This is a genomic window from Allobosea sp. CS1GBMeth4 (assembly GCF_900185715.1).
In the GTDB taxonomy this organism is placed as follows: Bacteria; Pseudomonadota; Alphaproteobacteria; order Rhizobiales; family Beijerinckiaceae; genus Allobosea.
This window is the reverse complement of sequence record NZ_FYAS01000030.1, coordinates 165,360-276,004: the sequence shown is the minus strand read 5'-3', so window position 1 is coordinate 276,004 and position 110,645 is coordinate 165,360. Positions and strand designations below refer to the sequence as shown.

The 110,645-nt window shown below is 68.2% G+C and carries 102 protein-coding genes, 1 tRNA gene and 1 riboswitch (2 of these 104 cut by a window edge); of the genes, 54 read left to right on the top strand and 49 right to left on the bottom strand.

Features of this window, described 5'->3' with window-relative positions; genetic code table 11:
* Together groL and groES are read right to left on the bottom strand one after the other, a co-directional pair.
* Positions 1-1,428: the 5' portion of a chaperonin GroEL gene (gene groL, locus CS1GBM4_RS18630; RefSeq protein ID WP_186420229.1), read on the bottom strand. The gene continues 198 nt to the left of window position 1, outside the view; the window shows 1,428 of its 1,626 coding nt (coding positions 1-1,428); it begins with the start codon at positions 1,426-1,428; its stop codon lies beyond the left edge, outside the window.
* Between the two features lie 56 nt (positions 1,429-1,484).
* Complete coding sequence (groES, locus tag CS1GBM4_RS18625; protein ID WP_186420228.1) at positions 1,485-1,799, bottom strand: co-chaperone GroES; 315 nt, start codon at positions 1,797-1,799, stop codon at positions 1,485-1,487.
* A gap of 259 nt (positions 1,800-2,058) precedes the next feature.
* On the opposite strand from groES, the gene CS1GBM4_RS18620 reads away from it, so the two are divergent.
* Together CS1GBM4_RS18620 and CS1GBM4_RS18615 are read left to right on the top strand one after the other, a co-directional pair.
* Positions 2,059-2,328 carry an usg protein gene (locus tag CS1GBM4_RS18620; protein ID WP_186420227.1) on the top strand — a complete coding sequence of 90 codons (270 nt, stop codon included), beginning with the start codon at positions 2,059-2,061 and terminating at the stop codon, positions 2,326-2,328.
* Between the two features lie 201 nt (positions 2,329-2,529).
* Positions 2,530-2,817 carry a helix-turn-helix domain-containing protein gene (locus tag CS1GBM4_RS18615; protein ID WP_186420226.1) on the top strand — a complete coding sequence of 96 codons (288 nt, stop codon included), beginning with the start codon at positions 2,530-2,532 and terminating at the stop codon, positions 2,815-2,817.
* Positions 2,818-2,847: 30 nt separating this feature from the next.
* On the opposite strand, the gene CS1GBM4_RS18610 is transcribed toward CS1GBM4_RS18615, so the two are convergent.
* The 5 genes from CS1GBM4_RS18610 to CS1GBM4_RS18590 all read right to left on the bottom strand — a co-directional run bounded on the left by CS1GBM4_RS18610 (position 2,848) and on the right by CS1GBM4_RS18590 (position 6,670).
* Positions 2,848-3,036: a DUF3008 family protein gene (locus CS1GBM4_RS18610; RefSeq protein ID WP_186420225.1), complete on the bottom strand. Its 189-nt coding sequence runs from the start codon at positions 3,034-3,036 to the stop codon at positions 2,848-2,850.
* Positions 3,037-3,108: 72 nt separating this feature from the next.
* A complete protein-coding gene (locus CS1GBM4_RS18605; RefSeq protein ID WP_186420224.1) occupies positions 3,109-3,828 on the bottom strand; it encodes a hypothetical protein in 720 nt (239 codons plus the stop codon).
* A 7-nt stretch (positions 3,829-3,835) separates the two neighbouring features.
* Entirely contained in the window at positions 3,836-5,071 is a 1,236-nt protein-coding gene (locus tag CS1GBM4_RS18600; RefSeq protein ID WP_186420223.1) for an amidohydrolase family protein, read from the bottom strand.
* Positions 5,072-5,186: 115 nt separating this feature from the next.
* A complete protein-coding gene (locus tag CS1GBM4_RS18595) occupies positions 5,187-6,050 on the bottom strand; it encodes a hypothetical protein (RefSeq protein ID WP_186420222.1) in 864 nt (287 codons plus the stop codon).
* A 140-nt stretch (positions 6,051-6,190) separates the two neighbouring features.
* Positions 6,191-6,670: a DUF2938 domain-containing protein gene (locus CS1GBM4_RS18590; RefSeq protein ID WP_186420221.1), complete on the bottom strand. Its 480-nt coding sequence runs from the start codon at positions 6,668-6,670 to the stop codon at positions 6,191-6,193.
* Positions 6,671-6,848: 178 nt separating this feature from the next.
* Between CS1GBM4_RS18590 and CS1GBM4_RS18585 the strand changes: the two genes are divergently transcribed.
* Positions 6,849-7,964 carry an ROK family protein gene (locus CS1GBM4_RS18585; RefSeq protein ID WP_186420220.1) on the top strand — a complete coding sequence of 372 codons (1,116 nt, stop codon included), beginning with the start codon at positions 6,849-6,851 and terminating at the stop codon, positions 7,962-7,964.
* 5 nt (positions 7,965-7,969) lie between these two features.
* On the opposite strand, the gene CS1GBM4_RS18580 is transcribed toward CS1GBM4_RS18585, so the two are convergent.
* The 7 genes from CS1GBM4_RS18580 to CS1GBM4_RS18550 all read right to left on the bottom strand — a co-directional run bounded on the left by CS1GBM4_RS18580 (position 7,970) and on the right by CS1GBM4_RS18550 (position 13,926).
* Positions 7,970-8,896 carry an alpha/beta hydrolase-fold protein gene (locus CS1GBM4_RS18580; protein WP_186420219.1) on the bottom strand — a complete coding sequence of 309 codons (927 nt, stop codon included), beginning with the start codon at positions 8,894-8,896 and terminating at the stop codon, positions 7,970-7,972.
* 198 nt (positions 8,897-9,094) lie between these two features.
* Positions 9,095-9,856: a sulfur oxidation c-type cytochrome SoxA gene (gene soxA / locus CS1GBM4_RS18575; protein WP_186420218.1), complete on the bottom strand. Its 762-nt coding sequence runs from the start codon at positions 9,854-9,856 to the stop codon at positions 9,095-9,097.
* Entirely contained in the window at positions 9,853-10,179 is a 327-nt protein-coding gene (gene soxZ / locus CS1GBM4_RS18570; protein WP_186420217.1) for a thiosulfate oxidation carrier complex protein SoxZ, read from the bottom strand. The genes soxA and soxZ overlap by 4 nt, the downstream gene beginning before the upstream one ends.
* 6 nt (positions 10,180-10,185) lie before the next feature.
* Positions 10,186-10,611 carry a thiosulfate oxidation carrier protein SoxY gene (locus CS1GBM4_RS18565; RefSeq protein WP_244607297.1) on the bottom strand — a complete coding sequence of 142 codons (426 nt, stop codon included), beginning with the start codon at positions 10,609-10,611 and terminating at the stop codon, positions 10,186-10,188.
* Between the two features lie 25 nt (positions 10,612-10,636).
* Positions 10,637-11,101, bottom strand: a complete 465-nt coding sequence (gene soxX, locus CS1GBM4_RS18560; RefSeq protein ID WP_186420215.1) for a sulfur oxidation c-type cytochrome SoxX — start codon at positions 11,099-11,101, stop codon at positions 10,637-10,639.
* 85 nt (positions 11,102-11,186) lie between these two features.
* Positions 11,187-13,382, bottom strand: coding sequence for a molybdopterin cofactor-binding domain-containing protein (locus tag CS1GBM4_RS18555; RefSeq protein ID WP_186420214.1), 2,196 nt, complete (start codon positions 13,380-13,382; stop codon positions 11,187-11,189).
* 76 nt (positions 13,383-13,458) lie between these two features.
* On the bottom strand, positions 13,459-13,926 hold the full coding sequence (locus tag CS1GBM4_RS18550; RefSeq protein WP_186420213.1) for a (2Fe-2S)-binding protein: 468 nt from the start codon (positions 13,924-13,926) through the stop codon (positions 13,459-13,461).
* A 436-nt stretch (positions 13,927-14,362) separates the two neighbouring features.
* Between CS1GBM4_RS18550 and CS1GBM4_RS18545 the strand changes: the two genes are divergently transcribed.
* Together CS1GBM4_RS18545 and CS1GBM4_RS18540 are read left to right on the top strand one after the other, a co-directional pair.
* On the top strand, positions 14,363-16,942 hold the full coding sequence (locus CS1GBM4_RS18545; RefSeq protein ID WP_186420212.1) for a DUF3772 domain-containing protein: 2,580 nt from the start codon (positions 14,363-14,365) through the stop codon (positions 16,940-16,942).
* 4 nt (positions 16,943-16,946) lie between these two features.
* A complete protein-coding gene (locus CS1GBM4_RS18540; RefSeq protein ID WP_244607296.1) occupies positions 16,947-17,477 on the top strand; it encodes a CAP domain-containing protein in 531 nt (176 codons plus the stop codon).
* Between the two features lie 37 nt (positions 17,478-17,514).
* Here CS1GBM4_RS18540 and CS1GBM4_RS18535 read toward each other — a convergent pair whose 3' ends face one another.
* Together CS1GBM4_RS18535 and CS1GBM4_RS18530 are read right to left on the bottom strand one after the other, a co-directional pair.
* A complete protein-coding gene (locus CS1GBM4_RS18535) occupies positions 17,515-18,339 on the bottom strand; it encodes a flagellar motor protein MotB (RefSeq protein WP_186420211.1) in 825 nt (274 codons plus the stop codon).
* 13 nt (positions 18,340-18,352) lie between these two features.
* On the bottom strand, positions 18,353-19,123 hold the full coding sequence (locus CS1GBM4_RS18530) for a MotA/TolQ/ExbB proton channel family protein (RefSeq protein WP_186420210.1): 771 nt from the start codon (positions 19,121-19,123) through the stop codon (positions 18,353-18,355).
* Positions 19,124-19,265: 142 nt separating this feature from the next.
* On the opposite strand from CS1GBM4_RS18530, the gene CS1GBM4_RS18525 reads away from it, so the two are divergent.
* From CS1GBM4_RS18525 to CS1GBM4_RS18515, 3 genes are all read left to right on the top strand, one after another.
* Entirely contained in the window at positions 19,266-21,083 is a 1,818-nt protein-coding gene (locus CS1GBM4_RS18525; RefSeq protein WP_186420209.1) for a glucan ABC transporter ATP-binding protein/ permease, read from the top strand.
* A 77-nt stretch (positions 21,084-21,160) separates the two neighbouring features.
* Entirely contained in the window at positions 21,161-22,141 is a 981-nt protein-coding gene (locus CS1GBM4_RS18520; RefSeq protein ID WP_186420208.1) for a TRAP transporter substrate-binding protein, read from the top strand.
* Positions 22,142-22,251: 110 nt separating this feature from the next.
* Positions 22,252-23,424 (top strand): calcium:proton antiporter, encoded by a 1,173-nt coding sequence (locus CS1GBM4_RS18515; protein WP_186420207.1) that lies wholly within the window; start codon positions 22,252-22,254, stop codon positions 23,422-23,424.
* Here the strand turns inward: CS1GBM4_RS18515 and CS1GBM4_RS18510 are convergent.
* The 3 genes from CS1GBM4_RS18510 to CS1GBM4_RS18500 are packed head-to-tail and all read right to left on the bottom strand — an operon-like array spanning position 23,414 to position 26,489.
* Positions 23,414-24,745, bottom strand: a complete 1,332-nt coding sequence (locus tag CS1GBM4_RS18510) for a CNNM domain-containing protein (RefSeq protein WP_186420206.1) — start codon at positions 24,743-24,745, stop codon at positions 23,414-23,416. The two genes, CS1GBM4_RS18515 and CS1GBM4_RS18510, sit on opposite strands and share 11 nt — an antisense overlap.
* A gap of 11 nt (positions 24,746-24,756) precedes the next feature.
* The gene (gene aroB / locus CS1GBM4_RS18505; protein ID WP_186420205.1) at positions 24,757-25,902 is read right to left on the bottom strand and encodes a 3-dehydroquinate synthase; all 1,146 of its coding nucleotides are present in this window, start codon (positions 25,900-25,902) and stop codon (positions 24,757-24,759) included.
* Positions 25,899-26,489, bottom strand: a complete 591-nt coding sequence (locus CS1GBM4_RS18500; RefSeq protein ID WP_186420204.1) for a shikimate kinase — start codon at positions 26,487-26,489, stop codon at positions 25,899-25,901. The genes aroB and CS1GBM4_RS18500 overlap by 4 nt, the downstream gene beginning before the upstream one ends.
* Positions 26,490-26,664: 175 nt before the next feature.
* Between CS1GBM4_RS18500 and CS1GBM4_RS18495 the strand changes: the two genes are divergently transcribed.
* Both CS1GBM4_RS18495 and CS1GBM4_RS18490 read left to right on the top strand, forming a co-directional pair.
* Positions 26,665-26,808 carry a histidine kinase gene (locus tag CS1GBM4_RS18495; RefSeq protein WP_186420203.1) on the top strand — a complete coding sequence of 48 codons (144 nt, stop codon included), beginning with the start codon at positions 26,665-26,667 and terminating at the stop codon, positions 26,806-26,808.
* Entirely contained in the window at positions 26,805-27,740 is a 936-nt protein-coding gene (locus CS1GBM4_RS18490) for a site-specific tyrosine recombinase XerD (RefSeq protein ID WP_186420202.1), read from the top strand. Before CS1GBM4_RS18495 ends, CS1GBM4_RS18490 begins: the two co-directional genes overlap by 4 nt.
* A 6-nt stretch (positions 27,741-27,746) precedes the next feature.
* Here the strand turns inward: CS1GBM4_RS18490 and CS1GBM4_RS18485 are convergent, their stop codons facing one another.
* From CS1GBM4_RS18485 to CS1GBM4_RS18470, 4 genes are all read right to left on the bottom strand, one after another.
* Entirely contained in the window at positions 27,747-29,522 is a 1,776-nt protein-coding gene (locus CS1GBM4_RS18485) for a cation:proton antiporter (protein ID WP_186420201.1), read from the bottom strand.
* A gap of 133 nt (positions 29,523-29,655) precedes the next feature.
* Positions 29,656-29,982, bottom strand: coding sequence for a polyhydroxyalkanoic acid system family protein (locus tag CS1GBM4_RS18480; RefSeq protein WP_186420200.1), 327 nt, complete (start codon positions 29,980-29,982; stop codon positions 29,656-29,658).
* Positions 29,983-30,136: 154 nt separating this feature from the next.
* Complete coding sequence (locus CS1GBM4_RS18475; RefSeq protein ID WP_186420199.1) at positions 30,137-30,346, bottom strand: hypothetical protein; 210 nt, start codon at positions 30,344-30,346, stop codon at positions 30,137-30,139.
* Between the two features lie 116 nt (positions 30,347-30,462).
* Positions 30,463-31,248 (bottom strand): helix-turn-helix domain-containing protein, encoded by a 786-nt coding sequence (locus tag CS1GBM4_RS18470; RefSeq protein ID WP_186420198.1) that lies wholly within the window; start codon positions 31,246-31,248, stop codon positions 30,463-30,465.
* A gap of 155 nt (positions 31,249-31,403) precedes the next feature.
* Between CS1GBM4_RS18470 and CS1GBM4_RS18465 the strand changes: the two genes are divergently transcribed.
* The 6 genes from CS1GBM4_RS18465 to CS1GBM4_RS18440 all read left to right on the top strand — a co-directional run bounded on the left by CS1GBM4_RS18465 (position 31,404) and on the right by CS1GBM4_RS18440 (position 36,429).
* Complete coding sequence (locus CS1GBM4_RS18465) at positions 31,404-32,063, top strand: amino acid ABC transporter permease (protein ID WP_186420197.1); 660 nt, start codon at positions 31,404-31,406, stop codon at positions 32,061-32,063.
* Complete coding sequence (locus CS1GBM4_RS18460) at positions 32,060-32,710, top strand: amino acid ABC transporter permease (protein ID WP_186420196.1); 651 nt, start codon at positions 32,060-32,062, stop codon at positions 32,708-32,710. Before CS1GBM4_RS18465 ends, CS1GBM4_RS18460 begins: the two co-directional genes overlap by 4 nt.
* Positions 32,697-33,428 carry an amino acid ABC transporter ATP-binding protein gene (locus CS1GBM4_RS18455; protein ID WP_186420195.1) on the top strand — a complete coding sequence of 244 codons (732 nt, stop codon included), beginning with the start codon at positions 32,697-32,699 and terminating at the stop codon, positions 33,426-33,428. The genes CS1GBM4_RS18460 and CS1GBM4_RS18455 overlap by 14 nt, the downstream gene beginning before the upstream one ends.
* Positions 33,429-33,475: 47 nt before the next feature.
* Positions 33,476-34,276, top strand: coding sequence for a transporter substrate-binding domain-containing protein (locus CS1GBM4_RS18450; protein WP_186420194.1), 801 nt, complete (start codon positions 33,476-33,478; stop codon positions 34,274-34,276).
* A gap of 177 nt (positions 34,277-34,453) precedes the next feature.
* Positions 34,454-35,494, top strand: coding sequence for a succinylglutamate desuccinylase/aspartoacylase family protein (locus CS1GBM4_RS18445; protein WP_186420193.1), 1,041 nt, complete (start codon positions 34,454-34,456; stop codon positions 35,492-35,494).
* The gene (locus CS1GBM4_RS18440) at positions 35,491-36,429 is read left to right on the top strand and encodes a pyridoxal-phosphate dependent enzyme (protein WP_186420192.1); all 939 of its coding nucleotides are present in this window, start codon (positions 35,491-35,493) and stop codon (positions 36,427-36,429) included. The genes CS1GBM4_RS18445 and CS1GBM4_RS18440 overlap by 4 nt, the downstream gene beginning before the upstream one ends.
* A gap of 105 nt (positions 36,430-36,534) precedes the next feature.
* Here the strand turns inward: CS1GBM4_RS18440 and CS1GBM4_RS18435 are convergent, their stop codons facing one another.
* Positions 36,535-37,281, bottom strand: coding sequence for a transporter substrate-binding domain-containing protein (locus CS1GBM4_RS18435; RefSeq protein ID WP_186420191.1), 747 nt, complete (start codon positions 37,279-37,281; stop codon positions 36,535-36,537).
* Positions 37,282-37,455: 174 nt separating this feature from the next.
* On the opposite strand from CS1GBM4_RS18435, the gene CS1GBM4_RS18430 reads away from it, so the two are divergent.
* Complete coding sequence (locus tag CS1GBM4_RS18430) at positions 37,456-37,881, top strand: DUF1236 domain-containing protein (RefSeq protein ID WP_186420190.1); 426 nt, start codon at positions 37,456-37,458, stop codon at positions 37,879-37,881.
* A 62-nt stretch (positions 37,882-37,943) separates the two neighbouring features.
* Here the strand turns inward: CS1GBM4_RS18430 and CS1GBM4_RS18425 are convergent, their stop codons facing one another.
* From CS1GBM4_RS18425 to CS1GBM4_RS18385, 9 genes are all read right to left on the bottom strand, one after another.
* Positions 37,944-39,119: a Gfo/Idh/MocA family oxidoreductase gene (locus tag CS1GBM4_RS18425; protein WP_186420189.1), complete on the bottom strand. Its 1,176-nt coding sequence runs from the start codon at positions 39,117-39,119 to the stop codon at positions 37,944-37,946.
* A 41-nt stretch (positions 39,120-39,160) separates the two neighbouring features.
* On the bottom strand, positions 39,161-40,216 hold the full coding sequence (locus CS1GBM4_RS18420; protein WP_186420188.1) for a sugar phosphate isomerase/epimerase: 1,056 nt from the start codon (positions 40,214-40,216) through the stop codon (positions 39,161-39,163).
* 278 nt (positions 40,217-40,494) lie between these two features.
* Complete coding sequence (locus tag CS1GBM4_RS18415) at positions 40,495-41,547, bottom strand: ABC transporter substrate-binding protein (protein ID WP_186420187.1); 1,053 nt, start codon at positions 41,545-41,547, stop codon at positions 40,495-40,497.
* Positions 41,544-42,731, bottom strand: a complete 1,188-nt coding sequence (locus CS1GBM4_RS18410; protein ID WP_186420186.1) for an FAD-dependent oxidoreductase — start codon at positions 42,729-42,731, stop codon at positions 41,544-41,546. Before CS1GBM4_RS18410 ends, CS1GBM4_RS18415 begins: the two co-directional genes overlap by 4 nt.
* Positions 42,728-44,128 (bottom strand): NAD(P)/FAD-dependent oxidoreductase, encoded by a 1,401-nt coding sequence (locus tag CS1GBM4_RS18405; RefSeq protein WP_186420185.1) that lies wholly within the window; start codon positions 44,126-44,128, stop codon positions 42,728-42,730. Before CS1GBM4_RS18405 ends, CS1GBM4_RS18410 begins: the two co-directional genes overlap by 4 nt.
* Positions 44,125-44,415, bottom strand: coding sequence for a (2Fe-2S)-binding protein (locus CS1GBM4_RS18400; RefSeq protein WP_186420184.1), 291 nt, complete (start codon positions 44,413-44,415; stop codon positions 44,125-44,127). The genes CS1GBM4_RS18405 and CS1GBM4_RS18400 overlap by 4 nt, the downstream gene beginning before the upstream one ends.
* A 2-nt stretch (positions 44,416-44,417) precedes the next feature.
* On the bottom strand, positions 44,418-45,212 hold the full coding sequence (locus CS1GBM4_RS18395) for an ABC transporter permease (RefSeq protein ID WP_186420183.1): 795 nt from the start codon (positions 45,210-45,212) through the stop codon (positions 44,418-44,420).
* 5 nt (positions 45,213-45,217) lie between these two features.
* Positions 45,218-46,075: an ABC transporter permease gene (locus tag CS1GBM4_RS18390; protein WP_186420182.1), complete on the bottom strand. Its 858-nt coding sequence runs from the start codon at positions 46,073-46,075 to the stop codon at positions 45,218-45,220.
* Positions 46,072-47,127 (bottom strand): ABC transporter ATP-binding protein, encoded by a 1,056-nt coding sequence (locus CS1GBM4_RS18385; protein WP_186420181.1) that lies wholly within the window; start codon positions 47,125-47,127, stop codon positions 46,072-46,074. The genes CS1GBM4_RS18390 and CS1GBM4_RS18385 overlap by 4 nt, the downstream gene beginning before the upstream one ends.
* A 180-nt stretch (positions 47,128-47,307) precedes the next feature.
* On the opposite strand from CS1GBM4_RS18385, the gene CS1GBM4_RS18380 reads away from it, so the two are divergent.
* The 3 genes from CS1GBM4_RS18380 to pgi all read left to right on the top strand — a co-directional run bounded on the left by CS1GBM4_RS18380 (position 47,308) and on the right by pgi (position 50,809).
* Positions 47,308-48,117, top strand: coding sequence for an IclR family transcriptional regulator (locus CS1GBM4_RS18380; protein WP_186420180.1), 810 nt, complete (start codon positions 47,308-47,310; stop codon positions 48,115-48,117).
* Positions 48,114-49,067 carry a carbohydrate kinase gene (locus CS1GBM4_RS18375; RefSeq protein ID WP_186420179.1) on the top strand — a complete coding sequence of 318 codons (954 nt, stop codon included), beginning with the start codon at positions 48,114-48,116 and terminating at the stop codon, positions 49,065-49,067. The genes CS1GBM4_RS18380 and CS1GBM4_RS18375 overlap by 4 nt, the downstream gene beginning before the upstream one ends.
* A gap of 119 nt (positions 49,068-49,186) precedes the next feature.
* Entirely contained in the window at positions 49,187-50,809 is a 1,623-nt protein-coding gene (gene pgi, locus CS1GBM4_RS18370; RefSeq protein WP_244607300.1) for a glucose-6-phosphate isomerase, read from the top strand.
* Here pgi and CS1GBM4_RS18365 read toward each other — a convergent pair.
* The 5 genes from CS1GBM4_RS18365 to CS1GBM4_RS18345 form a co-directional block, all read right to left on the bottom strand.
* On the bottom strand, positions 50,788-51,669 hold the full coding sequence (locus CS1GBM4_RS18365) for an alpha/beta hydrolase (protein WP_186420177.1): 882 nt from the start codon (positions 51,667-51,669) through the stop codon (positions 50,788-50,790). The genes pgi and CS1GBM4_RS18365 overlap by 22 nt on opposite strands.
* Before the next feature lie 11 nt (positions 51,670-51,680).
* Positions 51,681-52,997 carry an NAD(P)/FAD-dependent oxidoreductase gene (locus tag CS1GBM4_RS18360; protein ID WP_186420176.1) on the bottom strand — a complete coding sequence of 439 codons (1,317 nt, stop codon included), beginning with the start codon at positions 52,995-52,997 and terminating at the stop codon, positions 51,681-51,683.
* A 70-nt stretch (positions 52,998-53,067) separates the two neighbouring features.
* A complete protein-coding gene (locus tag CS1GBM4_RS18355; RefSeq protein WP_186420175.1) occupies positions 53,068-53,484 on the bottom strand; it encodes a methylglyoxal synthase in 417 nt (138 codons plus the stop codon).
* A 19-nt stretch (positions 53,485-53,503) separates the two neighbouring features.
* Positions 53,504-53,884: a cupin domain-containing protein gene (locus CS1GBM4_RS18350; RefSeq protein WP_186420174.1), complete on the bottom strand. Its 381-nt coding sequence runs from the start codon at positions 53,882-53,884 to the stop codon at positions 53,504-53,506.
* Positions 53,881-54,918 (bottom strand): LacI family DNA-binding transcriptional regulator, encoded by a 1,038-nt coding sequence (locus CS1GBM4_RS18345; protein WP_186420173.1) that lies wholly within the window; start codon positions 54,916-54,918, stop codon positions 53,881-53,883. Before CS1GBM4_RS18345 ends, CS1GBM4_RS18350 begins: the two co-directional genes overlap by 4 nt.
* A 145-nt stretch (positions 54,919-55,063) precedes the next feature.
* On the opposite strand from CS1GBM4_RS18345, the gene CS1GBM4_RS18340 reads away from it, so the two are divergent.
* The 7 genes from CS1GBM4_RS18340 to CS1GBM4_RS18310 all read left to right on the top strand — a co-directional run bounded on the left by CS1GBM4_RS18340 (position 55,064) and on the right by CS1GBM4_RS18310 (position 63,812).
* Complete coding sequence (locus CS1GBM4_RS18340) at positions 55,064-56,356, top strand: ABC transporter substrate-binding protein (RefSeq protein WP_244607295.1); 1,293 nt, start codon at positions 55,064-55,066, stop codon at positions 56,354-56,356.
* A gap of 5 nt (positions 56,357-56,361) precedes the next feature.
* A complete protein-coding gene (locus CS1GBM4_RS18335; RefSeq protein WP_186420172.1) occupies positions 56,362-57,390 on the top strand; it encodes a sugar ABC transporter permease in 1,029 nt (342 codons plus the stop codon).
* Positions 57,387-58,439, top strand: a complete 1,053-nt coding sequence (locus CS1GBM4_RS18330; protein ID WP_186420171.1) for a carbohydrate ABC transporter permease — start codon at positions 57,387-57,389, stop codon at positions 58,437-58,439. Before CS1GBM4_RS18335 ends, CS1GBM4_RS18330 begins: the two co-directional genes overlap by 4 nt.
* Positions 58,439-59,506 (top strand): sn-glycerol-3-phosphate ABC transporter ATP-binding protein UgpC, encoded by a 1,068-nt coding sequence (gene ugpC / locus CS1GBM4_RS18325; RefSeq protein WP_186420170.1) that lies wholly within the window; start codon positions 58,439-58,441, stop codon positions 59,504-59,506. The genes CS1GBM4_RS18330 and ugpC overlap by 1 nt, the downstream gene beginning before the upstream one ends.
* A gap of 16 nt (positions 59,507-59,522) precedes the next feature.
* A complete protein-coding gene (locus tag CS1GBM4_RS18320) occupies positions 59,523-61,799 on the top strand; it encodes a TIM-barrel domain-containing protein (RefSeq protein WP_186420169.1) in 2,277 nt (758 codons plus the stop codon).
* Positions 61,800-61,975: 176 nt separating this feature from the next.
* On the top strand, positions 61,976-62,680 hold the full coding sequence (locus tag CS1GBM4_RS18315) for a GntR family transcriptional regulator (protein WP_186420168.1): 705 nt from the start codon (positions 61,976-61,978) through the stop codon (positions 62,678-62,680).
* Between the two features lie 172 nt (positions 62,681-62,852).
* Positions 62,853-63,812, top strand: a complete 960-nt coding sequence (locus CS1GBM4_RS18310; protein ID WP_186420167.1) for a dihydrodipicolinate synthase family protein — start codon at positions 62,853-62,855, stop codon at positions 63,810-63,812.
* Positions 63,813-63,929: 117 nt separating this feature from the next.
* Here the strand turns inward: CS1GBM4_RS18310 and CS1GBM4_RS18305 are convergent, their stop codons facing one another.
* Positions 63,930-64,748 carry a nucleotidyltransferase domain-containing protein gene (locus CS1GBM4_RS18305; RefSeq protein WP_186420166.1) on the bottom strand — a complete coding sequence of 273 codons (819 nt, stop codon included), beginning with the start codon at positions 64,746-64,748 and terminating at the stop codon, positions 63,930-63,932.
* Between the two features lie 178 nt (positions 64,749-64,926).
* Entirely contained in the window at positions 64,927-65,961 is a 1,035-nt protein-coding gene (locus CS1GBM4_RS18300) for an Ldh family oxidoreductase (RefSeq protein WP_186420165.1), read from the bottom strand.
* 102 nt (positions 65,962-66,063) lie between these two features.
* Here CS1GBM4_RS18300 and CS1GBM4_RS18295 point away from each other — a divergent pair, with 102 nt between their 5' ends.
* From CS1GBM4_RS18295 to CS1GBM4_RS18275, 5 genes are all read left to right on the top strand, one after another.
* On the top strand, positions 66,064-67,065 hold the full coding sequence (locus tag CS1GBM4_RS18295) for a 4-hydroxyproline epimerase (protein WP_186420164.1): 1,002 nt from the start codon (positions 66,064-66,066) through the stop codon (positions 67,063-67,065).
* Positions 67,066-67,210: 145 nt separating this feature from the next.
* Positions 67,211-68,296 (top strand): LacI family DNA-binding transcriptional regulator, encoded by a 1,086-nt coding sequence (locus tag CS1GBM4_RS18290; protein ID WP_186420163.1) that lies wholly within the window; start codon positions 67,211-67,213, stop codon positions 68,294-68,296.
* Between the two features lie 103 nt (positions 68,297-68,399).
* The gene (locus CS1GBM4_RS18285; RefSeq protein WP_186420162.1) at positions 68,400-70,052 is read left to right on the top strand and encodes an FGGY-family carbohydrate kinase; all 1,653 of its coding nucleotides are present in this window, start codon (positions 68,400-68,402) and stop codon (positions 70,050-70,052) included.
* Positions 70,049-70,777 carry an SDR family oxidoreductase gene (locus CS1GBM4_RS18280; protein WP_186420161.1) on the top strand — a complete coding sequence of 243 codons (729 nt, stop codon included), beginning with the start codon at positions 70,049-70,051 and terminating at the stop codon, positions 70,775-70,777. The genes CS1GBM4_RS18285 and CS1GBM4_RS18280 overlap by 4 nt, the downstream gene beginning before the upstream one ends.
* A 300-nt stretch (positions 70,778-71,077) precedes the next feature.
* Positions 71,078-71,347 carry a hypothetical protein gene (locus CS1GBM4_RS18275; protein ID WP_244607299.1) on the top strand — a complete coding sequence of 90 codons (270 nt, stop codon included), beginning with the start codon at positions 71,078-71,080 and terminating at the stop codon, positions 71,345-71,347.
* Positions 71,348-71,428: 81 nt separating this feature from the next.
* Here CS1GBM4_RS18275 and CS1GBM4_RS18270 read toward each other — a convergent pair whose 3' ends face one another.
* The 4 genes from CS1GBM4_RS18270 to CS1GBM4_RS18255 all read right to left on the bottom strand — a co-directional run bounded on the left by CS1GBM4_RS18270 (position 71,429) and on the right by CS1GBM4_RS18255 (position 74,689).
* The gene (locus CS1GBM4_RS18270) at positions 71,429-72,715 is read right to left on the bottom strand and encodes an RNA polymerase sigma factor (protein WP_186420160.1); all 1,287 of its coding nucleotides are present in this window, start codon (positions 72,713-72,715) and stop codon (positions 71,429-71,431) included.
* Between the two features lie 281 nt (positions 72,716-72,996).
* Complete coding sequence (locus CS1GBM4_RS18265) at positions 72,997-73,422, bottom strand: YciI family protein (protein ID WP_186420159.1); 426 nt, start codon at positions 73,420-73,422, stop codon at positions 72,997-72,999.
* 69 nt (positions 73,423-73,491) lie between these two features.
* On the bottom strand, positions 73,492-73,914 hold the full coding sequence (locus CS1GBM4_RS18260) for a YciI family protein (RefSeq protein WP_186420158.1): 423 nt from the start codon (positions 73,912-73,914) through the stop codon (positions 73,492-73,494).
* 112 nt (positions 73,915-74,026) lie between these two features.
* Positions 74,027-74,689 carry a dihydrofolate reductase family protein gene (locus CS1GBM4_RS18255; protein ID WP_186420157.1) on the bottom strand — a complete coding sequence of 221 codons (663 nt, stop codon included), beginning with the start codon at positions 74,687-74,689 and terminating at the stop codon, positions 74,027-74,029.
* A gap of 268 nt (positions 74,690-74,957) precedes the next feature.
* Here CS1GBM4_RS18255 and CS1GBM4_RS18250 point away from each other — a divergent pair, with 268 nt between their 5' ends.
* Genes CS1GBM4_RS18250 through CS1GBM4_RS18240 form a run of 3 tightly spaced genes read left to right on the top strand, consistent with a single transcriptional unit; the run spans position 74,958 to position 77,093 of the window.
* A complete protein-coding gene (locus tag CS1GBM4_RS18250) occupies positions 74,958-75,845 on the top strand; it encodes a folate-binding protein YgfZ (protein ID WP_186420156.1) in 888 nt (295 codons plus the stop codon).
* Positions 75,842-76,477, top strand: coding sequence for a DNA-3-methyladenine glycosylase I (locus CS1GBM4_RS18245; RefSeq protein WP_186420155.1), 636 nt, complete (start codon positions 75,842-75,844; stop codon positions 76,475-76,477). Before CS1GBM4_RS18250 ends, CS1GBM4_RS18245 begins: the two co-directional genes overlap by 4 nt.
* A 16-nt stretch (positions 76,478-76,493) precedes the next feature.
* Positions 76,494-77,093, top strand: a complete 600-nt coding sequence (locus CS1GBM4_RS18240) for an HD family hydrolase (RefSeq protein WP_186420154.1) — start codon at positions 76,494-76,496, stop codon at positions 77,091-77,093.
* Between the two features lie 177 nt (positions 77,094-77,270).
* Here the strand turns inward: CS1GBM4_RS18240 and CS1GBM4_RS18235 are convergent, their stop codons facing one another.
* Positions 77,271-77,558 carry an SH3 domain-containing protein gene (locus CS1GBM4_RS18235; protein WP_186420153.1) on the bottom strand — a complete coding sequence of 96 codons (288 nt, stop codon included), beginning with the start codon at positions 77,556-77,558 and terminating at the stop codon, positions 77,271-77,273.
* A 231-nt stretch (positions 77,559-77,789) separates the two neighbouring features.
* Between CS1GBM4_RS18235 and CS1GBM4_RS18230 the strand changes: the two genes are divergently transcribed.
* Together CS1GBM4_RS18230 and aceB are read left to right on the top strand one after the other, a co-directional pair.
* Positions 77,790-78,464 carry an OmpW family protein gene (locus tag CS1GBM4_RS18230; protein ID WP_186420152.1) on the top strand — a complete coding sequence of 225 codons (675 nt, stop codon included), beginning with the start codon at positions 77,790-77,792 and terminating at the stop codon, positions 78,462-78,464.
* A 188-nt stretch (positions 78,465-78,652) separates the two neighbouring features.
* Positions 78,653-80,251 carry a malate synthase A gene (aceB, locus tag CS1GBM4_RS18225; RefSeq protein ID WP_186420151.1) on the top strand — a complete coding sequence of 533 codons (1,599 nt, stop codon included), beginning with the start codon at positions 78,653-78,655 and terminating at the stop codon, positions 80,249-80,251.
* Positions 80,252-80,291: 40 nt separating this feature from the next.
* Here aceB and CS1GBM4_RS18220 read toward each other — a convergent pair whose 3' ends face one another.
* Positions 80,292-80,666, bottom strand: a complete 375-nt coding sequence (locus CS1GBM4_RS18220; RefSeq protein ID WP_186420150.1) for a hypothetical protein — start codon at positions 80,664-80,666, stop codon at positions 80,292-80,294.
* Positions 80,666-81,451 (bottom strand): hypothetical protein, encoded by a 786-nt coding sequence (locus CS1GBM4_RS18215; protein WP_186420260.1) that lies wholly within the window; start codon positions 81,449-81,451, stop codon positions 80,666-80,668. The genes CS1GBM4_RS18220 and CS1GBM4_RS18215 overlap by 1 nt, the downstream gene beginning before the upstream one ends.
* A gap of 152 nt (positions 81,452-81,603) precedes the next feature.
* On the opposite strand from CS1GBM4_RS18215, the gene CS1GBM4_RS18210 reads away from it, so the two are divergent.
* The 11 genes from CS1GBM4_RS18210 to CS1GBM4_RS18160 all read left to right on the top strand — a co-directional run bounded on the left by CS1GBM4_RS18210 (position 81,604) and on the right by CS1GBM4_RS18160 (position 97,566).
* Positions 81,604-82,632: a DUF3616 domain-containing protein gene (locus CS1GBM4_RS18210; RefSeq protein WP_186420149.1), complete on the top strand. Its 1,029-nt coding sequence runs from the start codon at positions 81,604-81,606 to the stop codon at positions 82,630-82,632.
* Positions 82,633-82,672: 40 nt separating this feature from the next.
* Complete coding sequence (locus CS1GBM4_RS18205) at positions 82,673-83,248, top strand: NUDIX domain-containing protein (protein WP_186420148.1); 576 nt, start codon at positions 82,673-82,675, stop codon at positions 83,246-83,248.
* A 116-nt stretch (positions 83,249-83,364) separates the two neighbouring features.
* Positions 83,365-84,261 carry a hypothetical protein gene (locus CS1GBM4_RS18200; RefSeq protein WP_186420147.1) on the top strand — a complete coding sequence of 299 codons (897 nt, stop codon included), beginning with the start codon at positions 83,365-83,367 and terminating at the stop codon, positions 84,259-84,261.
* 299 nt (positions 84,262-84,560) lie between these two features.
* Positions 84,561-84,761: riboswitch (cobalamin riboswitch) on the top strand.
* Positions 84,762-84,953: 192 nt separating this feature from the next.
* On the top strand, positions 84,954-86,825 hold the full coding sequence (locus CS1GBM4_RS18195; protein ID WP_186420146.1) for a TonB-dependent receptor: 1,872 nt from the start codon (positions 84,954-84,956) through the stop codon (positions 86,823-86,825).
* 293 nt (positions 86,826-87,118) lie between these two features.
* A complete protein-coding gene (locus tag CS1GBM4_RS18190) occupies positions 87,119-87,940 on the top strand; it encodes an ABC transporter substrate-binding protein (protein WP_210201599.1) in 822 nt (273 codons plus the stop codon).
* Positions 87,941-87,951: 11 nt separating this feature from the next.
* A complete protein-coding gene (locus CS1GBM4_RS18185) occupies positions 87,952-88,962 on the top strand; it encodes an iron ABC transporter permease (RefSeq protein ID WP_186420145.1) in 1,011 nt (336 codons plus the stop codon).
* The gene (locus tag CS1GBM4_RS18180; protein WP_186420144.1) at positions 88,962-89,753 is read left to right on the top strand and encodes an ABC transporter ATP-binding protein; all 792 of its coding nucleotides are present in this window, start codon (positions 88,962-88,964) and stop codon (positions 89,751-89,753) included. Before CS1GBM4_RS18185 ends, CS1GBM4_RS18180 begins: the two co-directional genes overlap by 1 nt.
* Before the next feature lie 892 nt (positions 89,754-90,645).
* Positions 90,646-92,331: an anti-phage ZorAB system protein ZorA gene (zorA, locus tag CS1GBM4_RS18175; RefSeq protein ID WP_186420143.1), complete on the top strand. Its 1,686-nt coding sequence runs from the start codon at positions 90,646-90,648 to the stop codon at positions 92,329-92,331.
* A 6-nt stretch (positions 92,332-92,337) separates the two neighbouring features.
* Positions 92,338-93,204 (top strand): OmpA family protein, encoded by an 867-nt coding sequence (locus tag CS1GBM4_RS18170; RefSeq protein ID WP_186420142.1) that lies wholly within the window; start codon positions 92,338-92,340, stop codon positions 93,202-93,204.
* Entirely contained in the window at positions 93,201-94,595 is a 1,395-nt protein-coding gene (locus CS1GBM4_RS18165) for an EH signature domain-containing protein (RefSeq protein WP_186420141.1), read from the top strand. Before CS1GBM4_RS18170 ends, CS1GBM4_RS18165 begins: the two co-directional genes overlap by 4 nt.
* Before the next feature lie 4 nt (positions 94,596-94,599).
* Positions 94,600-97,566, top strand: coding sequence for a DEAD/DEAH box helicase (locus CS1GBM4_RS18160; RefSeq protein ID WP_186420140.1), 2,967 nt, complete (start codon positions 94,600-94,602; stop codon positions 97,564-97,566).
* A gap of 254 nt (positions 97,567-97,820) precedes the next feature.
* Here CS1GBM4_RS18160 and CS1GBM4_RS18155 read toward each other — a convergent pair.
* Positions 97,821-98,920 (bottom strand): IS3 family transposase gene (locus tag CS1GBM4_RS18155; RefSeq protein ID WP_244607294.1). Its coding sequence is split into 2 segments (ribosomal slippage): positions 97,821-98,659 and positions 98,659-98,920, totalling 1,101 coding nucleotides; the frame shifts between segments, so codons are not numbered across the junction.
* Positions 98,921-99,221: 301 nt separating this feature from the next.
* Here CS1GBM4_RS18155 and CS1GBM4_RS18150 point away from each other — a divergent pair.
* The 6 genes from CS1GBM4_RS18150 to CS1GBM4_RS18125 all read left to right on the top strand — a co-directional run bounded on the left by CS1GBM4_RS18150 (position 99,222) and on the right by CS1GBM4_RS18125 (position 109,079).
* Positions 99,222-102,290 (top strand): DEAD/DEAH box helicase family protein, encoded by a 3,069-nt coding sequence (locus CS1GBM4_RS18150; protein ID WP_186420138.1) that lies wholly within the window; start codon positions 99,222-99,224, stop codon positions 102,288-102,290.
* On the top strand, positions 102,287-102,703 hold the full coding sequence (locus CS1GBM4_RS18145) for a hypothetical protein (protein ID WP_186420137.1): 417 nt from the start codon (positions 102,287-102,289) through the stop codon (positions 102,701-102,703). Before CS1GBM4_RS18150 ends, CS1GBM4_RS18145 begins: the two co-directional genes overlap by 4 nt.
* Positions 102,703-105,546, top strand: a complete 2,844-nt coding sequence (locus CS1GBM4_RS18140) for a site-specific DNA-methyltransferase (protein ID WP_186420136.1) — start codon at positions 102,703-102,705, stop codon at positions 105,544-105,546. Before CS1GBM4_RS18145 ends, CS1GBM4_RS18140 begins: the two co-directional genes overlap by 1 nt.
* Positions 105,547-106,205: 659 nt before the next feature.
* Positions 106,206-108,299, top strand: a complete 2,094-nt coding sequence (locus CS1GBM4_RS18135; RefSeq protein WP_186420135.1) for a 3'-5' exonuclease — start codon at positions 106,206-106,208, stop codon at positions 108,297-108,299.
* A gap of 15 nt (positions 108,300-108,314) precedes the next feature.
* On the top strand, positions 108,315-108,875 hold the full coding sequence (locus tag CS1GBM4_RS18130) for a hypothetical protein (protein ID WP_186420134.1): 561 nt from the start codon (positions 108,315-108,317) through the stop codon (positions 108,873-108,875).
* A gap of 127 nt (positions 108,876-109,002) precedes the next feature.
* Positions 109,003-109,079: transfer RNA gene (locus CS1GBM4_RS18125), tRNA-Arg, on the top strand.
* 466 nt (positions 109,080-109,545) lie between these two features.
* Here the strand turns inward: CS1GBM4_RS18125 and CS1GBM4_RS18120 are convergent.
* Positions 109,546-110,645 carry the 3' portion of a dicarboxylate/amino acid:cation symporter gene (locus CS1GBM4_RS18120; RefSeq protein ID WP_186420133.1) on the bottom strand. 235 nt of this gene lie beyond the right edge of the window, so the window shows 1,100 of its 1,335 coding nt (coding positions 236-1,335); the start codon falls outside the window, past its right edge; its stop codon occupies positions 109,546-109,548.

Here is a 110,645-nt window from a genome sequence, read left to right as displayed (position 1 = left end):
GTTGTAGTCGGCCGCTTCGAGCAGCTTGCCGATCACGACCGCGCCGTCGTCGCCGGCATTGTCGACGATCTGGCGGGCCGGGGCGGTGATCGCCTTGCGGACGATCTCGATGCCGGTCTTCTGGTCGTCATTGGCCGGGGCGAGCCCGTCGAGCGCCTTGACCGCGCGCAGCAGGGCGACGCCGCCGCCCGGCAGGATGCCTTCTTCCACCGCGGCGCGGGTGGCGTTCAGGGCGTCGTCGACGCGGTCCTTCTTCTCCTTGACCTCGACCTCGGTCGCGCCGCCGACGCGGATGACCGCGACGCCCCCGGCGAGCTTGGCCAGGCGCTCCTGCAGCTTCTCGCGGTCGTAGTCCGAGGTGGTCTCCTCGATCTGCGCCCTGATCTGCGCGACGCGGGCCTCGATGTCGCGCTTGGAGCCCGCACCATCGACGATGGTCGTGTTCTCCTTCTCGATCCGGACCTTCTTGGCGCGGCCGAGCATCTGCAGGGTGACGTTCTCCAGCTTGATGCCGAGATCCTCGCTGACGGCGGTGCCGCCGGTGAGGATGGCGATGTCCTCGAGCATGGCCTTGCGGCGGTCGCCGAAGCCCGGCGCCTTGACGGCCGCGATCTTGAGGCCGCCACGGAGCTTGTTGACCACGAGCGTGGCGAGCGCCTCGCCCTCCACGTCCTCGGCGATGATCAGCAGCGGCTTGCCGGTCTGCACCACCGCCTCGAGCAGCGGCAGCATGCTCTGCAGGCCGGAGAGCTTCTTCTCGTGGATCAGGATGTAGGGGTCCTCGAGCTCGGCCACCATCTTCTCGGAGTTGGTGACGAAATAGGGCGAGAGGTAGCCGCGGTCGAACTGCATGCCCTCGACGACGTCGAGCTCGGTCTCGGCGGTCTTGGCCTCCTCGACGGTGATGACGCCCTCGTTGCCGACCTTCTGCATCGCCTCCGCGATCATCGCGCCGATGGCGCGGTCGCCATTGGCCGAGATGGTGCCGACCTGCGCGATCTCGTCGGAATTGGTGACCTTCTTGGAATGCGCCTCCAGCGATTTCGTCACGGCCTCGACGGCGAGGTCGATGCCCCGCTTCAGGTCCATCGGGTTGATGCCGGCGGCGACGGCCTTGGCGCCTTCCCGGACGATCGCCTGCGCCAGAACCGTCGCGGTGGTGGTGCCGTCACCGGCGGCGTCGTTCTGCTTCGAGGCGACTTCGCGCACCATCTGGGCGCCCATGTTCTCGAACTTGTCGGCGAGCTCGACTTCCTTGGCGACGGTGACGCCGTCCTTGGTGATGCGCGGAGCGCCGAACGACTTCTCGATCACGACGTTGCGGCCCTTCGGACCCAGCGTGACCTTGACGGCATTCGCCAGCGTGTCGACGCCACGCAGCATGCGCTCGCGGGCATCCTGCGAAAACTTCACGTCTTTCGCAGCCATGATTCCTCACTCCTTCAGACTTGAGGGTTCAGGTCGATGGTTCGGTTCGGCCCCGCTCAGGCGGCCTGCTTCAACGTCGCGGACGCCTCGATGACGCCCATGATGTCGGATTCCTTCATGATCAGGAGATCCTGGCCGTCGATCCTGACCTCGGTGCCGCTCCACTTGCCGAAGAGCACGCGGTCGCCGACCTTGACGTCGAGCGCGACCAGCTTGCCGGCTTCGTCGCGGGCGCCGGGGCCGACGGCGACGACCTCGCCCTCCTGGGGCTTCTCCTTGGCGGTGTCGGGGATGATGATCCCGCCTCTGGTCCTCTCCTCGGCGTCAAGGCGCTTCACGACGACGCGGTCATGCAGTGGCCGAAACTTCATGAGTTCCTCCAGTTTCCATGTCGGTCACATGTCAAAGCGGGCGGGCCCTTCATGGAGCTCGCGGCGAGGTTCCGCGCGCCCTCGAGGCGCCGCGCCCGCGCGAAGATTTGGTTTGCCGCATTTCTGCCTTCAAGAGGCTGGCAGCACTTTTTTGAGGTGAGTGCCAAGTCATTGAATCAATGAAGGTAAAGGAACTTTCCGGCTTGCCGGCGCATTCCTTTTGCGCTGCCATGAGCAGCGCAACACGGAGCTGGAAGGAATGGCTTCAACCGATTTCGCCCGCCAGATCGCCGGCTATGGTCTGACGACCGCCGGCATCCTCTACCGCCTGCCGGACCATCCCTCGATCCTGCAGGAATATGTCTGGCAGGATTACGACCTCGCCCCGCGCTTCCCCGAGCTCAACAGGTTCCTCGCCTTCTGGCAGGCCAGGCTCGACGGCAAGCTGTTTCGGGTGACGGTGGCGCACAAGGATCTGATCGGGCCCGCCGATCTGAGCGCGGTCAGCGGCGAATTCCGGCTGCAGTAACCCTCCAGGTCGCGCGGGTTTCGTCGGGCGGATGCGATCCGCCGCGAGCGCGGACGGCTTCGACGGCGCGCTCGCCCCGCCCCGGCCCGCTCAGCATCGCCGGGATCATATCGCCCGACGCGAATTTTACCATTCGTTAACCCTGAGCGTGTATCTTCGCGTCGTCCACCGGGGCCGTTGGGGGCGCGGGGAGGGCTTGGCATGACCGAGCTGCATGTCGCGCACATTGTGCCGGAACCCGTCCAGGCAGCGCTGGATCACCTGGTCGGGCTGCCGATCGCCGAGGTCGAACGCGACCTCATCCTGGCGACCCTGCGCGAGACGGGCGGCAACAGAACCCACGCCGCCGCCATTCTGGGAGTGGCGATCCGGACATTGCGCAACAAGATCAGCGCCTATGCGGCGGAAGGGCACGACATTCCCGAGCCGCCATCGACATCCGCCGCATCGGCAGGCGCAGCCGCGGAGATGGACCGGTGCGAGGCCTGACCGGAACCGCTCCGGCCGAGCCGGCGCTCCTCAGTGCTTCGTCGCATGCTGCGGCTTGCCCTTGCGTTTGGTCGAAGCCATGTCGTGCAGCTCCTTCTCGCTCATCGACTTGGCCATGGATTTCGAGGCTCCCTTGAGCTCGCTCTTGGGGATATCGCCGCGCTTGGCGGCGAGCGCGGCTCCGGCCGCCTTCTGCTGAGCTTTCGATTTCGCTGGCATCGCATCTCTCCGATATGGGGGCCGGCGACCCTTCAACCCAGGCCCGCTGCGATGGTTCCTGCGGAAGATGCTCTAGCGGCGGCGCTTCGGCCGCTGTCGCGCCGCGCGCGTGGCCGAAGCGCCCGCCACGCTCGCCAGCCAGATCACGTGCTTCGCACCGCCGCCGGCGCGGGCGCGCACCGGCTTCTCCTCGACCGCGAAGCCGGCCTGCCGCAGGCGCTGGGTGAAGCCGCGATCCGGCCCCGCCGACCAGATGGCGAGGACGCCGCCCCGGCGCAGCGCGGCCTTCGCATGGGACAGGCCGGCGAGATCGTAGAGCCCGTCATTGGTCGCGACCATCAGCCCGTCCGGCCCGTTGTCGACGTCGAGCAGGATCGCGTCGTAGCGGCCGCGCTCCTCGCGGATGGCCGCCGCGACGTCGGCCTCCCGCACGCTGAGGCGGGGGTCGTCGAGGCAGCCCGCGAAGATCGGAGCGAGCGGCCCGTGCGCCCAGGCGACCACGGCCGGGATCAACTCGGCGACGACGATCTCCGCGTCGTGCGGAAGCGCGGCGAGGGCGGCCCGGAGCGTGAAGCCCATGCCGAGCCCGCCGATGAGGAGGCGCGGCCGTGGGCGCTGCCCGATCCGCTCGACGGCGAGGCTCGCCAGCGCTTCTTCCGACCCCTTGAGGCGGGAGTTCATCAGCTCGTTATGGCCGAGCGTGATCGAGAACTCGTCGTCGCCGCGGCGCATGAGCTTCAGCACGCCGCCGCCGGGGATCGGCGCCGCATCGAGCTGAATCCACGGCTTCATCGGCGCGTCAGTCCAGCCGGCTGCGCTTGACGAAGGCGCCGCTCTTCATGATCAGCGGCATGTGCCGGCCCTGCCGGGTCAGGAGGGCGAGATCGGCGAGCGGGTCGCCGTCGACGACGATCAGATCGGCATAGGCGCCGGGCGCGATCGTTCCGATCTTGCCTTCGAGCTTCAGCAGCTTGGCCGCGACATGGGTGGCGGCGGCGATCACCTCATGTGCCGGCAAGGCGCGGCCGCGGATGACGAACTCCTCCGACTGGTGGCGATGCATCTCGCCGAGCAGGTCGCTGCCATAGGCCATGGCGAGCCCGGCCTGCTTCATGATCGCGAGCGATTCCATGCCGGCAGCGCGGACGAACTCGACCTTGGCGACGGAGTCGGGCGGGAAGCCGAGCCTGCCACCCTCGCTGGCGAGCTTGTCATAGGTGACGAGCGTCGGCACCGCGACGGCGCCGTTCTTCGCGGCGAGCTTCGCCGTCTGCGGCTCGATCAGGTTGCAATGCTCGAGCGAATGGACGCCGGCCTCGACGCAGCGGCGGATCGCCTCGTCGGTATAGACATGGGCCGAGACATAGGTGCCGGCCATGCCGGCCTCCTCGACCACCGCTTCGAGCTCGCCGACCGAGAAGCCGAGGAAATGGATCGGGTCGGTCGGCGAGGCGCAGCCGCCATTGGCCATGATCTTGATGAAGTCGGCGCCGCCCTTGAGCTCCTCGCGTGCGGCGCGGCGAACCTCGGCCTCGCCGTCGCAGATCCGGCCGAGGGCGCCGAGGCGATGGCGGGTACCGGGCGCCAGCCGGTCGTCGTAGCGGCCGCGGAAATCGGCATGGCCGCCGGTCTGGCTCAGCGCCTTGCCGGAGATGACGAGGCGCGGCGTCGGGAAGTCGCTCTCCTGCGTCGCCTGCTTCAGTCCGAAATCGGCGCCGCCGACGTCGCGCACGGTGGTGAAGCCGCGCAGCAGCATCTCGCGCATGATCGTGAGCGAGCGCACCGTGACGAGCGAATCCGGCAGGGCGGCGTTGCGGCCGAGATCGGCGAGGCCGGCGATGACGTGGACATGGGCATCGATCAGGCCCGGCATCAGCGTGCGGCCCCGGAGGTCGATCGTCTTCGCCTTGTCGGAGCGCAGGCCCTTGCCGACCTCGCGGATCAGCCCGCCCTCGACGAGGACGGAGACCGGCTCGCCGCGCTCGGGGGCGGTGCCGTCGACGATGCGGGCATTGTGGAAGAGGGTCGCGGCCATGGCAGGGGTCCTGGCGGAAGGGAGCTTCCGGAGTGGCGCGCGAGCCGGGATTGGTCAACCGCATGCCGCGCGCGGCGCCCGCCCGCGGCGCGCAGGGCGCGAGGCGATCTCGCCGTCAGCCCGGGTTCGCGACGGGGCGGGCGAAGGCGATGTCGCGGCGCGTCAGCCCGCCGAGACGCAAGGTCCGCATGAAGCCTTCGGAGAGGGTGCGCAGATTGGGCTGCGTCTCGTCGAAGAAGTCGACCATGATGAAGGGGCGCGGCCGGGTGCCGGCGGTCGCTTCGGCCAGGGAGACGTCCGCGACCAGGCCGACCAGCCCGTCGAGCAGGATCGAACGGCCGCGGCTCGTCATCTCGACGAAGCCGTGCTCGCCGAGCGCCTGGTTGTCGATGCCGATCTCGCGGACCTCCACGGCGGGGTAGTGGCGCTTGATGGTCCGGGCGACGAAGATCATCGTCTGGGTGCAGTTCAGGACGGGATCGCGCGCGATCTGGGCCGGATCGGTCGTCGAACTCGGGCCGTAGCGCCCCAATCGGGAGCTGACCAGCGTGACGAAGATGCCGAACTGCTCGGGTTCGCTGAAGCTCAGCCGGAAACGGTCGAGGAAGCGGGCCAGCGCGACGGCGCAGTCGTCGTAGGCGTCGCGTATGCGATCGTAATCCGCCTTCACCGCCGCGATCTGTCCGTCGACGCAGATCTCGATCTCGCGCAGCGCGGCCACGTCGCGGCCGCTGCGGAAGACCAGAGGCGAGGCGGCGAGCACGTTCTCGAGCCCGTTGATCCGGTAGGCATGATCGTAGGAGGCGATGTTCATTCCCTTGAGCTGGGTCCGCAGCGGCCGGATCCAGGCCTGCTCGACGATCGCGGCCGTCCCGGCGGCGAGCGCCAGGCTCCAGATCGTGAGCAGCAGGAAGAATCGTGCCTGCGAGCCGATGCGCGGCCGCACTCTCGCCTGCCCCAGTACGGTATCGCGTGGCATCCGGTCCCTCCCGCGGCGGCCATCGCGCGACTCCGCGAAGCGGGCGATGGACCAGGCGTTGCAATCTGGCCGGGAGATGATGTCGTCGAGCTTGAGGGAAGATGAACGAATGTTAAGGAACGCGCCGGCGTGCGGGCGGCTCAGCGCATGAGCAGCGCGGCGAGCCAGAGGCCCAGGCCGAAGACGACGTGATTGACGAGTCCGACCAGCCGGATTTGGCCGGCATTGGGCCGCTTGCCGGCCGCGAGGCCGAAGCCCATGCCGGGCTGCAGGATGAACCAGCCGCAGCCGACGGTGACGATGCCGACGATCAGCGCCGGCAGCAGTGTCGGATTGCGCGCCCAGTCCAGCCCCCAGATCGACAGCAGCACCGCGGCGAAGAGGGCGCCGATCAGGTAATGCATGACCCAGCCGATGGCGCGCTCGTTCGTCACGGGGGCGGTGTCGGCGATGGTGTCGTGCGCGAAGCGGCCGCGCGGCAGATGGGCGAACCAGCGGCCGATCGCCGCCCAGTTCGCGAGCGGTATGCCGAAGGCGCGGTTGAGGAACAGCGCCCAAAGGTCGAGCAAGGCGGTCGCGACGATGCCGATCGCGAGCGAGCGGCCGATCAGTTCGAGCATGTTTCCCCCCGGCTGCGAACCGCGCCGCCACCATGGAGGCGAAACGAGGCGGCGCGGTCAACCTCCGGCGGGCCGAACGGCCCTGCCGGCAGCGCAGACGGGCCATGCCGGCGGAGCCGCCGGGAACCGGCACGCGCCTTCGCCGTTGCTCCCGGAGTGTGGACGGTAGGAGACGGGGATGGCGGCTGCCGTGGCGAGCAAGACCAGCGTGAACGGTCCTCATGGCGCGGAGGAACTGCCCTCGATCCTCGTCACCAGCTACAATCTCGAGATCCGCGACGGCGATGGCTTCCTCGGCGACAAGGCGAGCCGCAGCGCCTTCATGGAGCATCTCGCCGAACTGCGCGGCCATCTCGCCGAGACCGGCGAGGATCCGCTGGCCGAGGCGGGCGAGACGCCGAGCAAGTCGGAGCTCGACAAGCTGGTCGACGATGGCGAGGCGCGCGAGGCCGCGCTGGTGCTCTCGGCGGTCGAGCGCTTCGCCCAGTCGCTCGCCGTGGTGATCCGGCGCTTCCTGCGGCAGAAGGCCTGGAGCCCGGTCGAGCGCATCGTCGTCGGCGGCGGGTTCCGCCAGAGCCGGATCGGCGAGCTGGCGATCGCGCGAGCCGGCATCATCCTGCAGAGCGAGGGGCAGGCGATCGAGCTCGTCCCCGTGCGCCATCATCCCGACGAGGCCGGCCTGGTCGGCAGCGCCCATCTCGCGCCGAAATGGATCTTCGAGGCCTACGACAGCCTGGTCGCGGTCGATATCGGCGGCTCGAACATCCGTGCCGGCATCGTCGAGCTGCGCCAGAACAAGGACACCGACCTGAGCAAGGCTCGCGTCTGGGATTCCGAGCTCTGGCGCCATGCCGACGAGGGACCGGGCCGCGAGGAGGCGGTCGAGCGGCTCGGCAAGATGCTGCGCGAGCAGATCAAGGCGGCCGAGAAGGAGGAGTTGCGCGTCGCGCCGTTCATCGGCGTCGGCTGTCCCGGCCTGATCGAGTCGGACGGCACGATCGAGCGGGGCGCGCAGAACCTGCCCGGCAACTGGTCGAGCAGCAGGTTCAACCTGGTCGAGAGCATCCGGGCGATGGCGCCGGAGATCGGCGGGCACGACACGGTCGTGGTCATGCACAACGACGCCGTCGTCCAGGGCCTCAGCGAATTGCCGTTCATGCAGGATGTCGAGCACTGGGCAGTGCTGACGATCGGCACCGGGCTCGGCAATGCCAGCTTCCGCAATCGCACGAGGCCGAAGGGAAAGGGCAAGGACAGGGACAGGCCGAAGAACGGCAAGGACGGGAAGGACTGAGCTGCTCAGTCGCGCCGGGCCGGCAGCGCCCAGAGCAGGCCGCGCGTGATGATCGCCGGGAAGACGGTGAGATGGTCCTCGCCCGGGATGATCTCGGTCGAGAGCCTGAGCCCCGGATAGCCCCGCGAGCGCAGCGCCTGCTCGAATTCGCGCAGATCGGCGATCATGTCGGTCTTTCGATTGTAGCGCGGATCGTCCGAGTCCTTGTCGATGGTCTCGTAGGAGGCGATCGCCATCAGCACATTGGCCTTCAGCTCCGTGTTGGCCTGCGCATAGTCGCGCTCGCGCCGGAGCATCACCTTCTGGTCGAACCAGAGCGAGGGGCTGCCGATGATGTAGTGCGAGAACAGCTTCGGCTCGGTCAGCAGGACATGGAGACCGAAGAGCCCGCCATAGGAATGCCCGGCATAGATGCTGCGGGTGGTGTCGGTCCGGTAGGTCGACGCGACGAAGGGCATCAGCTCCTCCGAGAGAAAGCGGCGATAGCCGTCCGCCTCGCCGAAGAGCGGCGGCCGGCCGGACGGGTCCTTCGTCTTCTCGCCGTTCGGCGTCGGCGTGTAGTCGCGCCGGCGGCTGTATTCGGGCGTGTCACCGACCGAATAGGACAGGCCGACGAGGATGAACTCCTCCAGCCCCCGCGCCCGGTTGCCGACGCGCTGGGCGATGCTGCGCACCAGCGGGAAGGCATAGTCGGCATCGGTGACGAACAGGACCGGGAAGCGCCGGCGCGGCTGGCTCTGGTAGGAGTCCGGCAGGCTGACGAAGATCTCGTAGTCGCGCTGCAGCGCCCTGGCCCGGATCGTCCTGACCTCGGTGCCCTTGAGCACGACGGGCGGCGCGGCCGCGGCGGAAGCCCGCGGCTCGGCATCCGGCTGCGCGATGGCGGCGGTGGCGAGCAGGAGCGCAGCGAGGGCGACAGGCAGGCGAAGCATTCCTGGCATCTCCGACAGGACTGTGCCGGGATCGTGACGGCTCGCGCGGCTGTCGCCAATAGGTCGCCTTCGATCTTCGCGAGTCGTCCCGGGCGGAGCGAAGCGGAGACCCGGGACCCATTCCGGAACGGTTCAGGCATGGTCCCGGATCGGCGCCGCTGACGCGGCTTGTCCGGGACGGCTTGAGGGGGAGGAACGCTAACGTCTGAGGCCCGGCGCCTCGACCGGAAGTCCCCTGGCGCGCACTGCGAGATAGAGTTCGAGCGCGAGATAGTCGTCCGAGCCGTAGTCGAACTGCGTCGCACGGACGCCGAGCGAGCAGGCGCGCAGGCGCCGGTGCAGCGAGCCGAGCCCGTTCCATTCGAGCCGGTAGGCGGGATAGCCGGTGCCGACCCCGTGACTGATCGTGTCGCCGCGCAGCTTCCGACCGACGAGGCCGTCATGGCATTGCGTGCAGGCGAGGTTGAGCTGGCCCTGCCGGCGCTCGTAGAAGGCCTTGCCGGCTTCGTAATAGGGCTTCGCCGCGCCCTCGGCCGAGACCGAGACGGGAACGCCCTGCGAGAGCGAGGCGACATAGGCCGCGAGGCCGAGCAGCTCCTGGCTCTCATGGCCGAGGGCCGGCCGCTTCTGCCGGACGGCCCGGCACTGCTCGATGCGACCTTCGAGATTGATCAGCTTGCCGCTTGCGGCATCGATCTGCGGATAGCGTGCGGCGGCTCCGCGCAGGCTCCGTCCGGGATCGGCATGGCAGGAGATGCAGCCGGGCGCGTCGCCTTCGCGGCGGCTGAACAGCTCCTCCCCCTGCTCGACCCAGAGCCAGCCGGGATTACGGGCTTGGTCCGCCTGCTGCCGCTGCATCTGCGGCGAGAGGAAGGCGCTGCCCGATTTGATCTCTCCGGCGCCGGCCGTCCCTGCGAGCGCGAGCAGGGCTGCCGCGAAAGCGCGGCCGGCGGCGCTCATGTCACGACGAGACGGGCAGTGCGGGTATAGGTCGCGCCGCCGTCCTCGCGCCATTCGAAGATCAGGTCCCCGGTCTCGACCGCGCGCGTAGTGAAGCTGACGAAGGGGTTGGCGGAGACGCCGGTGTGCATGTCGTAGCGGAAGACAGGCTCGCCGGCATAGGTCACGGTCAGCCGGTTCAGGATCTTGCGCGGCACGGTCGCGCCGCCGGCGTCGACCTGGCCGCCGCGATCCATCGGATGGCGGACGAGGACGCGGACCTCGACGATCTCGCCGGCCCTGGCCTCGGCGGGCATGGTGATGCGGGCGTTGAACGATGCCATCGGCTCTCATCCTCCGTCGATGCAGGCGCTCAGCGTCACCACGACGTCGGCATCGGCCATGACGTAGCCGCCGCCGCTCAGCGCTGCGACGGCAGCGACCTTCTGCGAGGTGGCGAGGCGCAAGGTGGCGCGGATCTCGGCCCGGCCGCTGCGCGGGGATAGATGGAAGCGCGCCACGTCGGGATAAGGGTTCTTCTCGGCGATGACATGGATCCAGCGGACATGGTCGGCTTCCGTCATCGGGCTTTCGACCCGGATCGCGACATCGACCGAATTGCCGTTCTCGACCAGTTGCGGAATGTCGAGGGCGATTCCGGCGCGCTCCGGCGCCGCGCCTTCCGTCAGGCGCGCGACCAGCTCGGCGAGTGCCGGCGGAGTGGCTGCGCCGGCCGGCAAGGCGGCGAGCGCGAGGCCCGCGGCGCCCGCGGCCATGACCTGACGGCGCGAAGGCAAGGGCTCAAAGGGGGCGCAGGCTGGCGAGATAGGCGACGACATCCTCGATCTCCTGGGCGGTCAGCGCCGGCCGATCGCGATATTGCGGGGCAACGTCTCGCAATCCTTCGGTGCGGAAATAGGGCGGCATCACCGTCCGCGGGTTGAACAGGCTCGCGTCGACGAGGCGCAGGCGCAACTGCCCGGAATCGAGCCGGACGCCGACCCCGGCGAGATCGGGGCCGATCGTGCCCTGGAAGGGCTCGTCCGGCTCCGGCACATGATGGCAGATCAGGCAATTGCCCTGCGTGCGGTCGAGCACGAGCGCCCGCCCGCGTGCAGCGTCGCCGATCCGCCCGCCGAGCGGCGCGGGGATCGCGTCGCCGACGACGGTGTAGCTTTCGAGGGCAGTGGCGGAATGGGCCGAGAGCAGACCTGCCAGACCAATCGCGAGTCGTCCCGGGCGACCAAAGCGAAACCCGGGACCCATTCCGGAACCTTCCTGATTGGCGCTCCGGAATGGAGCCGGGCTCTTCGCTTCGCCGCGGCGAGGATGACCTTGCCCTTTCACCAACTCACGCCTTGCGCAGGTCCGTGTGCTTCAGCGGCAGGTTGCGCACGCGCTTGCCGGTGGCGGCGAAGATCGCGTTCAGCACCGCCGGGGCCGCGACCGCGATGGTCGGCTCGCCGACGCCGCCCCAGAAGCCGCCGGACGGCATGATCACCGTCTCGACCGCCGGCATATCCTCCATGCGCAGCACCGGGTAGCTGTCGAAGTTCTGCTCGACCATGCGCCCGTCCTTGACCGTGCACTCGCCATAGAGCGCGGCCGAGAGCCCGTAGACGAAGGAACCCTCGACCTGGCGCTCGATCTGGGCCGGGTTGACGGCGTGGCCCGGATCGGTCGCGGCGACGATGCGGTGGATCTTGAGCTTGCCTTCGGCGCTGACCGAGACCTCGGCGACGGCGGCGACATAGGAGCCGAAGCCCATGGTCTGGCAGATGCCGCGATACACCCCGTCCGGCGCCTTCGTGCCCCAGCCGGCCTTCTCCGCGGCGGCGTTGAGCACCGCGAGGTGCTTGGGATGGTTCTTCATCAGCGCCCGGCGGTATTCGAGCGGATCCTTGCCGGCCGCATGAGCCAGCTCGTCGATGAAGCATTCGAGATAGATCGTGTTCTGGTTGAGGTTGACCCCGCGCCAGAAGCCCGGCGGCACATGCGGATTGCGCATGGCGTGGTCGATCAGCAGGTTCGGGATGGTGTAGCCGATCGAGGCCTCCGGCCCCGGCGGGTTGAGCCCCTGGAACACCACCGGGTCGCGCCCGTTCTGGATGTTCTGCGGGAAGATGCCGGCGACGATCGACTGGCCGGAGATGCGCATGGCGAGCCCGGCCAAGTTGCCGTCCTTGTCGAGCGCCCCGGTCAGCTTGCACTGCGTCACCGGGTGGAAGCGCCCGTGCAGCATGTCCTCCTCGCGCGACCAGATCAGCTTGACCGGCGTGCCGGGGATCTGTCTGGCGATGGTGACGACCTGGCGAACCCAGTCGTGGACGGCGCCGCGCCGGCCGAAGCCGCCGCCGAGGTCGATCTTGTAGGCCTCGCATTTCGCCAGCGGCAGGCCGGAGGCCTCCGCGGTCGCGGCCAGCGCCGCCTCGCCGTTCTGAGTGGGCGTCCAGACCTCGCAGCGTTCGGGGGTGTAGAGCGCCGTGGCGTTCATCACCTCCATGCAGGCATGGTTCTGGAACGGGTAGGAATAGACCTGCTCGATCACGCGGGCGGCGTTGGCGATCGCAGCCTTGACGTCGCCGTTCTGGTTGCCGACCGCGGCCTGCGGCGCGTCGAGCCCTTCCTTCAGCCAGGCGGCGATGCTTTCGCTCGAGACCTTGGCGTTCTCGCCCTCGTCCCAGGTGATCGGCAGCGCATCGAGCGCGGTCTTGGCGCGCCACCAGGTGTCGGCGACGACCGCTACCGCGCTGTCGCCGACCGGCAGGACGTGCTTCACGCCCGGCATGTCCTTGATCTTGGCAGCGTCGAAGCTCTTCACCTTGCCGCCGAAGACCGGGCAGTCCCTGATCGCGGCGTTGAGCATCCCCGGCAGCTTGAAGTCCATGCCGTAGACCTTCCTGCCGGTGGTCTTGTCGGCGGTGTCGAGCCGCTTCAGCGGCTTGCCGGCGATGGTCCAGTCCTTCGGATCCTTGAGCGGGACGTCGGCCGGCGCCGGAGGCTGCAGCCTGGCCGCCGCGGCGGCGACCTCGCCATAGCGGATCGAGCGGCCGGAGGCCTTGTGGGTGATCACGCCCCTGGCGGCGCTACATTCGCCCGCCGGGACTTTCCAGCCATCGGCCGCGGCCTGGGTCAGCATCATCCGCGCCGCGGCGCCGCCCTTGCGAACATAGTCGTGGGATTCGCGCACGCCGCGGCTGCCGCCGGTCGAGAAATTGCCCCAGACGCGGTTGCGGGCGAGGTTCTGGCCGGGCGTCGGATATTCGGTGGTGACCCTGGCCCAGTCGCAATCCAGCTCCTCGGCGACGAGCTGGGCGAGTCCGGTCAGCGTGCCCTGGCCCATTTCCGAGCGGGCGATGCGGATCACCACCCTGTCGTCGGGGTGGATCACGACCCAGGCATTGATCTCCGGCACCGCGCCTTGCGCCTCTGCCTCCCCGGCGAAGGGGATGGCGAAGCCGAAGCTGAAGGCGCCGGCGGCCGCGGCCGAGCCCTTCAGCATGGAGCGGCGGGAGAGCTTCGTATCGGTCACAGAGGCTGGACGCATGGTGTCCTCCAGAGTGCGGATGGCGCTGTGGGCGAGGCGGTCGCGCTCGAGCCGTGCGCCAGGAACGGGAATCTTGTCAGCCGCGGCCGAGCTGGCCGCCGGCGGCGACGTCCTTGATCGCCGCCTTGACGCGGTTATAGGTGCCGCACCGGCAGATATTGGTGATCTCGGCGGCGATGTCGGCATCGCTCGGCTTGGGATTGGACTGCAGCAGCGCCGCCGCGGCCATGATCATGCCGCTCTGGCAGAAGCCGCATTGCGGCACATCGTGCTCGATCCAGGCCTTCTGGAGCGGGTGGGCGCCGTCGGGCGAGAGGCCCTCGATGGTGACGATCTTCTGCTCGGCGGTGAGAGCGCTCACCGGCATGGTGCAGGACCGTGTGGCGACGCCGTCGATGTGCACCGTGCAGGCCCCGCATTGGGCGACGCCGCAGCCGTATTTCGTGCCCGTCAGGCCGATCTGCTCGCGGATGACCCAGAGCAGCGGCGTATCGTCCTCCACCTCCACGTCGACAGACCTGCCATTGATGGTCAGCTTCGCCATCGTAAACCTCCCGGTTTCGATCCCAAGTTCGGCGAGAGTGCCAGCGCGCCTCGCCTTCGGCCGAACCGGCCGCGAGCGGCCGGATGTCTTGTTTCGAGGAAATTGAAACGCAGAAGCGCGGCCACCGCCAGAGGTTGTACGGTCACCTTCGATCACGGTCGCGTTGGTGGAGCGGACGCTGCCGGGCCCGCCGCGTCCAGGTCGCATCCGGCGGCGCCCGCCATGATGCTGTCGGGATTTCCGCCGATGAAGCGCGGCGTCGGCGTGCCCGCCAGCGGCGCGCGCTCACAGGAATGTGAAGCCCTTGTCCGTTCTTCGCCCGCCGGCGCGGCGCAGCCGCGAATCCGGCCGCGCCACCTTTTCGCCAGGCACGCTTGCTTTCGCACCGCCGTCATGGCGAGGCTGCGACGATGCGAATCAGTCCGGCAGGGCGCCGATGCCGATGATCTCAGGCCTTCATCAGGCTTTCCGCCGGGCCGGCGCGGCCATGCTGTTCGCGCTGGCGCTGCTGCTGGTGCCGCTCGCCGCCCTGGCGCAGCCGGCCGATCCGGCCAGCGCCCGCGCGCGCCTCGATTCCGTCCGCGGCGAACTCTCCCAGATCGAGGCGTCGCTGACCAATCCGGACGTCTCGGACGCGGAATTGCAACGCCAGCGCCTGCGGCTGCAGCCCCTGGTGGACCAGCTGCGCATCCTCACCGACGAGCAGGCCCCGCGCACCGAGCAGGCCAAGCTCAGGCTCGAGCAGCTCGGGGCGAAGCCGGATGCCAATGCCCCGGCCGAGACGCCGGATGTGGCGCGCGAGCGCGAGACGCGGACGCGGGCCTTCGCCGAGGCCGACGAGACGCTGAAGATCGGGCGCGCGACGCTTCTGCAGGGCGAGCAGCTGCTGAGCTCGCTCGCCGATCTGAGGCGCGAGCGCTTCTCCAGGATGCTGTTCGCCGCCGGCCCCTCGATCCTCAATCCCGAGCTCTGGTCGGCGACGCTGACCGCCTTCCCGTCCGATCTGCGCGCCTCGCGATTGATCTTCGGCGACTGGCTGTCGGTCGTCTCGACGGCGTTGTTCACCCCGCGTGGCTTCCTGGTCGCGCTCGCCTTCCTCGGCGCGCTCGCGCTTTACGTCGCCCGAGCCCGCTACATGCCGCGGCTCACCGCCCGCCTGGCGGCGAGCGTGGAGGCGAGCGATCGCCATATCCTCTATGCGGCGCTGGTGCGCCTCGTGGCGCGGGCGGCCCCGCCGGCGCTGGCGAGCTGGTTGATCTATGCGGGGCTGAACACGGCCGGTCTGCTGCCGCCGCGAATCCAGCCGGTCGTCCTCGCCGTCGTGCTCGGGCTTGCGCTCTTCGCCTTCGTCCAGGCGCTGGCGGATGCGCTGTTCGCTCCCGGCGAGCCGCAGCGGCGGCTCGCCAGCGTGATGGAATCGACGGCCCGGACCGTGACCTGGCTCGCCGGCTCGCTGGCCATCGTCGTGGCCGTCGGCAAGGCGCTGGAGGCCTGGCTGCAGGCGATTGCGGCGGGCCTCACCCTGTCGATCATCGTGCGCGGCGTCGTCGCCACCGTGTTCGCGGTCATCCTGATCGCCGGGCTCTATCGCCTGCGCGACAATCAGGAGATCGAGGAGGAAGCCTGCCTCGGCCCCTATGTGCCGGTCGACGGCGCGACCCTCGGCCCGGTGCGGATCCTCGGCTGGGCGGTCGGCCTCGCCATCATCCTGGCGCTACTGCTCGGCTATGTCGTGCTGGCGACCTTCCTGACCGCGCAGGTGCTGTGGCTCGGCATCCTCGCCGCCGTCTTCGTGCTGCTGATGCAGCTGATCGAGCTCGGCATCGCCAGCCAGCTCACCGGCGAAGGCCGCTTCGCGCTGACGCTGCGGGCGGGGATCGGACTGCGCGCCGCGACGCTGCAGAAGATCTCCGTCGTGGTCTCCGGCGTGCTCAAGATCGTGCTGATCGTGGTCACGATCATGCTGGCGCTGGCGCCCTGGGGATTGGAATCGTCGGATTTCCTCACCTCCCTGCGCGCCGCCTTCTTCGGCTTCCAGGTCGGCGGCGTCACGGTCTCGCTCTCGTCGATCATCGTCGCGATCCTGCTGTTCGCGCTCGGGCTGACGGCGACGCGCTCGCTGCAGCGCTGGCTCGACGGCAAGTTCCTACCGACGACGGCGCTCGACACCGGCCTGCGCAATTCGATCACCACGGCGGCCGGCTATGTCGGCTATATCGCCGCGGCGGCGATCGCCTTCTCCTCGCTCGGCCTCAGCCTGGAGCGGCTGACGCTCGTCGCCTCGGCGCTCTCGGTCGGCATCGGTTTCGGCCTGCAATCGGTGGTGTCGAACTTCGTCTCGGGGCTGATCCTGCTCTGGGAGCGGCCGATCCGGGTCGGCGATCAGGTGCTGGTCGGCGACGCGGAAGGCATCGTCAAGCGCATCAATGTCCGCTCGACCGAGATCGAGACCTTCGACCGCTCCACCGTCGTCGTGCCGAATTCGAACCTGGTCAGCGGCGTGGTGCGCAACCGCGTCCGGTCCGACCGGACCGGGCGGGTGATGATCTCGATCAGCGTGCCGCGCCGGCTCAACCCGTCGGACGTCCGCGCCATGCTGCTCGAGGCGGGCGAGACGCATGGCGACGTGCTGAAGAAGCCGCCGCCCAATGTGCTGTTCAAGAAGATCGGCACCACGACGATGGATTTCGACCTGATCTGCGTCGTCGGCGAGGTCGACATCGTCGGCCGGGTCACCAGCGATCTCAACTACGTCATCCACAAGCGCCTGGCCGAGATGGAGACCCCGGTCGCGACCGAGCTCACGGTCAAGGGGCTGGAGGGCGTCGAGGAATCGCTCGGCGAGATCGCCGCGGCGGTGTCGAAGGAACTCGGCCGCCGCGCGAGACCAGGGGGACGCGTCACCGCGAAACGGTCGGCTCGGCCGGCCGAGGCGGAACCGGAGGAGACCCCGGCTCCGCCGCCCGCCAAACCCGAACCGGCCGCGGATGGCGGCAAGGACGAGACTAAGGACTGATGCGATGCGCCTGTTCCCCGCGCTGCCCGTGCCCCCGTTCCGGCTGCGCCCGATGAGCTGCCCCGCCGCGCTCGCCGCAGCGCTGTCGCTGTTCAACCTCGCCGGCTGCACGGAACCGGTGAGGACACAGCCGGCCTTCTATCGCGATCTCGGCTCACCCTCGGCGAAGGTCGATGCGGAGGCGGCACGCGCGACCATCTCGGCCTATCGGCTGAACGCGGGCCTCGGCGCATTGACGCTGGATCCCGAATTGATGCGGGCGGCCGAGCAGGAGGCCGCCGCCATGGCCGCCGCCGACAAGCCGGCCCAGGCCGAGGCGGTGAAGGCGAAGCTGGCGCGGGCCGGACAGACCGGCGCCGAGGCCAATCTCTCGGCCGGCTATCGCCGCCTCGCCGAAGCCTTTTCCGGCTGGCGCGATTCGCCGCAGCACGACCGGGTGATGAAGGCGCCGAACGCGACGCGCATGGGCATCGCCTCGGCCTATGCGCCGGGCTCGAAATACCAAGTCTACTGGGCGCTGGTGGTCGCGCCCTGAATGCCCGCTCGCGGCGCCGCGAACGGACATCGGGCAATCAGGGCTTGGCGCCGACCGGCAGCGGCGGCGCATCGGCCTTGAGCACGATGCCGACGCGGCGGTTGAAGGCGAGATAGGGGTTGTCCTTGACCAGCGGCTCGGTGTCGGCCTTGCCGGAAACCGCGCTGAAGCGCTCGTCCGGGACGCCGGCATTGCCGAGGAGCTCGCGCACCGCCTCGGCGCGGCCGACCGAGAGCCCCCAGGGATTGCCGACCGCTGCCGTGCCCGGCCGCTGCGAGGCGGTGTGTCCGGTAATGGCGATCTTGTTGGGCATGCGGCGCAGCGTCGGCGCGATCGCGGCGAGCAGCTTGCGCAGGCGCTCGTTCGGCTGGATCGAGCCGTCGGCGAACATGGCGCGGCCGTCCTGGTCGACCAGCTGGATGTCGATGCCCTGCTCCGACACCTCGATCAGGATATTGCGCGAGAGCTCGCCGATCTCCGGCATTTCGCGCAGCGCCTGGCGCAGGGAGGCGGCGGCGAGCGCGAAGCCGCGGTCGTGCGTGGCCGAGACCAGCCCCTCTTCCTTCTGCTGGTTGTGGTTGGGAGCGGTGTTGTCCGAGGCGTCCTCGATCGGCCGGACATAGGCGTTCTTGATATGCGTCTTGGTCGGGATGCCGTCGACCTCGACGATGCCGGCGAGCTTGAAGTCGCGCTGCGTGCCGAAGGCTTCGCGCATCGAGCCGGCGACGATCTGGAGCCTCTGCTTGTCCTGGCTGGAATAGGCCGCGACCATGACGAAGAAGCTCATCAGCAGCGCCATCAGATCGGCGAAGGTGACGAACCAGCCATGGCCGCCGTGGGCTCCGCCCTTCTTGCGTGCCATGGTCCGGGCCCTCTCAGGTCGCTTCCGCCATCTCGGCGCGATGATGGTCGGGCAGATAGGCGAGCAGCATCTCGCGCACCAGCGTCGGGCTCTTGGCGTCGCGCATCTGCAGCACGCCGTCGATGATCAGCGTGCGCGAGATCTCCTCCTCCTCGAGCTTGATGTGCAGCTTGTCGGCGAGCGGCAGGGTGATCATGTTGGCGATCACCGCGCCGTAGAGCGTCGCCAGCAGCGCCGTCGCCATCGCCGGGCCGAGCTTGGACGGGTCGGACATGTTGGCGAACATCGTCACCATGCCGAGGATCGTGCCGATCATGCCCCAGGCGGGGGCGCAGTCGCCGATGGCGCGGTAGACCTTCGAGCCTTCGTCGAGCCGCTGCAGGAAATTGTCGCGGTCGCGCTCCATCGTGTCGCGGATGAAATCCTTGTCGTAGCCGTCGGCGATGTAGCGCAGGCCCTGGGCGAGGAAGGGATCGGAGACCTCGACGCTCTCGAGCGCGACCGGGCCGCTCTTGCGGTTGATCTCGGCGACGCGGGTGATCTCCTCGATCAGCTCGCGCGGGTGCACCGAGCGCATGGTGAAGGCGAAGCGGAAGCCCATGGGCAGGCCGTGCATGATCACCGTGAAGGGGAAACGGACCATCGTCGCGGCGGTGGCGCCGCCGAAGATGACGATCACGGCGTGCTTGTCGAAATAGGCGGCGAAATTGCCGCCGTCGATCAGGATCAGCCCGACGAGGACGCTGATGCCGGCCAGGATGCCTACGCCGGTTGCGATATCCATGAACTCACCCCACGGCCGCCCAGCTGACGCTGCGGCGAAGCCATGCCTTCGCCGCAGCGGTAACCATAGGGAGCGGCGGTTTAAAGAAGCGTTAAGCTTCAGGGCTTGCTCGCGCCGCATCCTGAGCTAAAGCTGCTTGGCGATGTCCTTGCTTGCGATCTACGCCCGCGTCCTCGGCGAGCTCGGCCCGGAGCGACGCCTCGGGCTCGTTCTCGCGCTCGCCAACATCGCGCTGGCCGCCGCGGCCTTCGCCGAGCCGATGCTGTTCGGCGCGCTGATCGACAGGCTCACCAGCCTCCAGAATGCCGGCGCCCGCCCGGCCTGGAGCGACGTCAACCTGCTGCTCGCCGCCTGGGTCGGCTTCGGCCTGTTCAACATCGGGGCCGGCGTCTTCGTCGCGCTGCACGCCGACCGGCTGGCGCATCGCCGGCGGCTCGCGGTGATGGCCGATTATTTCGAGCACGCGCTGACGCTGCCGCTCGCCTATCACACGCAGACCCATTCCGGCCGGGTCCTCAAGGTGATGCTGGAAGGCACCAGCGGCATGTGGGCGCTGTGGCTCTCCTTCTTCCGCGAGCATTGCGCCAGCTTCGTCGCGCTCTTCATCCTGCTGCCGTTCACGCTGTGGAAGAACTGGCAGCTCGGCCTGCTGCTGATCTTCCTGGTTCTGCTGTTCGGCTCGCTGACCGCCTATGTGCTGCGCAAGACCGACAAGCTGCAGAGCAATGTCGAGACCTATCATTCGAACCTGGCCGAACGGGCCTCGGACGCGCTCGGCAACGTACCGGTGATCCAGAGCTTCACCCGGATCGAGGCCGAGGTGCGCGGCCTGCGCAACACCATCACCAGCCTGCTCGAGGCGCAGCTCCCGGTGCTGACCTGGTGGGCGGTCGCGACGGTGGCGACGCGCGCCTCGGCGACGCTGACCGTGCTCTCGATCTTCGTGGTCGGCACCTGGCTCCTGATGCAGGGGCTGACCACGGTCGGCGAGATCGTCACCTTCATGGGCTTCGCCACCATGCTGGTCGGGCGGCTCGAGCAGATCGTCGCCTTCGTGAACTTCATCTTCATGCAGGCGCCGAAGATGCGCGAGTTCTTCGAGGTGATCGACACCTTGCCGGCGGTGCGGGACCTGCCGGGCGCGGCCGATGCCGGCCGGCTCGAGGGCCGCATCGCCTTCGACGACGTCTCCTTCTCCTATGACGGCAAGCGCGCCGCCGTCGCCGACGTGTCGTTCGAGGTGAATCCCGGCGAGACCATCGCGATCGTCGGCTCGACCGGCTCGGGCAAGTCGACCACGCTCGGGCTGCTGCATCGCGCCTTCGATCCCCAGTCCGGCCGCATCCTCGCCGACGGCAGGGACATCCGCGAGATCTCGCTCCTCTCCCTGCGACGCAATATCGGCGTGGTCTTCCAGGAGCCGATGCTGTTCGCGCGCTCGATCCGCGAGAACCTGACGGTCGGCAAGCCGGACGCCACCGACGCCGAGATGATGGAGGCGCTCGACCGGGCCCAGGCCAGCGAGGTGATGGCGCGCCAGCCGGACGGGCTCGACACCATCGTCGGCGAGCGCGGCCGCACCCTGTCGGGCGGCGAGCGCCAGCGCCTGTCGATCGCCCGGGCGCTGCTCAAGAATCCGCCGATCCTGATCCTCGACGAGGCGACCTCGGCCCTCGACGCGGCGACCGAGGTGAAGCTGCAAAAGGCCCTCGACGAGGTGATGCGGGGCCGCACCACCTTCGTCATCGCCCACCGCCTCGCCACCATCCGCAATGCCGACCGCATCCTGGTGTTCGAGCAGGGCCGGGTGATCGAGATGGGATCCTTCGAGGAGCTGGTCGCCAAGGGAGGCCGCTTCGCCGCGCTGGCCCGGGCGCAGTACCTCGTCGCCGACAGGCCGGCGCAGGCACTGCCGGACGGCGAGGTCAGCCCGCTGGCGCAGAAGTTGCCTGGGGCGTGAGGACCGGCCGGCCCGCGCGACCCGCATCGCCGAGGCGCAGGCCGCGCCGCCGCCCGATCGACACGGAGATCCGTCCCATGCCCCGCCTTCTGCCCGCGCTCGCGCTGGCCATGATTCTCTCGCCGGCGCCCGCCGCCTTCGCCCAGACCGTCTGGGAGATGCCGACCGAATATCCGGCCAGCGCCATTCCGGGCGAAGGCGTCGCGACCTTCGCGAAGCTGGTGAACGAACGCTCGGGGGGCCGGCTCACCATCGTGCCGAGCTTCGATGCGGCGAAGGGGATCAAGTCGGCCGGGATGATCGCCGCGATCCGGGACGGCAAGGTCGCCGCCGGCGACGCCTTCGCCGGAGCGCTGGGAGCGGTGCATCCGCTGTTCGGACTGTCCTCGCTGCCCTTCCTCGCGACCTCGGTCGAGGATGCGAAGCGCCTCGCCGAGATCGCGAAGCCGGCCTATGCCAAGGTGTTCGCGGGCTATGGCCAGCGCATCCTCTACACCACGCCGTGGCCGGCTTCCGGCATCTGGTCGAAGGAGGCGGTGATCTCGGCCAAGGATCTCGCCGGCCTGTCGATCCGCACCTATGACGCGACCTCGACCACGGTGATGAGCAATGCCGGCGCCAGGGCGGTCAACCTGTCCTTCGCCGACGCGATGCCGAAGGTGAAGGATGGTTCGGTGACGGCGGTGCTGTCCTCGGGAGACGGCGGGGCCGGCCGCAATCTCTGGCAGTTCCTGCCGCATTTCAGCGAGGTGAACTACGCGCTGCCGATCTCGTTCGCGAGCGTGGGCATCGCCGCCTACGAGGCGCTGCCGGCGGATCTCAGGCAGGTCGTCGACGAGGCGGCGGCCGCGACGGAGCGGCGGCAGTGGAGCGCGATCACATCGCGGCTCGAGGAGAACTATGCCCGCATGCGGGCCAATGGCGTGACCATCCATGCCAACCTGCCGGCGGACCTGACCCAGCGGCTCGCGGCCGCCGGCGAGGTCGCGGTCGACGAATGGCGCGCCAAGGCCGGGCCGGAGGGCGCGGCCGTCCTCGAGGCCTTCGCGAAGCGCTGACACGGGGGCCGCACAGGGCGAAACCGCGTGTCACCGGCGTGCCGTTGTGAGATCATTTGACGGCGAGTCTTCGCCTGTCTCCTTGCCCAACGACGGATCCATTGCCGGACATGATGATCGCCCGCCTCGCCTGCGCCTGGGCCTCGGTCGCAGCCTTCCAGTTCTTCGGCGATACGCTGCTCGCGCAGCTCGGCGCGCCCATGCCGTCGCTGCTGATCTTCGGCTGGCTGCTCGGCGTCATCGTCTGGTCCGCCTTCGGCGTGGTGCACGAGGCGGAGGAGCTGGCGCACCGGCTCGGCGAGCCCTATGGCACGCTGATCCTGACGCTTTCGATCGTGATCATCGAGGTGGCGCTGATCTCGGCGGTGATGCTCGGCGCCAAGGGCGCGCCGACCCTCGGGCGCGACACGATGTTCGCGGTTTTGATGATCGTGCTCAACGGCGTCGTCGGCATCGGCCTCCTGATCGGCGGCCTCAGGCACTTCTCGCAGGGCTACAACCTCAAGGGCGCCTCGGCCTATCTCGCGGTGATCATTCCGCTGACGCTGATCCCGCTGGTGCTGCCGAATTTCACCACCTCGACCGGGCACGGCACGCTCACCAGCTTCCAGGCGATCGCGTTCTCGTTCTTCACGCTTCTGCTCTACGGCGCCTTCCTGATCCTGCAGACCGGCCGGCACAGCGTCTTCTTCAAGGAGCCGGCGGGCGAATCGAGCATGCCCTACGGCTCGGCCTATATCCGGGCCAGAATGCAGCCGGCGCCCGACCCTGCCGCGCCGCCGGCTCCCGATCCGGAACCGGAAGATGAGCCGGGGCACCGGCCCTCGGAAGGCTCGACGCCGCGCCATGTCGCGCTGCTGCTCGCCAACATCCTGCCGATCGTCATCCTGGCGAAGAGCCTCGCCGTCGTGCTCGATTTCGGGATCGCCCGGCTCGGCGCCCCGGCCGCGCTCGGCGGCATCCTGATCGCCATGGTGGTGTTCACGCCCGAATGCATCGCGGCGCTGCGGGCGATCACCGCCAACCAGCTGCAGCGGGCGATCAATCTCTGCCTCGGGGCGGCCGCTTCGACGCTGGGCCTGACGGTTCCGGCCGTGCTGCTGATCGGCCTGATCACCGGCCAGCAGGTGGTGCTCGGCCTGTCCGACACCAACATGGTGATCCTGGCGATGACGCTGCTGCTGTCGACCCTGACCTTCACCGGCACGCGCACCACCATGCTGGAAGGCGCGGTGCATCTCTCGGTGTTCTTCGTCTTCCTGGTGCTGGTCTTCAGTCCCTGACCGCGGCGGGCGGCGCGGCTGCTTCCTGGCCGGCATCGGCGCCGTTGCCCGCTGGTGCGACGCGCAGCGCCGTCAGCCGGTTGCGGCTCTTGCGCATCACCTCGAAGCGGAAACCGTGGAAGGTGAAGGCCTGGCCGGCGTCGGGGATGGCGCGCGCCTCGTGGATGACGAGACCGGCGATGGTGGTCGCCTCCGCATCCGGCAACTGCCAGTCCATCGCCCGGTTGAGATCGCGGATCGGCACGCCACCATCGACGACGACGGCGCCGTCCGGCTGCTGGCGCAGGCCGGGCACGGCGACGTCGTGCTCGTCGCGGATGTCGCCGACGATCTCCTCGAGGATGTCCTCGAGCGTCACCAGGCCCATCACCTCGCCATATTCGTCGACGGCGAGGGCGAAATGCGTCTTGCGGGCGAGAAAGCCCTTGAGCTGCTCGGGCAGCGGCGTGTTCTCCGGCACGAACCAGGGCGTGAAGGCGATCGCCGCGACATCGAGCCTGCCGGCGTCGCCGCCGGCGGCGTCGAGCGCGCGCAGCAGGTCCTTGGCATGCAGGACGCCGACGATGTTCTCGGGCTTGTCGCGCCAGAGCGGCATGCGGGTATAGGGCGAGGCCAGGACCTCGCGCACGATCGCCTCGGGGCCGAGATCGAGATTGATCGTGCGCATCTTGGTGCGGTGGATCATCACGTCGGCGACTTCGAGCTGCTTGAGGTCGAGCAGGCCGCTGACCATGTCGCCGTCGGCCTTGCCGACCTTGCCCTCCTGGCGCATCAGCTCGACCTGATCGCGCAGGATCTCGTCGATCGCCAGCACCGGCCGCTGCGAATCGATCCGCAGGCCGAACAGGCCGAGGGCGCGGCGGGCCAGCCATTGCATCAGCCGGACCGGCGGGCCGAGCAGGGCGAGCAGGCGCGCCACCGGCCGCACCAGCTTGAGCGACATCCGCTCGGGATCGGCGACGGCGGCCATGCGCGGCGCCAGTTCCCCGAGGACGACGACGACGAGCGCGACCGCGATCGCGATGCCGGCCGCCCCGCCCGCGCCGAAGGAGGCCAGCCCCGCATAGGCGGCGAAGCTCGCCGTCGCGGTCTTCACCAGGGTGCGCGCCAGGAGGAATACGCCGCTCAGGCGCTCGCGGTCGCCGAGCACGCGCAGCGCGATCGCGGCGCGGCGGCTGCCGGCCTTCTCCTGCGCCGCGAGTCTCGCGCGGGAGATCGCGTTGAGCCCGGCATCGGCCGCGGCGAGGAAGCCGGTCAGCAGCACGCCGAGCGCGACGATGGTGATGGCGAGCCAGGGATCGAGATGCGGGATGGCTACCATGGAGGAAGCGGTCAGGTTTCCGCGAGTTCGCTCTCGACGAAGTCGCGCGCCGCCTCGGCGGTGACGCCGGGCGCGATGAAGCTCCTGCCGATGCCGTGCGCCAGGATGAAGGTCAGCGCGCCGCGCCTGACCTTCTTGTCCTGGGTCATCGCCTCGACGATCTCGGCCGCGGTGCCGGTGCCGCCGGGCACGTCCTGCAGGCGGGTCGGCAGGCCGACGGCGACGAGATGGGCGGCGACGCGGCCGGCGTCCTGGCCGGAGCAGAGGCCGAGCCGCTGCGAGAAGCGGAAGGCGAGGCAAAGCCCGACCGCGACCGCTTCGCCATGGACGAGGCGGGCGGAATCGTAGCGGGTCAGCCGCTCCAGCGCATGGGCGAAGGTGTGGCCGAGATTGAGCAAAGCGCGGTCGCCGTCCTCGCGCTCGTCGCGCGCCACGATGGCCGCCTTGGCCCGGCAGGCGGTCGCCACCGCGTGGTCGCGCTCGGGCCCGCCCTCCATGACGCGGCGCCAGTTGACCTCGCACCAGTCGAAGAAGGCGGGATCGTCGATCAGCCCGTATTTCACCACCTCGGCATAGCCGGCCTTGAACTCGCGCTCGCTGAGCGTGTCGAGCAAAGCGGTGTCGCAGACCACCAGCGCGGGCTGGTGGAAGGCGCCGATCAGATTCTTGCCGTGGCTGGAGTTGATGCCGGTCTTGCCGCCGACGGAGGAGTCGACCTGGGCGAGCAGGCTGGTCGGGATCTGCACGAAGCGCACGCCGCGGCGCAGCACCGCGGCGGCGAAGCCGGTGAGATCGCCGACGACGCCACCGCCGAGCGCGATGACGAGGTCGTTGCGCTCGATCTTGGCGGCGAGCAGGCCGTCGCAGAGCTCGATGAAGCGGGCATAGGATTTGGAGGCCTCGCCCGGCGGCACGGTCAGGCGCGTGGTGGTTACGCCGGCCTGGTGCAGGCAGGCTTCGAGCGCGGGCGCGTGGAGTCCGGCGAGGGTCTCGTCGGTGACGATGGCGGCGCGGGCGCCGGGCGAGAGGCGCGCGATCATCTCCGCCGCCTCGCACAGCTGATGACGGCCGATCAGGATGTCGTAGGAGCGCTCGGCCAGCGCGACCGGAACGACGATGCGGGCCGCCGGCGCCGCCGTGGCTGCCGCGGCGCTCATCGCGCGGCCTCCCGCCGCAGCCAGCGGTCGAGCGCCACCATCGCGTCCTCGACGACCACTTCGTGCGGGTCGTCGCGGGAGATCAGGGTGATGTCGGCCAGGCCATAGATCGGCTCGCGCTCGGCCAGCATCCGGCGCATGGTCGCCTCCGGATCGGAGGTCTGAAGCAAGGGACGGTTGCTGCGCTTGCGCACGCGGCGCATCAGCACGTCGAACTCGGCCCTCAGCCAGATCGAGACGCCGAGCTCGGCGATGCGGGCGCGGGTGTCGGCGTTCATGAAGGCGCCGCCGCCGGTCGCCAGCACGAGCGGCGCGCGCGTCGTCAGGATGCGGGCGATGACGCGGCGCTCGCCGTCGCGGAACTCGCTCTCGCCGCGCTGCGCGAAGATCTCGGGGATCGTCATCCCCGCCGCGGTCTCGATCTCGGTGTCGGCATCGACGAAGGGCAGGCCGAGGCGGGCGCCGAGGCGCTTGCCGACCGAGCTCTTGCCGGAGCCCATCATGCCGACCAGCACGATCGCACGCGCACCGAGCGCGGCGCGCAGAGCGTCGCGGTCCACCTGTTCGATCGTTTCAGCCATTGCCATCGTGTACCCTCCCGCACGCTCTAGCATGACGATCCGGCTGCCGCCACGCCCTGCCGGAGGATGCCGAGCGGGAAAGCGTGCCGCCCGCCGGGAACGGGAGAACATCGGTTCTTCGCTTGCATCCGGCCCTGCCGATCAGGAATAACCGCGAGGGGTGCATGGGGAATCGCCGGCCGTGCCGACGCTGTTCAAGTTCCTGACGTTCCTGGCTGTCGTCGCCGGGCTGGTCTATGGCGGCATGCTCGCCCTGGTCACCTTCGTGAAGCCGGAGCCGCGCGAGATGGTCGAGATCGTGCCGCCCTCGAAGCTGCAGAAATGAGCAGGCAGGCGCGCGCCTGGCTGAACGGCTTCCTCGACATGCTGGCGGCCGAGCGCGGCGCCGCCAGGAACACGCTCGAAGCCTATGAGCGCGATCTCGAGGACTATCTCGGCTTTGCCGTGAGCCGGGGCGGGCCGGCCGCCGTCACGGCCGACGATGTCCGGGCCTATCTGGCCGAGCTCTCCGGGCGCGGGCTGAAGGCCTCCTCGGCGGCGCGGCGGCTCTCGGCCGTCCGGCAGTTCCACCGCTTCCTCTACACCGAAGGCCTCGCCGGCACCGATCCGACGGCCGCGATCGAGGGGCCGCGGCTCGGCCGGCCGCTGCCGAAGGTGCTCGGCGTCGCCGAGGTCGACCGGCTGATCGCGGCCGCACAGCAGATGACGGAGCGGGAGGGACAGACGCCGGCGGCGCGGGCGCGCAGCGTCAGGATGCGCTGCCTGATCGAGATGTTGTACGCGACCGGCCTGCGCGTCTCCGAGCTGATCGCGCTGCCGCTCTCGGCGGCGACCACGCGCGAGCGCTTCCTGGTGGTGCGGGGCAAGGGCGACAAGGACCGGCTGGTGCCGCTGAACGAGGCGGCGCGCGCGGCGGCCTCGGCGCATCTGGCGTTGCTGCGTGAGCAGAGCGCGGCCGAGGGCCGCTGGCTCTTTCCGTCGGACGGCGAGAGCGGGCACCTGACCCGTCAGGCCTTCGGGCGCGACCTCAAATCGCTCGCGGCGGCGGCCGGCCTGTCGCCGGCCAAGGTCTCGCCGCATGTGCTGCGCCACGCCTTCGCCAGCCATCTGCTGCAGAACGGCGCCGATCTGCGGGTCGTGCAGGAGCTGCTCGGCCATGCCGACATCGCGACGACGCAGATCTACACCCATGTCCTCGACGAGCGGCTGAAGAGCATGGTGCGCGACCTGCACCCGCTGATGGACGGCGAGAGCTAGCCCGGTTCAGGCCGCGCTCGGCGCCGGTTCCTCGCCCTTCCTGCCGCAGAGCGCCAGCATGGCGCGGGCGATCTCGGCCTCGCCCATGATGGTGCGACTGGCGCCGCATTGCCGGAGATGCTCGACCTCGGCGGCGGAGTGGGCGCGGGCGACGATCGGCAGGCCGGGATTGCGCCTGCGGGCCTGCTCGCAGACCTGGCCGGCCTCGAAGCTGCCGGGGATGGCGACGAAGAGGCGCTTCGCCCGCTCCAGACCGGCGGCGGCGAGTACTTCCGGATCGGCGGCATTGCCGGCGAGCACCTCGGCTCCGTCGCGGCGGGCGGCGGCGATGCCGTCATCCTGGTCCTCGATCACCAGCAGGCTCTCGCCCATCGCCGCGAGCCCGGCGCCGAGCAGCGAGCCGACGCGGCCATAGCCGACCACGACGACGTGGTCGGACAGCTCCGTCGGGGCGATGTCGCGCTCGGGGGCGGGCTCCGGCTCAGGCGCGGCTGCAGGAACCTCAGGCTGGGGGACAGGCGCCGCCTCGGCCGGCCTGGGCTCCGCCGGCCTGGGCTTGGCCGGGGCGGGCTCCGCCGGGGCGAAGCGGTCGACGAGCTTGAACAGCAGCGGGTTGAGCACGATCGAGAGGATCGCGCCGGCCAGGATCAGGTCGCGGCCCTGCTCGGGCAGCAGTTTCAGCGAGACCCCGAGACCGGCGAGGATGAAGGAGAATTCGCCGATCTGCGCCAGGCTCGCCGAGATCGTCAGCGCGACGGAATCGGGCTTGCCGAAGGCGCGCACGATCAGCCAGGCGGCCAGCGACTTGCCGAACAGGATGATGGCGATGGTCGCGATCAGCGGGAGCGGCGCGCGCAGAAGGATGCTCGGATCGAACAGCATGCCGACCGAGACGAAGAACAGCACCGCGAAGGCGTCGCGCAGCGGCAGCGATTCCTCCGCGGCGCGGTGGCTGAGCGGCGATTCGCTCAGGATCATGCCGGCGAAGAAGGCGCCGAGCGCGAAGGAGACGCCGAACAGGCTGGCGGCGAGATAGGCGACGCCGAGCGCGATCGCCAGCACCGCGAGGCGGAAGAGCTCGCGCGAGCCGGTATGGGCGACCCAGTGCAGGAGCCAGGGGATCAGCCGGCGGCCGACGATCAGCATGAAGGCGACGAAGGCAGCGACCTTGGCCAAGGTCAGTCCGAGCACGCCCCAGAGGCCGAGATCGAAGCGGGTCGCCAGCGGCCCGCCGCCGGACGCGGCGCCGGAGCCGCCATCGAGCACGTCGGCGACCGCCGGGATCATGACCAGCGCCAGGACCATGGCGAGATCCTCGACGATCAGCCAGCCGACGGCGATCTTGCCCTTCTCGGTCTGGACGATACGGCGCTCCTGCAAGGCGCGCAGCAGCACGACGGTGCTCGCGACCGACAGAGCCAGGCCGAAGACGAGGCCGGCGACGATGCCCCAGCCCAGCAGCAGCGCGAGCCCCAGCCCCAGCAAGGTCGCGGCGGCGATCTGCACCAGCGCGCCCGGTACGGCGATGGCGCGCACCGAAAGCAGGTCCTTGAGCGAGAAATGCAGGCCGACGCCGAACATCAAAAGGATGACGCCGATCTCGGCGAGGTCGTTGGCGAGGTTCTGGTCGGCGACGAAGCCGGGGGTGAAGGGGCCGACCGCGACGCCGGCGAGCAGATAGCCGACCAGCGGCGACACCCTGAACTTCTGCGCCAGCGCCCCGAAGACGAAGGCGAGGCCGAGGCCCATGACGATGATGGCGATCAAGGGGCCGTGATGCATGGGTCTCCGGTGGGCAGGCGGAAGGAAGAGCGCCTGCGACTTTGCGGATCGCGGCGCGGGAATTCAACCTTCGATGGCAGACAAAAGTCGCAAGGGCGGCTGCGACACGGTGGGAGCGACGTGTGCGGAAGCGTCAGGCCCTGGTCGGCTTGTGCTCGAGCAGGATCCGCCCCTGCTTCTCGACGCCGAGCCTGAGCTTCTCGGCGAAGATCGCGAGCATCCAGGGCAGCATCACCTCGACGCGGACCAGTTCGTCCTCGATGTCGATCCTGCCGCTGACGGTCTGGCCGAGCGCGGCGACGCCGAAGCGCAGCGTGTCGCCCTGCCAGTCCTCCTCGATCAGCCGCATGCCGAAGCTGCCGAGCTTGTCGCGGATCGTCGCGACGCCGCCCTGCAGCCGCTGGCGCGCCGCCTCGCGGCCGAGCGCGTGCGAGATCGTGATGGTGACGGGGCGTTTCATGCGTCAGGTCCCGAAAGCGTGAGCGAGCCGGCGTGCCGCTGAGATGGGCTGCGCCCTGCGTGCCTGCAACCGCCCGGCGAAGCGACATCGCATGGGGCGCCCGGCGCCTCGCTTCGCCGTCCGGGACTGTGTGCCGGATGACGCTCGGCGCAACTCAATGGCCGTGGGCCTGGAGCGCCTGCTGGCCCTGAGGCGTGACCTTCCAGTTTTCGTCGCCCGGCTCGGCCAGGCCGCGACCCTGAAGCAGGCGCAGCATCGCCTCGCCGAAGATGAAGCGCCGCGTCTCCTCGCTGATGCTCTCCAGCGCGATCCATTCCGGATCGGTCATCACGATGGTGTCGGGGCTCGTCGCGGTCTCGGCCATGCTGTCCTCCTCCGTGGCGGTTGCGTCTGTCAGAGGCAAAATCGCGAGCAATTTGGGAGAGCGTATGGCCGGCTTCGGGTTGGGCTGCGGCAATTGCCGCTGTTTTTGCGGAAGGATCAGCCGAGCGGCAGTCGCAAGCCCGCCTCGGCTGCGCACGCCTTGAGCGCGAGCAGGATCGCGTGTTCGTCGGTCTCGACGCCGTGGCGCTGCAGGCAGGGCACGAGGATCGCCGCCTCGGCGTGGCCGGCCGGGCCGATCACCGGGCAGGTGATGTCGGTGACGGCGAGGATGTCGCGGCTCGGCGCGATGCGGTGGCCGAGCGCGCGGATCTCGGCGAGCGCGGCCTGGGTGCCCGGCTCGTCGAGGCGCTGCCGGATCTGGGGCGGCGCCTCGCGCATCAGCCCGCGTCGGCGCGCCTCAGACTGGAAGGCGAGGATGAGCAGGCCGGAATTGGCGTCGAGTGCCGGGCGGCCATAGCCGGGGCGGACGATGACGCTGGCGTCGAGATGGCCGGCGGTGGTGGCGAGCACCACGGTCTGCGCCCGGCTCAGCACCACGAGATGGGCGGCCTGGCCGCTCTCCTCGCTGAAGCGCTCCATCAGCGGCAGCACCACGGAGGTGAGCTGCTTGCCGCCCGGCGTCCTGATGCCGAGGTCGAACAGGCGGCGCGACAGGCCGAGCCGGTCGGTTCCGGCCTCGCGTTCGAGATAGCCGCGCTGCTGCAGCACGAAGACCATGCGGAAGATCTCGCTCTTCGAGCGCTGCAGCCGCTCGGCGATGACGCGGGTCGAGAGCGGCTCGCCGGTCTCGGCGAGCAGCTCGAGGATATCGAGACCCTTTTCCAGGGCCGGGGCGGCATAGGCCGCCTTCTCCTCGCTCTCGGCTTCAGGGAAAACGCTCATGCCGCGCCTGTTTCATATGTGAAGCTTGACATCAAATAAGAAGCCAAACTAGCCTCCGGGTAAAGAGGGAGAGAGATGACAGCATCGCCGCAGCATCCGTCCAGCATGTCCGGACGGCCGGCCCCCGGCCGGCGGCCGCGGCAGGGCTGACGGCGATGAAGTACGGGCTCCAGTTTCGCGACGTCTTTGCGGCCTGGGAGTCCATTCTCGACGGCGTCTGGATCACGCTGCTGCTCTCGGTCGTGGCCATGGCCGGCGGGCTGCTGATCGGCGTGCTCTGCGCCGCCGGGCGGACCTATGGCCCGGCCTGGCTGCGCCGCATCGTCGGCGCCTATGTCGAGATCATCCGCAACACGCCGCTGCTGGTGCAGCTCTTCCTGATCTTCTTCGGGCTGCCGAGCTTCGGCCTGCGGCTCGACGGGCTGACGGCGGCGATGATCGCGCTCGTCATCAATCTCGGCGCCTACACCACCGAGATCGTCCGCGCAGGCCTCGAAGCGGTGCCGAAGGCGCAGATCGAGGCCGGCCACTCGCTCGGGCTCTCCGGCCTGCAGGTCTTCCGCTACATCGTCGTCTTCCCGGCGCTGAAGGCGATGTTCCCGGCGCTCGCCAGCCAGTTCGTGCTCTTGATGCTGGCGACCAGCGTCGCTTCGCAGATCTCGGTGCAGGATCTCTTCCACGCCGCTTCGATCGTGCAGTCGCGCACCTTCCGCGATTTCGAGGTCTATACGGTGATCGGGGTGCTCTATCTCGCGCTCGCCATCGGCTTCCGCGGCCTGTTCGCCCTGATCTACCGCCTGGTGTTCGTGCGATGATTCGGGAATTCGGCCTGATCGACGTCATGTACCTCGTCGCGGCGGCGCGCTGGACGATCGCGCTGACGGCGGTCGCCTTCGCCGGCTCGGCGGTGCTCGGCCTCGCGCTGGCGATCCTGCGCATCCTGCCGGTCGCGCCGCTGCGCTGGCTGTCGGCGAGCTATATCCATGTCGTGCAGGGCACGCCGCTGCTGGTCTGGCTGTTCCTGATCTTCTTCGGGCTGCCGCTCGCCGGCATCTCGGTCAATCCCTGGATCGCGGCGGCGGTCGCCTTCTCGATCTACGGCTCGGCCTTCCTCGGCGAGATCTGGCGGGGCGCGCTGACCTCGATCGCGAGGACGCAATGGGAGGCGGGCGCCTCGCTCGGGCTCTCGCTGGCCGAGCAGCTGCGCCATGTCATCATCCCGCAATCGATCCGGATCGCGATCCCGCCGACCGTCGGCTTCCTGGTGCAGTTGATCAAGAACACCTCGCTCGCCGCGGTGATCGGCTTCGTCGAGCTCACCCGCGAGGGCCAGCTCACGGCGGCCGGCACCTACAAGCCCTTCGCCGTCTACATCACCGTCGCCTGCATCTATTTCGCGATGTGCTTCCCCCTCACGCAATGGAGCCGCTCGCTCGAGCGGAAGCTCGATGTCGCTCGTTGAAATCCGGGACGTCAGCAAGAGCTACGGCGCCAACCAGGTGCTCAAGGGCGTCTCGCTCGACGTCGAGAAGGGCGAGGTCGTCGCCGTGATCGGCCGCTCGGGCTCGGGCAAGAGCACGCTGCTGCGCTGCGTCAACGGGCTCGAGCCGGTGCAGGCCGGCACGATCCGCGTCGATGGCGTCCAGGTCAATAGTCCCGCCACCGACCTGCGCAAGCTGCGGCAGGAGGTTGGCATCGTCTTCCAGCAGTTCAACCTGTTCCCGCATCTCTCGGTCGCGGACAACATCACGCTCGCCCCGAGGGTGGTGAAGAAGCAGAAGCCGGAGGAGGCGCGCGAGGTCGCCCGCGAGGTGCTGGCCCGCGTCGGACTCGAGGACAAGCTCGACGCCTACCCCTCCCAGCTCTCGGGCGGCCAGCAGCAGCGCGTCGCGATCGCGCGCTCGCTCGCCATGCGGCCCAAGCTGATGCTGTTCGACGAGGTCACCTCGGCGCTCGATCCCGAACTCACCGGCGAGGTGCTGAAGGTGCTCGAAGCCGTGGCGCAGGAGGGCATGACCATGATCCTCGTCACGCACGAGATGGGCTTCGCCCGCAGGTTCGGCTCCCGCGTCGTCTTCATGCACGAGGGCCGTATCCACGAAGAAGGCCAGGCCGCGGCGGTGCTCGCCCGGCCGAAGACGCCCGAGCTCACGACCTTCCTCAGCGCGGTGCTGCACTGAGGCGGGAGGATCAGTTCCGGTAACGGGTCAACGAGGGGAGAAAGCAGATGCGCAGACTGTTCGCAGGCCGTTCATTCCTGGCAGGTCTCGCGGCGATGGCGATCGCCGCATTCGGGGCGCCCGAGGCCAGGGCCGACAAGCTCCAGGACATCCTGTCCAAGGGCGTGGTGCGCATCGGCGTGCCGCTCGACGCCCCGCCCTTCGGCTCGCAGGACGCCAACCGCAAAGCGGTCGGCTTCGACATCGAATTCGCCGAAATGGTCGCCAAGGGCCTCGGCGTGAAGCTGGAGATGCAGCAGATCACCGGGGCCAACCGCATCCCGTTCCTGCTCACCGACAAGGTCGACATCGTCATCTCGGTGATGGGGCTGACGCCCGAGCGCGCCAAGCAGATCCAGTTCACCGCGCCCTACGCCAACACCTTCCTGGCCGTCTACGGCCCGAAATCGGCCAATGTGACGAGCGCCGAGACGATCGGCTCCAACCGCGTCGCCGCCGCCAAGGGCACGACGCAGGAACTCGCCATCACAGCCTCGGCGCCGAAGGCGACGATCATGCGCACCGAGGACGACGCGACCGCGGCGGCCGCCTACATCACCGGCCAGGCCGATCTGCTCGCGACCAATTCGATCGTCGCCCAGGCGCTCGCCAAGCAGAACCCGAGCAAGGAGTTCGAGCGCAAATTCGTCATCCGGCGCAGCCCGGCGCATATGGGCGTGCAGATGGACCAGCACAATCTGGTGCGCTGGCTCGACGGCTTCATCTTCTTCAACACGATGAACGGCGAGCTCGACCGGCTGCACAAGAAGTATCTGGACATGCCGATGGACCCGCTGCCGTCGCTGTGAGCAGCCCACTGCCGTCATTCTCGGGCGAAGCGTAGCGCAGACCCGAGAATCTCATGACGAGATGGCTCCAGCCGGAGCCTGATCCTGCCTGAGATGCTCAGGTCAGCCCGAGCATGACCGCCTGCCTCGACCCTTCCCTTCATGGGCAGGGCTTCTCAAACCATGCCCCGAGCCCCCATGACCAGCCCCCGCCACAAGCCGACGCCACGCCCGTCAAGCGCCTTCCTCACCGTCGATCCGGAGAAGGACGGCAAGCAGGTCGGCTTCCTGATGATCCCGCATTCGCCGCATGACGACGCCTGGGGCGCGACGCGCATTCCGGTCGCGGTCATCAAGAACGGCTCGGGGCCGACCGCGATCCTCGAAGGCGGCAATCATGGCGACGAGTACGAGGGCCCGATCACGATCTGCGACCTGATCCGCGACCTCGATCCCGGGCGCGTCCAGGGCCGGCTGATCCTGATGCCGGCGAACAACGTCCACGCAGTCGTCGCCGGCCAGCGCACCTCGAGCGTCGACGGGCTCAACTTCAACCGCACCTTCCCGGGTGATCCGCGCGGCACCATCACCCAGCAGATCTCCGCCTTCGTCAGCGATCATATCCTGCCGCTGGGCGACGCCTTCCTCGACCTGCACTCCGGCGGCTCCTCGCTCGACATCATCCCGAGCGCGATCGTCGAGCCGACCGACGATCCCGCGCTGCACAAGCGCAATGTCGCGGCGGTGCAGGCCTTCGACGCGCCGATGACGGTGGTGATCTCCAATCTCGGCGAGCCGCGCACCGCGACGGCGACCGCCTGCCGCCAGGGGCTGGTGACGGTCGGCACGGAGATGGCGGGGGCCGGGACGGTCTCGCTCGACGCCCTGAAGCTCTGCCGCCGCGGCGTCGCCAATGTGCTCGACCATCTCGGCATCGTCGCCCGCGACGCGCCGGAGCCGCGCCGCGGCGACGGGCAGGTGCTCGAACTGCCGGGGACCTCGGCTTACGTCTACGCCACGGCGGACGGCGTCTTCGAGCCGTTCCATGCCAATGGCGACAAGGTGAGCGCCGGCCAGCCGGCCGGGCGCATCCACTGCACCTGGGACCCGGCCCGCCCGCCGGAGACGCTGCATTACGCCGCCGACGGCATCCTCTATGGCAGGCGCCAGCCGGGCCGCGTCAGGCCGGGCAATTGCTGCCTGATCGTGGCGGCGCCCTATCGCGGGGTGCTGTCGTGATCGGCCTCGACGACATCCGCGCCGCGCGCTGGCGGATCGCGCCGCATATCCGCAAGACGCCGATCCTGCCCTATGCCCAGCTCAGCACGGGCGAGGAGTTCGGCGGCATGGTGACGCTGAAGCTCGAATTGCTGCAGGCGGCCGGCTCCTTCAAGGCGCGCGGCGCGATGAACCGCCTGCTGACGCTCTCGGAGGAGGAGCTCAGGCGCGGCGTCGTCACCGCCTCGGGCGGCAATCACGGGCTCGCCATCGCCCGTTCCGCCCATGTGCTCGGCGCCAGGGCCAAGATCTTCCTGCCCGCCAATGTCGTCGCCGACAAGGTCGCCAAGCTGACCAAATGGGGCGCCGAGGTCGAGATCGTCGGAGCGGTCTGGGACGAGGCGAACGCGGCCGCGCTTGCCCATGCCAGGGAAACCGGGGCGACCTATGCCCATCCGTTCAGCGATCCGGTGGTGGTCGCCGGCCAGGGGACGCTCGGCCTCGACATCCTCGACGACATCCCCGATGTCGACGTCATCCTGGTCGCGATCGGCGGCGGCGGGCTGATCACCGGGCTGTCGACGGCGGTGAAGGCGCTCAGGCCGCAGACGCGCATCATCGGCATCGAGCCCTATGGCTCGCCGACGCTGCACGCCTGCCTCGAAGCCGGCCGGCTGGTCACGCTCGACCGGCTGGAGACGCGGGTCGCGACCATGTCGTGCCGGCGCACCGACCAGGCGATCTACGATGCGGTGGCGAAGAATGTCGACGAGATCGTGCTGGTCAGCGACGAGGAGATGGAACAGGCGGCCAGGTCGCTCTGGTTCGAGTTCGGAATCGCCGCCGACCTTTCGGGCGCGGCCGCGGTGGCGGCGCTGCAGGCGAAGCGCTTCGTGCCGGCGCCGGGCAGCAGGGTCTGCGCGCTGGTCTGCGGCGCGGGAACGGACGGGACGTGACCGCGCCGTCATGCCCCGGCCCGACCCGAGCATCTCGGAAACCAGTATCTTCTCGTCCTGAGAGTCTCGGGTCTGCGCTTCGCTCCGCCCGAGAATGACGGCTGATCAGCGCGCGACGCTCAGCCCCTCGATGCCGTGTTTGGCGATCAGCGCCGCGACGAAGCCCGTCTGCTTGGCCGCGGCGACGAATCTGGCGAGATAATCGGCCGCCTCGGCCTTGGCCTTGGGAACGCCGATCGCCTGCTGCACGGTCGTGAAACGGCCGTCGAGGATGCGTGTGCCGGGGATCGCCACGACATCCTTCAGCAGGCGTGGCCGCAGGCCTGCCAGCGCATCGAGCTCCCTGGAAACGAAGTCGGCAGCGGAATCGTCGAGCGTGCCCGAGCGGACGAGCTCGGCCTTGCGGAGGTTGCGGTCGAGCCAGAGGCCATAGGCGGCGCGGCCGCTGACGGCGATGCGGACGCCCTCGGCGTCGACATCGGCGATCTCGCGCAGCGGCGAGGTCTCGCGGACGAGATAGGTCGCCTCGATCTCGGCGTAAGGCGGCGTGAAGCTGATTGTCTCGGCCCGCTGCGGCTCGGCGCCGATCAGACCGACATCCCATGCGTCGCAGGGCGCGGCGTCGGCGAGCAGGCCGGGATTGGCATAGGGCACGTAGCGCAGGCCGGTGCCGAGAAGATCGGCGAAGGCCCGCGCCATGTCAGGCGAGACGCCTTGCGGCTCGCCCTGCGGACCACGCCCCGAGACCAGCAGGAAATTCGAGAGATTGATGCCGGCGCGCAGCAGGTTCCCGGGAGCCAGGTGCTCGCGCACGGTCGGCGAGAGCTGGCCGATATCGGGGCGGAATTCCATGGTGCCTCCCTGCCGCGCGGGCTGCGTCCTTATGCGCCGCATGGCGACACTGAGACAAGCCGCCGGCGATTTCGGGGCGAAGCCGCGGCTTCGGCGTGACTTGGCGGTTTCTCGGGAACCATGCCGGGGAATCGCGGTTTGCCGGGGAGTTCTTTCATCGGAAGGAGAACTCATATGATCAGGAAGCTGGCTCTCGCGACGGCCGTCGTCGCGTTCTCGACCGCTGCTCTCGCGCAGCAGAATCCCTCGGGCGCCCAGGGTGGTGCGGCAGGCGGCGCGGCAGCCGGCGCAGTCGGCGGCGCGGTGGTCGGCGGGCCGGCCGGCGCGGTCGTCGGCGGTGTCGGCGGTGCAGTCGCCGGCGCGATCATCGGCGACAACACGGCGCCGCGTTTCCGGCAGTACGTGGTCGAGCAGCGCGTGCCGTCCTATAGCTACGAGGAGCCGCTCGAGGTCGGCGCGGTGCTGCCGGCGCGCGGCGTCACCTATCGCGAGGTGCCGCGCGAATACGGCGCTCGCAAGGGTTATCGCTACACGGTGGTCAACGACCGAACCGTGATCGTCGAGCCGAAGACGCGCAAGGTCGTTCAGATCATCGACTGACCGGCTCCGGCCCGACATCTGGAAGCGCGGCCTCCGGGCCGCGCTTTTTCGCTCGCCCGGGCTCAGATCTCCAGCCAGCGCGCGCCCCTGGCGGAGGACCGCACCGCCGCCTCGATGAAGCGCACGCCGCGGACGCCGTCGGCGACGGTCGGAACGAGCGTCGAGTAGGGGGCCGGGGGCCGTTCTTCGATCCGGGCCGCGATCTGCTCGGCGATATCGGCGTAGAGCTGGGCGAAGCCTTCGAGATAACCCTCCGGATGGCCGGCGGGAATGCGCGAGGCGGCGGCGGCGACTGCGGTCGTGCCCGCGCCGGCGCGGCGGATCAGGCGCGGCGGTTCGCCGAGCGGCGAATGGATCAGCAGGTTCGGAGTCTCCTGCTGCCATTCCAGCCCGCCCTTGTCGCCATAGAGGCGGATGCGCAGGCCGTTCTCCTGGCCGGGGGCGACCTGGCTGCACCAGAGCATGCCGCGCGCGCCGCCCCTGAAGCGCAGCAGCATATGGGCGTTGTCGTCGAGCCGCCGGCCCGCGACGAAGATGTGCGCATCGGCGCAGAGCGCCTCGACCTCGTCGCCGGCGATGAACTCGGCCAGATTGAAGGCGTGCGTGCCGATATCGCCGATCGAACCGGCGGGGCCGGACCTGGCGGGGTCGGTGCGCCACGCGGCCTGCTTCTGGCCGCTGTCCTCGATCCGGGTGGCGAGCCAGTCCTGCGCGTACTCGACCTGGACGACGCGCAACGCTCCGATCGCACCCTCGGCGACCATGGCCCGCGCCTGCCGGACCAGCGGATAGCCGGTGTAGTTGTGGGTGACCGCGAAGATCAGGCCGCTGTCCCCTGCGAGCTTCGCCAGGCTCTCGGCCTCGCGCCGGCCGGTGGTCAGCGGCTTGTCGCAGATGACATGGATACCGGCCTTGAGGAAGGCTCTCGCCGCCGGCGCGTGGGCGTGGTTCGGCGTGACGATCGCGACGGCGTCGATGCCGTCCTTGCGCCGCCTCTCGCGCTTCGCCATCTCGGCGGCGTCGGCATAGATGCGGGCGGGATCGAGCAAGAGATCCGCGCCGGAGAGCCGCCCGCGCTCGGGATCGGAGGAGAGGGCGCCGGCGACGAGCTGCCAGCGGTCGTCGAGCCGGGCGGCGATGCGATGCACCGCGCCGATGAAGGCACCGCGCCCGCCGCCGACCATGCCGAGGCGCAGGCGGCGGTTGAGCTTCGGCGCAGTCGAGCCTTCGATCGCCATGGTGGTCTCCATCAATGACCGGAGAGGTCCATTCCTCGAGCTTAATCGAGACCGAGCATGCGCCGGTTCGCCGCCTCGTCGGTGCCGCCGGCGGCGAAGTCGTCGAAGGCCTTCTCGGTGACGCGGATGATGTGGGCGGCGATGAACTCCGCCCCCTCGCGCGCGCCCTGCTCGGGGTGCTTCAGGGCGCACTCCCACTCCAGCACGGCCCAGGAATCGTAATCGTATTGCGCCAGCTTCGAGAAGATGCCGTCGAAGTCGACCTGGCCGTCGCCCAGCGAGCGGAAGCGGCCGGCGCGGTCGAGCCAGGGCTCGTAGCCGCCATAGACGCCGACGCGACCTGTCGGGTTGAACTCGGCGTCCTTCGCATGGAAGGCCCGGATGCGCTCGTGGTAGAGGTCGATGAAGGCGAGATAGTCGAGCTGCTGCAGCAGGAAATGGCTCGGATCGTAGTTGATGCAGGCTCTGCGGTGGCCGCCGACCGCGTCGACGAAGCGCTCGAAGGTCGCCCCGTCATGCACGTCCTCGCCCGGATGAATCTCGTAGCAGAGATCGACGCCGGCCTCGTCGAAGGCGTCGAGGATGGGCCGCCAGCGCCTGCCGAGCTCGGCGAAGGCGGTCTCGATCAGCCCGGCCGGGCGCTGCGGCCAAGGGTAGAGGAAGGGCCAGGCGAGCGCGCCGGTGAAGCTGACATTGGCGGTCAGGCCAAGGCGCCGGGAGGCCTTTGCCGCGAGCTTCATCTGCGCAACCGCCCATTCCTGCCGGGCCTTCGGATTGCCGCGCACGGCCGGCGCGGCGAAGCCGTCGAAGGCTTCGTCGAAGGCGGGATGGACGGCGACGAGCTGGCCCTGGAGATGGGTCGAGAGCTCGGTGATCGAGAGGCCGTACTGGGCGAGCGTGCCGCTGACCTCGTCGCAATAGGCGTCGGATTCGGCCGCCTTGGCGAGATCGAACAGCCTCGCGTCCCAGCTCGGGATCTGCACACCCTTGTAGCCGAGCGCGGCGGCCCAACGGCCGATCGCGTCGAGCGAATTGAACGGCGCCTCGTCGCCGGCGAACTGGGCGAGGAAGAGCCCGGGTCCCTTCATGGTCTTCATCGCGCCCCTCCCGACAGCGCGGCTCCGTGGCGGAGCTCGCGATCGACCGCCTGTGCCGATGTAATCGATTGCAGAAATGTAGCGGGGACACGCCCTCTGTCAAACGCGATCGTCGCACCGGTCTGCCGAAGAGCGGCAGGGGCTGGTCCCGGACAGGCCGGTCGCGGAACCACACCGTCTTTCCGGGCTCAGTGCTACGCAATGCCCCGCAAAGACGGCGTGGTCGATCGGAACGCCGCCGCGTCGTCACGCGGCGGCGTCGATGACTGACGGAAAGCTCAGCGCTCGATCATCTTGTTCCAGCGGCTGTTCCATTCCGGCCGCTTGGCGTTGATCGCGTCCCAGTCGAGCGTCACCGCCGTCTTCATGTAGCCGTGGAAGGTCTCGAGCTTCGTCTCGGCCTCGGGCGTGGTCGCCTTGGCCTTGGTGTTGGAGGGCACGACGTTGCCGGCTGCGAGAGCCTTCGACTGTGCCGGCGCCGAGAGCAGGTAAGCGGCGAGCTTCTGTGCCAGTTCGGGCTCGGAATTATTGGCGATCACGCATTGCGCCACCATCAGCACGACCGAGCCCTCCTTGGGCTGGGCGTATTCGACGGCGATGCCCTTGTCCTTCAGCGTCGCGATGCCGGTCGGGGTCAGCGGGAAGATCGCGGCCTCGCCGGTCTGCGCCATCTCGGCGATCTTGGCCGAGCTCGGGATGAATTCGAGCACGTTCTTGCCGATCGTGTCGCGGAACTTCGAGAAGCCCGGCTCGACATTGGCCTCGGTCCCGCCCTGGATGCGATTGAACATCAGGAAGGCGTGCAGGCCGAAGGACGAGGCCGAGGCCGACTGGAACACGACCTTGCCCTTGTATTTGGGGTCGGCGAGATCCATCCACGAGGTCGGCGCCGGCCAGCCCTTCTCGTCGAACAGCTTCTTGTTGTAGCCGAGTCCGGTCATGCCGAGATCGATCCCGACGGCCATGTCGTCCTTCATGCGCGTGCCGGCGGCGAGTTCGGCGAGCTCCGGGCCGGGCTTCAGCTTCTGGCAGAGGCCGGCGCCGATGGCGCGGACCATGACGCCGTCATCGAGGAACATCACATGCATCTGCGGCTTGTCCTTGGCCGCGGTCGCCTTGGCGAGGATGTCGGAGGAGGTGCCGGGCACGACCACGACCTTGACGTCGTTGGCCTTCTCGAACTCCGGGAAGACGGCCTGGGTGAAGGTCTTCTCGAAATTGCCGCCGTTCATGCCGACATAGAGCGTCTTCGACTGGGCGAAGGCGCTGCCTGCGGCGGCGAGCGCCACAGCGGCGACGCCGGCCGCCAGTATGGTGCGATGGCTTGTCATGGTCTCAACTCCCCGGGTTGTGGCTCTTGGTCTTGCCCCGCACCCGATCCAGCGTCGGTGCGGGCGGAAGGCTGGCTGAAGCGGCCGATGGAAAAGGCGGCGATCGGGGTCTGCGTCTGCCCGTCGCGGACGAGCTCGGCGAGGACCTCGCCGACGCCGGGCGCGATCTGGAAGCCGGCGCCGGTGAAGCCGAAGGCATGGATCAGGCCCGGCGTGGTCAGGCTCGGCCCGATCACCGGGTTCCTGTCCGGCATGGCGCCCTCGGTGCCGCTCCAGAAGCGGATCGCCTGGGCGTGGCGCAGGGCGGGGAACAGCTCGGCCGCCCGGTTCATGATCGCGAGCGCGCCGTCGCCGCGCGGCCGCGAGAAATCGGGGTCGGCGAGCGGCAGGCCGCGCTCGCCGCCGACGACGACATTGCCGCGCTCGACCTGGCGGGCATAGATGCCGCCGCCCTCGATGCCGATATTGACCGACATCACCTTCTCCATCGGCTCGCTGACGATCATGGAGGGGTAGATGCGCGAGAGCGGCACCGGCTCGCCGAAGCTCTCGGCGAAAGGCCCGGCCCAGGCGCCGGCGCTGTTGACGACGAAGCGGGCGCGCAGCGACAGATTGCCGGCCGCTTCCAGCGCGAAGCCCTCGCCGTCTCGGGTCACGCCGGTGACGGCGGTGTTCTCCAGCACCTTGGCGCCGGCCCGGCGCGCCGCGGCGGCGAAACCGGCCGCGACCAGGCGCGGATTGGCATGGCCGTCGCCTGGGCAGAAGGAGGCGCCGACGATGCCGTCGCCGATCCAGCCGAAGCGCTCGCGCAGCTCATTGTGCCCGATCAGCTCGAGGCCGAGCCCGTGCCGGGCGGTGGCCCGCGCATAGGCTTCGAGCGAGGCCATGTCCGCCTCGTCCCGGGCGAGCTTGAGGTGGCCGGAGCGCAGGAACTCGCCGTCGATGCCGATCAGCGCCCGCAGGCGCGGCCAGATCGCATGCGCCCGCTGCGAGAGCGGCAATTGCTCGACCGGCCGGCCCTGGCGGCGCACGCCGCCATAGTTCACCCCGGAGGCCTGCGCGCCGCAGAAGCCCTTGTCGAGCAGGGCGACCGATAAGCCCATGCCGCGCAGCGCCAGCGCGGCCGAGGAGCCGATCAGGCCGCCGCCGATGATCGCGACGTCGACGTCGAGCCGCCGGCTCATTCCGCCGCCTCCGGCCGTGCCGCGAGCGCGAGCGTCAGGGGCACGGGCTTGACCGGCGCCTGGGCGCGCAGGCGGCCGACGGCCTCGATGCCGCGGCCGGTTTCGTGCGCGAGCAGTTCGGCCGCGGCGGCGCCGCAGACGCGGCCCTGGCAGCGGCCCATGCCGACGCGGCTCGCCGCCTTCAGCCGGTTGAGCTCGTGCACGCCGAAACGGGCGATGGCGTCGCGGACCGCGCCGGCATCGACCTCCTCGCAGCGGCAGAGCGTCGTGCCGTCGGCGAGCCCGCCCATCCAGTGCGCCGGAAAGGGGAAGGCGGCCTCGATGACCGCGCGGAAGCGGCCGATACGGGCGAGCTCTCTCTCCAGCGCGGCGGCGCGGCCGGCGTCATGGGGCAGGCCACGATCCTGCAGCAGAGCGAGAGCGGCGCGTTCGCCTGAGCGTTCGGCTGCATCCGCCCCGGCGATGCCGGCGCCGTCGCCGGCGAGATAGATGCCGGGCACGCTCGTGCGGCCGGCGGCGTCACGTTCGGGCAGGAAGGCGCGGTCGCGCGGGTCGAAGGCGAAGCGGCAGCCGGCGAGATCGGCGGCCTGCGTCTCGGAACGCAAGGCGAGGCCGTAACCGATGCCGTCGCAGGCGAAGCGATGCTCGCGCCCGCCGCGGCGCCAGGCGATCGCCTCGACCCGGTCGGTACCTTCGATGCGGACATCGGCGACGCCGTCATGCAGAGCGACGCCGCCGAGCTTCAGCTCCGCGCTCATCCGCAGGCCGCGCAGCACGATTCCCGGAAAGAGCGGCAGGCCGCGCAGCAGGCTGAGCTTGGCGGCGAAGGGCGCGGTATCGAGCACCGCCGCGACGTCGGCGCCGGCCTTCAGATACTGCCAGGCGACGAGATAGAGCAGCGGCCCGGAGCCGAGGAAGACGATCCGGCTGCCGATGGCGCAGCCCTGGCTCTTCAGCGCGATCTGGGCGCCGCCGAGGGTGAAGACGCCGGGCAGCGTCCAGCCCGGGATGGGCAGGACGCGGTCGGTCGCACCGGTCGCGAGCACGAGGCCGTCATAGGCGACCTGCCGGCTCTCGCCCGAGACCATGATGTCGGCCCGGCCGTCACGCAGGTTCCAGAGCAGGGCCTGCGGCCAGTAATCGAGCTTGCCCGCGAGCCCGGCGAAGTCGCGGTGCAGAGCTTCGGCCTTGCCGGCTTCCGAACCGTAGAGGTCGCGGGCGGAACGCTGGTCCGGTACGAGGCGCTGGCGGTAGATCTGGCCGCCGCAGGCGGGCGCCTCGTCGACGACGAGCGGGCGCAGGCCTCCCGCGACCAGCGCCTGCGCGGCGCGGATGCCGGCCGGGCCGGCGCCGACGATCAGCGGCTGCAGGCGGGTGCGGGTCGAATGCGCGTTCATGCCGCCCCCGCGCGACGGGTGAGGATGCGCATGCCGGGGCTGAGCGCGGTCGAGCAGGCGCGCAGGCGCTCGCCGCTCTCGAGCACGACCCAGCAATCCTGGCAGGCGGCCATCTGGCAGAAGCCGGCGCGCGGCGACGCCGAGAATTCGCTGAGGCGCAGCCGCTCGGCCCGGGTCAGGATCGCGGTCAGGACGGTGTCGCCGGCGCGGCCCTCGCAAGCGATGCCGTCGAGGGTGAAGGGGATGGCGGGATGGTCGGCCCGGACGAGGCGGCGCAGCAGCGGCATGGTCACTTCTGCCCGACCAGGATCTTGTCGAGGCCGAAGGCGCGGTCGAGCACCAGCATGGCGGCGGCGGTCAGCGCGATCATCAGCGCCGAGACGGCGGCCATCATCGGATCGATGGATTCGGTCGCGTACATGTACATCCGCACCGGCAGGGTCACGGTCTGCGGCGAGGTGACGAAGATCGACATGGTGAGTTCGTCGAAGCTGTTGATGAAGGCGAGCAGCCAGCCGCCGGTGATGCCGGGCAGGATCATCGGCGCGGTGACGCGGCGGAACACGGTCCAGTGCGAGGCGCCGAGCGTCATCGCCGCCTGCTCGGCCGAGCGGTCGAGCCCGGTGAAGGCGGCCATCACCAGCCGCAGCACATAGGGCGTGATGATCACGACATGGCTCGCCACCAGCCAGCCGAAGCTGCCGGTGCCGCCGATCAGCGCGAACAGCCGCAGGAAGGCGACGCCGAGCACGAGATGCGGAATGATCAGCGGCGAGAGGAACAGCGCGTTCAGCGCGTCGCGGCCGGGAAAGGCGTAACGGTCGATGGCGAGCGCCGCCGGCACCGAGATCGCGACGGAGAGCGTCGCGGCCAGCGTCGCCAGCCACAGGCTGTTGACGAAGGAGGCGACGAAGTCCGGATGCGCGAAGATCGCCTCGAACCAGCGCAGCGAGACGCTGGTGGTCGGGATCGAGAGCGTGTTCTCCGGCGTGAAGGCGACGAGGCAGATCACCAGCAGCGGCGCCAGCACGAAGCCGACGACGAGCGTATGGAAGAGGAGCGCGACGGGGCCGTTCCTGTGCATTCCGCTCACCCCAGGGCCTTGCGGGCGCGCGTCTCGACGACGCGGTTATAGGCCAGCATGATCACGAGGTTGGCGAGCAGGACGATGATCGCGATCGTCGCGCCGAGCGGCCAGTTCAGCTCGTGCATGTATTCGTCGTAGACCAGCGTCGCCGCCATCTTGAGCCGGCGCCCGCCGAGCAGGCCGGGGATGGCGAAGGCCGAGGCCGAGAGGCCGAAGACGATCAGGCTGCCCGAGAGCATGCCGAGCGAGACCTGCGGCAGCACGACCCTCCGCAGCGCCGTGAAATGCGAAGCGCCGAGGCTCCAGGCGGCGGCCTCGACCATCGGATCGAGCTTCTGCAGCGCGGTCCAGACCGGGATCACCATGAAGGGCAGCATGACGTGGACGAGCGCGATCACGATCGCGGTCTCGGTATAGAGCAGGCGGACGCTGCCGAGGCCGAACGCCTGCAGGGCCTGGTTCACCAGCCCGGTCGAGCCGAGCAGCATGCTCCAGCCGAAGGCGCGGACCACGACCGAGACCAGCAGCGGCCCGATGATCACCAGCAGGAACACCGAGCGCCAGGGGTCGCGCATCCGCGACAGGATATAGGCCTCGGGCGCGCCGATGACGGCGCAGATCAGCGTGGTCAGGGCGGCGAGCCGGAGCGTGCGCCAGAAGATGCCGAGATAATAGTCGTCGCTGACCACGGCGAGGTAATGGGCGAGGGTGAACTCGTTCCTGATGCCGCTGGCATGGTCGTAGACGTGGAAAGAGAGGATCACCGTCAGCACGAGCGGCAGGACGACGAGCCCGAGGAAGAGCAGCGCGCCCGGCCCGACCAGCCAGTACGGCGCCGCCGCGGAGCGTCCGACGCTCATGCCGCGGCTCCCTGCGCCAGCGGCTCGATGCGCAGGCTCGCCGGAGCCCAGTCGAGCCCGACCCTGGCGCCCTCGCGGGCCGGTTCCTCGCCGTCGTTCGGCGCCGAGACCAGGATCGGCCCGGCGGCGGTCTCGACCGTGAAGAGCCAGGCGCTGCCGAGGAAAAAGCGGTTGGCGATGGTGCCGTCGAGCCGGCCCCGGCCTTCGCCCCTCAGCGCGATCTTCTCGGGCCTGATCGAGAGCGCGATCGCCTGGCCTTCGGCGAGCCCGCCGGCCTCGGCCGGGAGGGCGATGCCGCCGACGACCGCCGCGCCGCTGCGCCAGACGCCGTCGAGCCGGTTCATCTTGCCGACGAAGGACGAGATGAACGGCGTCGCCGGGTTCTCGTAGAGCCGGTAGGGCGCGTCGACCTGCGTCATCGCGCCCTGCTCCATCACCACGACGCGGTCGCTGATCGAGAGCGCCTCGGCCTGGTCGTGCGTCACCATGATGGTGGTGGTGCCGACGCGCTGCTGGATGCGGCGCAATTCGAACTGCATCTCCTCGCGCAATTTGGCGTCGAGATTGGAGAGCGGCTCGTCGAGCAGCAGCACCGGCGGCTGGATGACGAGCGCGCGGGCGATGGCGACGCGCTGGCGCTGGCCGCCGGAGAGCTGGCGCGGATAGCGCTCGGCGAAGCCGCCGAGATGGACGAGGCCGAGCATGGTCGCGACGCGCTCGTCGCGCTCGGCCCTGGCGATCTTGCGCATCTCCAGGCCGAAGGCGACATTCTGCGCGACCGTCATGTGCGGGAAGAGCGCATAGCTCTGGAAGACGATGCCGAGGCCGCGCCTGTTCGGCTTCTCGCGGGTGATGTCGCGGCCGTCGAGCGTGATCGTGCCGGTGGTCGGCTCGACCAGGCCCGCGATCATCTGGAGTGTCGTGGTCTTGCCGCAGCCGGAGGGGCCGAGCAGCGAGACGAACTCGCCCCTGGCGACGCTGAGGTCGATGTCGCGCGCGGCGGTGAAATCGCCGTAGACCTTGCTCAGCTTCTCCAGCCTCAGGAAGCTCATGACCTCTCCCGCCTGGCTCGCCCCACCCGCTCATCGGGGTCTTTTGCCGGTATGCCGGCCAGAATCCGGGCCTCCCCACCGCCGTCAATCAGTAATTCCGGATATGAGAATTTTTATGCCGTGAATTCCGATATGTGAAATTACTTGCCTGATGCCTTGCTGCTGATTAACGCTGCGCGGATGGCCGAATCCGCCGAAACCTTGTCGAGCCTGCGCCGGGCGCTCGGTCTGCTGCGCCTGGTCGGCGCAGCCGATACCGGCGGGATCCGCCTGAAGGATCTCGCCGAGCAGGCCGGCTGCAGCCAGCCGACCGCGCACCGCGCCTTGCAGGACCTCGCCGCCGAGGGCTTCGTCGAGCAGGTCGGCAAGCGCTACCGGCTGGCGCTCGACTTCTTCGTGCTGGCGGCGCGCGCCGGCCAGGCCGGCGGCCTGCGCGACCTCGCCAAGCCGGTGCTCCTGCGCCTCTCGGCGACCCTGGCCGACACGATCTTCCTGCTCGTCCGCAACGGCTATGACGCGGTCTGCCTCGACCGGATCGAGGGGCCGTTCCCGATCCGCTCCTTCACCGGCGATATCGGCGGCAAGGTGCCGCTCGGGCTGGGGCAGGGGAGCCTCGCCATCCTCGCGCATCTGCCCGAGGCCGAGCGCGAGGCGGTGATCCGCTTCAACGTGCCGCGCCTGCTCGACCGCGGCTTTCTCGACGAGGCGGCGCTGCGGGTCGAGCTGGCGAAGGCCCGCGAGCAAGGCTGGGTCAATCTCAACACCGGGCTGATCCCGGGCATGGCGGGCCTGGGTGTGCCGGTCTTCGACGCGCAGGGGCGGGTCGTCGCGGCGCTCAGCGTCGGCACCCTGGCGGAGCGGCTGCGCCCGGAGCGCCTGCCCGGCGTCGTCGCCATCCTCAAGGCGGAGGCCGCGACCCTCGGCGCGACGATCAATCCGTTCGATGCCGCCTTGCGCCATCCTTCGCGCAGCCTGAGTGTGATGGCATGATCCTGGTCTGCGGCGAGGCGCTGGTCGACCTCTTCCTCGATCCGCCCGAGGGCGCGCAGATGGCCGGCCGGGCCGTCGCCGGAGGCTCGCCCTTCAATGTCGCGATCGGCCTGGCGCGGCTCGGCGTGCCGGCCGGCTTCCTGGGCGCGATCTCGCGCGACGGTATCGGCGCGATGCTGGCCGAGCGCCTGCGGCAGGAGGGTGTCGAGACCCGCTTCATCGCCCGCAGCGACCGGCTCTCCACCATCTCGGCCGTCGCGACGGGTGCGGACGGCCAGCCGAGCTACGGTTTCCACGGCGAGGGCGCCGCCGACCGGTTCCTGATGCCGGCGGATCTGCCGGCGGCCTTGCCGCCGGAGGTGGAGGCGCTCAGCTTCGGCTCCTACAGCATGGCGGTCGAGCCGACGGGCTCGACGCTCGCCCTGCTCGCGGTGCGCGAGCAGGGCCGTCTCGCGATCAGCGTCGATCCGAACCTGCGGCCGGGCGTGGTGCCGGACATGGCGCTATGGGCGCGTGCCGCCGAGCGCTTCTACCGCGTCGCCACCATCGTCAAGGCGAGCGAGGAGGATGTCCGGATCGCCTGGGGCGGAAGGCTGTCGCTGCAGGACGCGGCCGCCTACTGGCTGGGCCTCGGCGCGAAGCTGGTGGTGATCACGCGCGGGGCGGAAGGGGCGGTCGGCTTCTGCGCCGCCGGGCAAGTCGAGCTGGCCGCGCGGCCCGTCGCCGTCCGCGACACGGTCGGCGCGGGCGACAGCTTCCATGCCGCGCTGCTGGCCCGCCTCTCGCAGACGGGCCGCCTCGGCCTCGACACCGTCGCCGCGCTCGATCTCTCCGCCTTGCGGGAACTGCTGGCCTATGCCGCGACCGCGGCTGCGATCACGGTCGGCCGTCACGGCGCCGACCCGCCCTGCGCCTCCGAGGTGAGGTCGAAGCTGGTCGATCCTGCCTGAGGCTCGGCGCGCGCATGGCTACCCCCTTCCGCCCGCTGCCGTGACCACGCCGCCATCGGTATGCTACCCCGGCTTGCCGCCACGGCGGCCGATCGCAATCGCCACGGAGAATGATCGTGCTGGAGAAGGCCTGGGCGGATCTTTCCGCGCACCGCACCCGAACCGTCGCGCAGCACCTGCGCGAGATCTTCGCCGCCGACCCGCAACGCTTCGCCGGCTTCTCGGCCCGGCTCGACGATCTCCTGCTCGACTATTCCAAGACGGCGGTGAGCGCCGAGACGATGAGGCTGCTGCTGGCCCTCGCCGAGGCGGCCGAGGTCGCGGCCAAGCGCGACGCCATGTTCGCCGGCGAGCCGATCAACACGACCGAAGGTCGCGCCGTCCTGCACACGGCGCTGCGCAACCAGTCGGACCGGCCGGTGATGGTCGGCGGCGTCGACGTCATGCCCGAGGTGAGAGCGACGCTGGCGCGGATGTCCGCCTTCGCCGAGGGCATCCGTGGCGGCGCGATCGCGGCGGCCGATGGCGGCCGCTTCAGCGACGTCGTGAATATCGGCATCGGCGGCTCCGATCTCGGCCCGGTGATGGCGACGCTGGCGCTGGCGCCCTATCATGACGGCCCGCGCCTGCACTACGTCTCCAATGTCGACGGCGCCCATATCGCCGACACGCTGGCGAGGCTCGACCCGGCGCGGACGCTCGTGATCGTGGCGTCGAAGACCTTCACCACGATCGAGACCATGACCAACGCCGCGACGGCGCGACGCTGGATCGCCGGCGCGCTCGGGGAGGCGGCCGTCGGCCGGCATTTCGCCGCGGTCTCGACCGCGCTCGACAAGGTCGCCGCCTTCGGCATCGCGCCCGACCGCATCTTCGGCTTCTGGGACTGGGTCGGCGGGCGCTATTCGGTCTGGTCGGCGATCGGCCTGCCGGTGATGATCGCCGTCGGCTCGGAGAACTTCCGCGCCTTCCTCGCCGGCGCCCATGCGATGGACGAGCATTTCCGCAGCGCCCCGCTCGCTCGCAACCTGCCGGTGCTGCTCGGTCTGATCGGGCTCTGGCACCGCGAGAGCTGCGGCTATCCCGCGCGCGCGGTTCTTCCTTACGATCAGCGCCTTGCGCGGCTGCCGGCCTATCTGCAGCAGCTCGACATGGAGTCGAACGGCAAGCGCGTGCACAAGGCGGGCGGCGCCGTGACGCGGCCGACGGGCCCGCTGGTCTGGGGCGAGCCCGGCACCAACGGCCAGCACGCCTTCTTCCAGCTGCTGCATCAGGGCACCGACATCATCCCCTGCGAGTTCCTGGTCGCCGCGGAGGGGCATGAGCCGGAGCTCGCCCATCAGCACCGTCTGCTGCTGGCCAACTGCCTCGCCCAGAGCGAGGCGATGATGAAGGGGCGCACCCTGGAGGAGGCCAAGGCGCAGCTCGCCGGGCAGGGGCTGTCGCCCGAGGCGGTCGAGCAGCTCGCGCCGCACAAGGTCTTCCCCGGCAACCGGCCGAGTGTGACCATCGCCTATCGCAAGCTCGACCCGTTCACGCTCGGGCGGCTGATCGCGCTCTACGAGCACCGCGTCTTCGTCGAGGCGGCGGTGTTCGACATCAACGCCTTCGACCAGTGGGGCGTCGAGCTCGGCAAGGAGCTGGCGACGGCGCTGCTGCCGGTGATCGAGGGCAAGGCCTCGCCGGAGGCGCATGATTCCTCGACCGCGGGGCTGGCGCGCTATCTGACCGGCGCGCCGTAGCCGATCTCGCCGAGGAAGCTCGACAGCGCCGCGGCCAGCTGCTCCGGCGCCTCCTCGGCCATGTGGTGTCCGCTTTCGATGACGCCGCCGCGCAGGTCCGGCGCCCAGGGCCGCCAGACCGCCAGCACGTCGCCATAGAGCGTCTCGAGATCGTCGCGGCTGGACCACAGGCAGAGCGTCGGACATTGCACCTGCCGGCCCAGGCGCCGGTCCTCCTCGTCGTGGCGGCGGTCGATGCCGAGCCCGGCGCGATAGTCCTCGAGCATGCCGTGGACCGTCTCGGGATTATGGATCGCGCGCTGGAAATCGCGATAGTTCCCCGCGCCCATCGCCGCCGGCGAGCCGCCGTACCAGGCGTCGGGATCGGCGAGGATGGCGCGCTCGGGCTTTTCGGGCTGGGCGAAGAAGAACCAGTGCCACCATCTGCGGGCGAAGGTCTCGCCGCAGCGCTCCAGGGCCTCGAGGATCGGCACGCCGTCGAGCACGGCGAGCGCCGCGATCGAATCGCGATGGTCCATCGCCGTGCGGAAGGCGGTGTAGGCGCCGCGGTCATGGCCGACGATGGCGAAGCGCGGGAAGCCGAGCGCGCGCATCAGCGCGACGCAGTCGCGGGCCTTGGCCCGCTTCGACGAGCCGGCGTGATCGGGGGTGTCCGGCGGCTTGCTGGAGAGGCCGAACCCCCGCAGGTCGGGGCAGACGACGGTGAAGGACCTGGCCAGCAGCGGCGCGACGCGGTGCCAGGTCGTGTGCGTGCGTGGATGTCCGTGGAGCAGCAGAAGCGGCGGACCGCTGCCGCCGGCCCGGAAGCGGAGCCTGGCTTCGGGCGTCTCGGCGTAGTCGAGGGTGAATCGGTCGAACATGACGCCAAAGCTCAGCCCGGCGCCGAAACCGAGGGCGCCGGCTCGCTCCGCCCGGTCCTGCCCGGGTCTGCCTGCCTCACGTCGCGCTGGGTGATCAGGCGGGCGCTGCGCTGATCCCGGACATGGATCCAGAGCCAGCTCAGCGCGACGCTGAGCCGGTTGCGCACGCCGATCAGGAAATAGATGTGCGCCAGGCCCCAGAGCCACCAGGCGAGCCAACCCTTCAGCTTCACCCGGCCGAAATCGATGATCGCGACGCGCTTGCCGATGGTGGCGAGGCTGCCGGCATGGCTGTAGGCGAAGGGCCTGGGCGCGGCGTCGCCCGCCAGCCGCCGCCGGATCGTCGCGGCGACATGGCGGCCCTGCTGCTTGGCGGCGGGCGCGATGCCGGGAACCGGCCTGCCGTCCTGGTCCGTCACGCTCGCCGTGTCGCCGATCACGAAGATCTCCGGCCGGGCCGGCAAGGTCAGGTCGGCCTCGACGCGGACGCGGCCGGCCCGGTCCATCGGCGCATCGAGCCAGGCGCCGGCCGGCGAGGCGCGCACGCCGGCCGCCCAGATCACCGTCGCCGCCGGCAGGCCTTCCTCGCCGATCACGACGCCCTCCGGACCGCAGGCCGTGACCGGGACGCCGGTGCGGACCTCGACGCCGATGCGCTGGAGTTCGCGATGCGCATAGGCCGCGAGGGTCGCGTCGAAGCTGGGCAGGATGCGCGGGCCCGCCTCGACCAGGACGACCCGGCTCGAGCGGGTGTCGATCCGGCGGAAATCGCCCGGCAAGGTCGCGCGGGCCAGTTCCGCGATCGTGCCGGCGAGCTCGACCCCGGTCGGGCCGGCGCCGATGACGACGAAGGTGAGCAGGGCCGCGCGGCGCGCGGGATCGGTTTCCGCCTCGGCGCGCTCGAAGGCGACGAGGATGCGCCGGCGGACCGTCGTCGCGTCCTCCAGCGTCTTCAGGCCGGGCGCGTGCGGCTCCCAGTCGTCATGGCCGAAATAGGCGTGGGTCGCCCCGGTGGCGACGACGAGCGTATCGTAGTGCAGCGTCTCGCCGGTCGAGAGCGCGACCTCGCGCCTGGCGGCGTCGACGCCGGAGACCTCGGCGAGCAGCGTCGTCACGTCCCGGCGCCGCCGGAACAGGTGACGGATCGGCCAGGCGATCTCGGAGGTCGCGAGCGAGGCGGTGGCGACCTGATAGAGCAGCGGCTGGAAGAGATGGTGATTGCGACGGTCGACGATGGTGATGCGCGTGTCGGCGCCCGCCAGGCGGTGCACGGTCTCGAGCCCGGCGAAGCCGCCGCCGATCACCACGACATGATGCGATGTGCTCATCGGCGGTCCCTATTCCGGCAATGCGACGCTCCGAGGCGGGGATGTCCTGCCTCTCGGAGGGAGAGACGGCTCACCGGCCGGCTTGTTCCGGCCCGGTCGGGTCCGACTGCCCCCTCAGCAGCCCCGATTGCGCCAGCGCGGTCGCGGTACGCGGGCTGAAGGCGGCGGGGATATCGTAGACCAGCACCAGCCGCAGCAGCGCCTTGACGTCGACATCGTGCGGCTGGGCCTGCAGCGGGTCCGGGAAGAAGATCAGCGCGTCGAGTTCGCCCTGCGCGATCATCGCGCCGATCTGCTGATCGCCGCCGAGCGGGCCGCTCTTGACCAGGCGGATATCCAGATCGGGCATGGCCTCCTTCAGTACCTGGCCGGTGGTGGCGGTCGCGACGATGCGGTGCGGCGCGATCAGCTCGGCATGGTCGCTCGCCCATTGCGCCAGCTCCGGCTTCTTGCGGTCATGGGCGATCATCCCGATCGTCAGCGGCATCCTCGCCTCCTCGGCCGGCTCAGGGGACATAGCGTCGCGACAATTCGGCGCGATCCTCGTAGCTCGCCTCGAAGATCGGCGCGGCGAGCGTGGCGCGGACCTTGAGCACCCGGCTCCCGATGTTCCGAAAGCCATGCTTCGCTCCGGCGGGGATCAGCACGGACTGGTTGGCGCGCAGGACCAGGCTTTCGCCGCGCAGCGTGACCTCCGCCTCGCCCTCCATCACCTCCAGGACCTCCTCGACGGCGTGGAGGTGGATCGGAGCGCCGAGGCCGGGATCGCAGAACTGCTCGAAGATGCAGAGCTGGGCGGAGCGCACCAGCGCCGAGACGCGCATCCGCGTCAGCACGCCGGCGCGCCATTGCTCGAGCGGCTGGGTCTCGTGATCGATGGGGATCATGCCGTCTCCTTCGCCGGGAACGCCGCCGCCGGCAATTCATGCGGGACACGGACCTCCGCCGTCGGCTCTCCGGCCCAGAGCGACCGCAACTGGGCGACGACATGGCCGCCGAAGCTCTCATAGGGGATTCGGATCGAGGTCAGCCAGGGCGCGATCCAGCGGTTGATCGCATTGCCGTCGACGCCGACCAGCGTGCAGCGCTGCGGGATCGGCACGCCGTTCTCGACCGCCAGCCGGTAGGCGCCATAGGCGATCATGTCGCTGACGCAGAGCGCTCCCTCCGGCCAGCCGCCCTGCTGCACCAGCGCCCTGGCGGCGGCGTAGCCGATCTCGATATGCGAGAGGCCGGGGCCGCTGGCGCGGCGGATCGCATCGGCCGGGACGCCGCGCGCGACGAGGCGGTCGATGAAGCCGGCGGCGCGCTCGGCGGTGCTCGAGGTGTTCTGGGCCGCGGTCAGCACGGCCGGCCGCTCGATGCCGCGCGCCAGCAGGAAATCGGCGGCGTCGGCGCCGGCGGCGCGGTTGTCGATGCCGACATAGGCGCCGCCGCCGAGCGGGTTGTGGCGTGCGACGAAGACCATGGGATCGCCGCGCTGCAGCGTCTCCTCGAGCCCGCGGCTGCGCACGGCGCTGACCATCACATAGCCGGCTACGAACTGTTCGCGCATCGCCCGCAGGTAATCGTCCTGCAGCTCGGCGCGGTCATGCGTGTCGCAGAGGATCATGACGTAGCCGGCGGCACGCAGCGCCGCCTCGGTCGAGACCGCGATCGCCGCCATGGCCGGATTGTCGAGATTGGGCGAGAGCATCGCCACGACCCGGCTGGCGCGGTGGCGCAGGGCCCGCCCGACAGGGTTCGGCCGATAGCCCAGCCGCGCGATCGCCTCCTCGACTCGCGCCACCGTCTCGGGCGAGGCCCGCCCGCTCTCGCCGTTGACGATGCGCGAGACGGTCGAGATCGAGACGCCCGTATCCCGGGCGACGGTGGTGAGCGACACCGAACCCTGCTGCGCCCTGGCTGCCCTGGTCTTCATCGCGCTCTCTTCCCGCTGTCCCGTCCGGCGAGTCAGCCCGCCAGAGATGCCGGCTCAGTTCGGGATTGACAAGCTAGGCAAACGTTTGCCTTACTAGAAGTCAAGACGCCCTGGAGGCGTCGTCTCAAGCGGGGATGGAACGCTCATGCACAGCAAGCATTGGATTTCGGCGCTCGCCTTGACGGCCGGCCTCGCCATGGGCGGCTTCGTTGCGAGCGACTCGGCGCAGGCCCAGACCACGGTCCGCATCGCCTGGTACTCCGACGGCAACGAGGGCGAGGTCCTCACCGACCTGCTCAAGCGTTTCGAGGCCCAGAACAAGGACATCAAGGTCGTGCTCGACCAGGTGCCCTACAAGGCCATCACCGAGAACCTGCCCGTCCAGCTCGCCTCCGGCCAGGGGCCGGACATCGCCCGCGTCGTCGATCTCGGCGGCGTCGCCCGCTATGCGCTCGACCTGCGGCCGCATCTCAAGGACGCCGCCTATTGGGAGAAGAATTTCGGCCCCTTCCTGCCGTGGATGCGCCCGGAGGGCGACGCCAAGGCGATCACCGGCTTCATGACGCAGCTGACCGTCTCCGGGCCCTTCGTCAACAAGACGCTGTTCGAGCAGGCCGGCATCGCGCTTCCGGGCCCGAAGACGAGCTGGGAGGAATGGGGCAAGACGGTCAAGGAGGTCGCCGCCAAGGTCCAGGCCCCGTTCCCGCTGGCGATGGACCGCTCCGGCCACCGCTTCTTCTCGGTCGCGATCTCGGAGGGCGCCAAGGTCTTCGACGCCAAGGGCGAGCCGGCGGTGATCGACGACGGCTTCAAGCGCGGCGCCAAGCTGGTCTATGACTGGCACAACGCCGGCGTGATGAAGAAGGAGCTCTGGGGCTCGGTCTCCGGCACCGCCTATCGCGGCGCCAACGACGAGTTCAAGAACGCCCAGGTGGTGATGTACCAGTCGGGCTCCTGGCAGATCGCCCAGTTCGACAAGACGGTGGGCGACGCCTTCGACTGGATCGCGGTGCCCGCTCCCTGCGGCGCCGGCGCCTGCTCGGGCATGCCGGGCGGGGCCGGTCTCGTCGCGATCAAGACGACCAAGAGCCCGGAGGCCGTCGCCAAGGTCATGGAATACCTGGCCAGCGAGCCGGTTCTGAGCGAGTTCTACGCCCGCTCGCTGTTCGTGCCCGGCCATCTCGGCATCGCCGCCAAGGGGCTCGACTACCAGGGCGCGAGCCCGCACGCCAAGGCCGCGCTCAAGGTCTTCTCGGATCAGGTCGCGCAGCTCTCGCCGGTCGCCTACCAGTTGCAGGGCTATACGAGCAATCGCGTCATCTTCAACGCGGTGATCAGCCGGCTCGGCCAGGCGATCTCGGGCGAGGGCAGCCTCGACGAGGCCTATAAGCGGATCGAATCCGACATCGCCCAGCAGATCGCCGAGCGCAAGAAGTAAGCCGGATGGCCTCCGACGCTCCGATCCCGGCGGCGCAACCCGAACGCGCCGGCGCAGCGAGCCTGCTCGCCGCCCCGCTCGCGCTGCCGATGCGCCTGATCGACTGGCCGATGCAGGGCCTGCAGCGGCTGATCGGCGAGCGGCGGATGGCCTATGTCTTCCTGCTGCCCAATCTCGGCTTCTTCTCGCTCTTCGTCTTCCTGCCGCTCGTCATCAACTTCATCTTCTCGGTGACGGGCGGTGCGGGCCTCTTTCCCTCCGAGCGGCCTTATGTCGGGGCGCAGCAATACGCCTATCTCTTCGACTGCGGCTCCTTCCTCGACGCCTCTTCCTGCCGCGAGGATCATTTCTGGCGGGGCGTCGCCAATACGGCGCGCTTCACCATCTTCCAGGTCACGGCGATGGTGCTGTTCTCGCTGCTGACGGCGGTGGTGCTGAACATGAAGATCCGGGCGCGCGGCTTCTTCCGCGCGGTCTATTTCTTCCCGGTGCTGCTCTCGCCGGTCGTGGTCGCGCTGACCTGGAAATGGATCCTGCAGCGCGACGGCCTGCTCAACGCCGCGATCACCTCCCTCGGCGGCGAGCGCATCCTGTTCCTGGTCGATCCGAGCTGGGCGATGTTCTGGGTCGTCTTCGTCTCGATCTGGGCCCATATGGGCTTCTACACGCTGATCCTGCTCGCCGGCCTGCAGGCGATCCCCGCCGATCTCTACGAAGCCGCCGAGATGGATGCGACGCCGCGCTGGCGCGTGTTCTGGCGCATCACCCTGCCGCTGCTCTGGCCGAACATGATCGTGGTGATCGTGCTGGCGCTCATCCGCGGGGTGCAGACCTTCGACGAGGTCTTCGTGCTGACCGGCGGCGGCCCGGGTACCGCGACGCTGATGGTGGTGCACTACATCTACGAGACCGCCTTCGCCAACCAGGTCCAGAATTTCGGCCTGGCGGCGGCCGCCTCGGTCGTGCTCGGGGTCGTGCTGTTCGCGCTGACGCTCCTCCAACTGGCGGCGAGCCGCCGCAAGGGGGCGGCATGAACAGGCTCGCCCGCATGGCGACGGCCCGCCGCAGCCCCGGCCGCTGGCACTGGACCGACGTCGCCGCCTACGCCTATCTCGCGCTCGGCGTCGTGCTGATGTTCGGCCCCGTGCTCTGGCTCGGCCTGTCCTCCTTCAAGACGCAGGCCGGCCTGCTCGAATTCCCGCCTTCGCTGCTGCCGATGTCGCAGAAGGAAGTCCGGGTCGAGGGCCATGCGCAGCCGCTGCCGCTGTTCGAGGTGACGCTGGAGGACGGTTCGAAGCGGGTGCTGGCGCAGGTCCGCCGCATCGGCATCCAGGCGCAGATGGTCGATCCGGCCAATCCCGGCCAGAGCATCCGCGTGCCGATCGACAGGCGCACGGCGGTCCGCGAGTTCAAGCTCGCGACCGAGAACTATACCGAGCCGCTGGAGCGCTTCGCCTTCATGCGCTTCCTGTGGAACTCGGTCTTCGTCACCGCGGTGGCGACGCTGATCACGCTGGTGATCAACTCGATGGCGGCCTATGCGCTCTCGATCTACGAATTCCGCGGCAAGACGGCGGTGATGCTGATGGTGATCGGCACGCTGATGATCCCGATCACCATCATCCTCGTGCCGGTCTATCTCGTCATCACCAAGCTCGGCCTGGTGAACTCGCTCTGGGCGGTGATCCTGCCCGGCGCGGCGACACCGACCGGCGTCTTCCTGCTGCGCCAGTACATGCTGACCCTGCCGCGCGACCTGATCGAGGCGGCGCGCATGGACAAGGCCTCGGAGTGGCAGATCTACTGGCGCATCGTCATGCCGCTCGCCATGCCGGCGCTGGCCGTGCTCGCGATCTTCTCGATCATGTGGCGCTGGAACGAATTCCTCTGGCCGCTCGCGGTGCTGACCAAGACCGAGAGCTACACGCTGCAGATCGGCCTCAACGCCTTCCAGGGCGAATTGCAGACGCAATGGCACTACCTGCTCGCGATGACGGTGGTGACGCTGCTGCCGGTCGCGCTCGTCTTCGTCTTCCTGCAGCGCTTCATCACCACCGGCATCGCCAATACGGGAATGAAATAATGGCGGGACTGAGCCTCTCCGGCGTCCGCAAGGCCTATGGCGCGACCACGGTGCTGCACGGCATCGACCTCGACGTCGCCGATGGCGAGTTCGTGGTCTTCGTCGGTCCGTCGGGCTGCGGGAAGTCGACGCTGCTGCGCTCGATCGCCGGGCTGGAGAGCATCACCGGCGGCACGATCGCGATCGACGGCGCCGACGTCACCGGCCTGCCGGCCTCCGAGCGCGGGCTCGCCATGGTGTTCCAGTCCTATGCGCTCTACCCGCATATGAGCGTCTACGCGAACATGGCCTTCGCGCTGGAGAATATGGGCTTCAAGCGCGACGAGATCGACAGGCGGGTGAAGCGCGCCGCCGCCATGCTGCGCCTGACCGACTATCTCGAGCGCAAGCCCAAGGCGCTCTCCGGCGGCCAACGCCAGCGCGTCGCCATCGGCCGCGCCATCGTGCGCGACCCCAAGATCTTCCTGTTCGACGAGCCGCTCTCGAATCTCGACGCCGAACTGCGCGTCGCGACCCGCAAGGAGCTCGCCGCGCTGCATGCCGAGATCGGCGGCACGATGATCTACGTCACGCACGATCAGGTCGAGGCGATGACGCTGGCGCATCGCATCGTCGTGCTGCAGGGCGGGCGGATCGAGCAGGTCGGCACGCCGCTCGAGCTCTACAACCGGCCGGACAACCTGTTCGTCGCCGGCTTCATCGGGTCGCCGCGCATGAACCTGCTGCCGGGCAAGGTGGAGCGGGACGGCACGGTCGCGCTCGGCGAGGCCGGTCACGAGGTCGCCTGCCCGACCGGGACCCTCGCTGCGGGCTCCTCGGTCACGCTCGGCATCCGGCCCGAGCATCTCGCACTCGCGGCGCAGGATGGCGGCGTGCCGCTCGCGATCGAGCTGGTCGAGCGCCTCGGCGGCGAGAGCTATCTCTACGGGTCTTCGCCCGGCCTGCCGCAGATCACGCTCAGGCTCGACGGCCAGAGCGAGCATCAGCGCGGCGACAGTGTCGCGCTCGCCTTCCCGCAGCAGCACCTGCACCTGTTCGACGAGAACGGCCGGGCCGTCCGGTCCTGACGACTGGAGAGATCCCATGAAAGCCCTGACGCAAGGCCGCTATCTCGGCCGCGACGGCGAAGCCGCCTTGTTCGATGTCGGCCTCGGCGCGACGATCGCTGTCCGCATCCTCGAAGGCGATATCGGCCGGGTGACGCTGAAGCCGCAGGACGGCTACCGGCTCGACCGCGGCTGGTCGATCGCGCCGGGCGGGCTGGAGCCGCCCTATGAGGGGCGTCCGCGCGACGATCTCTCCGGTTTCACCTGCCCGCAGGCGACCATCAGCGAGAGCGAAGGCAAGGTCACGCTGTCGGCGGCCGGCCTCAGTGCCGAGGTGACGCTCAGCCCCTTCGGCATCGCCTGGCGGCGCGAGGGCGAGACGACGCCCTTCCTGCAGGATCGCACGACGCAGGCCTATCTGATCTCGCCGCGCACCGGGGCGGTCTCGCATTTCATGGCGCGCGACTATGCCGACCGGCATTACGGGCTCGGCGACAAGGCCGGCCCGCTCGACCGGACCGGGCGGCGCTTTGCCATCGACGCGGTCGACCCCTGCGGCTTCGATGCCGAGCTCTCCGACCCGCTCTACAAGATGCTGCCCTTCTTCATCGTCGACGGGAAGGCGGGCGCCCACGGCATCTTCTACGACAACCTCTCGACCGGCAGCGTCGATCTCGGCTGCACGCTCGACAACTACCATGGCCTGTTCCGCTCCTGGAAAGGCGATGACGGCGATCTCGACTATTATGTCATGGCCGGGCCGGCCGTGCCGGACGTGGTCCGCCGCTTTTCCTGGCTGACGGGCGGGCAGGCCTTCGCGCCGCGCTGGTCCTTCGGTTTCGGCGTCACCTCGATGGCGATCGCCGACGCACCCGATGCCGATGCCCGCATCAGCGACTTCATCGGCAAATGCCGCGAGCACGCCATCCCCTGCGACTCGTTCCATTTCGGCTCGGGCTACACCCAGATCGGTCAGCGCCGCTACGCCTTCAACTGGAACCGCGACAAGTTCCCGGATCCGCTGGCGACGATGAAGCGGCTCAACAAGGCCGGCATGCGCACCGTCGCCAACCTCAAGCCCTGCCTGCTCGACGACCATCCGCGCCTCGAGGAAGCGCTCGGCCAGGGCTTTCTGGTCAAGGATGCCGGGACCGGTGAGCCGGCCGTGGCGCAGTTCTGGGACGGGCTCGGCTTCCACATGGACTTCACCAATCCGAAGGGCCGGGCCTGGTGGCGCGCCGGCATCGAGACGGCGCTGCTCGAGCATGGCTTCGACACGGTCTGGAACGACAACAACGAATACGAGATCTGGGACGAGGACGCGGTCTGCGACGGCGACGGCCGCCCGTTCCGCCAGGCGCTGGCGCGCCCGGCGCAGCCGCTCCTGATGACCAAGCTGTCCTATGAGGCGCAGGCCGCGCGCGCCCCCGGCAAGCGGCAGTATGCGATCACGCGCGGCGGCTGCGCCGGCATCTCGCGCTATGCCCAGACCTGGTCGGGCGACAACGAGACCGCCTGGAAGACGCTGCGCTACAACCTGACCCAGGGGCTCAACATGAGCCTGTCGGGGATGTTCTCGATCGGCCACGATGTCGGCGGCTTCCACGGGCCGACGCCGGGGCCGGAGCTGTTCGTCCGCTTCAACGAGTTCTGCGCGCTCTGGCCGCGCATGGTGATGAACTCCTGGAACGATGACGGGGTCGTCAACCTGCCCTGGATGTATCCGGAGATGGTACCGCAGGTGCGCGAGGCGATTTCGCTGCGCTACCGGCTGATGCCCTACCTCTATACGCAGATGTGGCGGGCGAGCCGCGACGGCATCCCGGCCGTGCGCCCGCTGCTCTACGATTTCCCGCAGGACGCGGCGGCGGTCGCGGTCGACGACGTCTTCATGCTCGGTCCGGACGTGCTGGTCGCCCCGGTGCTGGAGGACGGTGCGCGCGAGCGCAGCGCCTACCTGCCCCAACATGAGGGCGGCTGGTTCGACTGGCACGAGGGCGGGCATTATCCCGGCGGCGTCACCGTGACGGTTCCGGCGCCGCTCGGCCGCCTGCCGCTGTTCGTCCGCGCCGGAGCGTTGATCCCGCTCGGTGACCCCAAGGGCATGGGCGACGAGCGCGAGCTGCTGGTCTGCGGCGTGGTCGAGGGCGCGTCCGGCGAGCTCTACGAGGACGACGGCGAGACCGCCGACTGGCGCGGCGCCGGGGCGACGCTGATCCGCTTCCGGGTCCGCAATGGCGAGGTCGCGATCGAGCAGCAGGGCGAGGCCAAGCCGCGCTTCAACAAGATCGCGATCCGGCAGATCGGCGGCTGAAGCGGATCTGACTGAACGGCGTCGCCGTCATTTGCGAGGAGCGCGGCGACGAAGCGATCCAGGAGCGGCAGCGACGACGTCCTGGATTGCTTCGCTGCGCTCGCAATGACGGCTCCCTGTGCTGTTGCTGCCGTCGGGTGCAATCTGTATTCGTCATGTCGACAAGGGAGGGCGACATGACCGACAGGATCGCGGCCGCCCCGGCCGAACGCAAGCGTGGCGAGGGCGCCAGGCTCGTCTACGACATCCTGCGCGACGACATCATCGATCTGGTGCTGCCGCCCGGCAGCCCGATCGACGAGATCCAGCTGTCCGAGCGCCTGTCGATGTCGCGCACGCCGATCCGCGAGGCGCTGGTGCGCCTGGCGAGCGAAGGGCTGGTGACGACGCTGCCCAACCGCTCCACGGTGGTGTCGAACATCGATTTCCTCAACCTGCACACCTTTTTCGACGCGATCACGCTGATGTACCGCGTCACCACGAGGCTGGCCGCCGAGTTCCACGTCGCGGCCGACCTCGACATCATCCGAGCCCGGCAGGCCGCCTTCGCGCGGGCCGTCGCGGCGCAGGACGCACTGGCGATGATCGCGACCAATCGCGATTTCCACGCGGCCATCGCCGAGGCCGGGCGAAATCCCTACTATACCGGGCTGTTCTGCCGCCTGCTCGACGAGGGGCGGCGCATCCTGCGGCTCTACTACTCCTCCTTCGAGGATCGCCTGCCGCAGCGCTATGTGGCGGAGCACGAGGAGATGATCGCGGCGATCGCGGCCCGCGACGTCGAGGCCGCCGACCGGCTGGCCAGGGCCCATGCCGACCAGATCGTCCAGCAGATCCAGCAACTGATCGCGCGCGACCGGCGCCAGACGCCGGCGCTGTAGGACACTCTCCCAGACCTCGCCGTCATCTCGGAGCTGTCCGCGACGCCTGGGCTGGCGGGATTCTGCGTCGCAAACTTCTTTGTCGACAAATAAAATACAAAGAGTATTATCTCTGTCGATCAAAGCGGCGAAGGCACGCCGCCAACGAACCAGCCAGCCCGAGGAGCGCGCGATGAAGGCCCAGATCTTTTCCGGCTGCATGCCGGCGCTGATGACCCCCTGCAAGGACGACCGCAGCCCCGATTTCGAAGCGCTGGTGCGCAAGGGCAAGGAGCTGATCGCCGCCGGCATGTCGGCCGTGGTCTATTGCGGCTCGATGGGCGATTGGCCGCTGCTGACCGATGCGCAGCGCATGCAGGGCGTCGAGGCCCTGGTGAAGGCGGGCGTGCCGGTGATCGTCGGCACCGGCGCGGTCAATACCGCCTCCGCCGTCGCCCATGCCGCCCATGCCCAGAAGGTCGGCGCCAAGGGGCTGATGGTGATCCCGCGCGTGCTCTCGCGCGGTTCGGTGGTCGAGGCGCAGCGCCACCACTTCAAGGCGATCCTTTCCGCCGCGCCGGACTTGCCGGCGGTGATCTACAACAGCCCCTATTACGGCTTCGCCACCCGCGCCGACCTGTTCTTCGCGCTGCGGGCCGAGCATCCGAATCTGGTCGGCTTCAAGGAATTCGGCGGCGCTGCCGACATGCGCTACGCCGCGGAAAACATCACCAGCCGCGACGACGACGTCTCGCTGATGATCGGTGTCGACACCTGCGTCTTCCACGGCTTCGTCAATTGCGGCGCGACCGGCGCGATCACCGGCATCGGCTGCGTGCTGCCGAAGGAAGTGCTGCACATGGTCAGCCTGAGCCAGGCCGCGGCGAAGGGCGATGTCGAGGCGCGCCGGCTCGCGCTCGAGCTGGAGGCGGCGCTCGCCGTGCTCTCCTCCTTCGACGAGGGGCCGGAGCTCGTCCTCTATTTCAAGCACATGATGGTGCTGAAGGGCGACGCCGAATATACGCTGCACTTCAACCCGACCGATGTGCTCGGCGAGAGCCAGCGCGGCTATGTCGAGGCGCAGCTCAAGCTGTTCGACGCCTGGTACGCACAGTGGGCGAAGCAGCCCGCCGTGCTGAAGCAGGCCGCTTGAAGCATTTGCTCAGGACAGGCCTTCCCGGAGATGGGAGGGCCTGTTTATTGGGCCATGGGTGTCAAGCTGCCCGACGTGACAAATGTCTCAGTTGGGTCGGTAGCAGTCGCGGGCCTTCTATTCTCTCGGTGCGGCGCCGCCGCTCGGCAATACAGCACGATCGATGAAATCGTACAGGAGTTCCGGCATTCCTCTCGTCGGTTTCAGCATTGGATCATCAGCACGCAGGTCAAGATAGCAGTCGATGGACGCCTTGATGGCATCCGCGACCGACGCGGCCTCGTGCCGGGCAACGGTGGCAGCCATCTTGTCTGATGTGTCTAGGCCTAGGGCCTCCAAACGTCTTACGCCACGCTGGTCCCTGCCGGTTCGGCGATAGAGAAGTGGGCCGAGCACCTGCTCCCTGAAGAAGCCGAGCATGCCTATGGCTTCGTAAAGCTCACCGCGAGCAAGCTTGGTGGCTGCGTAGTGCAGCCAGACCCATGCGCGCGCCTCGAACCATTCGGAGGGCAGGTTCGGCCATGCGACACTGCCGGCTTGCATGCGTTGTTCGATCGCCGCCGGATCGCGGGCAAACAGAACGGTCCGTCGTTCGATCTGGCGATCGAGATCGGAAGCGAGGGTGAATTTGAAGTCGACGTGCAAAAGCGGTGGGCCGTAGAGGCAAATCAGAAGGCGCGGTTCGCCGACATGCTCGCCGGTGAAGGCGCTGAGGAGGCCGCCCAGCGCTTCGGCAAACCGCATGCGCGACGCCATGACGTCGGCATAGCTGTCGTCTTCGACGATGATCACGAAGTCGAGGTCGGACTGTTCGTCGAGCCCTCCGTGAATGTACGAGCCGCCGATCAGAAGCGCGATGAACCGTTCGTCGGAGGCTACCGCATCGCGAGTGCGTACCAGAAATTCTGTGTGAACTTTGGGGAGGGTGCTGGGCATACGATTCTCCTGGCCAGCGCCTCAGAATGCGACAGCCGGGGATGTCAGCGCAAGCTGCCCACTGACAAGCCTGCTACGCCTGCGCGCGTCCGCCGTTAAGCTTCGAGAGCGGCCTTCGAAAATGCCCGTTATGGGTCGTGAGCTGACAGTCGCGTCGGGGCTCTGACTTTCTTGTTTGTCAGGCGACTGCGTCGAGGCCGAGCGCTTCCAGCCGGTCGAGCTGCTCGATCTCGGCGGTGGTCAGGGCGATGCCCTCCGCCAGCGAGCTTTCGCGGGCCTTGAAGCGGCGCTGCGAGGGCAGGCGTGCGCCCTGTCCGGCGATCGCCTCGAACAGGATCTCGGCACGGGCGAAGGGATCGCCGGGACGGCCGGCGGCGAAGCGCTCGGGCGAGAACGCCAGGATCAGCTCGCCATGCTGCGGCGCCAGCGTCGTGGTACCCAAGAAATCGAGCGCGCCCCGGCTGGTCAGGTCGCCGATCATCACCCCGGCCAAGAGTTCGATCATGGTCGAGATCGCCGAGCCCTTGTGCCCGCCAAAGGGCAGCATCGCCCCGGCGAGCGCCGCGGTCGGGTCGGTGGTCGGCTGGCCCGCGGAATCGAGCGCCCAGCCTTCGGGCAGGGGCTTGCCGGCCCGGCGGTACAGCTCGATCTCGCCGCGCGCGGCGACGCTGGTGGCGAAGTCGAAGACGTAAGGGTGCCCACCCTGGCGCGGCCAGCCGAAGGCGAGCGGGTTGGTGCCGAGCAGGGCACTGATTCCACCGGCCGGCGCGACGGTGGCATAGCTCGGGCACATCGCCAGCGCGGCGACGCCCATTTCGGCGAGCGCCTCGACTTCCGGCCAGAGCGCCGAGAAATGGGTGCAGTCATTGATCACCAGCGCGGCCAGGCCGAGCTGCTTGGCTCGCTCGGCGAGGGCGGGGGCTCCCAGCTCGAAGCCGGCGCAGGAGAAGGCGCCGCCGGCCGAAACGCGCAGCACGGCCGAGCCGTCATCGTGCAGGACGGGGTCGGCCTCGGGCGAGACCTTGCCGGCCTTGATGGTGCGCAGGCAGCCCTCGACCCGGAAGACGCCATGCGATTTGCAGCCGTCGCGCTCGCCGGCGGCGATCACGCGGGAAAGCGCCGCGGCATGAAGCGGCGACAATCCGCCCTTGCGGAAGACCGCCTCGATCCGGCGCGTCAGCGCCGCCATGCTGAGGATCGTCGTCTTGCTCATGGCGTTGCCTCGCTCTGCCGTTGCAAATCTGTATACATGCTGTATTCAAAAAGCCGACATGACTTCAAGCAGGCTCTGTACGCCTCAGGAAAGTTCTGAACCATGGCCAGCCACACCTTCTCCTGCATCGACGGCCACACCTGCGGCAATCCGGTCCGCCTGGTCTCGGGCGGCGGCCCGCGCCTGGAAGGCGCGACCATGCTGGAGAAGCGGGCGCATTTCCTGCGCGAGTTCGACTGGGTCCGCACCGGGCTGATGTTCGAGCCGCGCGGCCACGACATGATGTCGGGCTCTATCCTCTATCCGCCGACGCGGCCCGATTGTGACGTCGCCGTGCTGTTCATCGAGACCTCGGGCTGCCTGCCGATGTGCGGCCATGGCACGATCGGCACGATCACCATGGGCATCGAGAACGGGCTGATCACGCCGCGCGAGCCAGGCAGGCTCTCGATCGACGCGCCGGCGGGCAAGGTCGACATCAGCTATCGCCAGGAAGGCCGCTTCGTCGAGGAGGTCCGCCTCACCAATGTCCCGGGCTTCCTCTACGCGGAAGGGCTGACGGCCGAGGTCGAGGGGCTCGGCGAGATCGTCGTCGACGTCGCCTATGGCGGCAATTTCTATGCGATCGTCGAGCCGCAGAAGAACTTCCGCGACATGGCCGATCACAGCGCCGGCGAGCTGGTCGGCTGGTCGCCGAAGCTGCGGGCGGCGCTGAACGCGAAATACGAGTTCGTCCATCCGGAGCATCCGGAGATCCGGGGGCTCTCCCATATCCAGTGGACCGGCAAGGCGACGCAGGACGGCGCCCATGCCCGCAACGCCGTGTTCTACGGCGAGAAGGCGATCGACCGCTCGCCCTGCGGCACCGGCACCTCGGCGCGGATGGCGCAGCTCGCCGCCAAGGGCAAGCTCGCGGTCGGCGACGAGTTCGTCCATGAATCGATCATCGGCTCGCTGTTCAAGGGCCGGGTCGAGGCGGCGACGACGGTCGCGAACCGCGAGGCGATCATCCCCTCGATCGCCGGCTGGGCCCGCATGACCGGCTACAACACCATCTTCATCGACGATCGCGACCCGTTCGCGCACGGCTTCGTGGTGAAGTAGGCGAGGGCTTTCCGGTGCCGAGGCCGATCGCCCGGAGCGCGGCCGCCCGCTTCGAAGGTACGCGAGCTCTGCTGCGCCGCATGATTGCCGAGCCGCTTCCGTCCTGTTAAACGTTTTTCCGTTAAACGTTTAACAGGATGGAAGCGTGGGCGGAAAGCGCATCACGATCAAGGATGTCGCGGCGCGGGCCGGCGTCTCGATCGCCACCGTCTCCAACGTCTTCAGCGGCAGCAAGCCGGTCAATGCCGCGCTCCAGGCGCGCGTCCGCCAGGCGGCGCAGGAGCTGTCCTACCAGGTCGACCGCGCCGCCTCGCGGCTGCGCTCGGGGCAGGCGCGCGTGGTCGGCGTGCTGGTGCCGGATCTCGACGACGCCTTCTTCACCGCGCTGGTCTCGCAGCTCGAGATCAGGGCCGGGGCCGACGGCTACGACATCATCGTCGCCAGCTCGCGCGACGATCCGGCCCTGGAGCGATCGCGGCTGCGCGCGCTGCTGGCCTGGCGCCCGGCGGGGCTGATCGTCGTGCCCTGCAGCGACGCCCTGCCCGCCGGCCTGGACGGCGAGATCGGCCGGCTGCCGCTGGTGCTCGCCGACCGCGTACCGCCGGCGGGCAGCGTCGTCGACACGGTCGCGATCGACAATCGCGAAGCGGGCGAGATCGCCGCCCGCCATCTCGTCGACCGGGGGCATCGCGACATCGTCGTCGCGGCCTCCAGCCTCGCCGTCTCGCCGATCCGGGAGCGCGTCCGCGGCGCCTGCGAGCTGATCCATGCGCGGGGCGGTTGCGCCGCGACCGTGCTGGAGCTCGGCTCGCAGGCCGAGCGCGGCGCCGACGTCTTCCAGCACTGGCTCGAGCGGCATCGGCGGCCGGGCGCCGTCATCGCGCTGACCAACGTCACCACGCTGGCCACGCTCACGGCCCTGGCGCGCCTGCGCATCGACAGCCCCGATCCGGTCTCCGTGGTCGGCTTCGACGACTATCCCTGGATGAGCGCGCGCAGGACCGGCGTCACGGCGATCCGGCAGCCGGTCGCGGAGATCGCGGCCGCGGCCTGGCGGAGGCTGCGCGCGCGCATGGATGGCGACGCCGCGCCGCCGCAACGGCTCGTGCTGCAGACGAGCCTGCAGGTCCGCGATTCCGTGCGCGACATGCCGTCCGCCGGCGGTTCCGATCTCGGGCCCGATCCGCCGGACGCCGCGTCGGCGCTGCCGCCGGCTCGCGCCGTTCACTGATCGGCGACGCTGGGTTGCCGGACGCGCAGCCCGCGTCGAGATCGTCTCGGAGGGAAAGCGTGTCTCAGCGAACGGTACGGACCCAGCCTGCGGAGCGCCTGTCATGAGCGAATACGTCGTCGGCATCGATGTCGGCACCGGCAGCGCCCGCGCCGGCATCTTCACCCGAAGCGGGCGGATGGTCGCGACGGCGAAGCACGACATCGCCCTGTATCGGGACGGGCCCGACATCGCCGAGCAGTCGAGCGACGACATCTGGCGCGCCGTCTGCGCCTGCGTGCGCGAGGCCATGGCCCAGGCCGGGCTGGCGCCGGAGGCGGTGGCCGGGATCGGCTTCGACGCGACCTGTTCGCTGGTGGTGCTGGGCGAGGGCGGGACGCCTCTCCCCGTCGGCCGCCATGGCGACTCCAGCCGCGACGTCATCGTCTGGATGGATCATCGCGCCCTCGACCAGGCCGAGCGGATCAATCGCGGCGGGCATCCGGTGCTCGCCTATGTCGGCGGCACGATCTCGCCCGAGATGGAGACGCCGAAGCTGCTCTGGCTCAAGGAGACTCTGCCGCGGACCTATGCGGCGGCCTGGCAGTTCTTCGATCTGACCGATTTCCTGACCTGGCGCGCCAGCGGCTCGCTGGCGCGGTCGACCTGCACGGTGACCTGCAAATGGACCTATCTCGCGCATGAGGCGCGCTGGGACGGCGGCTATTTCGCCGAGGTCGGGCTCGGCGACCTCGGCGAGGACGGCTTCGCCCGCATCGGCCGGGAGATCGTGCCGGGCGGGACCGCGCTGGGCAGCGGCCTGACGGCGCGGGCCGCCGCCGAGCTCGGCCTGCGGCCGGGAACGGCCGTCGCGGCGGGGCTGATCGACGCCCATGCCGGCGGCGTCGGCTCGATCGGCGTCGTCTCGCCCCATGGCACGGCGCTGACGCGGATGGCCTATGTCTTCGGGACCTCGGCCTGTACCCTGACGAGCAGCCGCGAGCCGCGCTTCATTCCCGGACTCTGGGGCCCGTATTTCTCCGCCATGGCCCCGGGCTTCTGGCTGAACGAAGGCGGCCAGTCGGGTGCCGGCGCCGCGATCGAGCAACTGATCGCCTTCCATCCGGCGGCGGCGGAAGCCGGGTCGCTGGCGGCGGCCGCGGACCTCTCGACGCCGGCCTGGCTGGCCGCGCAGGCGCTGGCGCGGGCCGGCGACGCATCCGATGCGGTGCGTCTGGCCGGAGGACTCGTCGTCGTGCCCGATTTCCTCGGCAACCGTTCGCCGCAGGCCGACCCGCAGGCGCGCGGCCTGATCGCCGGGCTCGGCATGGAGCGCGATCTTGTGCATCTGGTCTCGCTCTACGTCGCCGGCCTGACGGGGATCGGCTACGGGCTGCGGCAGATTCTCGAGGCGAGCCGCGCCGCGGGCGCCGCGATCGAAGCCATCGTTCTCAGCGGCGGCGCCGGGCGCGATCCGCTGATCCGGCAGATGCTGGCCGATTGTACCGGGCTGCCGGTGCTCGTCCCCGACGGCGTCGACCCGGTCCTCCTCGGCTCGGCGATGCTCGGCGCGACGGCGGCCGGCCTGTTCGCGTCACTGGAGGAGGCCATGTCGCGCATGGCGCCCGGGGCCGGCGCCTGCCTGCCCGCGGGCGGGGACGTCGCCAGCCTGCACGAGCGGCGCTTCGCCGCCTTCGGCCGGCTTCAGCAGGCGGCGCGAGCCGCGCGCGAGCTCATGCGGGCGCCGCAGGACGACCAGGCGAGGGAGACGAGGTGATGCAGGAACTGAGCGGAAAAGTCGCCGCGATCACCGGGGCCGCTTCGGGGATCGGGCTCGCCTGCGCGAAGCGGCTGGTCGCCGCCGGAGCGCGCGTCGTCCTGATCGACCGCGACGGCGAAGCGCTCGCTCGCGCCTGCCAGGCGCTCGGCGCGCCGGCATCGCCGCTGGTCGTCGACCTGGCCGAGCCCGCATCGGTCGCCGGAATGATGCCGCGCATCCTCGCCGAGACGGGGCAGCTCGACATCTTCCACGCCAATGCCGGCTCCTATGTCGGCGGGCCTGTCGCGGACGGCGATCCGGACGCCTGGGACCGCATGCTCACTCTGAACGTCAACGCGGTGTTCCGCAGCGTCCGCGCGGTGCTGCCGCACATGATCGGGCGCAGGACCGGCGACATCCTGGTGACCAGCTCGGTCGCCGGCGTCGAGGCGGTGGTGTGGGAGCCCGTCTACACCGCCTCGAAGCACGCGGTACAGGCCTTCGTCCATACGGTCCGGCGCCAGGTCATCCCGCATGGGCTGCGTGTCGGGGCGGTCCTGCCCGGCCCGGTGGCGACCGCGCTGATCGCCGACTGGCCGCCCGAGAAGCTAGCGGCCGAGCGTGCCCGCGGCGGCCTGCTCGAGGCCGAGGAGGTGGCGGAGGCCGTTCACTTCATGCTGACGCGGCCCCGGACCGTCACCATCAGGGACCTCGTGATCCTGCCCCAAAGCACGGATCTCTAGGTAAAGGCGAGTGGCGTCGGAGCTGCGGCCCCGAGGGTGGGTGTCGCATCTCGGGGCAATCCGGTGCTCAGGCACGGAGCCGGATGGCGATCGGCGCCCGACGGAAGGCTGCGCGACCCGGAATCGGGACGGCGTTGCGCCAGCCTTAGGCAGAATTGTCCCCTGCGAATTAACCTTTCTTAAAGACCGTGATGGCGCCCGCGCATGCCGGACCGTATTGTCGGCGGGCAAATCACCGGGATGGTCGCCTCGCGCGCCGTTCCGCCCGTTGGTTCCTTCGACGCCGGGTCCGCTGCCTTCATGTCCGTGCTCTCCGACGACCTGCCGCTCGACCCGACGCTCGCCGAGGACGTCAAGGACGCCCGCCGCGTCGCCTATTGCTATGTCGAGGACGCCTTCGCCGAAGCGCGCCAGGACGGGCTCGATTCCGACGCGCTCGCCCACGCGGCCCTGTTCGCGGCGATGCGCACGCTGGTCGAGACCTATGGCGAGGAGGCGACCGCCGTCTTCGCCGAAGCGCTGCCGGAGAAGATTCGCTGCGGCAACTTCACCATCGGCACGCGGCACTGAGCCTACTGCGCTCGCGCACTCGTAGAAAATCGACCGTCATTCCGGCGCTCCGCTTCGCTATGGCCGGAATGACGACGTGGTTCAGGACGCAGCCGGGGTGGCTTGACTTGCCTCCCGCGCGCTCTGCGCCCGGCCCAGCAGCAGCTCGCGCTCACGCCGGTTCCTGGTCATGGCGGCGGCGCGGCTGAACTCGGCCTCCGCCTCGCCATGGCGACCGAGCTTGACCAGCAGGTCGGCCCGCACGCTCGGCAGAAGATGGTAGTTCTTTAGCGCAGGAGCGCCGGCGAGCGCGTCGACCAGCGCGAGCCCCGCCGCCGGCCCATCCGCCATCGCGACCGCGACCGCGCGGTTGAGCTCGATCACGGGCGAGGGCGTCAGCGCGCCGAGCGCACCGTAGAGCGCCGCGATCCGGCGCCAGTCGGTCTCATCGGCGGTGCGGGCCCGCGCATGGCAGGCGGCGAGCTCGGCCTGCAGCACGTAAGGCCCGGGCGCAGCCGACAGGCTCCGCGCGGTCGCCAGCGCCCCGAGGCCGTGATTGATCAGCAGCCGGTCCCAGCGCGCCCGGTTCTGGTCGAGCAGCAGGACCGGCTCGCCATCGGCGCCAATGCGGGCGCGCAGGCGCGAGGCCTGGAGCTCCATCAACGCGACGAGGCCGTGCACCTCCGGCTCCAGCGGCGCGAGGCCGGCGAGGACGCGCCCGAGCCGCATCGCCTCCTGGCACAGGGCCGGGCGCACCCAGTCCTCGCCGGCGGTCGCGGCATAGCCCTCGTTGAAGATCAGGTAGACCACCTCGAGCACGGAGGCGAGCCGGTTCGCCAGCTCGGGCCCGTGCGGCACCTCATAGGGCACCCCGGCCTCGGCCAGCGCCTTCTTCGCCCTGACGAGACGTTGCGCCATGGTCGGCTCCGGCACCAGGAAGGCGCGGGCGATCTCCTCGGTGGTGAGCCCGCCGATCAGGCGCAAGGTCAGCGCCAGTCGCGCCTCGACCGCGAGCACCGGGTGGCAGGCGGTGAAGATCAGCCTGAGCAGGTCGTCGCCGAGCTCGTCGTCGAGCGCCTGCTCGATCTGCGCGACCGGATCGTCCTCCTCGTCTAGGTCGCGGCCGATCTCCTCATGCTTGCGTTTCAGCATCCTGTCGCGCCGAAGGCCGTCGAGGGCGCGGTGCTTGGCGGCTTGCATCAGCCAGGCGCCGGGATTGCGCGGCACGCCCTCGTCCGGCCATTGCTGGAGCGCGGCGACGAGCGCGTCCTGCGCCAGTTCCTCTGCCCGGCCGACATCGCGGGTGAGGCGGGCGAGGCCCGCGATCAGCTTCGGAGACTCGATCCGGAAGACCGCCTCGATGGCGCGGTGTGCATCGCTTGCCGTCATCGGCTGCGATACACACCATCAGCAGGCGGGTCTGGCAAGCGGTGCAGGCGCTGCTGCAGGCTGTGAGCCCGAGTTCAGAGCCGACCGATTGGGTCTTGAACGAGACGGAAGTCTCCCTCCGCGCCGTTCCGGACAGCCGCGAAAGCGGCGCAGATCCGGAAGCCATCGTAGGGCGCTGCGTTCCACGATGGATTCCGGCGCTCCGCTTCGCTGCGGCCGGACTGACGAGGAGACAGATGACTCCGAGCTCACGACCCTGGGGAAGGGCCGTGCGCGATGGCTCAGCCCTTGTCGCCGATCTCGCTCTTGAGGCGGTCCCAGGTCGCCTCGACCTCGGGCGTGACGATCTCGCCGAAATCGGCGAGGTCGTAGAGCGGGCGGATCTCGATCTCGGACGGGCCGGGCATCGGATTGGGGCAGCGCTTGACCCATGCGATCGCCTCGTCGAGCGACTTGCACTCCCAGAGCCAGTAGCCCGCGACGAGCTCCTTGGTCTCGGCGAAGGGGCCGTCGACGACGGAGCGCCTGGCGCCGTCGAACTGGACGCGCACGCCCTTCGCGCTCGGCTGGAGGCCGTCGCCGCCCTTCATGATGCCGGCTTTCACCAGCTCCTCGTTATAGGCCATCATCGCTTCGAGCAGTTCCTGGCTCGGCGGCGCGCCGGCCTCGCTGTCCTTGGTCGCCTTGACCAGAATCATGAAACGCATGGTCTTCTCCCTGGGATGGCGGACCGGCCTCGCCGGTCCGGATTGCGGGGATTGTGGACTGTTCGCAGCTCAGCCGCTGAGCTTCGCCGTCTCGGCGCGCAGGCGCTCCTCCTGCTCGCGCAGCTCCGGCGTCAGCGCCGCGCCGAAATCCTCCATCTCGAAGATCGGACGCAGCTCGATCTCGGTGCCGCCGTCGAAGGGGGCGCGCTTCAGCCATTCGACCGCCTCGTCGAAGGAGCGCACCTGCCAGATCCAGAAGCCGGCCAGCAGCTCCTTGGTCTCGGCGAAGGGGCCGTCGGTGATCGTCCGCTGCGTCCCCGAAAAGCGCATGCGCAGCCCCTTCGAGCTCGGATGCAGCCCTTCGCCGGCGAGCATCACTCCGGCCTTCACCAGCTCCTCGTTGTAGGCGCCCATCTTGGTGAGGATGTCCTCGCTCGGCATCACGCCGGCTTCGCTGTCCTTGTCGGCCTTGACCAGAACCATCACACGCATCGGTCTTCTCCCGTCGGGTTGGTTTCGCTTCGCTACGGGGCGGGAGAAATCCCGCCCTCCGTCATCACGTCGATCGAGGCGCGCCCTGATCGACAGGCTCCGGAAAAATTCTTCAGCCCTCGGCCGCAAATATCTCGCGGCGCGCGATTTCCGCCGCGCTCGGCTCCGCCATGGCGAAGGAGCCGGTGGTGATCTCGCCCTCGCGGCGATAGGTCGCCATGATCACGCCGGTGCTCGAGACTCCGCTCTCGACGAGCCTGAAGGCGGCAGGAATGGTGCCCGGGCCGAACAGGCGCTTGCCCTCGCCGAGCACGAGCGGGAAGGTCAGCAGCGTGACCTCGTCGATCAGGTCCTTCGCCAGCAGCGCCTGGATCAATTCGCCCGAGCCCTGCAGCAGGAGCTTCGGCCCGTCCTGGCGCTTGAGGGCCGCGACCTCGGCGGCGACGTCGCCGCGCAGCGCGACCGAATTCTGCCAGGTCAGCGTCTGCGGCTCCGAGGTCGCGACATATTTGATCGCGGCGTTGAACTTGACCGCGATCGGATCGTCGCCGGCATAGGGCCAATGCGCCGCGAAGATGTCGTAGGTCCTGCGCCCGAGCAGCAGGGAGAAGTCCTCGGCAAAAGCCTTGTCCATGACCTTGCCCATCGGCTCGTCCCAGTAGTGGAAGGTCCAGCCGCCATGGCTGAACCCGCCCCTGCTGTCCTCCTGCGGGCCGCCCGGCGCCTGCATGACGCCGTCGAGTGACACGAAGGTGGCGGCAACGACTTGTCTCATCATGGTTCTCCCGGTCGAAGGAGCCTGTCGGCTCGTGAAGCCCGGAGCTCCGCGCGGCCAGGAATTCGCCCGTTCCGCTGCTCCTTGCCTCCACGTCGAATGGGCAGAGCCGGGATCGACAGCACCCGGAAAAAAAATCCGGCGGCAGGACGAGGCACCCGAATCCTGGCTCGCCTGGCGGCATCGGTTGAGCCCCGGCCCGAAGCGCCCTAACTATCGGGGCGAACGGCGCCCGCGCCGAAACAGCCTTCGCCGAAAGAGCCTCGCCATGCCGGCAACCAGACTGGTCGACCGCGGCGTCATCCGCGTCAGCGGCGACGACGCCCGCGATTTCCTCGACAATATCGTCACCAATGCGATGGAGACCGTCACGCCCGGGCGTGCCGGCTATGGCGGGCTGCTGACACCGCAGGGCAAGATCATCGGCGATTTTCTGATCGTCGCTATCCCCGACGACGAGGGCGGCGGCTTCCTGCTCGACGCGCCGCTGCTCCAGATCCCCGACCTGATGAAGAAGCTGAAGCTCTACAGATTGCGCGCCAGGGTCGCGCTGGACGATCTCAGCGAGAGCACGGCGGTGATCGCCGCGACCGATGGCGGCGCGCTGCCGGCGGATGTGGGGCTGGCCTATGACGATCCGCGCCTGCCGGAGCTCGGCGAACGCGCGATCGTCGACCGCGACGGCGCCGACGAGCTCGCCGACGCAGCGATGGCGGATTACCACGCCCGCCGGATCGCCCTCGGCATTCCCGATGGCGGGCGCGACTTCCTCTATGGCGACGCCTTCCCGCACGAGGCGCTGTTCGACCAGCTCGGCGGCGTCTCCTTCAGCAAGGGCTGCTATATCGGCCAGGAGGTCGTCTCGCGCATGCAGCATCGCGGCACCGCCCGCTCGCGCGTCGTGCCGGTCCTGTTCAGCGACGGCGTCAATCCGGAGGACGGGGTCGAGGCCAGCGCCGGCGGCAAGCCGATCGGCCGCGTCGGCTCCTGCGCCGATGGCCGCGGCCTCGCTTTGCTCCGGCTCGACCGGGTGGCGGACGCGCTCGCCGCGGGCCAGGTGCTCGACGCCGGCGGCCTGGCCTTCGCCCTGGCGCCGAAGCCGCCCTTCATCCGCTTCCCCTATCCGGGAGAGCCGGAATTCGGAGCGGCGGCATGAGCATGCAGACGGGCGGGCGCGAGGCGGTCGAGGGGCCGGACGGCAAATATCGCTGCATCTGGCCGGGGAGCGACCCGCTCTACCTTGCCTATCACGACAGCGAATGGGGCGTGCCGGAATACGATTCCCGCGCGCTCTGGGAAAAGCTGATGCTCGACGGCTTCCAGGCCGGCCTGTCCTGGATCACCATCCTGAGGAAGCGCGACGCCTTCCGCACCGGCTTCGCCGGTTTCGAGCCGGAACAGGTCGCCCGCTTCGGCGAAGCCGATGTCCAGCGGCTGCTGGCCGATGCCGGCATCGTCCGTCATCGCGGCAAGATCGAGGGCACGATCCGCAACGCGCAGGCCTATCTCAGGCTCAGCGAGAAGGGGCCCTTCAGCGACTTCCTCTGGAAGCATCTCGACGGGCGTGCGGTCCAGAACGCCTTCCGCACGCATGAGGAGGTGCCGGCCGAGACCGCCGTGTCGCGGGCGATTTCGAAGGAGCTCAAGGCGGCCGGCTTCACCTTCTGCGGCCCGACCATCGTCTATGCGGTGATGCAGGCCTGCGGCATGGTCAACGACCACCTGACCGGCTGCTTCCGCTGGCGGGAATGCGCGGCGCTCGCCCGCGACACCCGCCCCGCCGCCTGATGGCGGAGAAGCCCTGATGGCGAAGCCTCCGGCCCCGCCGCGCGCCTGGCAGCGCATGCTGTCGGGCCGCCGGCTCGACCTGCTCGACCCATCGCCGCTCGATGTCGAGATCGAGGACATCGCCCATGGCCTCGCCCGCGTCGCCCGCTGGAACGGCCAGACTCGTGGGGTGCATTCCTTCTCGGTGGCGCAACATTGCCTACTGGTCGAGGCCATCGCGGGCCATCTCAACCCGGACTGGCCGCGCGGCTGGCGCCTGATGGCGCTCCTGCACGATGCGCCGGAATACGTGATCGGCGACATGATCTCGCCGTTCAAGGCGGTGATGGGCGACGCCTACAAGGGCGTCGAGCTGCGCCTGCTCGCGGCGATCCATCTGCGCTTCGGGCTGCCGGCGGCGACGCCGGCGATCGTGAAGCGCAGGACCAAGGACGCCGACAAGATCGCCGCCTTCCTCGAGGCGACGGAGCTCGCCGGCTTTGAGCGCGCGGAGGCGCTGCGCTTCTTCGGCCGGCCGCAGGCCCTGCCGCGCGAGATCCTGGCGCTGCTCGAGCCGCAGGCGACGGAAGCGGCGCAGGGAGCGTTCCTGGCGCGCTTTGGCGAACTAACAGGATGAGGTGCAGGATCCCCTCTTCCGGATGAGAGGGGTAGGGTGAGGGGCTGCCGCTGACCGCTAGGGCGACCCTCCGAGCGGCTGCGCCTTCCGTGGCTGGGGCAGGCCCTCATCCCTGCCGTTCTCCCCCATGGGAGAAGGGGGGCCCCGCGGCTTTATCGTCGCCGGTAGCGTCCGGCCTCAATAGCAGGAAACAAACTCCCGATAGACCCAGCCCACCACATGGTTGCGGCCGCGCGGGCTGATCAGCGCCCAGGCCCGGCCGCGCTCGTCCGAGCCGGTGTTGATCACCCGGATCCCGGCGCCGTTGCTGACGCGGCCGATGATCTCGCCGTTCGGAGTCTCGCGGATGTTGAGCGGGGTGCCGGTCGGATCGGTGACGGCGCAGCGGTTCTGGGCGAGCGCCGGCGCCGCCGTCAGGCAGCCGGCGAGGATTGCGGCGTACAGGCCGAGGCGGCTGGCGGTCATGAGCGCATCTCCGATCGTCGACCGGCGCGCCCCGCGCCGTCACATGGCGGTGCCATGTCCGGTCCAGAGCGGTTTTCGCTCGCGCGGTTGTTGCCGCACTGCAACAGTGATTCAGGATCGCCAGAAGCTCAGGCTCGACTTTGATCTCGATCAAAGCGGGCAACACTGCGGCAATGCTGTGTCGGAAACGCGCCGCCCCGGGGCGGCTCCCTCCGCAGGACCCCTCCGATGATGCACCGCCTCCTCCCCCTCACCGCCGCGCTCCTGAGCACGACGGTGCTCAGCGCCGCCGCTGCCGACCTGCCCTCGCGCAAGGCGCCCACCTTCACGACAGTCGAGACCTGGAGCCCGTGGATGATCCGCGGCCGCGCCCTCGTCGTGGTTCCGCAGGAATCGGCCAGCCTGCGCGTCGGCGGCGTGCCGGTGCCCGGCGCCGATGTCGACATCTCGAACTCGGTCGTGCCCGAGCTCGACATCAGCTATTTCTTCACCAAGAACATCGCCGTCGAGCTCATTCTCGGCGTGACCCCGCATAATGTGAAGGGCGCCGGCGTCCTCGCCGGGGCGAAGATCGGTTCGGCCTGGCTGCTGCCGCCGACGCTGACCCTGCAGTACCACTTCGACCCGATCGGCGCCTTCAAGCCCTATATCGGCGCCGGCGTGAACTACACCGTCTTCTTCGACGAGAAGGCCAAGGGCGGCTTCACCAGCTTCGACCTGAAGAACACATTCGGCCTCGCCTTGCAGGCCGGTGTCGACATCATGCTGGACAAGCACTGGGGCATCAACTTCGACGTGAAGAAGATCTTCCTCGAGCCCAAGGTGAAGGTGAATGGCGGCGCCGTCGCCGGCAAGGTCAAGATCGACCCCTGGCTCTTCGGCACCGGCGTCACCTACAAGTTCTGAGCCGGAGCCGCGGCCGCCTCGCCGGGCGAGGCGCCGCGAATCGGGACATCCTGTCGAGCCGCCGACGCGAGTCGGCGGCTTGATTGTTTCTATCCTGGAACAAGTCCTCGATCATTCCGCCGCTTCCGGTGAAAATCGCGAACCGGCATAGTGTCTCCACGTCCTGAAGCCGCACGGAGGAGACCGCCATGTCCAGCCTGAGCCTGCCAGCCGGCGTCGAGATCAAGGGTACGCTCGCCGAGCGCCATGACGAGGTGCTGAGCCATGACGCGCTCGCCTTCGTCGCCGATCTGCAGCGGCGCTTCAACGAGACGAGGAAGCGCCTGCTCGCCCTGCGCAAGGAGCGCCAGAAGCGCTTTGACGCCGGCGAGACGCCCGACTTCCTGGCCGAGACCCGGCATATCCGCGAGGGCGACTGGAAGGTGGCGCCGATCCCGGCCGATCTCCAGGACCGGCGCGTCGAGATCACCGGCCCGGTCGACCGCAAGATGATCGTCAACGCGCTGAACTCCGGCGCCAAGGTCTTCATGGCCGATTTCGAGGACGCCTCCTCGCCGGTCTGGGCCAATATGGTCGAGGGTCAGATCAACCTGAAAGACCGCTGGGCCGGCCGGATCGACTTCACCGATCCGGTCTCCGGCAAGGACTACAGGCTCAAGGACAAGCCGGCGGTCCTGATCGTCCGCCCGCGCGGCTGGCACCTGCCGGAGCGGCACATCCTGATCGACGGCGAGGAGGCCTCGGGCTCCCTGGTCGATTTCGGCCTCTATCTCTTCCACAACGCCAGGGCGGGGCTGGCGCAGGGCTCGGGCCCGTATTTCTACCTGCCCAAGCTCGAGAGCCATCTCGAGGCGCGGCTCTGGAACGACGTCTTCGTCGCCGCGCAGGGCGCGCTCGGCCTCAAGGCCGGCACCATCAAGGCGACGGTGCTGATCGAGACCCTGCCGGCCGCCTTCGAGATGGACGAGATCCTCTACGAGCTGCGCGAGCACATCGCCGGGCTGAACTGCGGCCGCTGGGACTACATCTTCTCCTTCATCAAGAAGCTCGCCCGCAACAAGGCCTTCGTCCTGCCCGACCGCTCGCAGGTGGTGATGACCAAGGCCTTCCTGCGCGCCTATTCGCTGCTGCTGATCAAGACCTGCCATCGCCGCGGCGCCTTCGCCATGGGCGGCATGGCGGCGCAGATCCCGGTCAAGAACAATCCCGAGGCCAATGCCGCCGCCTTCGCCAAGGTCAAGGCCGACAAGGAGCGCGAGGCCGGCGACGGCCATGACGGCACCTGGGTCGCCCATCCCGACCTCGTCCCCGTCGCGATGGAGGTGTTCGACCGGCTGATGCCGCAGCAAAACCAGCTCGGCAAGCTGCGCGAGGATGTTTCGGTCGGGCGCGAGGACCTGCTGGAAGTCCATCAGGGCACCCGCACCGAGGCCGGCTTCCGCGAGAACATCCGCGTCGGCGTGCAGTATCTCGAAGCCTGGCTGCGCGGCCGCGGCGCGGTGCCGATCTACAACATGATGGAGGACGCCGCGACCGCCGAGATCAGCCGCGCCCAGATCTGGCAGTTCGTCCAGTACGGCGTCGCGCTCGAAGGCGGCATCAAGGCCGACGCCGAGCTGTTCAAGCGCTGCCTGCCGGAGGAGATGGCGCGGGTGCGCGGCGAGCTCGGCGCCGAGGCCTACGACAAGGGCCGCTTCCCCGAGGCGATCGAGCTGTTCTCGAAGCTGTCGCTGGCGCCGGAATTCGAGGAGTTCCTGACCGTGCCGGCTTATGGGAAGCTGGGGTGATCGACAGAAGCGGGCGCCGGCACGAGGCCGGCGTCCGGGTTCAGTCGATACCGATAAAGACATGCTCCGGCCAGCGATGATCGCTGAGCCATATTTTGATGGCCGTCGTTGTTGACGGGACGTCTTGGCGATGGACGAGTTCCTCGTCGACCGTGTCGATGATCAGGGCATGGGCAGGGGTCTCGATCGTGCCTGCAAAGGCCACCGGCCAACCGGGATCGACGTCTTTGGCCGCACCGATATGAAGCTGCGTCGGCCCGTCGATCTCGGGGAACAGCCCGACGATGAGACAGCTGGGCGAGGCGGCCACCAGGCTGACCTTGGGTTCGAAGCTCTTCGACGGAACATCGAAATCCCCGCTGCCGTGCACGAACACGATCGAGTTGACCGGTCGAATCTCGACAATTCGCTGCATCATTTTCTTCCCCTGAAGCGACGCACAAAGCCGCCTTGCTTCAAACTACATGACAAGCAGTGAGGATATAGCCGTTGGGTCGCTCCGGATCGGCCGAATGCGCTCGGCAACTGATGATCCGGTATAAAATTACCACTAGCGGTTCCAGGTTCGGTCGTTCCACAGGTATGGCAGCCGAAACGCGACCCGATTCTATTTATTTCATCTCGCTCAGAAGGGGTGAAACGTTGATACGAGTTACGAGCCGGGATGGAGTCCGCAGAGAACGCCCCCGGTCCAATCCCCATCGCTTGCAGCTCACGCAGCCGCGCCTCGGCTTGCCTGACTGCAGCCTGGTTCGTAGCGATTGCACCTTCGATTCCCTCAGAAATGCTGGCAGGGGGCTTCCAGCGAGCATCGATCTCCTGCACCTGACGGATGGCCGCCTGGGCCTGCAGCTCGGACGCGACGAGTCGGGCCTGCTGGGCAGGCGTCGCATTGGGCCAGGCACCGGCGCTTCCGCGTGGCCGACCCGTGGCCCAGTCCAGCGACGTGTCATCCAGGCTATCCAGTGCTCCTTCGAAATCGGAGGACAGATCGTCTCCGCCATCCCCACCGCTCGTCCACTGCCCACCATCAGGGCTGCCGGCGGGGACACGCGGCTGGTCGGGATTGTATTTGGACGCGATCGGTCGCCAGGGTCGGCTGACGAGCAGATCGCGTCGCAACTCCAGCAGCGTCATGGCAATCCGCTCGACGCCGAGCCGCATGTCGAACAACGCACTCGCGAAACCGGCTTGCGCCATGACGATTCCCTTTTCCCGACGCGTATGATCGGGCCTGCCAGAGCACGGGGATCAATTCACCATCCGTCCCCGCAGAGACTTCTCCTTTGCTCTCGGACCTTTGAAATTCGCCGCGGCACCGCCATTTCCCTTCTCTCCATCGGAGCAAGACCATGCGGCTCGCGTTCCTGTCCGCCCTCGCGCTCGGCCTGCTCGCGACGAGCGCGCTGCTCGCCGAGCCGCTGAAGCCCGAGCGCAGGATCGAGACCGCCTCCGACTTCGCCGGCAAGAAGCGCAAGGCCGCCAGGGATATCAGCGGCATCGCCTGCCTTCCGCCGGCCGGCGCCGAATGGCGCTGCCTCGTCGTCAACGACGAGAGCCGGGCGGCCCAGTTCGCGACGCTGGCGCAGGGGACGATCAGCCCCGGACGCAGCCTGCCGCTGATCGGGGAGGGCGCGCCGGCCGGCGCGCGCGGGCGCCAGCCGACGGTCGGCTGCCCCAGGCAGGGCAGCTTCGGCGAGTTCGACGGCGAGGGCGTCGCCTTCGCCGATCGCCAATTCTATGTCGTCGGCTCGCATGGCTGCTCGCGCCATAGCGGCGAATATCGCCCGTCCTCCTTCCTGCTGGCCCGGATCGCAGCCGGCACCGGCGAGGCCGGCGCTCCCGAACTGAGCTGGCGCGTCGCCGATCTGCTCGCCGCAGCGGGCGAGGTCGCGCCCTATCTCGGCAAGACGCTCGACGAGACGGGCAACGGGCTCAACATCGAGGGGCTCGCTGTGGTCGGCGACCGGCTCTGGCTCGGCCTGCGCGCGCCCTCGCTCGCCGGCCGCGCCTTCCTGGTCGGCGGCAGCGTCGCCGAATTGTTCAAGCCGGGCAGCGAGCCGGCGGCGGGTAAGCCGCAACTCCTCGCCTTCGCAGCCGGGGCGCAGCGCGGCGTGCGCGACCTCGCTGCGCTCGCCGATGGCCGGCTCCTCGTCCTCGTCGGCCCGGCGCAGGAGCAGGACGTGCCCTATGCGGTCCTGCTGCTCGATCCGGCCGATCCGGCCTCCGTCCGCGAACTCGGCGAACTGCCGCCGCGCAAGCCCGCAAAGGCCGAGGCGCTCACCGTTCTGGCGCAGAAGCGTGACGAATTGCGCGTGCTCGTCGGCTATGACGGGGTGAGGAACGGCGGGTTCGAGGAATACCGGCTGAGGCTGCGCTGAGGCGGGGCCGCCGGCCTTCACCGCCATTCCCCGACATGCGATGGCAAGGACCATGGACTTCCTCGACCGCCTCGATTCTCTCGTCTCCCGCTATCTCGCCGAGGTCGCCGGCCCGCGCGAGCGCCTGGCGCTGCTGCGCTGGCAGATCGCCGAACGCCATGCGCTCGAGGCACGCGAGACCCTGCCGGGCCATGTCACTACCAGCGCCCTCGTGCTGTCGCCCGACTATGCCAGGGTGCTGCTGATCGACCATGTCGTGATCGGCCGCTGGCTCCAGCCCGGCGGGCATTACGAGCCGGCCGCCTGCTTCCACGAATCGGCGGCGCGCGAAGCCGTCGAGGAGACCGGCGTCTCCGGGCTGGGGCTGCATCTCTGGCATGGCGGCGCCGATACACCCTTCGCCATCGACAGCCACGAGGTCCCCGGCAATCCGCGCCGGGGCGAGCCGCCGCACATCCATCACGACCTGCAATATCTCTTCATCGCCGATCCGGCCTTGCCCCTCGTCGCACAGGAGGAGGAGGTGCATGCCGCCGCCTGGAAGCCCGTCGCAGAGCTGGCCGGGATCGCGCCCATCGCCTTTGCGCGGCTGCGCGCCCTGGGCTCCCAAGACTGAACGGGCCGCTGTTGCTCGCCCGCAACAATGTAACAATATGATCCTGCGGCCGGCGGCCTCGTATTGCGACTAATTCGCATTTGCGTAAGGTGCAGCCACCAACAGGATCGCCAGCCTTGCTGAAGCCCGCCGCCTTCGCTCTCGCCGTCTCAAGCCTGCTCACGCCCGGCTTCGCCGCGGACCTTCCCGCGCGCAAGGGCGTCCCGGCCGTGCCGCCGGTGCTCTCGGCCTGCACCGAGAGCGAGGGCATCCCGACCGACGCGTTCGGCTTCACCACCGGCTCGGACGTCGCCGAGGTCGGTTCCCTCGGCGCGAGCCTGACCTATGGCGGCGGCTTCGGCATCCGCGATGGCCGCCAGGCCGCGCATGGGCTGCAGCTCCAGGGCTCCTACGGCCTCTTCCCCTGCTTCGAGATCGGCCCTTACCTGCTCGGCGGTTTCAGCGACGCCAGCGTCGCCGGCGCCAAGGCGGACAGCCGCAGTGCCGGCGCCGGCGTCGAGATGAAGTACCGCCTGCTCGGCCGCGACCTGCACGGCATCGGCCTGACCGTCGTGGTCGATCCCAGCTTCAACCGCCTCGACCCGACCGGCGCCGGCAACTTCACGGCCTACAACACCGGCATCCGGCTCTTCGCGGACAGGACGCTCGTCCCCGGCAAGCTCTACGCCGCGCTCAATCTCTCGCATGACCTGACCTGGACCGGGCCCAGCCCCAATCTGCGCTCCTCGACCTTCACGGTCGGCGGCTCGGTCGCCTGGCAGGTGCTCGACGGGCTCTATCTCAGCGGCGAGGTGCGCCATCAGCGCCGCCACGACGCTCTCGGCTTCGGCAAGGAGGCCGGCTACGCCACCTTCGCCGGGCCCGGCGTCTTCTGGCAGGCGACCAAGCAGTTCGCCATCTCGGCGGCCTATAATGTTCAGATCGCAGGCAAGGCCAAGGGCGTTCCGGGCGATCTCGACGTCACCAGTTTCAGCCAGCATCTGGTGAAGGTGAAGGCGGCCTACAGTTTCTGAGAACCGCCCGGAACGCGCGATCGACGCGCACGACCTGCCGATCGACGCGCTCGATACCGAGGAGGCGATGGGCCTGCTGCACCATCACCTCGATCAGGCGGCCGAACGCGCGCCGACCGCCCGAGCCGAGCCGCGCGGGTGCGACGTCATTGCGGCTTCGCTGCCCAAGTGCAGGCGCCCGGCCCTGCCGCCGAGGCCGGCGGGACGTGGGAACTCAAGGCGTCGAGTCGTCGCGAGCGCTGGCCGGCGGGCGAGATGAGGAGCATCGCTCCGCCGAATTGACCCCGCCGGATTTCGGCCTTACCCGTCTTCGCGACGGTTCCCTCACGGGATCAAAAGGGAACGCAGTGCGGGTGGCCTGGCCGCCTCATGCTGCGGCTGCCCCCGCAACTGTAAGCGGCGAGCCTTTCGCCATGCGCCACTGGGGCCTCGGACCTGGGAAGGCGGCGAAAGGCGGCGACCCGCGAGCCAGGAGACCTGCCGTCAGCCGTGGTCACACGCGAACACATCGGCCGGGGTGCGCTGATGGGTGATGGACCTTTGCGCGCCCGGCTGCGGGAGCGCAGCGGAGCATCTCGTTCGCGGTGACGTGCCACTGACGTCACCCGCCGAGGTTTCCCGTGATTCGCTTGCCAAAACCCGCCAGGAGCGGGCGTCCGCCCTTCGCTCTTTCCCTGCTCGCCGCCTCGGCCATGCTGAGGCCGCTTCCGGCGCCGGCACAATCCGGCGAGCAGCCGATCGCCCTCGACGAGGTGGTCGTCAGCCCGACCGGCGTGCCGACGCCGACCCGGGAGATCGCCAGCTCGGTCACCGTCGTCACGGCCGAGGAGATCGAGCGCCAGCAGCACCGGACCCTGCCGCAGGCGCTCGCCGCCGTGCCCGGCCTCAACCTCGTCCAGACCGGCGGGCCGGGCGGGCAGAGCTCGGTCTTCATGCGCGGCACCAATGCGAACCACGTCAAGGTGCTGGTCGACGGCATCGATGTGAGCGACCCCTCGGCGCCGAACCGCGCCTTCGATTTCGGCCAGATGCTGACCAGCGACATCGAGCGGATCGAGGTGCTGCGCGGCCCGCAGAGCGGCCTCTACGGCGCCAATGCGCTCGGCGGCGTCATCGCGATCACGACGAGGCGCGGCGAGGGACCGCCGAAGCTGGCGGCCTCGGTCGAGGCCGGCTCCTACGGCAGCTTCAACCAGAGCCTCGGCCTCAGCGGCGGCAATGATCGCTTCGACTACGCTTTCGGCGTCAGCCGTTTCCGCTCGGATTCGAGCCCGGTCACGCCGGCGCGGCTGGTTCCCGCCGGCCGGCGGCGCAATCCGGACGGTTACGACAACTGGAGCTATTCCGCCCGTCTCGGCGCCAGTCTGACAGACACGCTGAGCGCCAGCTGGGTCGGCCGCTACAGCGACGGGCACTTGCTGTTCACCGGCGATTCCGGTTTTCCGAGCCGGCCGGATTCGTTCCGCTCCAGCCAGAACGATCGCCAGGCCTTCACCCGCGGCGAGATCGTCTGGGACCCGCTGGACGGGCGCTTCGTCAACCGCTTCGGCCTGTCCTACAGCAACCAGGATCGCTCCAACCGCCGCCCGGACGCCTTCGGCATCCTCGGCCTGCCAGCTGAGAATCTCGGCGAGCGCATCAAATACGACTGGCGCGGCGACCTGAAGATCACGCAGGGCCAGACGCTCGCCATGGGCCTGCAATACGAGAACGAGCGCTTCGACACGCCCAACAAGGCCGTTTCGAGCGGCAACAGGGGCGCCTTCCTCGAATGGCAGTCGAACTGGAGCGAGCGCTTCTTCACCGTCGCGAACATCCGCTACGATCACGACGACGAGTTCGGCGGCCACACCACCTATCGCATCGCACCGGTCTTCATCATGCCAGGCACCGACACCAAGCTGAAGGCGAGCTACGGCACCGGTTTCAAGGCGCCGACGCTGAGCGAGCGCTTCAGCGATTCACGCCCGGCCTATGATTTCCACGGCAATCCCGACCTGAAGCCGGAGCAGAGCCGCGGCTGGGATCTCGGCTTCGAGCAGCCATTGCTGAACGGACAGGTCAATTTCGGTGCGACCTGGTTCCACAACGACATCGACGAGCTGATCCTGACCAATCGCAGCTTCACCTCCTACGACAACGTCGGCCGCGCCACGACAAAAGGCGTCGAGGCCTTCGCGGCTCTGGAGCTGACGCCGCAGCTCAAGGTCCGGGCCGACTACACCTTCACCCTCGCCAAGGACGAGACGGCCCGCCAGGAGCTGCTGCGCCGGCCGCGCCACAAGCTCAGCGTCACCGCGCGCTGGAACCCGGTCGAGAAGCTGACCCTGTCGGCGACGCTGATCCATCTCGGGGCGCGCATGGACGGGAATCGCGACTTCTCGATCCCGCGCCTGCGCGCACCCGGCGCGACGATCGTCAACCTCGCCGCCGATTACAGGGTCGACGATCGGTTCACCCTGTTCGGCCGCGTCGACAACCTGTTCGACAAGCGCCACGAGAACCCGGTCGGTTTCCTCGTGCCTGGCCTCGGGGCTTTCGGTGGTGTCAGGGTGAGCCTGTGAGGCTGTCGAGCTCCGCCGTCATGCCCGCCCTTGTGGCGAAAGATGACCCGGGTCGTCCGATGAAGAACGCGGGGAAGCCTTCTCCCGTGTGGGAGAAGGGCAGGGATGAGGGCCTGCCCTCGCCCATTGAAGTCGCAGCGGTGCCGTCGCGCGCCAATAATCAGCGGCGGTCCCTCACCCCTGCCCCTCTCCCATCCGGGAGAGGGGTTCCCCGCGGATGCTCTTGCCGCCATCGCTTACTGACGACTCTTCAGCAGACCGTTCTCCGTCTGAGTGCGGCTGTTCTCTGCCTGGTGGCCGCGAATGCCGCCACCCATGCCGACGACACACCCGCGCAGCCGCAGCGCATCGTCTCGCTCAACCTGTGCACGGACGAGCTGGTGCTGCGGCTCGCCGCGCCCGAGCACGTCGCCTCGGTGACCTGGCTGTCGCAGGACCCGCGCAACGCCAACATGGCGGGGCTCGCCCGCACGATCCCGGCCAATCACGGGCTGGTCGAGGAGGTGCTGGCGCGAAAGCCCGACCTCGTCGTGGCAGGCGCCCATACCACGCGCGGCACGGTGGCGCTGCTGAAGCGGGTCGGCATGACCGTCAGGGAGTTTCCCGTGCCGAGCAGCCTCGCCGGGATGCGCGAGCAGATCCGCGACATGGCGAAGCTGCTCGGCGAGTCCGCCCGCGGCGAGGCGCTGATCGCCGAGATCGACGCGCGGCTGGCGGCGCTCGCCGTGCGGCCGCGCCCGGAGCGTCCCCGCGCCATCGTGCTGCGCCCCAACGGCTTCACTACTGGGCGCGGCTCCCTCGTCGACGAGATCCTGACGGCGGCGGGGCTGACCAATCTCGCCGCCGAGCTCGGCATCGACGATTACAGCCAGATCGCGCTCGAAACCGTCGCGCTCGGGCGGGCGGACCTCCTGATCCTCGACGCCGCGGCGGACGGGCCGCCTTCGCTTGCGCACGAGCTGCTGCATCACCCGGTTCTCGCCAGCCTCGGCGGCCGGCTGAAGCTCGTCGCGTTGCCGGCAAAGCTCTGGACCTGCGCCGGTCCGGCAGTGGTCGATGCGATCGAACTGCTGCTCGACGCAGCCGCGCCGACGCCGGCCGGAAGCATGCCATGAGCACAGCGGCCATGCCCTCATCCGCATCCGATCGGCTCTCCTATTGGCGGCTGGTCGGGCTGCTCGCCGCCGCCACGCTCGCCATGGCCGCGCTGTCGCTCGCGGTCGGCTATGCCGAGCTCGACCTTGCCGTCGCGCTCGGCGACTGGTTCGCCGGGCGGCAGAGCCTGCCGGCACTGGTGCTCGTCGAGCTACGCCTGCCGCGCGCCGTCCTCGGCGCTCTGGTCGGCTTCAGCCTCGGCCTCGCCGGTGCGGCGATGCAAGGACTCCTGCGCAACCCGCTGGCCGAGCCAGGCGTCGTCGGCATCTCCGGCGCCGCGGCCTTCGGCGCCGTCACCATGTTCTATTCCGGCTTTGCCGGCGCCTTCGCGCTCGCCCTGCCGCTCGGCGGCATCGCCGGGGCCCTGCTCGCCGTCGTCCTGCTGTTCTCGCTCAATGGCCGGGGCGCGGGGACGATGACGCTGATCCTGGCCGGCGTCGCGCTCAACAGCTTCGCCGGGGCGATGACCGCGCTGGCGCTCAACCTCACACCCAATCCCTACGCCGCCCTGGAGATCGTGTTCTGGCTGATGGGCTCGCTCGCCGACCGCAGCCTCGTCCATGTCTGGCTCGTGCTGCCGCTGATGCTGGCCGGTTGGGCCCTGCTTCTCTCCTGCGCGCCGGCGCTCGACGGCCTCACCCTCGGCGAGGACACGGCGCGCAGCCTCGGCTTCGAGCTCTCCTGGCTGCGGGGCCGCCTGATCGGCGGGGCGGCGCTCGCGGTCGGCAGCGCCGTCGCCGTCACCGGCACGATCGGCTTCGTCGGGCTGGTGGTGCCGCATCTGCTGCGCCCGCTGGTCGGCCACAGGCCGGGCCGGCTGCTGCTGGCGAGCGGATTCGGCGGCGCCTGCCTGCTGCTGGCCGCCGATACGCTGCTGCGGCTGCTGCCGATCCGGCCGGAGCTCAAGCTCGGCGTCGTCACCGCCCTGATCGGTGCGCCCTTCCTGTTCGGCCTGATCCAGCGCCTGCGGCGGGAGGCGTGATGCGCATCGAAGCCAACCGCGTCACGGTCGCCCTGGCCGGCAGGCCGATCCTCGCCGGGATCGATCTTTCACTGCGGCCGGGCGAGCTCGTCGGCCTGATCGGCGCCAATGGTGCCGGCAAGACCAGCTTGCTGCGCGTCCTCGCCGACCTGCTGCCGCCCGATGCCGGCACGGTGCTCTATGACGGACTGTCGGCGGGCAGGCTGGGCCGCCGCACGCTCGCCCGGCGCCTCGCCTTCCTCGCCCAGGGCGGCACCGTTCAATGGCAGATGCGGGCGGAGGCGGTCGTCGCGCTCGGCCGCCTGCCGCATCGCCGCCCCTTCGCCGGTCTCACCGCAGCCGACAAGGCCGCGATCGGGCGCGCCTTCGCCGCGGCCGATGCGGACGCCTTCCGCGGGCGCAGCCTCGACACGCTCTCCGGCGGCGAGCGCATGCGCGTGCTGCTGGCGCGGGCCCTGGCGGTGGAGGCGGAGATGCTGCTCGCGGACGAGCCGCTGGTCGGTCTCGACCCGCGTCACCAACTCGAGGCGATGGCGCTGTTCCGCCGGATCGCCTCGGGCGGCACCGGCATCGTCGTCGCCCTGCACGACCTCTCGCTCGCCGGGCGCTTCTGCGACCGGCTCGTCCTGCTGGAAAGCGGGCGCGTCCTCGCCGACGATGTGCCGGCGGCGGTGCTCGACGACGGCAATCTCGCCCGCGCCTTCGGCATCGGGGTCGCGCGCGGCGCCTGCGACGGCGAGGCCTTCGTCCTGCCCTGGCGGGCGCTGAGCGAGGTCGGGCCGAGCCGCTGATCCGGTGCCTCGCCGCGGCGTCGGCGATCCTCCCGCTCCGGATCGTGCCACCACGCTCCGCGACCCGCATCATGTGCCCGCGCGCCGCCGAGCGGCCGACACGCTCGAACCTCGGTGCCCTGCGCCGATGCGATCCGAAGGATGACGGGAGGGTGGCGGCGGCCCATGACGCGAGCATCCCGGGCCAGGTCCCATCCTGGTCGGATTCGGCGGCCGGCTCCGCCCGCAATTCCCGCATTGCCGAAGCGCCGCCAATCGGCTATCCAGCCTCCACGGTTAGCGCCCGTAGCTCAGCTGGATAGAGCGTTGCCCTCCGAAGCTGGGAATCGCTGGGGCCGGCGAGCTAGAAAGCTCTTCTTTTACAAGACATTGACGGCTATCGATGCCTCCCTGTGGCGCCAACGATCCGATGCGGCACGACCTAGCCACATCTGTGCGGCGCCGGGTCTATAAGATCACCACTGACGCCGCTTGACCGGGCTGCATGCTCACCTGAAACGAGCAAGGAGCGGGCGCGAGATCGCGCGAGCGCGATTGAAGTGGGACCGGACGGCACGCTGTCCCGGCTCGAACGAATTAGCCTGATCGAAGTGTCAGCTCGCGAGGTGGCTGACCATCAGGCTGGTCGTGAGTTCCTTGCATTTGTTGATCCAGGTGTCCGCGTTTCCGCCGAAATCACACATGAGCCCGCCCACAACGCCTAGCAAAGCAAATCCCCACCACGATGCTGAGCGCTTTGCGCTTGCGGGCTCGTCTTAGCCTGCGCAATTTATACGTGTCACTGCTCGCGTTCCGCATGCTCCCGACACGCCCAAGGCGCGATAATCGCCAGGCTGTTTCTCGTGCTGCCGGACGATCTTGGCAGTCGGGGGGGCGAATGAGGTTGCCGAAGTTGGCTTGGAACGCCTGGGCACGCATCATCGTGTTCTGGGCACTGGTTGCGCTGGTGGTGTGGAGCTTCGCCCAGGTAGCGCCTTGGCTCGACACGACAGTTATGTTGCGGGTCGTCTCGCAGGCGACCAGGGGCGATCTCCACGGCCTCAGCTCCGAGGCCTTTGCTTTCGCTGTCTCGAGCGGCATCTTCGCCGTCGCGCTGGGCTTCGCGATCGCTTTCGGTGCTCTGCACGTGCTCGGGATCTGTATTCCGCTCAGGCGCCTGCGGCGCCAAGTGATCCGATCGGCGGACATGGTCGGCTTCGCCAAGACCTATGACGAAACACGAGACCTGTTCGAGGCTCACCCGCTGATAGGGCATGCTTGGAAGGAGTTCGACGAGACGTTGGTTCGGCGGCAAGGCGAGGACATCCTTCGAAATACCGTTCGACCGCAAGCCTTCATCAACCTCGCGACCGCGCGCGAGAAGCTGTTCGGTCTCAAGATGATGGGGGCAATACCGGGTTATTTCGTCGGCGTCGGCCTGCTGCTGACTTTCTTGGGGCTGGTGTTGGCACTGAACCAGGCGGCGGCAGCGGTGAGTAGCTCAGACACGAGCGCCATGCAGTCTGCGACGCGCAATCTGCTGCAGGTGGCGACGTTCAAGTTCGCGACGTCGATCGCGGGCCTCGGCGCCTCAATCATGCTGTCCATCTTCTTTCGCACCTATACGATCTGGATCGAGGCGGCGTTCGACGGCTTCTGCCACGCGGTCGAATCCCGTCTCCGCTATCAGGCGCCGCAGTCGATCGCGTCCGACACCAAAGACCTGATGGAGCAGCAGGTCACTGAGCTCAAGGCGATCAACAGCGCCGATTTCTTCACGCGCATGGGCCAGGAGATGACGCCGCGTCTGCAGGAGGTGATGTCCGTCGCGATGGCTCCCGTCAGCGACAGGATCGAGACCGCGGTCGGCCAACTAAGGGCTCACAGCCAGGACGGGCTCGGCGAGTTGCTCAAGACATTCTCGGAGCAGGTGCAGAACGGCGCAGGGACCGAACTGCGCGAACTCGCCACGACGCTGAAGGAGATGCAGGAGGCGATGCAGCGGGCGCAGCAGGGCATCAGCGGCACGGGCGAGGATTTCGGCCGCCGCATGGCCGATGCTGCATCCGGGCTGAACAGCATCATCAGCGACGCCGGCACAACGATCCGGGCCGCGGTGGAACAGTCACGCCATCTCGCGGAAGCGTTCCAGCAAACGGCGCAGGAGGTCCGGGCCGCGTCGGAACCTCTCGCCCAGTCAGGCGAACGCATAGCCGGTGTCACCGAGCGATTTGGCGAGACGATCGGGAAGGCGACCGAGACCTTCGAGGCCAGCCGCGAATCCTCAGGGCGGCTGGCGGAGGCGCTCTCCGGTCATGTCTCCCAGATGGCCGAGACCTGGAAAAGTTATGCGGCCCGTTTCGAGACCGTCGACGAGCACCTTGCAGCCGCGGTGAAGGAGCTGGGCGAGGCGACGGAGCGGCAGGCCCGGCAACTCGTCGACTACGCATCGAAGGTCGACCAGGGCCTCGCCGACGCCATCGACAAGCTCAACCCCGCGCTCGCGGCCATTGCAGAGAATACCGGCGATTTTGGCGAGGCGGTCCAGGACCTTCGGGCGGTGCTGCCGACGCCCCGCGCGGCCGGCAAGATCGATTGATGTGCCATGGCGATCGCTGACGAGACTGACCATAGCGGCTCGGAGGACGGCGAGAACTATTTCGTCTCGATGACCGATATGATGGTCGGCGTGCTGTTCATCTTCATCATCATGCTGATGATGTTCGCCCTCGATTTCCGGACCAAGACCGAGGTCCAGGAGAACGCCGTCGATGACGCCCGCAAGATGGCGCACAAGCTCGAGGAACTACGCGGTCAGGTGGGTGCGGAGATTACGCTGCTGGACGAGGCCCAGCGTGTGCGGCGCGAGATGCTCAGAGACATCGAAAGCCAGTTGCAGGCTGAAGGTCTCAACGTCAGGGTGGACGAAGCCAATGGCGTGCTCCGGCTGACGGAGGACTCGGTGCGCTTCAACCCAAATGAAGCAGACCTCAAGTTCCTCGCGCTGACGAACGTATCGAAGATCGCGCGGGTGCTCGAGCGCGTGCTGCCGCGCTACAGTGCTTGCCGTCTTCAGAGCAACGCGCCGCCCTGCCGCGCCAGCGGCGCGCCTTCGGTCGAGACCGTCTTCATCGAGGGGCACACCGATTCGGATGGCCCCGACGCCCAGAACTGGCTGCTGTCGGTGCAGCGGGCGGTGAACACCTATCGCCATATGATGGGCGAGGCTCGGGCGTTGCGTATGCTTCGCAACCAGCGTGGCGAGGAAATCGTCTCCGTCTCGGGCTATGCGGCGACACGCCCGATCGATGCCGGTAGCAGCCGCGAGGCCTGGGCGCGGAACCGGCGCATCGATCTGCGCTTCGTCATGGAGGTGGACAGCCGCCAGAGGCTTGGTGAGATCCTCAAGCTGACGGAGGAGATGAAGAAGGAAATCGACCGCCTGACGCAGGCGAGTGGGAGCGGTCGATGAGCGGTGCGGCACCTGCCTTTAGGTCCGCGATTACCGAGCTTAAGCGGCGCCTGCTCAGCATTGCTGGTGCGCCAGCGGAGACGGCCACAGCGCGGGCGGCGGCGCGCGTCGTCGCCGGGGCCGGTATGGCAGCGCCGCGGGCAGGCAAAGACTACGACAGGGTTGCCCGCGAGATCGCAGCCGCCGTTGCTGTCGGAGAGCCACTGGATTGGCGCCGTGCGCGCGACGGAGCATGGTGCCTGTGGACTACATCTCCGGCTCTCTCGGAGCAGCCGGCTGCGCTGGCCGCTGTCATTGAGGGGGTCCGCCGCAGCGGCCGCAAGACCGCCTCCCGCACGCTGGCATTGTCATGGTTGACCAGCTTCGAGCCTGGACGCACCGGCACGCCGGAGGTCGCAGCGGCGCTTCACGGCCTCGTGGCGACCATCGGCGCGCCTTGGGATCGCTTGCATGCGCGTTTCGGGCTCTTCGACATCGAAGCCGGGCCTCGGAATGTGGCACAGGCGGCAATCGCCGAACGACTGACGCCGGCGGCGCTGCTGACACAAACGGGCCTCTCCAGCCTCGCCGCGGGGGGCTATGCTCGGCATTGCATGAGCATCTGCCTCGAGGAGCTGGCCGGCGGACGCGAGCCGGACCCGATGGCGCGGCTCGCACTCGTGCGGGCGCTCGTGCACAAGCCCGACGGCAAGCTGCAATACGAGGGGCTTGGTCCTCTGGCGGTGCGGGCATTGCTGGCCCCCTTCGGCGTTGGCATGCCAGCGAAGGAAATCCGCGACGCCTATTTGGGGCTGCTGCTTAGCCTGTTCGGCGACCCGCGTGTGACCCCCGGTCGCTGGACTCGGATGCGGGACGATGAACAGACAGTCCGCCGATGGCTGGTCGAACAGTCGCTGAGGCAATTCCTCGACGTCGTGGATCGCGTCGCAGTGGCGCAGATGTGGCGCTATCGCCGCGCATTCTGGGAGGCCGTGTATCAGCACGACCTGATCGCCGATGCATGGGTGGTCTTCGACAAGGATGGGGCGAGGATCGCGCGCCAGCGACTCGGAACTGGCGTCGCCTTCGCCGCATTCGAGGACCGAGTTCAGCAAGGGCATGCGGTGCTGCTGTTGCGTATCGGGCGCGGCATCGTTTCCGAATGGAGCCACACTGGAAAATGCATCATCTGGAGCGACTCTGGCCACCAGTCTGCGCCCCGAATGGACGCGAAAACCTACAAGGCGGCTTCTTTACAGGCACCTGCGGATGCGGTTGCAGCGCCGACCGCAGAGATATTCGAAGTCACTCACCACAACTCCGATCTCTACGCCTGGCAGCGAAAGGTGGCCGACAGGATCCATTTTATGACCGGCTTCCGAATCCCTGAAGCGAGCTATCGAGTGCGGTAAAGTCATGGCCATCGTCTTCACTGCCACCCCTACAGGCACCGAGCTGCGCATACGCGCCGAAGAACGGCGCCTCCTTTCACGGAAGGCCGTGCCCCCTTCCAGCTGGTCCGGACTTGCCGGATCCGCTCGCGTCGCCGGCCGGTTTGCACTCGCCGAGGTCGAGGCCGGCCTAGGCCGAATCGACGGCGACGATCTGCTCCTTGCCGAGGATTCCGTCGCCTCGGCACCGGCTTCGGTCGCCGATACACTCGCGCTTCCGGTTCTCGGCCGGCTTTCGGTCAGCTTGTCACTGGACGGGCGCATAGAGACCGCAGAGGGGCGTATCCGTTTGAAATGGCGCGACCGCTCCTACCGGGACATTGCGCCCGAACGTCTCGGTGCGGTGCTGTCATGGGGAGGCGAAAGGGGCAGGCTCAGCCGCGAGCTGCTCGCACTAGTCCGAGCGGTCGAGGGTTACAACGCGACGCTCGGCACGGAGCCCGCGGCCCGCGTTGCCGCCTGGGCGCCTGTGCAGCAGGCGCTACGCGAGGCGGCGGGGCAAGATATTCATGCGGACGCCGTGCTCGGCAGTCTGACGATCTTCCAGGCCGGCTCGTTCGCACTGGATGTCCGCGAGCGCTCGGACGTCGAGGGGCCCGATTTCGTGCCGGTTTTGATGGCTCGTGAAAAGGCGGCCTCCTTAGAGGACGACGCGCCAGCCGATCGCTTCGACAGCGAGGATGAGGCCTCAGCCGAGGCGAGGCTGCGCGACACGCAGGCTGACGCGCTTCTTCCGCCGGAGCTGCAGGCGCAGTTCCTCAGCCAGTTCTCCAGTGGCGGACCGCGCCAGTCGCATGTGCTCGGGCGTAACCAGTTCGTCGTCGTGGCGCCGGAGCTGCGCACGGCGCTAGACGTCGTGCGAAGACAGCGAGCCGCCTCAACCGAGGAGCGCCGGGCTTTCCTTCGAAACCCGCGGCCGGCGCTGGCTGCTGCGCTAGGCGGAGATGCCGCTGACATGGCTGCGGCGCTGCTGTTTGTCGAGACGAAACAGTATTCCGAACGGGTGACCGGCCTCGGTCTCTGGGACCCGCCGAAACTGCCCTGGCTGGTCCGCAAGCCTAGTGGCTGGCTGCCGGAACGCTTCAGGCTGCAAATCGGTGAGCGCACGCTGGACTTCACCCCAGAGAAGCTGGATGCGCTGATCGAACGGGCTGACGTTGCCAAGGCGGCGGGCGAGCCAGAAATCGAGATCGATGGCACGCTGACACCTCTGCCCACGGTTGAGGCCGCGATCGCCGGCCTGCGCGGCGGGACGACACTTCCAGAGGCGGACGCGCTCGGACCCAGTAGTGAGCCGCCCGCTTCAGAGCGTCTTGTGCTGCAGATCAAGAGCAACGTCGAAGGCGTCGATTACATAATGACGCGGCCGCGACGACGCTGTGCGATCGCGCCGGGCCTGCCGGAGCATTTGTTGCGTAGCGCGCCCAAGCCGCATCAGCGAGAAGGCTTCGACTGGTTGGTGGAGTCCTGGACCGCGGGGGGGCCAGGTGTCTTGCTCGCGGACGACATGGGGCTGGGCAAGACATTTCAGGCTCTCGCGTTCCTCGCCTGGGTTCGCGCCAGCCAGAAAGCGTCGCGCGCCGCCCCGTCTGGCCCGATCCTAGTGGTCGCGCCCACAGCACTGCTACGCAATTGGACCGCAGAGGCGAGCCAGCACCTGGTTGATGACGCGCTGGGCGAATGCATCGAAGCGTTCGGCCCTGGTCTGTCGCGGCTGAAGCGCCGTAGAGAGCCTGGCTGGACACCGGAGGATGCGCTCGACGTGGATCGCTTGCGCGATGCAGGCTGGATCCTGACGACTTACGAGACGCTGGCCGACAACCACCGCGCCTTTGCGCGGGTCGGATACGCGGTCGCGGTGTTCGACGAAATGCAGAAGGTCAAATCTCCGGGCACGATCAACACCCAGGCCGCCAAGGCGATGAACGCGGACTTCGTGCTCGGCCTTACCGGCACGCCGATCGAGAACCGCATTGAAGACCTCTGGTGCCTGATGGACCGGGTCGCACCAGGATACCTAGGGGATCTGAAGTCGTTCTCTGCGGCACATGGGGAGGAAGACGCGGCAGCTCTCAAGACCCTAAAGTCGCGGCTGGACGAGCCTCAGGAAGGCGCGCCAGCCGTCATGAAGCGTCGCATGAAGGAGCAGATCCTCGAAGGCCTGCCGGAGAAGCGCATCGTGTCGTATCCGGTGAACATGCCAGCACCGCAGGCGGAGGCCTACACCGCTGCTGTGCGCGAAGCACATGCCGCAGGGCGTGATCCCCGCGCCATGTTGAAGGCAGTTCATGCGCTGCGGGGCATTTCCCTTCATCCGGACGGAGCGGAAGGCGTCGACGGCTATGATCCGCGGCAGGCCCAGACCTGGATCGAACGCTCGGCTCGAACCCGCCAGGTCTTCGCTCTACTGAGCCGCATCGAACAATCCGGCGAGAAGGCGCTCGTCTTTATAGAGGACAGGAGCGTGCAAGGAGCATTCGCCGCTGCTGCGACGACTCTCCTCGGTCTCGCTCGCACTCCAGCCATTATCAATGGCGAGGTTCCGGGCGACAAGCGGCAGGCGATCGTCGAACGATTTCAGAAGGCGCCGAAGGGCTTCGACCTCCTCATCCTCGGCCCGAAATCGGCGGGTGTAGGCTTGACCATCACGGCAGCGAATCACGTTCTGCATCTGAGCCGTTGGTGGAACCCGGCGGTAGAAGATCAATGCAATGACCGCTGCTATCGCATCGGTCAGACACTGTCCGTCACCATTCACATGCCCATCGCGGTCCACCCCGAGTTTGGTGACGCCTCATTCGATGTGACTCTCGACCGCCTACTTGCTCGCAAGCGACGGCTCTCGCAGGAGATGCTGGCGCCCCCAGTGAGTGACAGCGATCTCCGTGAGATGTTCGCGGCAACAGTGCAAACGAGCCTCGACGAACGCTAGAGAATCGTTCTTCCATAGAGCGTTGCCTACCGAAGGCGGAACCATTCCGAGTATGGATTCCGCGGAACTCCTTGGCCGATCAGGCATCCAGTGGTCTGTCTCAGCGGCCTGAGCCGCAATCGGCACACCAGCGCCACATCCAGCCGGATTTCCTTAGCGCCGCGCCTGGAAACCTCCTTGGCTCCGAGCGGCTGGTGACCTGAGACCCTTTTCTCCTCCGGTCTGAGGGAGAGTCCTGAGTTTCATTTCTGGCCTCAGGCGGCCTGTTTTTCCAGCGCGGATTTGAGGGCGAACTCGGCGGGCGTGATGTTGCCGAGGGCCGAGTGTGGTCTGTGGCGGTTGTAGTCCTCCTTCCATGCGGTGATGGCGCTGTGGGCCTCGACGAGCGTCGAGAACAGCATGTCGTTGAGGCACTCGTCCCGGAAGCGTCCGTTGAAGCTCTCGACGAAGGCATTCTGCGTCGGCTTGCCGGGGGCGATGTAGTGCCACTCGACCCCGGTCTCCTGGCACCAGCGCAGGATCGCCATCGAGGTGAACTCGGTGCCGTTGTCGGACACGATCGTCCCCGGCCGGCCGCGCAGGCGGATGATGGCATCCAGCTCGCGAGCCACGCGCAGACCCGAGAGCGAGGTGTCGGCGACAAGCGCCAGGCACTCGCGCGTGTAATCGTCGACGATGGCGAGCACCCTGAAGCGGCGACCATCCGAGATCGTGTCGGAGAGAAAATCGAGGCTCCAGCGCACATTGGCCCGATCCGGCACGAGCATGGGCCTGCGCGTGCCCAATGCCCGTTTGCGGCCGCCGCGCCGGCGCACCTGCAGCTTCTCCTCGCGATAGAGCCGCCGCAGCGTCTTCTGGTTCATCACGATGCCCTGACGGTCCAGCATGATGTGGATCCTGCGATAGCCGAACCGCCGGCGCTCCGCCGCCACGGCCTTCATCGCCTCGCGCAACAGCGCATCGTCCGGCCGGGTGCTCGTGTAGCGCACCGTCGAGCGGTCGATCTTCAAGGCCAGGCACGCCCGACGCTGGCTCACCGCATGCACCGTGCAGGCATGAGCCACCGCCTTCCGCTTCGCATCGGGCGTCACCATTTTTTTGCGGCGACGTCCTTCAGGATCGCGTTGTCGAGCATCTGTTCAGCCAGCAGCTTCTTGAGGCGGGCGTTCTCATCCTTGAGGGTCTTCAGCCGGCGCGCATCCGACACGTCCATCCCGCCATACTTCGCCTTGAACTTGTAGAAGGTCGCCGAGGAGATGCCGTGCTTGCGGCCGACATCCGCCGTCGCAGCTCCAGTCTCCTGCTCCTTCAGCATCCCGATGATCTGCTCTTCCGTGAATCGTGAGGGGCGCATCGTCCGTCTCCGTGAGTGACGGACTCTACTCAAATCTGGAGGAGGATCAGGGTCTCAGGTCAGCCCACCGGCTAAATTCTCGAGGCGGAAACATCGCCATGCAATCCTAGCTTGTGTAGTGGCCACCGAGCCATTTACCTTCCCTGTCCGGGGGAATCAATGCGATCGGCTCAGAGACAAGCAGCGCGGCCAGCCCACATTCTGGGTGATCGAAGACAATCCGGGGTCGCAGAGAGCGTCTGGCTGTCTCGGCGGCTCGCCGGCGCCGTTCGCCATCGTCCCACGACCGAGGTTGGCGCCGGTGACTGAGCAGTTCTTCGAGAGGCCGATCCTCAATTCGCCTTATGCATTCCCGGCGCGGCATTGGGAGCTCGATGCGGACGGCCAGCCGACGAACCGCATCATCGAGACTCGGCGTCGTTCGGACCTCATTACCCCGGTTCCAAAACCGAAGAAGCGCCGGCAGAGCGGCAAGCAGGCCTCATTCGTTCTCGGCGCCGACGACGATCTGTCGACGCAGGAGCAGGAATACAACCCGACGCCTATCATCAACGAGGTCCGCACCTACGTTGAAGTCTGGCGCAATCTGCCGAATCCCGAGCAGTGGCTCGTCACCCCCGAAACAGCTCGGCTGCTGCAGCACTGGCGCCATCACAAGTTTCAGAGCGTCACGCCGTTCTTCTGCCAGGTCGAGGCCGTCGAGACGGCGATCTGGCTGACCGAGGTCGCCCCAAAGCTCGGCGCCCGCGCGGCGAAGTTCTGGGCGCACCTCAAGGGCGCCAACGAGCAGGCAAATCCGGAGCTCATGCGCCTGGCATTGAAGCTCGCGACCGGCGCCGGCAAGACGACCGTGATGTCCATGCTGATCGCCTGGCAAACCGTCAACGCCGTCAGGCACCCCAACAGCAAGCAGTTCTCGCGCGGCTTCCTGATCGTCGCGCCGGGCATCACGATCAAGGACAGGCTGCGTATCCTGCTCCCGAATGATCCCGAAAGCTATTACCGGCACCGCGAGATCGTTCCGCCTGACATGCTGGCGGACATCGATCGCGCCAAGATCGTCATTACCAACTATCACGCGTTCAAGCTGCGCGAGCGGCTGGAGATTGCCAAGGGAACCAAAACCGCGCTCGAAGGCTGGCGCGGTGAGAAGCTGCAGACCCTCGAGACCGAGGGGCAGATGCTTCAGCGGGTGATGCCCGAGCTGATGGGCATGAAGAACATCGTCGTGCTCAATGACGAGGCGCACCATTGCTATCGCGAGCGCATCAAGGACGCCACGGGTGAGACGGAAGGCGATCTGAAAGGCGAGGACAAGGACGAGGCGAAGGAGAACAACGAGGCCGCGCGGATGTGGATCTCCGGCCTCGAGGCAGTGAAGCGCAAGCTCGGCCTCGCGCTGGTCTATGACCTCTCAGCGACGCCGTTCTTCCTACGTGGCTCGGGCTACGTCGAGGGCACACTCTTCCCCTGGACCATGAGCGACTTCTCGCTGATGGACGCGATCGAATGCGGCATCGTCAAGCTGCCGCGCGTGCCAGTTGCGGACAATGTGCCGGGCGGCGACACACCGAAGTTCCGGAACCTATGGGACGAGATCAAGAAGAGTCCGAAGGGATTGCCAAAAAAAGGGCGTTCCTCTGCCGGCAAAAGCTATGATCCTCACGCGCTGCCACAGGTGCTGCTGGCGGCGCTGGATGCCCTCTACGGCCACTACGAGAAGACGTTCGAGCTATGGACGAAGGAAGGCATTGGCGTTCCGCCGGTCTTCATTGTCGTCTGCAACAACACCTCAACCTCAGAGCTGATCTACAAATACGTCTCCGGCTTTCATCGCGAAAATGATGATGGCTCAAGCGTGTTGCAGAACGGCCGTCTTGAGCTGTTCCGCAATTACGACGAGCACGGTAACCGCATCGCCCGTCCGAACACGATCCTAATCGACAGCGCCCAGCTTGAATCCGGCGAGGCGCTCGACAAGGACTTTCGCGAGATGGCAGCGGACGAGATCGAGCGCTTCAAGCGCGATATAGTCGAGCGCGGTGGCAGGGACGCCAACGACATCCTGACCGGCGGGGAGATCGATGAGGCCACCTTGCTGCGCGAGGTGATGAACACGGTCGGCAAAAAGGGCCGGCTCGGCGAGCAGATCCGCTGCGTCGTCTCAGTCTCGATGTTGACCGAGGGCTGGGATGCGAACACCGTCACGCATATCCTCGGTGTGCGCGCCTTCGGCACCCAGCTGCTGTGTGAGCAGGTCGTCGGCCGCGGCCTTCGTCGCCAGTCCTATGAGCTGAACGACGAAGGCCTGTTCAACGTCGAATATGCCGATGTGCTCGGCATCCCCTTTGACTTCGCAGCCAAGCCCGTCATTGCCCCTCCTGCCAAGCCGCGCGAGACCGTGCGCGTCCACGCGGTCAAGCCGGATCGCGACGCGCTGGAGATCGTCTTCCCGCGGGTCGAAGGCTATCGCGTTGAACTTCCGGACGAGCGTCTGGAAGCGACCTTCGGCCCTGACCATGTGCTACATTTGACGCCGGAGCTCGTCGGTCCCTCGGTCACGAAGAACCAAGGCATCATCGGCGAGGGCGTCGACCTGACGGTCGCGCATCTCGAGGATACTCGCTCCTCGACAATCTTGTTCAATCTCACCAAGCATCTGCTCTACAACAAGTATCGCGATCCCGGCGAGGAACCGAAGCTGCATCTTTTTGGTCAGCTGAAGCGCATCACGCGGCAATGGCTGGCAAGCGGCGGCCTCCAGTGCACGGGCGCCACCTATCCGGCACAGGTGCTTTATCGCGAGATCGCCGACATGGCGGCCGAGCGGATCAAGTCCGCGATCACCGAGACGCTCGCAGGCACGCGCCCGGTGAAGGCGATCCTCGACGCCTATAATCCGACGGGCTCGACCGCCTTCGTGAACTTCACCACGTCGAAGCAGACGCGCTGGCAGACCGACCAACGCCGCTGCCATGTCAACTGGGTGGTCTGTGACAGCGACTGGGAGGCCGAGTTCTGCCGCGTCGCCGAGGCGCACCCCGGTGTGCTGGCCTACGTCAAGAACCAGAACCTCGGGCTGGAAGTGCCCTATCTGATGGGCTCGACGCCACGCAAATACCTGCCGGACTTCATCGTTCGCATCAATGACGGACAAGCCGAGCCGCTGAACCTCATCGTCGAGATCAAGGGTTACCGAGGCGAGGACGCCAAGGAGAAAGCCAACACCATGCGCGCCTATTGGGTGCCGGGCGTCAACAACCTCGGCAAGTTCGGCCGCTGGGCCTTTGCCGAGTTCACGGCCGTCTATGAGATCGAGGCGGAGTTCAACAAGCTGATTGCGACGTTTTTGCCCCTGGAGCTAGCATGACCTTCGCCGAAGCCAGGGCATTGCTCGACAATTGGACGAGTCGGCTCGACGGCAAGCAGGCCTCGACCAACAAGACCGTCAAGCAGGGACCGAACAAGCACGGGCTCGAGGAGGCTTGGTGGCTGGAGAATGACGGCAAGACTCCGGACTGGCGCAATGGGCGAACTGTTGGATACCTCTGCGCTTACGTGGAGCTGGCGGGAGGGGCGATACCGATGTGCGGGATCGCCCTGGAAGACGGTTTCCTCTGGCCCGATCGGGCCGTGATGCGGGCGCTCCTCCTGAGCGACTGCGTATCCTGTCGAAATGAGCATTTCGAACTGACTGATCGCGGCCACTCGCTGGTCGCGCCGTTCTTGCGGGTCAATGGCAGCGGTTCGACGATTGCGTTGCATAGAGGGCAGCCGAACTGATGGCCAAGAACCCACTCTCGGTCGAAGCGCTCAAGCATGACAGTGCGACGCGTCGGAATATCCCGACGGCCGAATATGAAAGCGTGATGCGCGCCGATGAGAAGGCGCCGGTCCAGCTCGCCTATGAGCGCCGCAATCGCGATCTCGATCCGCAACTGGTCTGGCGCGGCAAGGACGAGCAGGACTGGTCGGACCTGATCGTCCAGGCGCCGCCGCTCTACATCCAGGAGAAGGTGCATCCCAAGGCGATCATCGACGAGCTGAAGCGCGAGTCGCAGGCGCGCCGCGAGGAGGCCGAGCCCTCGGCGCCCGATCTCTTCGCCGATTTCAACGGGCTGAAGGACAAGGAGGCCGCGACCGAGTTCTACCAGCACGACCAGCACTGGTCGAACCGGATGATCTCGGGCGACAGCCTCTCGGTGATGGCGAGCCTCGCCGAGCGCGAGGGGCTGCGAGGCAAGGTGCAGTGCATCTATTTCGACCCGCCCTACGGCATCAGGTTCAACAGCAATTTCCAGTGGAGCACCACGTCACGGGACGTGAAGGACGGCGCCAAGGACCATCTCACCCGCGAGCCGGAGCAGGTCCGCGCCTTCCGCGACACCTGGAAAGACGGCATCCACTCCTATCTCACCTATCTGCGCGACCGCCTCACCGTGGCGCGCGACCTGCTGCACGAGAGCGGCAGCATCTTCGTGCAGATCGGCGATGAGAACGTGCACCGCGTGCGGGCGTTGATGGATGAGGTATTCGGGGAGGAAAACTATGTTTCGGAAATTCTTGTAAAGAAAAAAGGTAGCCAGATCAGTGGGACTTTAGAGCCTGTAAACGATTTTATCTTGATGTATGCTCGACAAGGCGAGCGTCTCAAGTTTCGCAAGCTGTGGCTTGTTCGGGAGGAAGAAGAGGTATTCGAAGATTTCCCGTTTGTTGAGCTTGATGGCGGAGTGCGTCTGCGGGTATCTCAGCTCAGCGCACGAGACAATGTTGATTATGAGCGGAATATCGCTCTATTTCGTGCCACCTATCCCGGAGCTCGAATTTTTGGGCTGAATCCTCTAAAAAGCGGGGGTTTTCGACGTAATCAATCGCACGATATTAAGCTTTTCGGCCGTGTTTTTCCGATAGGCGACGGCCAGTGCTGGAAGCACACTGTCGTTAGCGATGATGGCGAAACGCCTGGTATGACGCGATTGGCATATGCCGATAGGCTTTTTCCGCTCAACCGGGACATTCGGTTCATCAGGTATTCGCCGTCGCCATCGATCAAACAAATGTCAAACTGGTGGGATGCGCTCGGAGGGGCCTCGAAACCAATCTATGTAGTTCAGACAAACACAGAACTTATTAAGCGTTGCATTCTGATGGCCACCGATCCGGGCGATCTAGTGCTTGACCCAACCTGCGGCTCCGGTACGACCGCCTATGTGGCCGAGCATTGGGGGCGCCGCTGGATCACTGTGGATACGAGTCGTGTGGCCATCGCTCTAGCTCGTTCGCGGCTTATGGGCGCCCGCTACCCTTACTACCTGCTCGCTGACAGCCCTGAAGGTCAGCTTAAGGAAGGTGATCTCACTCGCACATCGCCCAAGAGCACGCCGACCCGTGGCGACATTCGCCACGGGTTTGTCTATGATCGTGCGCGCTCAGGAAGCTCAGGCGCGATCGCCAGCAACACCGAGATCGACGTGATCTGGGAGAAGTGGCAGGCGACGCTCGCGCCGTTGCGCGCAGCCCTCAACGCGGCACTCAGCAAGAGCTGGGAGGAGTGGGAAATCCCACGCGAAGCCGCGCCCGGCTGGCCCGAAGCGGCGACGCTGGCGCACCGCCAATGGTGGGAAGCTCGCATCGCCCGCCAGAAGGAGATCGATGCCTCGATCGCGGCCAAGGCCGAATTCGAATATCTCTACGACAGGCCCTACACCGACAACAGCAAGGTGCGCGTCGCTGGCCCCTTCACGGTCGAGAGCCTGTCACCGCATCGCACCCTTGCCGTCGATTGGGACGACGAGCTGATCGACGTGCTCGAAGCCGCCGAAGGCAAGCGCAAGGCGGCCGAGCGCGACGAGACCGTGCACGACTTCGCGCACATGATCCTCGAGAATCTCAAGATCGCCGGCGTCCAGCAGGCGCACAAGGAGGATCGCATCACCTTCTCCAGCCTGACCGGCTGGCCGGGGGAGTTCATCTGCGCCGAGGGCACTTACACCGAGGGCCAGCAGCAGAAGCGCGCCGGCATTTTCATCGGTCCGGAATTTGGCACGGTCTCGCGACCTGATCTCGTCGCGGCGGCGCGTGAGGCGGGCGATGCCGGCTTCGATGTGCTGATCGCTTGCGCCTTTAACTACGACGCCCATTCCGCCGAGTTCGACAAGCTCGGCCGCGTGCCGGTGCTGAAGGCGCGGATGAACCCCGATCTTCACATGGGCGGCGATCTCAAGGCGACCGGCGCCGGCAACCTCTTCGTCATTTTCGGCGAGCCCGACATCAAGATCCTGGATGCAGCCGACGGCATGAAGCAGGTGAAGGTCTTCGGCGTCGACGTGTTCAAGCCTCAGACCGGCGAGGTGATCTCCGAGGGCACGGACGGTATCGCGCTCTGGATGCTCGACACCGACTACAACGAGGAGAGCTTCTTCGTCCGCCACGCCTATTTTCTCGGCGCGAACGACCCCTACAAGGCGCTCAAGACGACGCTGAAGGCCGAGATCGACCAGGAAGCCTGGGAGAGCCTGAACTCCGACATCTCCCGCCCCTTCCCGAAGCCGAAGAGCGGGCGCATCGCGGTAAAGGTCATCAATCATCTCGGGGATGAGGTGATGAAGGTGTTTGCGGTGAATTAGCTCCGTGCCTGGCCATAATCACTACCCATGGTGCAGTTGTGGCTGGTGCTACCGGACAAGGTCTGGTGCTTATGCCAGATCATTCCAGTCTATGCCCGGGCACAGCGTCAACAACGCATTGTCATTGGCCGGATACTACGTTTCAAAAACTCGTAGCGTTGCCTGCTTTGTTAATCCGAATGCAAGTTGTCCAATCTGTGGTGAGGGGGTTTATTATTATCAAAACACCCATGGATCGAGGATTTATTTTGACGACCTAGGATGGCCCTGGCCAAAGCATCCTTGCACCGACAACAGTCAATCACGAACTGGCACGCGAGGCACAGCCATATTCCCCGATGACCTGCGAGATCAGCAAACGTCCGAGGGGCTGCTCCGAATCGCTCGCCATGAGAACATTGTTTTTAAGAGAACGCTCGACAGCGACGGGTGGATGTTGTGCGTGGTCGTGAAGGTTGGGCTATTCGACAACAAGTCAGACGTTGATGTTAGTTTTCTCGAAGAAGACCGACCGCTTGGGCGATTTCGCTATGAAGGAACATCGCCATTCCTGACTCAAAAATCGATCATTGCTTACAAGGGCGACCAAGTCTCACTCCCAGATGGTGAAACACTCGAGAGAACGATAATCCCGGTTAGATGGCTGAGGTGATTAGCCGATGGACTTCCGCATCGCCGACACGTTCACGGATAGCCTGGGGCGACTAACCGCACAGGAGCAGAAGTCGGTCAAGACGACCGCTTTCGACCTGCAGATGAACCCTGCCGCGCCTGGCCTGTCCTTTCACAAGCTGGACCGCGCCAAGGACCCGAACTTCTGGTCGCTGCGCGTCAACGCGGATATCCGCATCATCGTGCACCGCGCGCAAAGTGGGATCCTGCTCTGCTATGTGGACCACCACGACGCCGCCTACAGCTGGGCTGAGCGGCGCAAGATCGAGCGTCATCCGACGACCGGCGCGATGCAGCTGGTCGAGATCCGCGAGCGGGTCGAAGAGGTCCGGATTACTCCTCTCGCCGAAACCGGCGTGCAGCCCGAAGTCGCGACTCCGTCCGTGCGGACAGTCTGCCTGTTCGACAATCTGCGCAAATACGAGCTGATGGCGTTCGGTGTGCCGGAGGAATGGGTCGACGACGTGCGGCGAGCCACCGAGGACACGCTCTTCGACATCATCAGGCACCTGCCGCAGGAGGCGCAGGAAGCGCTGCTCAAGCTCGCGGTCGGCGAGAACCCGGAGCCGCCGCACCCGGCGCCGGCAGAAGCCGATCCATTCGCTCACCCCGACGCGCAGCGCCGCTTCCGTGTTCTGACCAATGTGGAGGAGCTCCGGCAGGCTCTCGATTACCCCTGGGACAAATGGGCGGTGTTCCTGCACCCGGCACAGAGCGCGCTGGTCGAGCGGGCCTTCACTGGGCCCGCGCGTGTGTCTGGCTCGGCTGGAACCGGCAAGACGATCGTCGCGCTTCACCGCGCCGTCCATCTGGCGCGCGCTAATCCAAAAAGCCGCGTGCTTCTGACCACTTTCTCGAAGCCGCTCGCGAACGCGTTGCGGGGCAAACTGGCGAGCTTGGCGCCGTCCGACGATGCACTTCGAGCGCGCATCGCCGTAAAGGCGCTCACGGCGCTCGGCTACGAGCTCTATGCGGAATGGTTCGGACAGCCACAGATCGCCTCGGCATCGCTCATCCGGAGCCTCCTCAGCAAGGCGGCAGCCGATGTCTTGGAATACAAGTTCTCGGCAAATTTCCTGTTCGGGGAATGGAGCGACGTCGTCGACGCATGGCAATTGAAGAGCTGGGAGGCCTATCGCGACGTCTCCCGGCTCGGTCGTAAGACCCGGATCGGCGGCAAGCAGCGCGAGGCGCTCTGGAGCATCTTCGAGCGGGCGCGTGCGGCCATGGCCGAGCGCAAGCTCGTCACCTGGTCAGACATCTTCGGCCGGCTCACGGAGCACCTGGCGAACGGCAAAACCCGTCCGTTCGATCATGCGGTCGTCGACGAGGCGCAGGACCTGGGTGTCGCCGAGGCGCGCTTCCTGGCAGCCCTGACGGGGGAGCGGCCGGATGGCCTGTTCTTTGCCGGGGATCTGGGTCAGCGGATCTTCCAGCAGCCCTTCTCCTGGAAGGCTCTCGGTCTCGACGTGCGCGGGCGCTCGTTCACGCTGCGTATCAACTACCGCACCTCGCATCAGATCCGCTCGCAGGCCGACAGGCTCCTGCCGGGCATGATTTCGGACGTGGACGGCAATACGGAGGGTCGCCGGGGCACCGTATCGATGTTCGACGGTCCGCCACCCGACGTCGTGATCTCCCGAGGCCCGGACGATGAGGCCGGGGTCGTTTCGGCCTGGATCTCGAAACGCCTTGCCGAAGGCTGCAAGGCCCACGAGATCGGCGTCTTCGTCCGATCGGATGCCGAATTGAAGCGAGCGAGGGCAGCGGTCAAACTGCTGGGCACGCCGTTCATAGAACTGAACGACAAGGTCGAAGTCGAAGACGGTGCAGTCGCTGTCACCACGATGCACTTCGCCAAGGGGCTGGAATTCAGATCCGTCGTCGTGATGGCATGCGACGACGAGATCATCCCGTTGCAGGAACGCATCGAGAGCGTGGCCGACGATGCCGATCTCGAAGAGGTCTACAACACGGAACGGCACCTGCTCTATGTCGCCTGCACCCGGGCCCGAGATCATTTGCTGGTGTCTGGCGTCGAGCCGGCCTCGGAATTTCTCGTCGATTTTCTCGAGAATTGAGCAGGGTAGTGCGTGATGGACTTGGATGGCGAACCGCTACCCCATGCGGAATCCGGATCGAACCTGGCCCGGGCTGCGCCGTTTATTGCGGAAGCGATTGTCGACCTTCTGCGGCGCTATAAGACTTCTCCGCCTGACGTTCAAAGCACACTCGCCATGATGCTGGGTTGGATGGCACGCGGTCTTGAAAGCTTCGTCGTGCCTGGGGCGTCGCGTGCAGCCCAGAGGCTCGCTGATGAACTGGAGCTCGGCGATCTGACTCGGTTTCGGTGGCGAGATCAGCGCGGTCTTATGAAAGATCCAGAACGCGGAGTTTTCCACTGGGAGCACGTTATGCCCGTCAGCGACACCGTGAAGGCGCTGCTGGCGCTGGAAGACCCAACTCCCTCGACGATCGTGCCGATCCTCATGCGCACTGAAATAGCGTGGATCTTAAAGATCGAGGATAAGCGTCTCCCGCGAAAGGATCGTCCAGATCCTCGTGCCGCCTATGTCGCGGCGGGCATCGAGCTGCTCGCCTGGTCGCAGAACGCAGACGACCATGAAGATGGAGCGAAGCCGGCAATCACCGAATAGCTAGCCACAATCCCGGCGCGCCCGACACGATTCGAACGTGTGACCTTTGCCTGATGGGCCCTTTGCTCCGCCCGCAATTCCCGCATTGCCGAAGCGCCGCCAATCGGCTATCCAGCCTCCACGGTTAGCGCCCGTAGCTCAGCTGGATAGAGCGTTGCCCTCCGAAGGCAAAGGTCACACGTTCGAATCGTGTCGGGCGCGCCATCTCTTCGAATTTTGCGGTCGTTTCGGCCGTTTCCGGTAAGCGTTTCACACAGAAGCCGAGTTCGTCCCCGCCGGCGCATCTCGCTCCGTGCGGCGCTGATTGCCGCGTGCGCATTGTTCGGGGGCTGCCGCACCACCGCCGAGTTCGAGGCGGGGCGCGGCGCGGAGTTCCAATCGTTCGGCGACGGCACCATGGCCGACTTCAGGCGGCGCGCCAGCCTGACGCGTCCGACATGGATCCGGCGAACGCAGGGCGGACGTTCGTCGTCCATGGCAGCCAGTACGGTCCTTGCCAACCTGCAGCAAGCAGCGCCGCCGCATCCGGCGCTTTGCTCCCACCGCCCTGGACCGACCGAAGATCAGCTGGAGGTCGCTCGGATGGCATGGTTGCCGGCCGGCCTGCCGTTCGAAGCCGGCTGCGCCATCGGGGCAGCCGGCAGCCACGTCGCGTCGCGGGCCGGTCCGTTCACTCGGCCGGCGTGAGAAGGGGCTCGTCGAGCAGGTCGGGCAGCTTGCCGCTCAGGGCCGCCTGGAGCTGCCCCTGGTCGAGTTCGCCCTCCCAGCGCGCCACCACGATCGTCGCGACGGCGTTGCCGATGAAATTGGTGACGGCGCGGCACTCCGACATGAAGCGGTCGATGCCGAGGATCAGCGCCATGCCCGCGACCGGCACCGCCGGGACGACGGAGAGGGTGGCAGCCAATGTGATGAAACCGGCGCCGGTGATGCCCGCTGCGCCCTTCGAGCTCAGCATGGCGACGAGCAGGAGCAGGATCTGGTCGCCGAGCGGCAAGTGGATGTCCATCGCCTGGGCGATGAACAGGGCGGCCAAGGTCATGTAGATGTTGGTGCCGTCGAGGTTGAAGGAATAGCCGGTGGGGACCACGAGTCCGACGACGGAGCGCTTGCAGCCGGCGGCCTCCATCTTCTCCATCAGGGTCGGCAGCGCCGCTTCCGAGGAGGAGGTGCCGATCACCAGCAGGATCTCCTCCTTGATGTAGCGGATCAGCGCCAGGATCGAGAAGCCGTTATAGCGGGCGACCGCGCCGAGCACGATGAGCACGAAGATCGCCGAGGTCAGGTAGAAGGTGCCGATCAGCATGGCGAGATTGGCGACGGAGCCGATGCCGTAGCGGCCGATGGTGAAGGCCATGGCGCCGAAGGCGCCGAGCGGGGCGGCCTTCATCAGGATCGCGACCAGCTTGAAGATCGGGGTCGACAGCGCCTGCAGGAAGTCGGTCACGGGCTTGGCGCGCTCGCCGACCAGCGACAGCGACAGGCCGAACAGCACCGAGAAGAACAGCACCTGCAGGATGTCGCCGGAGGCGAAGGCGCCGACGATCGTGTTCGGGATGATGTTCTGCAGGAAGCCGACGATGCTGGAATCATGAGCCTGGGTGGCGTAGCCCTGCACGGATCTGGCGTCGAGGCTGGCCGGGTTGATGTGCAGGCCGCTGCCCGGCTGGACCAGGTTGCCGACCATGAGGCCGACGACGAGCGCCAGCGTCGAGAAGGTCAGGAAGTAGATCATCGCCTTGCCGGCGACGCGTCCGACCTTCTGCATGT

Bases quoted from the DNA above. Each gene is read 5' to 3' on its own strand.
- CS1GBM4_RS18285 (WP_186420162.1), top strand. From the start codon at position 68,400: ATGAGCGAATACGTCGTCGGCATCGATGTCGGCACCGGCAGCGCCCGC.
- CS1GBM4_RS18460 (WP_186420196.1), top strand. From the start codon at position 32,060: ATGATTCGGGAATTCGGCCTGATCGACGTCATGTACCTCGTCGCGGCG.
- CS1GBM4_RS18425 (WP_186420189.1), bottom strand. From the start codon at position 39,119: ATGGCGATCGAAGGCTCGACTGCGCCGAAGCTCAACCGCCGCCTGCGC.
- CS1GBM4_RS18345 (WP_186420173.1), bottom strand. From the start codon at position 54,918: ATGAAGACCAGGGCAGCCAGGGCGCAGCAGGGTTCGGTGTCGCTCACC.
- CS1GBM4_RS18195 (WP_186420146.1), top strand. From the start codon at position 84,954: ATGCTGAGGCCGCTTCCGGCGCCGGCACAATCCGGCGAGCAGCCGATC.
- CS1GBM4_RS18205 (WP_186420148.1), top strand. From the start codon at position 82,673: ATGGCAAGGACCATGGACTTCCTCGACCGCCTCGATTCTCTCGTCTCC.
- CS1GBM4_RS18145 (WP_186420137.1), top strand. From the start codon at position 102,287: ATGACCTTCGCCGAAGCCAGGGCATTGCTCGACAATTGGACGAGTCGG.
- CS1GBM4_RS18295 (WP_186420164.1), top strand. From the start codon at position 66,064: ATGGCCAGCCACACCTTCTCCTGCATCGACGGCCACACCTGCGGCAAT.
- CS1GBM4_RS18500 (WP_186420204.1), bottom strand. From the start codon at position 26,489: ATGGCAATGGCTGAAACGATCGAACAGGTGGACCGCGACGCTCTGCGC.
- soxX (WP_186420215.1), bottom strand. From the start codon at position 11,101: ATGGGTCCCGGGTTTCGCTTTGGTCGCCCGGGACGACTCGCGATTGGT.
- CS1GBM4_RS18525 (WP_186420209.1), top strand. From the start codon at position 19,266: ATGTCCTTGCTTGCGATCTACGCCCGCGTCCTCGGCGAGCTCGGCCCG.
- CS1GBM4_RS18490 (WP_186420202.1), top strand. From the start codon at position 26,805: ATGAGCAGGCAGGCGCGCGCCTGGCTGAACGGCTTCCTCGACATGCTG.
- CS1GBM4_RS18395 (WP_186420183.1), bottom strand. From the start codon at position 45,212: ATGCACAGGAACGGCCCCGTCGCGCTCCTCTTCCATACGCTCGTCGTC.
- CS1GBM4_RS18360 (WP_186420176.1), bottom strand. From the start codon at position 52,997: ATGAGCACATCGCATCATGTCGTGGTGATCGGCGGCGGCTTCGCCGGG.
- CS1GBM4_RS18250 (WP_186420156.1), top strand. From the start codon at position 74,958: ATGCCGGCAACCAGACTGGTCGACCGCGGCGTCATCCGCGTCAGCGGC.
- CS1GBM4_RS18470 (WP_186420198.1), bottom strand. From the start codon at position 31,248: ATGAGCGTTTTCCCTGAAGCCGAGAGCGAGGAGAAGGCGGCCTATGCC.
- CS1GBM4_RS18605 (WP_186420224.1), bottom strand. From the start codon at position 3,828: ATGAAGCCGTGGATTCAGCTCGATGCGGCGCCGATCCCCGGCGGCGGC.
- CS1GBM4_RS18135 (WP_186420135.1), top strand. From the start codon at position 106,206: ATGGACTTCCGCATCGCCGACACGTTCACGGATAGCCTGGGGCGACTA.
- CS1GBM4_RS18230 (WP_186420152.1), top strand. From the start codon at position 77,790: ATGCACCGCCTCCTCCCCCTCACCGCCGCGCTCCTGAGCACGACGGTG.
- CS1GBM4_RS18485 (WP_186420201.1), bottom strand. From the start codon at position 29,522: ATGCATCACGGCCCCTTGATCGCCATCATCGTCATGGGCCTCGGCCTC.
- CS1GBM4_RS18330 (WP_186420171.1), top strand. From the start codon at position 57,387: ATGAACAGGCTCGCCCGCATGGCGACGGCCCGCCGCAGCCCCGGCCGC.
- CS1GBM4_RS18140 (WP_186420136.1), top strand. From the start codon at position 102,703: ATGGCCAAGAACCCACTCTCGGTCGAAGCGCTCAAGCATGACAGTGCG.
- CS1GBM4_RS18355 (WP_186420175.1), bottom strand. From the start codon at position 53,484: ATGCCGCTGACGATCGGGATGATCGCCCATGACCGCAAGAAGCCGGAG.
- CS1GBM4_RS18375 (WP_186420179.1), top strand. From the start codon at position 48,114: ATGATCCTGGTCTGCGGCGAGGCGCTGGTCGACCTCTTCCTCGATCCG.
- CS1GBM4_RS18410 (WP_186420186.1), bottom strand. From the start codon at position 42,731: ATGAGCCGGCGGCTCGACGTCGACGTCGCGATCATCGGCGGCGGCCTG.
- CS1GBM4_RS18180 (WP_186420144.1), top strand. From the start codon at position 88,962: ATGCGCATCGAAGCCAACCGCGTCACGGTCGCCCTGGCCGGCAGGCCG.
- CS1GBM4_RS18535 (WP_186420211.1), bottom strand. From the start codon at position 18,339: ATGGCACGCAAGAAGGGCGGAGCCCACGGCGGCCATGGCTGGTTCGTC.
- CS1GBM4_RS18600 (WP_186420223.1), bottom strand. From the start codon at position 5,071: ATGGCCGCGACCCTCTTCCACAATGCCCGCATCGTCGACGGCACCGCC.
- CS1GBM4_RS18455 (WP_186420195.1), top strand. From the start codon at position 32,697: ATGTCGCTCGTTGAAATCCGGGACGTCAGCAAGAGCTACGGCGCCAAC.
- CS1GBM4_RS18435 (WP_186420191.1), bottom strand. From the start codon at position 37,281: ATGGAATTCCGCCCCGATATCGGCCAGCTCTCGCCGACCGTGCGCGAG.
- CS1GBM4_RS18565 (WP_244607297.1), bottom strand. From the start codon at position 10,611: ATGGCCGCGGGCGCCGCGGGCCTCGCGCTCGCCGCCTTGCCGGCCGGC.
- CS1GBM4_RS18530 (WP_186420210.1), bottom strand. From the start codon at position 19,123: ATGGATATCGCAACCGGCGTAGGCATCCTGGCCGGCATCAGCGTCCTC.
- CS1GBM4_RS18130 (WP_186420134.1), top strand. From the start codon at position 108,315: ATGGACTTGGATGGCGAACCGCTACCCCATGCGGAATCCGGATCGAAC.
- CS1GBM4_RS18340 (WP_244607295.1), top strand. From the start codon at position 55,064: ATGCACAGCAAGCATTGGATTTCGGCGCTCGCCTTGACGGCCGGCCTC.
- CS1GBM4_RS18245 (WP_186420155.1), top strand. From the start codon at position 75,842: ATGAGCATGCAGACGGGCGGGCGCGAGGCGGTCGAGGGGCCGGACGGC.
- CS1GBM4_RS18400 (WP_186420184.1), bottom strand. From the start codon at position 44,415: ATGCCGCTGCTGCGCCGCCTCGTCCGGGCCGACCATCCCGCCATCCCC.
- CS1GBM4_RS18315 (WP_186420168.1), top strand. From the start codon at position 61,976: ATGACCGACAGGATCGCGGCCGCCCCGGCCGAACGCAAGCGTGGCGAG.
- aroB (WP_186420205.1), bottom strand. From the start codon at position 25,902: ATGAGCGCCGCGGCAGCCACGGCGGCGCCGGCGGCCCGCATCGTCGTT.
- CS1GBM4_RS18415 (WP_186420187.1), bottom strand. From the start codon at position 41,547: ATGACAAGCCATCGCACCATACTGGCGGCCGGCGTCGCCGCTGTGGCG.
- CS1GBM4_RS18515 (WP_186420207.1), top strand. From the start codon at position 22,252: ATGATGATCGCCCGCCTCGCCTGCGCCTGGGCCTCGGTCGCAGCCTTC.
- CS1GBM4_RS18385 (WP_186420181.1), bottom strand. From the start codon at position 47,127: ATGAGCTTCCTGAGGCTGGAGAAGCTGAGCAAGGTCTACGGCGATTTC.
- CS1GBM4_RS18380 (WP_186420180.1), top strand. From the start codon at position 47,308: ATGGCCGAATCCGCCGAAACCTTGTCGAGCCTGCGCCGGGCGCTCGGT.
- CS1GBM4_RS18430 (WP_186420190.1), top strand. From the start codon at position 37,456: ATGATCAGGAAGCTGGCTCTCGCGACGGCCGTCGTCGCGTTCTCGACC.
- CS1GBM4_RS18545 (WP_186420212.1), top strand. From the start codon at position 14,363: ATGCCGATGATCTCAGGCCTTCATCAGGCTTTCCGCCGGGCCGGCGCG.
- CS1GBM4_RS18270 (WP_186420160.1), bottom strand. From the start codon at position 72,715: ATGACGGCAAGCGATGCACACCGCGCCATCGAGGCGGTCTTCCGGATC.
- CS1GBM4_RS18445 (WP_186420193.1), top strand. From the start codon at position 34,454: ATGACCAGCCCCCGCCACAAGCCGACGCCACGCCCGTCAAGCGCCTTC.
- CS1GBM4_RS18620 (WP_186420227.1), top strand. From the start codon at position 2,059: ATGGCTTCAACCGATTTCGCCCGCCAGATCGCCGGCTATGGTCTGACG.
- CS1GBM4_RS18335 (WP_186420172.1), top strand. From the start codon at position 56,362: ATGGCCTCCGACGCTCCGATCCCGGCGGCGCAACCCGAACGCGCCGGC.
- groES (WP_186420228.1), bottom strand. From the start codon at position 1,799: ATGAAGTTTCGGCCACTGCATGACCGCGTCGTCGTGAAGCGCCTTGAC.
- CS1GBM4_RS18450 (WP_186420194.1), top strand. From the start codon at position 33,476: ATGCGCAGACTGTTCGCAGGCCGTTCATTCCTGGCAGGTCTCGCGGCG.
- CS1GBM4_RS18265 (WP_186420159.1), bottom strand. From the start codon at position 73,422: ATGCGTTTCATGATTCTGGTCAAGGCGACCAAGGACAGCGAGGCCGGC.
- CS1GBM4_RS18610 (WP_186420225.1), bottom strand. From the start codon at position 3,036: ATGCCAGCGAAATCGAAAGCTCAGCAGAAGGCGGCCGGAGCCGCGCTC.
- CS1GBM4_RS18365 (WP_186420177.1), bottom strand. From the start codon at position 51,669: ATGTTCGACCGATTCACCCTCGACTACGCCGAGACGCCCGAAGCCAGG.
- CS1GBM4_RS18480 (WP_186420200.1), bottom strand. From the start codon at position 29,982: ATGAAACGCCCCGTCACCATCACGATCTCGCACGCGCTCGGCCGCGAG.
- CS1GBM4_RS18255 (WP_186420157.1), bottom strand. From the start codon at position 74,689: ATGAGACAAGTCGTTGCCGCCACCTTCGTGTCACTCGACGGCGTCATG.
- CS1GBM4_RS18170 (WP_186420142.1), top strand. From the start codon at position 92,338: ATGGCGATCGCTGACGAGACTGACCATAGCGGCTCGGAGGACGGCGAG.
- CS1GBM4_RS18510 (WP_186420206.1), bottom strand. From the start codon at position 24,745: ATGGTAGCCATCCCGCATCTCGATCCCTGGCTCGCCATCACCATCGTC.
- CS1GBM4_RS18595 (WP_186420222.1), bottom strand. From the start codon at position 6,050: ATGCCACGCGATACCGTACTGGGGCAGGCGAGAGTGCGGCCGCGCATC.
- CS1GBM4_RS18590 (WP_186420221.1), bottom strand. From the start codon at position 6,670: ATGCTCGAACTGATCGGCCGCTCGCTCGCGATCGGCATCGTCGCGACC.
- ugpC (WP_186420170.1), top strand. From the start codon at position 58,439: ATGGCGGGACTGAGCCTCTCCGGCGTCCGCAAGGCCTATGGCGCGACC.
- soxA (WP_186420218.1), bottom strand. From the start codon at position 9,856: ATGAGCGCCGCCGGCCGCGCTTTCGCGGCAGCCCTGCTCGCGCTCGCA.
- CS1GBM4_RS18310 (WP_186420167.1), top strand. From the start codon at position 62,853: ATGAAGGCCCAGATCTTTTCCGGCTGCATGCCGGCGCTGATGACCCCC.
- CS1GBM4_RS18520 (WP_186420208.1), top strand. From the start codon at position 21,161: ATGCCCCGCCTTCTGCCCGCGCTCGCGCTGGCCATGATTCTCTCGCCG.
- soxZ (WP_186420217.1), bottom strand. From the start codon at position 10,179: ATGGCATCGTTCAACGCCCGCATCACCATGCCCGCCGAGGCCAGGGCC.
- CS1GBM4_RS18320 (WP_186420169.1), top strand. From the start codon at position 59,523: ATGAAAGCCCTGACGCAAGGCCGCTATCTCGGCCGCGACGGCGAAGCC.
- CS1GBM4_RS18305 (WP_186420166.1), bottom strand. From the start codon at position 64,748: ATGCCCAGCACCCTCCCCAAAGTTCACACAGAATTTCTGGTACGCACT.
- CS1GBM4_RS18580 (WP_186420219.1), bottom strand. From the start codon at position 8,896: ATGCTTCGCCTGCCTGTCGCCCTCGCTGCGCTCCTGCTCGCCACCGCC.
- CS1GBM4_RS18240 (WP_186420154.1), top strand. From the start codon at position 76,494: ATGGCGAAGCCTCCGGCCCCGCCGCGCGCCTGGCAGCGCATGCTGTCG.
- CS1GBM4_RS18390 (WP_186420182.1), bottom strand. From the start codon at position 46,075: ATGAGCGTCGGACGCTCCGCGGCGGCGCCGTACTGGCTGGTCGGGCCG.
- CS1GBM4_RS18300 (WP_186420165.1), bottom strand. From the start codon at position 65,961: ATGAGCAAGACGACGATCCTCAGCATGGCGGCGCTGACGCGCCGGATC.
- CS1GBM4_RS18275 (WP_244607299.1), top strand. From the start codon at position 71,078: ATGTCCGTGCTCTCCGACGACCTGCCGCTCGACCCGACGCTCGCCGAG.
- aceB (WP_186420151.1), top strand. From the start codon at position 78,653: ATGTCCAGCCTGAGCCTGCCAGCCGGCGTCGAGATCAAGGGTACGCTC.
- CS1GBM4_RS18160 (WP_186420140.1), top strand. From the start codon at position 94,600: ATGGCCATCGTCTTCACTGCCACCCCTACAGGCACCGAGCTGCGCATA.
- CS1GBM4_RS18215 (WP_186420260.1), bottom strand. From the start codon at position 81,451: ATGGCGCAAGCCGGTTTCGCGAGTGCGTTGTTCGACATGCGGCTCGGC.
- CS1GBM4_RS18420 (WP_186420188.1), bottom strand. From the start codon at position 40,216: ATGAAGACCATGAAGGGACCCGGGCTCTTCCTCGCCCAGTTCGCCGGC.
- CS1GBM4_RS18350 (WP_186420174.1), bottom strand. From the start codon at position 53,884: ATGATCCCCATCGATCACGAGACCCAGCCGCTCGAGCAATGGCGCGCC.
- CS1GBM4_RS18235 (WP_186420153.1), bottom strand. From the start codon at position 77,558: ATGACCGCCAGCCGCCTCGGCCTGTACGCCGCAATCCTCGCCGGCTGC.
- CS1GBM4_RS18210 (WP_186420149.1), top strand. From the start codon at position 81,604: ATGCGGCTCGCGTTCCTGTCCGCCCTCGCGCTCGGCCTGCTCGCGACG.
- CS1GBM4_RS18540 (WP_244607296.1), top strand. From the start codon at position 16,947: ATGCGCCTGTTCCCCGCGCTGCCCGTGCCCCCGTTCCGGCTGCGCCCG.
- CS1GBM4_RS18220 (WP_186420150.1), bottom strand. From the start codon at position 80,666: ATGCAGCGAATTGTCGAGATTCGACCGGTCAACTCGATCGTGTTCGTG.
- CS1GBM4_RS18260 (WP_186420158.1), bottom strand. From the start codon at position 73,914: ATGCGTGTGATGGTTCTGGTCAAGGCCGACAAGGACAGCGAAGCCGGC.
- CS1GBM4_RS18465 (WP_186420197.1), top strand. From the start codon at position 31,404: ATGAAGTACGGGCTCCAGTTTCGCGACGTCTTTGCGGCCTGGGAGTCC.
- CS1GBM4_RS18405 (WP_186420185.1), bottom strand. From the start codon at position 44,128: ATGAACGCGCATTCGACCCGCACCCGCCTGCAGCCGCTGATCGTCGGC.
- CS1GBM4_RS18550 (WP_186420213.1), bottom strand. From the start codon at position 13,926: ATGGCGAAGCTGACCATCAATGGCAGGTCTGTCGACGTGGAGGTGGAG.
- CS1GBM4_RS18555 (WP_186420214.1), bottom strand. From the start codon at position 13,382: ATGCGTCCAGCCTCTGTGACCGATACGAAGCTCTCCCGCCGCTCCATG.
- CS1GBM4_RS18615 (WP_186420226.1), top strand. From the start codon at position 2,530: ATGACCGAGCTGCATGTCGCGCACATTGTGCCGGAACCCGTCCAGGCA.
- CS1GBM4_RS18585 (WP_186420220.1), top strand. From the start codon at position 6,849: ATGGCGGCTGCCGTGGCGAGCAAGACCAGCGTGAACGGTCCTCATGGC.
- CS1GBM4_RS18165 (WP_186420141.1), top strand. From the start codon at position 93,201: ATGAGCGGTGCGGCACCTGCCTTTAGGTCCGCGATTACCGAGCTTAAG.
- CS1GBM4_RS18185 (WP_186420145.1), top strand. From the start codon at position 87,952: ATGCCCTCATCCGCATCCGATCGGCTCTCCTATTGGCGGCTGGTCGGG.
- CS1GBM4_RS18475 (WP_186420199.1), bottom strand. From the start codon at position 30,346: ATGGCCGAGACCGCGACGAGCCCCGACACCATCGTGATGACCGATCCG.